The 115,343-nt window shown below is 41.4% G+C and carries 103 protein-coding genes and 1 tRNA gene (2 of these 104 running past the window's edge); 55 read left to right on the top strand and 49 right to left on the bottom strand.

Annotation, left to right across the window (positions count from 1 at the left end; all coding sequences use genetic code 11):
- Both DMZ48_RS02465 and DMZ48_RS02470 read right to left on the bottom strand, forming a co-directional pair.
- A protein-coding gene (locus tag DMZ48_RS02465) for an MATE family efflux transporter (protein ID WP_143953508.1) crosses the window boundary here: on the bottom strand, positions 1-1,142 show its 5' portion. The gene continues 196 nt to the left of window position 1, outside the view; 1,142 of the gene's 1,338 nt are visible here — the first part of the coding sequence; the start codon lies at positions 1,140-1,142; its stop codon lies off the left edge, out of view.
- 24 nt (positions 1,143-1,166) lie between these two features.
- The gene (locus DMZ48_RS02470) at positions 1,167-1,682 is read right to left on the bottom strand and encodes a GNAT family N-acetyltransferase (RefSeq protein ID WP_338420289.1); all 516 of its coding nucleotides are present in this window, start codon (positions 1,680-1,682) and stop codon (positions 1,167-1,169) included.
- Between the two features lie 55 nt (positions 1,683-1,737).
- On the opposite strand from DMZ48_RS02470, the gene DMZ48_RS02475 reads away from it, so the two are divergent.
- The 6 genes from DMZ48_RS02475 (at position 1,738) to DMZ48_RS02500 (ending at position 8,251) form a co-directional block, all read left to right on the top strand.
- On the top strand, positions 1,738-2,535 hold the full coding sequence (locus DMZ48_RS02475) for a universal stress protein (RefSeq protein WP_143953509.1): 798 nt from the start codon (positions 1,738-1,740) through the stop codon (positions 2,533-2,535).
- Between the two features lie 16 nt (positions 2,536-2,551).
- Positions 2,552-2,625, top strand: a tRNA-Ala gene (locus DMZ48_RS02480).
- A gap of 252 nt (positions 2,626-2,877) precedes the next feature.
- Entirely contained in the window at positions 2,878-3,075 is a 198-nt protein-coding gene (locus tag DMZ48_RS18880) for an Arm DNA-binding domain-containing protein (RefSeq protein WP_143953510.1), read from the top strand.
- A gap of 276 nt (positions 3,076-3,351) precedes the next feature.
- On the top strand, positions 3,352-5,922 hold the full coding sequence (locus DMZ48_RS02490; RefSeq protein WP_199287925.1) for an McrB family protein: 2,571 nt from the start codon (positions 3,352-3,354) through the stop codon (positions 5,920-5,922).
- The gene (locus tag DMZ48_RS02495) at positions 5,923-7,197 is read left to right on the top strand and encodes an McrC family protein (protein ID WP_143953511.1); all 1,275 of its coding nucleotides are present in this window, start codon (positions 5,923-5,925) and stop codon (positions 7,195-7,197) included.
- Between the two features lie 256 nt (positions 7,198-7,453).
- Entirely contained in the window at positions 7,454-8,251 is a 798-nt protein-coding gene (locus DMZ48_RS02500; protein WP_143953512.1) for a hypothetical protein, read from the top strand.
- Between the two features lie 249 nt (positions 8,252-8,500).
- On the opposite strand, the gene DMZ48_RS02505 is transcribed toward DMZ48_RS02500, so the two are convergent.
- Positions 8,501-9,442, bottom strand: coding sequence for a hypothetical protein (locus tag DMZ48_RS02505; RefSeq protein ID WP_143953513.1), 942 nt, complete (start codon positions 9,440-9,442; stop codon positions 8,501-8,503).
- Positions 9,443-9,770: 328 nt separating this feature from the next.
- Here DMZ48_RS02505 and DMZ48_RS18830 point away from each other — a divergent pair, with 328 nt between their 5' ends.
- From DMZ48_RS18830 to DMZ48_RS02515, 3 genes are all read left to right on the top strand, one after another.
- Positions 9,771-9,899 (top strand): hypothetical protein, encoded by a 129-nt coding sequence (locus DMZ48_RS18830; protein WP_277872829.1) that lies wholly within the window; start codon positions 9,771-9,773, stop codon positions 9,897-9,899.
- A 26-nt stretch (positions 9,900-9,925) separates the two neighbouring features.
- Positions 9,926-10,075 (top strand): hypothetical protein, encoded by a 150-nt coding sequence (locus DMZ48_RS18490; RefSeq protein ID WP_162558652.1) that lies wholly within the window; start codon positions 9,926-9,928, stop codon positions 10,073-10,075.
- A gap of 630 nt (positions 10,076-10,705) precedes the next feature.
- On the top strand, positions 10,706-10,918 hold the full coding sequence (locus tag DMZ48_RS02515; protein ID WP_143953515.1) for a hypothetical protein: 213 nt from the start codon (positions 10,706-10,708) through the stop codon (positions 10,916-10,918).
- 125 nt (positions 10,919-11,043) lie between these two features.
- On the opposite strand, the gene DMZ48_RS02520 is transcribed toward DMZ48_RS02515, so the two are convergent.
- From DMZ48_RS02520 to DMZ48_RS02535, 4 genes are all read right to left on the bottom strand, one after another.
- Entirely contained in the window at positions 11,044-11,586 is a 543-nt protein-coding gene (locus DMZ48_RS02520; RefSeq protein ID WP_143953516.1) for a DUF4287 domain-containing protein, read from the bottom strand.
- Positions 11,587-11,630: 44 nt separating this feature from the next.
- Positions 11,631-12,197, bottom strand: a complete 567-nt coding sequence (locus DMZ48_RS02525) for a hypothetical protein (protein ID WP_143953517.1) — start codon at positions 12,195-12,197, stop codon at positions 11,631-11,633.
- 102 nt (positions 12,198-12,299) lie between these two features.
- Positions 12,300-12,818 (bottom strand): STM3941 family protein, encoded by a 519-nt coding sequence (locus DMZ48_RS02530; RefSeq protein ID WP_242009084.1) that lies wholly within the window; start codon positions 12,816-12,818, stop codon positions 12,300-12,302.
- A 20-nt stretch (positions 12,819-12,838) separates the two neighbouring features.
- Positions 12,839-13,402, bottom strand: a complete 564-nt coding sequence (locus DMZ48_RS02535; RefSeq protein ID WP_143953519.1) for a leucine-rich repeat domain-containing protein — start codon at positions 13,400-13,402, stop codon at positions 12,839-12,841.
- A 287-nt stretch (positions 13,403-13,689) separates the two neighbouring features.
- On the opposite strand from DMZ48_RS02535, the gene DMZ48_RS02540 reads away from it, so the two are divergent.
- Positions 13,690-14,565: a DUF808 domain-containing protein gene (locus DMZ48_RS02540; protein ID WP_143953520.1), complete on the top strand. Its 876-nt coding sequence runs from the start codon at positions 13,690-13,692 to the stop codon at positions 14,563-14,565.
- A gap of 115 nt (positions 14,566-14,680) precedes the next feature.
- On the opposite strand, the gene DMZ48_RS02545 is transcribed toward DMZ48_RS02540, so the two are convergent.
- Positions 14,681-15,241: a DUF4256 domain-containing protein gene (locus DMZ48_RS02545; RefSeq protein ID WP_199287926.1), complete on the bottom strand. Its 561-nt coding sequence runs from the start codon at positions 15,239-15,241 to the stop codon at positions 14,681-14,683.
- A gap of 337 nt (positions 15,242-15,578) precedes the next feature.
- Positions 15,579-15,770: a hypothetical protein gene (locus tag DMZ48_RS02550; protein ID WP_143953522.1), complete on the bottom strand. Its 192-nt coding sequence runs from the start codon at positions 15,768-15,770 to the stop codon at positions 15,579-15,581.
- A 340-nt stretch (positions 15,771-16,110) separates the two neighbouring features.
- On the opposite strand from DMZ48_RS02550, the gene DMZ48_RS02555 reads away from it, so the two are divergent.
- Positions 16,111-16,953 carry a universal stress protein gene (locus tag DMZ48_RS02555; protein ID WP_143953523.1) on the top strand — a complete coding sequence of 281 codons (843 nt, stop codon included), beginning with the start codon at positions 16,111-16,113 and terminating at the stop codon, positions 16,951-16,953.
- Between the two features lie 14 nt (positions 16,954-16,967).
- Here the strand turns inward: DMZ48_RS02555 and DMZ48_RS02560 are convergent, their stop codons facing one another.
- The 6 genes from DMZ48_RS02560 to DMZ48_RS02585 all read right to left on the bottom strand — a co-directional run bounded on the left by DMZ48_RS02560 (position 16,968) and on the right by DMZ48_RS02585 (position 21,255).
- Positions 16,968-17,345 carry a SpoIIAA family protein gene (locus DMZ48_RS02560; protein ID WP_143953524.1) on the bottom strand — a complete coding sequence of 126 codons (378 nt, stop codon included), beginning with the start codon at positions 17,343-17,345 and terminating at the stop codon, positions 16,968-16,970.
- 55 nt (positions 17,346-17,400) lie between these two features.
- Positions 17,401-17,799 carry a DUF1398 domain-containing protein gene (locus DMZ48_RS02565; RefSeq protein WP_242009085.1) on the bottom strand — a complete coding sequence of 133 codons (399 nt, stop codon included), beginning with the start codon at positions 17,797-17,799 and terminating at the stop codon, positions 17,401-17,403.
- A gap of 372 nt (positions 17,800-18,171) precedes the next feature.
- Positions 18,172-18,897 (bottom strand): Bax inhibitor-1/YccA family protein, encoded by a 726-nt coding sequence (locus tag DMZ48_RS02570; RefSeq protein WP_143953525.1) that lies wholly within the window; start codon positions 18,895-18,897, stop codon positions 18,172-18,174.
- 16 nt (positions 18,898-18,913) lie between these two features.
- Positions 18,914-19,336, bottom strand: coding sequence for a hypothetical protein (locus DMZ48_RS02575; protein WP_162558653.1), 423 nt, complete (start codon positions 19,334-19,336; stop codon positions 18,914-18,916).
- Positions 19,337-19,455: 119 nt separating this feature from the next.
- Entirely contained in the window at positions 19,456-20,487 is a 1,032-nt protein-coding gene (locus tag DMZ48_RS02580; protein ID WP_143953527.1) for a hypothetical protein, read from the bottom strand.
- Between the two features lie 42 nt (positions 20,488-20,529).
- Complete coding sequence (locus tag DMZ48_RS02585; RefSeq protein WP_143953528.1) at positions 20,530-21,255, bottom strand: SIMPL domain-containing protein; 726 nt, start codon at positions 21,253-21,255, stop codon at positions 20,530-20,532.
- A 132-nt stretch (positions 21,256-21,387) separates the two neighbouring features.
- Between DMZ48_RS02585 and DMZ48_RS02590 the strand changes: the two genes are divergently transcribed.
- Positions 21,388-22,737, top strand: coding sequence for a TlpA family protein disulfide reductase (locus tag DMZ48_RS02590; RefSeq protein WP_143953529.1), 1,350 nt, complete (start codon positions 21,388-21,390; stop codon positions 22,735-22,737).
- A gap of 9 nt (positions 22,738-22,746) precedes the next feature.
- On the opposite strand, the gene DMZ48_RS02595 is transcribed toward DMZ48_RS02590, so the two are convergent.
- Positions 22,747-23,571, bottom strand: a complete 825-nt coding sequence (locus DMZ48_RS02595; protein WP_242009086.1) for a cyclase family protein — start codon at positions 23,569-23,571, stop codon at positions 22,747-22,749.
- 187 nt (positions 23,572-23,758) lie between these two features.
- Here DMZ48_RS02595 and DMZ48_RS02600 point away from each other — a divergent pair, with 187 nt between their 5' ends.
- Together DMZ48_RS02600 and DMZ48_RS02605 are read left to right on the top strand one after the other, a co-directional pair.
- Positions 23,759-24,313: a peroxiredoxin family protein gene (locus DMZ48_RS02600; protein ID WP_143953530.1), complete on the top strand. Its 555-nt coding sequence runs from the start codon at positions 23,759-23,761 to the stop codon at positions 24,311-24,313.
- Positions 24,300-24,743: a protein-disulfide reductase DsbD domain-containing protein gene (locus DMZ48_RS02605; RefSeq protein ID WP_143953531.1), complete on the top strand. Its 444-nt coding sequence runs from the start codon at positions 24,300-24,302 to the stop codon at positions 24,741-24,743. Before DMZ48_RS02600 ends, DMZ48_RS02605 begins: the two co-directional genes overlap by 14 nt.
- 22 nt (positions 24,744-24,765) lie before the next feature.
- On the opposite strand, the gene DMZ48_RS02610 is transcribed toward DMZ48_RS02605, so the two are convergent.
- The 4 genes from DMZ48_RS02610 to DMZ48_RS02625 all read right to left on the bottom strand — a co-directional run bounded on the left by DMZ48_RS02610 (position 24,766) and on the right by DMZ48_RS02625 (position 29,722).
- Positions 24,766-25,566 (bottom strand): response regulator transcription factor, encoded by an 801-nt coding sequence (locus DMZ48_RS02610; protein WP_143953532.1) that lies wholly within the window; start codon positions 25,564-25,566, stop codon positions 24,766-24,768.
- Between the two features lie 297 nt (positions 25,567-25,863).
- Positions 25,864-28,092, bottom strand: coding sequence for a TonB-dependent receptor (locus DMZ48_RS02615; protein ID WP_143953533.1), 2,229 nt, complete (start codon positions 28,090-28,092; stop codon positions 25,864-25,866).
- An 86-nt stretch (positions 28,093-28,178) separates the two neighbouring features.
- Entirely contained in the window at positions 28,179-28,604 is a 426-nt protein-coding gene (locus tag DMZ48_RS02620) for a hypothetical protein (RefSeq protein ID WP_143953534.1), read from the bottom strand.
- 119 nt (positions 28,605-28,723) lie between these two features.
- Positions 28,724-29,722 carry a succinylglutamate desuccinylase/aspartoacylase family protein gene (locus DMZ48_RS02625; RefSeq protein WP_143953535.1) on the bottom strand — a complete coding sequence of 333 codons (999 nt, stop codon included), beginning with the start codon at positions 29,720-29,722 and terminating at the stop codon, positions 28,724-28,726.
- 366 nt (positions 29,723-30,088) lie between these two features.
- Between DMZ48_RS02625 and DMZ48_RS02630 the strand changes: the two genes are divergently transcribed.
- Genes DMZ48_RS02630 through DMZ48_RS02645 form a run of 4 tightly spaced genes read left to right on the top strand, consistent with a single transcriptional unit; the run spans position 30,089 to position 32,053 of the window.
- Positions 30,089-30,397, top strand: a complete 309-nt coding sequence (locus DMZ48_RS02630) for a TM2 domain-containing protein (RefSeq protein ID WP_242009087.1) — start codon at positions 30,089-30,091, stop codon at positions 30,395-30,397.
- Positions 30,397-30,813, top strand: coding sequence for a DUF2752 domain-containing protein (locus tag DMZ48_RS02635; RefSeq protein ID WP_143953537.1), 417 nt, complete (start codon positions 30,397-30,399; stop codon positions 30,811-30,813). Before DMZ48_RS02630 ends, DMZ48_RS02635 begins: the two co-directional genes overlap by 1 nt.
- Positions 30,810-31,247 carry a magnetosome magnetite crystal formation protein family gene (locus DMZ48_RS02640; RefSeq protein ID WP_143953538.1) on the top strand — a complete coding sequence of 146 codons (438 nt, stop codon included), beginning with the start codon at positions 30,810-30,812 and terminating at the stop codon, positions 31,245-31,247. The genes DMZ48_RS02635 and DMZ48_RS02640 overlap by 4 nt, the downstream gene beginning before the upstream one ends.
- Positions 31,244-32,053, top strand: coding sequence for a M48 family metallopeptidase (locus DMZ48_RS02645; RefSeq protein ID WP_143953539.1), 810 nt, complete (start codon positions 31,244-31,246; stop codon positions 32,051-32,053). Before DMZ48_RS02640 ends, DMZ48_RS02645 begins: the two co-directional genes overlap by 4 nt.
- A 5-nt stretch (positions 32,054-32,058) precedes the next feature.
- Here DMZ48_RS02645 and DMZ48_RS02650 read toward each other — a convergent pair whose 3' ends face one another.
- Entirely contained in the window at positions 32,059-32,256 is a 198-nt protein-coding gene (locus DMZ48_RS02650; RefSeq protein ID WP_143953540.1) for a hypothetical protein, read from the bottom strand.
- A gap of 235 nt (positions 32,257-32,491) precedes the next feature.
- Between DMZ48_RS02650 and DMZ48_RS02655 the strand changes: the two genes are divergently transcribed.
- On the top strand, positions 32,492-33,205 hold the full coding sequence (locus DMZ48_RS02655) for an SDR family oxidoreductase (protein ID WP_143953541.1): 714 nt from the start codon (positions 32,492-32,494) through the stop codon (positions 33,203-33,205).
- 9 nt (positions 33,206-33,214) lie between these two features.
- On the opposite strand, the gene DMZ48_RS02660 is transcribed toward DMZ48_RS02655, so the two are convergent.
- The 5 genes from DMZ48_RS02660 to DMZ48_RS02680 all read right to left on the bottom strand — a co-directional run bounded on the left by DMZ48_RS02660 (position 33,215) and on the right by DMZ48_RS02680 (position 42,734).
- Entirely contained in the window at positions 33,215-34,063 is an 849-nt protein-coding gene (locus DMZ48_RS02660) for an alpha/beta hydrolase family protein (protein ID WP_143953542.1), read from the bottom strand.
- 1 nt (position 34,064) lies between these two features.
- Complete coding sequence (locus DMZ48_RS02665; RefSeq protein WP_143953543.1) at positions 34,065-36,836, bottom strand: PD-(D/E)XK nuclease family protein; 2,772 nt, start codon at positions 36,834-36,836, stop codon at positions 34,065-34,067.
- A gap of 86 nt (positions 36,837-36,922) precedes the next feature.
- Positions 36,923-38,278, bottom strand: coding sequence for an OmpA family protein (locus DMZ48_RS02670; protein ID WP_143953544.1), 1,356 nt, complete (start codon positions 38,276-38,278; stop codon positions 36,923-36,925).
- Between the two features lie 109 nt (positions 38,279-38,387).
- Positions 38,388-39,581, bottom strand: coding sequence for a glycine C-acetyltransferase (gene kbl, locus DMZ48_RS02675; protein WP_143953545.1), 1,194 nt, complete (start codon positions 39,579-39,581; stop codon positions 38,388-38,390).
- A 33-nt stretch (positions 39,582-39,614) separates the two neighbouring features.
- Positions 39,615-42,734 (bottom strand): UvrD-helicase domain-containing protein, encoded by a 3,120-nt coding sequence (locus tag DMZ48_RS02680; RefSeq protein WP_143953546.1) that lies wholly within the window; start codon positions 42,732-42,734, stop codon positions 39,615-39,617.
- A gap of 501 nt (positions 42,735-43,235) precedes the next feature.
- On the opposite strand from DMZ48_RS02680, the gene DMZ48_RS02685 reads away from it, so the two are divergent.
- Positions 43,236-43,844, top strand: coding sequence for a superoxide dismutase (locus tag DMZ48_RS02685; RefSeq protein ID WP_143953547.1), 609 nt, complete (start codon positions 43,236-43,238; stop codon positions 43,842-43,844).
- 137 nt (positions 43,845-43,981) lie between these two features.
- Here DMZ48_RS02685 and DMZ48_RS02690 read toward each other — a convergent pair whose 3' ends face one another.
- From DMZ48_RS02690 to DMZ48_RS02705, 4 genes are all read right to left on the bottom strand, one after another.
- Positions 43,982-44,575, bottom strand: coding sequence for a YceI family protein (locus DMZ48_RS02690; RefSeq protein ID WP_143953548.1), 594 nt, complete (start codon positions 44,573-44,575; stop codon positions 43,982-43,984).
- 116 nt (positions 44,576-44,691) lie between these two features.
- Entirely contained in the window at positions 44,692-45,954 is a 1,263-nt protein-coding gene (locus tag DMZ48_RS02695) for a hypothetical protein (protein WP_143953549.1), read from the bottom strand.
- Positions 45,955-46,008: 54 nt separating this feature from the next.
- The gene (locus tag DMZ48_RS02700; protein WP_143953550.1) at positions 46,009-46,599 is read right to left on the bottom strand and encodes a YceI family protein; all 591 of its coding nucleotides are present in this window, start codon (positions 46,597-46,599) and stop codon (positions 46,009-46,011) included.
- Between the two features lie 563 nt (positions 46,600-47,162).
- Positions 47,163-47,876 (bottom strand): Crp/Fnr family transcriptional regulator, encoded by a 714-nt coding sequence (locus tag DMZ48_RS02705; protein ID WP_338420291.1) that lies wholly within the window; start codon positions 47,874-47,876, stop codon positions 47,163-47,165.
- A gap of 80 nt (positions 47,877-47,956) precedes the next feature.
- Between DMZ48_RS02705 and DMZ48_RS02710 the strand changes: the two genes are divergently transcribed.
- The 8 genes from DMZ48_RS02710 to DMZ48_RS02745 all read left to right on the top strand — a co-directional run bounded on the left by DMZ48_RS02710 (position 47,957) and on the right by DMZ48_RS02745 (position 56,589).
- Complete coding sequence (locus tag DMZ48_RS02710; RefSeq protein WP_143953551.1) at positions 47,957-50,329, top strand: heavy metal translocating P-type ATPase; 2,373 nt, start codon at positions 47,957-47,959, stop codon at positions 50,327-50,329.
- A 72-nt stretch (positions 50,330-50,401) separates the two neighbouring features.
- The gene (gene ccoS, locus DMZ48_RS02715; RefSeq protein WP_143953552.1) at positions 50,402-50,584 is read left to right on the top strand and encodes a cbb3-type cytochrome oxidase assembly protein CcoS; all 183 of its coding nucleotides are present in this window, start codon (positions 50,402-50,404) and stop codon (positions 50,582-50,584) included.
- A gap of 5 nt (positions 50,585-50,589) precedes the next feature.
- A complete protein-coding gene (gene ccoN / locus DMZ48_RS02720) occupies positions 50,590-52,797 on the top strand; it encodes a cytochrome-c oxidase, cbb3-type subunit I (RefSeq protein ID WP_143953553.1) in 2,208 nt (735 codons plus the stop codon).
- A gap of 2 nt (positions 52,798-52,799) precedes the next feature.
- The gene (locus DMZ48_RS02725) at positions 52,800-52,979 is read left to right on the top strand and encodes a CcoQ/FixQ family Cbb3-type cytochrome c oxidase assembly chaperone (protein ID WP_143953554.1); all 180 of its coding nucleotides are present in this window, start codon (positions 52,800-52,802) and stop codon (positions 52,977-52,979) included.
- A 3-nt stretch (positions 52,980-52,982) separates the two neighbouring features.
- On the top strand, positions 52,983-53,942 hold the full coding sequence (locus tag DMZ48_RS02730) for a cbb3-type cytochrome c oxidase N-terminal domain-containing protein (protein ID WP_143953555.1): 960 nt from the start codon (positions 52,983-52,985) through the stop codon (positions 53,940-53,942).
- A gap of 32 nt (positions 53,943-53,974) precedes the next feature.
- Positions 53,975-55,399, top strand: coding sequence for a cytochrome c oxidase accessory protein CcoG (ccoG, locus tag DMZ48_RS02735; protein ID WP_143953556.1), 1,425 nt, complete (start codon positions 53,975-53,977; stop codon positions 55,397-55,399).
- 30 nt (positions 55,400-55,429) lie between these two features.
- A complete protein-coding gene (locus DMZ48_RS02740) occupies positions 55,430-55,882 on the top strand; it encodes a FixH family protein (protein ID WP_143953557.1) in 453 nt (150 codons plus the stop codon).
- Positions 55,882-56,589: a sulfite exporter TauE/SafE family protein gene (locus DMZ48_RS02745; protein ID WP_143953558.1), complete on the top strand. Its 708-nt coding sequence runs from the start codon at positions 55,882-55,884 to the stop codon at positions 56,587-56,589. Before DMZ48_RS02740 ends, DMZ48_RS02745 begins: the two co-directional genes overlap by 1 nt.
- 57 nt (positions 56,590-56,646) lie before the next feature.
- Here the strand turns inward: DMZ48_RS02745 and hemN are convergent, their stop codons facing one another.
- On the bottom strand, positions 56,647-58,014 hold the full coding sequence (hemN, locus tag DMZ48_RS02750; protein WP_143953559.1) for an oxygen-independent coproporphyrinogen III oxidase: 1,368 nt from the start codon (positions 58,012-58,014) through the stop codon (positions 56,647-56,649).
- 277 nt (positions 58,015-58,291) lie between these two features.
- Complete coding sequence (locus DMZ48_RS02755) at positions 58,292-58,453, bottom strand: DUF1328 domain-containing protein (RefSeq protein ID WP_143953560.1); 162 nt, start codon at positions 58,451-58,453, stop codon at positions 58,292-58,294.
- Between the two features lie 339 nt (positions 58,454-58,792).
- Between DMZ48_RS02755 and DMZ48_RS02760 the strand changes: the two genes are divergently transcribed.
- From DMZ48_RS02760 to DMZ48_RS02810, 11 genes are all read left to right on the top strand, one after another.
- Positions 58,793-60,616, top strand: coding sequence for a pyruvate kinase (locus DMZ48_RS02760; RefSeq protein WP_143953561.1), 1,824 nt, complete (start codon positions 58,793-58,795; stop codon positions 60,614-60,616).
- Positions 60,617-60,830: 214 nt separating this feature from the next.
- Positions 60,831-61,667: a 5-dehydro-4-deoxy-D-glucuronate isomerase gene (gene kduI / locus DMZ48_RS02765; protein ID WP_143953562.1), complete on the top strand. Its 837-nt coding sequence runs from the start codon at positions 60,831-60,833 to the stop codon at positions 61,665-61,667.
- Positions 61,668-61,672: 5 nt separating this feature from the next.
- Positions 61,673-62,458 carry a gluconate 5-dehydrogenase gene (locus tag DMZ48_RS02770; protein ID WP_143953563.1) on the top strand — a complete coding sequence of 262 codons (786 nt, stop codon included), beginning with the start codon at positions 61,673-61,675 and terminating at the stop codon, positions 62,456-62,458.
- Between the two features lie 11 nt (positions 62,459-62,469).
- Complete coding sequence (uxaC, locus tag DMZ48_RS02775; RefSeq protein WP_143953564.1) at positions 62,470-63,891, top strand: glucuronate isomerase; 1,422 nt, start codon at positions 62,470-62,472, stop codon at positions 63,889-63,891.
- A gap of 14 nt (positions 63,892-63,905) precedes the next feature.
- On the top strand, positions 63,906-64,916 hold the full coding sequence (locus DMZ48_RS02780) for a sugar kinase (RefSeq protein ID WP_143953565.1): 1,011 nt from the start codon (positions 63,906-63,908) through the stop codon (positions 64,914-64,916).
- 13 nt (positions 64,917-64,929) lie between these two features.
- A complete protein-coding gene (locus DMZ48_RS02785; protein ID WP_143953566.1) occupies positions 64,930-65,595 on the top strand; it encodes a bifunctional 4-hydroxy-2-oxoglutarate aldolase/2-dehydro-3-deoxy-phosphogluconate aldolase in 666 nt (221 codons plus the stop codon).
- Between the two features lie 77 nt (positions 65,596-65,672).
- Entirely contained in the window at positions 65,673-66,653 is a 981-nt protein-coding gene (locus tag DMZ48_RS02790) for a TRAP transporter substrate-binding protein (RefSeq protein ID WP_143953567.1), read from the top strand.
- A 38-nt stretch (positions 66,654-66,691) separates the two neighbouring features.
- Positions 66,692-67,162 (top strand): TRAP transporter small permease, encoded by a 471-nt coding sequence (locus tag DMZ48_RS02795; RefSeq protein ID WP_143953568.1) that lies wholly within the window; start codon positions 66,692-66,694, stop codon positions 67,160-67,162.
- Complete coding sequence (locus DMZ48_RS02800; RefSeq protein WP_143953831.1) at positions 67,162-68,457, top strand: TRAP transporter large permease; 1,296 nt, start codon at positions 67,162-67,164, stop codon at positions 68,455-68,457. Before DMZ48_RS02795 ends, DMZ48_RS02800 begins: the two co-directional genes overlap by 1 nt.
- Positions 68,458-68,534: 77 nt before the next feature.
- Positions 68,535-69,974, top strand: coding sequence for a tagaturonate reductase (locus DMZ48_RS02805; RefSeq protein WP_143953569.1), 1,440 nt, complete (start codon positions 68,535-68,537; stop codon positions 69,972-69,974).
- Between the two features lie 19 nt (positions 69,975-69,993).
- Positions 69,994-71,610: a UxaA family hydrolase gene (locus DMZ48_RS02810; protein WP_143953570.1), complete on the top strand. Its 1,617-nt coding sequence runs from the start codon at positions 69,994-69,996 to the stop codon at positions 71,608-71,610.
- A gap of 65 nt (positions 71,611-71,675) precedes the next feature.
- Here the strand turns inward: DMZ48_RS02810 and DMZ48_RS02815 are convergent, their stop codons facing one another.
- The gene (locus DMZ48_RS02815; protein ID WP_143953571.1) at positions 71,676-72,695 is read right to left on the bottom strand and encodes a LacI family DNA-binding transcriptional regulator; all 1,020 of its coding nucleotides are present in this window, start codon (positions 72,693-72,695) and stop codon (positions 71,676-71,678) included.
- A 671-nt stretch (positions 72,696-73,366) separates the two neighbouring features.
- On the opposite strand from DMZ48_RS02815, the gene DMZ48_RS02820 reads away from it, so the two are divergent.
- From DMZ48_RS02820 to DMZ48_RS02850, 7 genes are all read left to right on the top strand, one after another.
- Positions 73,367-76,468, top strand: coding sequence for a SusC/RagA family TonB-linked outer membrane protein (locus tag DMZ48_RS02820; RefSeq protein ID WP_143953572.1), 3,102 nt, complete (start codon positions 73,367-73,369; stop codon positions 76,466-76,468).
- A 12-nt stretch (positions 76,469-76,480) separates the two neighbouring features.
- Entirely contained in the window at positions 76,481-78,091 is a 1,611-nt protein-coding gene (locus DMZ48_RS02825) for a RagB/SusD family nutrient uptake outer membrane protein (protein WP_143953573.1), read from the top strand.
- A gap of 153 nt (positions 78,092-78,244) precedes the next feature.
- Positions 78,245-79,249, top strand: a complete 1,005-nt coding sequence (locus DMZ48_RS02830; protein ID WP_143953574.1) for a DUF4861 family protein — start codon at positions 78,245-78,247, stop codon at positions 79,247-79,249.
- 23 nt (positions 79,250-79,272) lie between these two features.
- Positions 79,273-80,487: a glycoside hydrolase family 88/105 protein gene (locus DMZ48_RS02835; protein WP_242009089.1), complete on the top strand. Its 1,215-nt coding sequence runs from the start codon at positions 79,273-79,275 to the stop codon at positions 80,485-80,487.
- A gap of 9 nt (positions 80,488-80,496) precedes the next feature.
- Positions 80,497-82,485, top strand: a complete 1,989-nt coding sequence (gene pelA / locus DMZ48_RS02840) for a pectate lyase (RefSeq protein ID WP_143953575.1) — start codon at positions 80,497-80,499, stop codon at positions 82,483-82,485.
- A gap of 10 nt (positions 82,486-82,495) precedes the next feature.
- The gene (locus DMZ48_RS02845; protein WP_143953576.1) at positions 82,496-83,245 is read left to right on the top strand and encodes a rhamnogalacturonan acetylesterase; all 750 of its coding nucleotides are present in this window, start codon (positions 82,496-82,498) and stop codon (positions 83,243-83,245) included.
- Positions 83,246-83,467: 222 nt separating this feature from the next.
- Complete coding sequence (locus DMZ48_RS02850) at positions 83,468-83,998, top strand: hypothetical protein (protein WP_143953577.1); 531 nt, start codon at positions 83,468-83,470, stop codon at positions 83,996-83,998.
- A 77-nt stretch (positions 83,999-84,075) separates the two neighbouring features.
- Here the strand turns inward: DMZ48_RS02850 and DMZ48_RS02855 are convergent, their stop codons facing one another.
- The 3 genes from DMZ48_RS02855 to DMZ48_RS02865 all read right to left on the bottom strand — a co-directional run bounded on the left by DMZ48_RS02855 (position 84,076) and on the right by DMZ48_RS02865 (position 85,673).
- On the bottom strand, positions 84,076-84,279 hold the full coding sequence (locus DMZ48_RS02855) for a helix-turn-helix transcriptional regulator (RefSeq protein WP_143953578.1): 204 nt from the start codon (positions 84,277-84,279) through the stop codon (positions 84,076-84,078).
- Positions 84,276-84,686: a hypothetical protein gene (locus DMZ48_RS02860; protein WP_143953579.1), complete on the bottom strand. Its 411-nt coding sequence runs from the start codon at positions 84,684-84,686 to the stop codon at positions 84,276-84,278. Before DMZ48_RS02860 ends, DMZ48_RS02855 begins: the two co-directional genes overlap by 4 nt.
- A 294-nt stretch (positions 84,687-84,980) precedes the next feature.
- Positions 84,981-85,673, bottom strand: coding sequence for a 2-phosphosulfolactate phosphatase (locus DMZ48_RS02865; protein WP_143953580.1), 693 nt, complete (start codon positions 85,671-85,673; stop codon positions 84,981-84,983).
- 350 nt (positions 85,674-86,023) lie between these two features.
- Between DMZ48_RS02865 and DMZ48_RS02870 the strand changes: the two genes are divergently transcribed.
- The 3 genes from DMZ48_RS02870 to DMZ48_RS02880 are packed head-to-tail and all read left to right on the top strand — an operon-like array spanning position 86,024 to position 88,056.
- Positions 86,024-86,323 carry a hypothetical protein gene (locus DMZ48_RS02870; protein WP_162558654.1) on the top strand — a complete coding sequence of 100 codons (300 nt, stop codon included), beginning with the start codon at positions 86,024-86,026 and terminating at the stop codon, positions 86,321-86,323.
- Between the two features lie 25 nt (positions 86,324-86,348).
- Positions 86,349-86,816 (top strand): hypothetical protein, encoded by a 468-nt coding sequence (locus DMZ48_RS02875; protein ID WP_143953582.1) that lies wholly within the window; start codon positions 86,349-86,351, stop codon positions 86,814-86,816.
- Between the two features lie 13 nt (positions 86,817-86,829).
- On the top strand, positions 86,830-88,056 hold the full coding sequence (locus DMZ48_RS02880) for an SGNH/GDSL hydrolase family protein (protein WP_242009090.1): 1,227 nt from the start codon (positions 86,830-86,832) through the stop codon (positions 88,054-88,056).
- Between the two features lies 1 nt (position 88,057).
- Here DMZ48_RS02880 and DMZ48_RS02885 read toward each other — a convergent pair whose 3' ends face one another.
- Positions 88,058-89,899, bottom strand: a complete 1,842-nt coding sequence (locus DMZ48_RS02885) for a vWA domain-containing protein (protein WP_143953583.1) — start codon at positions 89,897-89,899, stop codon at positions 88,058-88,060.
- A gap of 554 nt (positions 89,900-90,453) precedes the next feature.
- Here DMZ48_RS02885 and DMZ48_RS02890 point away from each other — a divergent pair.
- From DMZ48_RS02890 to DMZ48_RS02905, 4 genes are all read left to right on the top strand, one after another.
- Complete coding sequence (locus DMZ48_RS02890; RefSeq protein WP_143953584.1) at positions 90,454-90,879, top strand: hypothetical protein; 426 nt, start codon at positions 90,454-90,456, stop codon at positions 90,877-90,879.
- A 160-nt stretch (positions 90,880-91,039) separates the two neighbouring features.
- Entirely contained in the window at positions 91,040-92,125 is a 1,086-nt protein-coding gene (locus DMZ48_RS02895) for an efflux RND transporter periplasmic adaptor subunit (RefSeq protein WP_143953834.1), read from the top strand.
- A 24-nt stretch (positions 92,126-92,149) separates the two neighbouring features.
- Complete coding sequence (locus tag DMZ48_RS02900; RefSeq protein ID WP_143953585.1) at positions 92,150-95,374, top strand: efflux RND transporter permease subunit; 3,225 nt, start codon at positions 92,150-92,152, stop codon at positions 95,372-95,374.
- Positions 95,367-96,803 carry a TolC family protein gene (locus tag DMZ48_RS02905; RefSeq protein WP_143953586.1) on the top strand — a complete coding sequence of 479 codons (1,437 nt, stop codon included), beginning with the start codon at positions 95,367-95,369 and terminating at the stop codon, positions 96,801-96,803. The genes DMZ48_RS02900 and DMZ48_RS02905 overlap by 8 nt, the downstream gene beginning before the upstream one ends.
- A 174-nt stretch (positions 96,804-96,977) precedes the next feature.
- Here DMZ48_RS02905 and DMZ48_RS02910 read toward each other — a convergent pair whose 3' ends face one another.
- Both DMZ48_RS02910 and DMZ48_RS02915 read right to left on the bottom strand, forming a co-directional pair.
- The gene (locus DMZ48_RS02910) at positions 96,978-98,216 is read right to left on the bottom strand and encodes a DoxX family membrane protein (protein ID WP_143953587.1); all 1,239 of its coding nucleotides are present in this window, start codon (positions 98,214-98,216) and stop codon (positions 96,978-96,980) included.
- 182 nt (positions 98,217-98,398) lie between these two features.
- On the bottom strand, positions 98,399-99,163 hold the full coding sequence (locus DMZ48_RS02915; protein ID WP_143953588.1) for a hypothetical protein: 765 nt from the start codon (positions 99,161-99,163) through the stop codon (positions 98,399-98,401).
- Between the two features lie 262 nt (positions 99,164-99,425).
- On the opposite strand from DMZ48_RS02915, the gene DMZ48_RS02920 reads away from it, so the two are divergent.
- Complete coding sequence (locus tag DMZ48_RS02920) at positions 99,426-100,766, top strand: alpha-L-fucosidase (protein ID WP_143953589.1); 1,341 nt, start codon at positions 99,426-99,428, stop codon at positions 100,764-100,766.
- Between the two features lie 16 nt (positions 100,767-100,782).
- On the opposite strand, the gene DMZ48_RS02925 is transcribed toward DMZ48_RS02920, so the two are convergent.
- The 6 genes from DMZ48_RS02925 to DMZ48_RS18495 all read right to left on the bottom strand — a co-directional run bounded on the left by DMZ48_RS02925 (position 100,783) and on the right by DMZ48_RS18495 (position 107,460).
- Positions 100,783-101,970, bottom strand: a complete 1,188-nt coding sequence (locus tag DMZ48_RS02925; protein ID WP_143953590.1) for a hypothetical protein — start codon at positions 101,968-101,970, stop codon at positions 100,783-100,785.
- Between the two features lie 201 nt (positions 101,971-102,171).
- The gene (locus DMZ48_RS02930) at positions 102,172-103,440 is read right to left on the bottom strand and encodes a hypothetical protein (RefSeq protein ID WP_143953591.1); all 1,269 of its coding nucleotides are present in this window, start codon (positions 103,438-103,440) and stop codon (positions 102,172-102,174) included.
- Positions 103,441-103,570: 130 nt separating this feature from the next.
- Complete coding sequence (locus DMZ48_RS02935) at positions 103,571-104,686, bottom strand: DUF2914 domain-containing protein (RefSeq protein ID WP_143953592.1); 1,116 nt, start codon at positions 104,684-104,686, stop codon at positions 103,571-103,573.
- 99 nt (positions 104,687-104,785) lie between these two features.
- A complete protein-coding gene (locus DMZ48_RS02940; protein ID WP_143953593.1) occupies positions 104,786-106,369 on the bottom strand; it encodes a DUF7133 domain-containing protein in 1,584 nt (527 codons plus the stop codon).
- Positions 106,370-106,575: 206 nt separating this feature from the next.
- On the bottom strand, positions 106,576-107,106 hold the full coding sequence (locus DMZ48_RS02945; RefSeq protein ID WP_143953594.1) for a thermonuclease family protein: 531 nt from the start codon (positions 107,104-107,106) through the stop codon (positions 106,576-106,578).
- Positions 107,107-107,289: 183 nt separating this feature from the next.
- Complete coding sequence (locus DMZ48_RS18495) at positions 107,290-107,460, bottom strand: hypothetical protein (RefSeq protein WP_162558635.1); 171 nt, start codon at positions 107,458-107,460, stop codon at positions 107,290-107,292.
- A gap of 202 nt (positions 107,461-107,662) precedes the next feature.
- Between DMZ48_RS18495 and DMZ48_RS02950 the strand changes: the two genes are divergently transcribed.
- The gene (locus tag DMZ48_RS02950) at positions 107,663-108,484 is read left to right on the top strand and encodes a hypothetical protein (protein ID WP_143953595.1); all 822 of its coding nucleotides are present in this window, start codon (positions 107,663-107,665) and stop codon (positions 108,482-108,484) included.
- Between the two features lies 1 nt (position 108,485).
- Here the strand turns inward: DMZ48_RS02950 and DMZ48_RS02955 are convergent, their stop codons facing one another.
- From DMZ48_RS02955 to DMZ48_RS02970, 4 genes are all read right to left on the bottom strand, one after another.
- Positions 108,486-109,151, bottom strand: a complete 666-nt coding sequence (locus tag DMZ48_RS02955; RefSeq protein WP_143953596.1) for a response regulator — start codon at positions 109,149-109,151, stop codon at positions 108,486-108,488.
- A gap of 11 nt (positions 109,152-109,162) precedes the next feature.
- Positions 109,163-111,115, bottom strand: a complete 1,953-nt coding sequence (locus DMZ48_RS02960; protein ID WP_143953597.1) for a tetratricopeptide repeat-containing sensor histidine kinase — start codon at positions 111,113-111,115, stop codon at positions 109,163-109,165.
- 127 nt (positions 111,116-111,242) lie between these two features.
- On the bottom strand, positions 111,243-111,839 hold the full coding sequence (locus DMZ48_RS02965; protein ID WP_143953598.1) for a diheme cytochrome c-553: 597 nt from the start codon (positions 111,837-111,839) through the stop codon (positions 111,243-111,245).
- 261 nt (positions 111,840-112,100) lie between these two features.
- Positions 112,101-115,343 carry the 3' portion of a S8 family serine peptidase gene (locus DMZ48_RS02970; RefSeq protein WP_143953599.1) on the bottom strand. 4,347 nt of this gene lie beyond the right edge of the window, so 3,243 of the gene's 7,590 nt are visible here — the last part of the coding sequence; its start codon lies beyond the right edge, outside the window; its stop codon occupies positions 112,101-112,103.

The following is a 115,343-nucleotide window of genomic DNA, read 5'->3' on the forward strand; positions in this document are numbered from 1 at the left end:
AGGCCTTTAAAAATACCGTCGAACATAAATGCAATGGCATTCACGGGTTGCATGATCAATACGATCCAGAAGACGGAACTGAACAATGCCAGTACAGCGGTATCTTTATTAAAGAGCCAACCGATATCGCGATAGAAAATACCGCAGACCGCTGCAAGTATCAGAGCGATAATGATGGAGTATTTGCTGATATCTACACTCAAAAGCCAGAGCCTTTTGTAATCTTTCGCACCGAGTAAACGTCCCGAGATCGCATTTCCAGCATTGGCATAACCGTCGATAAAGAAAGAAAAGAATAGCCAGATGTTCATCAGGATGCTCTGAGCGGCGATAAAGTTCTTGCCGTATCCTGTAGCATAGGCGTTGGCGAGGTAGATCGCAAAATTCAGGGCTGCAGTTCGAATGAAGAGATTGAGACTCATCAAAAGCAGGTCTTTCATTCTCGGATTGATCTTTTTTCGGATATGAAAGCCAAACGGTGTTCGGGTGATATAGAAGTACAAGGCCATCATCAGCATGATCACCTGAGCGGAAACACTCGCCCATGCAGCTCCTTTTAAATGCATGGCAGGAATTAGGTCACTATAGCCATAAACCAGGAGATAATCGAGGATCACATTGACCACTGCTCCGGAAAGGCTACACAGCATGGCCCAAAGGGTATTTTGCATGCCGCGAAAGACACCAAAGATCGCAAAAGTGACAAGGGTTAAGGGGTATCCCAGCGCTCGTATCCGGTAATATTCCTCGGTGTAGTTCAGAATGATCCCCTCGGCATTATAGAGGCGGAAGATCTGTGCTGCGGCAAAGGCCGTCGAGAAATAGATGACAAGACTTAACAGGAAGTTAAACAGCAGCGCCTGAGGAACCAGTGTTTTGACTGCATATAGCCGGTTAGCTCCCAAATGTTGAGATACAATGGAGGAGATTGCGGTTTTGGTCTGTGCGATGATCCAGATGATGGCCGAGAGAAAGGATCCAACGATACCCGCCGCAGCCAATGCTTCCACCGGATGATCATCTACATTGCCGATCACAGCGATATCGGTTAGGGAGATGAGGGGTTCGGCGATGCCCGCGATAATAGCAGGTATGGCGAGCTTATTTATTTCAAGGAAGGAAACTTTTGTCTGTTGCTTCATCAAACCGGAATGTGATTTTTGAAATTATTCAGAGGATTGCAAAACTAATTCATAACAATGGAACGGGTGTTCGCTTTGCTGCGGAAAATAAACTGGCGCCAGTCGTTGATATCCCCTTTGTTCATAGAATCGCATATTTCCCTGATTTTTAGAAAAAGTATCGAGTCTTACAGACGCTGCGTCGTTTTCCCTAGCCAGGCTTTCGGCAAAGGACATCATGCGTTGGGCATGTCCCATTTTCTGAAAATCAGGATGGACCGCAAGTCGGTGGATATAATAATTGTTTTTATCGGGTGTCAGCCATTCGATCTCATTATAGAATTCATCTTTGAGTTTTGAGATGACCACACAGCCGATAATGATATTGTTATCTTCCAGAACATAGAGTTCTTCTCGCTCGATATCTTTGAGGAAGGCCTCTTTTGACGGGTAATTATCGGTCCATTGAATGATTCCTTTAGTCCGCATATGACGGTCGCAGGCCCGGGCGATCTCCAGGAGTCGGTCGATTTCTTTCGTTAATGCAATACGTACTATCATTTGTAGTAAAACTTTTTCATTACTTTTATTTCGTAAAAATAAGACGAAGTAAATTATGAAGCACATTCTGGTTCCCATTGGCACATCAAAAAATTCTGTGAACACACTGCAATATGCTGTAGATCTAGCCAGTAAGTTCGGTTCAGATATCTATGTAATGCAGGCATTCACGTTGATCTCAAAGGCTGGTTCCATGGCCAGTATCGAGCAAAAAGTGGTGGAGACCAGTCACCGGCAACTGGAAGAGGTGATTGCGGGGGTAGACCGAAAGGGTGTGAAGATTAAGGTTGCTACGTATAACGGGAGTCCGGTAGATGGCGTTAAAGCGATCGATAAGGAATTCGGAATCGACCTGATCGTGCTGGAACCGAAGAGTAATGATATCCGGGAGGAGGTATTTCTCGGAAGTACTTCGGGCAGCATCGTCAAGAGAACCAACATTCCGGCACTTATCGTACCGGAAGGGAATACATTTAAAAATTATAAGTCGGCATTGGTAGCCTTCAAGTCTGGAATCGTGCGAAACAAAACCTTATTGAATCCGTTAAGAGATATGAAGGAGATGTTCGGACTGACCTTGAACTTATTGTTGGTGAAGACACCGAACTATTCTCAAAATGACCTGAGGGTAGATCCGGCATTGATGGACCTGAGTTCAAATATACAGATCACGGAGAACACGACCACGTTTGAGGGGGTATTGGAACACTTCCAGCAGCACAATCCGGAAATTTTGGTAGTCTTCAGAAGAAAACGCGGATTTTTTGCGAAACTTTGGGAAAAAAATATAATTTTGAAGCGCGAATTCAGATGTTCGATACCACTATTGGTTTTAAGCGTTAAGAAGTACTGATGACCGCGGTCATTTTGGGGATGTAGCTCAGCTGGCTAGAGCGCTTGCATGGCATGCAAGAGGTCGTGGGTTCGACTCCCATCTTCTCCACGAATAGGATACCAAAACAAACCAAAATCCCGCAAACCTCCAGTATTTACGGGATTTTTATTTTTTAGGATATCAAATAATACCAAATAATATCAAATAAAAAGGGGCATATTCGGTACCCTTTTTATTTTCTTAAAAATCGCCCACTCGAAATGCGAAAACCCCTGATTTTATTGGCTCTCACAGAAATCCTTTAACATTTGTTAACGCTGATTTTTATATTTTTAAGGGGCACATAAAGGGTGCAATTCTATGAGTAATGTTATATCAGTAATATTTTACATTAAAAGAGCCCGGATAAATTCCAAGGGGCTGTGTCTGGTTATATGTAGAATTACCTATGACGGGAGACGATCTGAATTCAGTACTGGAAAGTATGTGGAGCCTGATAAATGGAACCCCAACGACAGAACAAGTCAACATTACCGACCAAGTCACCTACCAAGTTGAAGCCATGTCTATAAGTATAAACTCAAGAGAATTCAATAGGGCAGCGTTTGTTGTAAGCGAACAAAAAATTTTATGTATACCACTTAGAAACTCTAAAATTAATAAAAGAGAAATGGAGGAATGCGTTAGGTTATATATATTTGCTGTAAGACATTAAGACTCCCCTACCCAAATCTACAAAAATTAGCTACAGAAAACTGTTCTCCAACAGGCTGAGGCTTTGTCTGAATTTTGGAATAGTTCAATTTGTAGATATTATTAAAAATTATTTTCAAAATGCATAATAATTCAAATGTTCTTGAACAGTTTTTAGAAAAGTGGCCCTTGGAGAAATTGCCGGATATGACACTCGAAGAGTATACAAATCTCGATAAAAACTCTTTTTGTTATTGGGTAGAAGCTGAAACCGAAGATCTGGGAAGTATTTGGGGAGGTTCTTCTTATAAATTTGGGATTTATAAACGACAAGGCTCAAAAAATGATAGTAGAAGGGGTTATTTAACAGATGGGGAATATTCATGGGTAGGAAAATATGGTCAGAATAGTAAGGATGCTTTTAACACTATAAAACATTACATTATTCAAATTGCAGAATTTGCTACGCAGGGATCCATTAAAGAAATTGATACCATAGATTTAGGAGATGCCTTTAAATGGAAGATTGCATTTTTATATTCCAATGAGCAGATCATACCTATCTATAAAAAGGAAGCACTTATACGAGAAGCCGAAAGAAATGGACTCTCAACCGATGCATCACTTGGGGAATTACATACCGCATTAATCACTCAGAAAGGATATAACGAATCTATTTACGACTATTCAAATAGAATATGGAATACGTATGCCAGGGAAAATGATTTAAACTCTCAATATCCGGAAAACAATAAAACACAACGGAAATATTGGTTATACTCTCCAGGTCGAAAGGCCAGGTTTTGGGATAAGTATTACAATGATGGTATTATGGGGTTGGGATGGAATGAATTGGGAGATCTTAGAAGGTATAATTCCAAGGAAGATATTGTTTCCAAACTACAGGAGCTGCAGCAAACGGATAGTTCTAAAAAAAATGATGCGGCGGCAAATTTTGATTTCTTAAAAAATATGTCTGTTGGAGATGTTGTTATTGCAAAGAAAGGCCGAAAAGAATACTTAGGATATGGGTACGTTACTTCAGACTATTATTATGATGAAACTTCAAAAGATCATAAATCGTTAAGAAAAGTAAATTGGATAAAAAAGGGAATTTGGACCGAAGAAAATACAGATATTATTGTAAAAACCTTAACTGATTATACACGGTATCCTGAAACTATCGACAGAATTAAAAGCATCATCGGAATAGAAGATGATAAACATGTGAAAATTAAGATCCCCAGAATGAATAAATCTCCTTTAAATTCAATTTTGTATGGCCCTCCAGGCACAGGTAAGACCTACAATACTATCAATAAGACATTAGAACTTTTCGATGAAGATTTAACCGGACTAAGTCGGGCGGATATAAAAGCGAAATTCGAAGAAAAGATATCCCAAAACAGGATCGTCTTCACAACCTTTCATCAAAGTATGACCTATGAAGATTTTGTAGAAGGCATAAAACCTGTGGAGCCACAAAAGGAAGGAGATCCGGTTATATATAAAATTGAACAAGGAATCTTTCAAAAACTATGTGTTGAAGCTACATTTTCATTAGCCAAGGAAAATGAGTCAGTTACCACTGAGAAAGTCTTGGACTTTTCTCTAGCTTTCGACGAATTTGTTGCTACGATTCAGGATAGACTATCTACTAATGAGGAAGTGGAACTGGAAACTAAAAACGGAGGGAAGGTAATTGTTGATGGAATCTCCCAACAAGATAACATCCTTATCAAACATCCCGGAAAAGATAATACTTATCCCGTATCCAAACAGCGATTGTCTAAAATACATGCTGCATTCCCTGACCTGAATGAAATAAATAATATTGATCAGCAATTCCGGTCAGTAATTGGTGGAAGTAATTCAACTGCAAACTGGGCGGTTCTGAACGCTATACGAAATAGTAATGCGATTAATAATAATAAAAAAACGGATCAGGAATATAAATGGGAAGATAAAATTGAAGTCGTTAATTCGTTAAAAAAGGTCGACTTTAAAGGAAAAAACGGGGAACCTTTTGTAATAATCATTGACGAAATAAACCGTGGGAATGTCTCCCAAATCTTTGGAGAATTGATCACCCTTATAGAAGAAGATAAACGTTTGGGTAATCCTGAAGCTATTCAAGTACAGCTTCCCTACAGTAAAGAAATGTTCGGTGTTCCTCCCAATGTATATATAATTGGAACCATGAATACGGCAGATCGAAGCGTTGAAGCCTTAGACACTGCCTTAAGAAGAAGATTCAGTTTTATTGAAATGCCACCCATTCCGGATTTAATTAGAATCGAAGGAAAGGTTCCTAACGGAATCATCCCTGATCACAATATTGATCTTACGACACTTTTAGAAACGATCAACAATCGTATAGAAAAGCTGTTAGATAAAGATCATATGATCGGACATAGCTATTTTCTAACCGTAAATAATCTGGAAAGCTTAAAATTGGCATTCCAAAACAAGATTCTTCCCTTACTTCAAGAATACTTTTTTGGAGATTATGGTAAAATTGGTTTGGTAATAGGATCCGGATTCTTCGACATCCGAAATGAGCAAGATGAAGAGAACATATTTGCTCATTTCGATGATTACGATGTAAGTATGTTAAATTCAAGAAAAGTGTATAGACTTAAAAATATCATTCAAATGAGCGATCAAAATTTTGTTGAGGCTTTGAATCTATTACAAGGGAAAGATATTTAATTGAAACAGAACCCGGAACATATTACCGTTTTTGAGCATGAGACTTTGCGAATTGACCGCGGTGATCAACGTCTCACAAAAGTACAGTTAGAGGCTTTACAATTGTTCTATGGCGAAAATGGAGTCCCCTACTATTCACTAATCCACCATGGTGTCCGCTTCAATGAATATGTTGGTGTAATTCAATTAGGTAATTTAGTCATTGAAGTCCTTCCAAAAGCGGATAAGTCGAATCCGAACGATGAGAGGGTTAAATTTTCCTGGAGAAATGTGCTGATTTCCATGCTCCATGCTGTGGGAATCTTAGATATACACGCCCCTAGCAACAGTAATTTAAACTTACGGCAAAATTCTATCCTAGATCTCTACTTTGAACTCTACATTCGTGAAGTAGAATATTTACAACATCGTGGACTCATAAAAAAGTACCGAAAAACGGAAGGAAATAGAAACGCATTAAAGGGAAGTATTCAATTTGCAAAACACTTAAACCAAAACCTGGTTCGTCAAGAACGGTTTTATGTAAAACACTCTACCTACGATAAGGAGCATGTTATTCACGCTATTCTTTTTAAAGCTTTGAAGTTATTGAGCTACATCAATACCAATATACATCTGAAAAGTAGATTAGGAGCATCATTATTGAACTTTCCGGAGCAGAATGATATCAAAATAACTGAATCGGTTTTTGATAGAATAGCATTTGATCGTAAAGCAGAACCGTACAGAAATGCATTGGAAATTGCAAAGCTACTTCTTCTAAATTACCATCCGGATGTAAACCGGGGCACCAACAATGTATTGGCATTGATGTTCGATATGAACATGCTGTGGGAGCAATTTGTTTTTATAAGCTTACGAAAGCATAAGGCAAGTACCACCAGTATTGCTGCTCAAAACACCAGGAATTTTTGGAAACCTCTATTAGGATACCATAGTAAAATGAAGCCCGATATTGTTATTAATAAAGATTCCGACAATTGCATTGTTTTAGATACAAAATGGAAAAATTTAAGCGGATATAATCCTTCTCCGGAAGACCTCAGGCAGATGTTTGTTTACCTAAAGTATTATAAAGCAAAGCGGGTTGCTCTATTATATCCCGGAACAGAGAATACTTCAAATTCAGGTTTTTACTATGACCATAATAGAATTAAATCAAATGAATTAGGGGAGGAAGAGTGTGCTGTAATTTCTATCGGAGTTGATGTGTGTATTAAGAAATGGCAGTTAAGGATTTTTGAGAGTATTGAAAATTGGTGTCAAATTTTATAAAATAAGGTATATCCCACTTAATTGAGGAATTTCAGACCTTGTTATATTAATTCAGTTTTGGGTTGATTTTTTACTGCTCATAGACTTAACATTTATATCAATATATGTAATAAAGGCTGTTTGCTTTGCTTTGTATTTATTAAATCACAGCTAAATAAACGCACTGAAAATCAATAATATACATTATAGTTTAGTATTTTTGTGTTTAAGATTTGTTGACCAACAAATAGAACTTAATTATTTAAATACTTGAAAAATGAAAGGAGTTGAAAAATTTTCAGTTCTTGCCCTATTTTATGTGTTATTTTTATCATGTCAGGATGAATTACCGAATCCATCTGAAGATCTTTTAGTAGGTACAATTACTTTAGATTTAAAACTTGAGATTGTTTCCCAAGCATCGCCCTGGTCCACCAAAGCAACAAAGGGAATGGCATATGCTTTGGACTGTTCATTTCCGGATCCACCAACTGTAGTGGTTCCCGAAGTTTTCAATGTTCAATTTTTTATTCCAGGAGAGAGTGAACCGGCTTATGAGTTTACAGGTTTTGAATCTTTTAGACTGAATACTTTTCAGGTTGTTTTGCGCGAGTATGAAATTATAATTCAGACCGAACCCGTGGGTTTACCTGAATATACAAGTTCTTCAATGTATTTTTATACGAAGACAACTCATGACTTTAGTAAGGAAACCTTTTTGGGATTGACAGTAAAACCGTTTCAATCTCTGGTGGTGGTTGCAAAAAATAATCTTGCTGGAGGTCCTACTTTTGATTTATTTGATACCAATGGAGATGTTTTAACAGTTGGAGTTTTTAAAGATTTAGAAATGTATGAAGAAGAATATGTTGGTTTATATGTTGGTGACATTAATGGGAGGGTAGGAAGCATGTTGATTTCATTTACTGATTATGATGGTGTTGACAGAAGGTATACCTTAGAAGACTTAGAACCTGCTGTTATGTATCGGGTGTTGTTCTGTCCCGATCCTTCTATGGGGATCTATATTGATAAAGATATTTTCGAAAATGTAGTTGATGTCATTATTGAATAGTATTTATGATATTATATATGAAAATTTTATTGATGAAAAAACGGACGAAATCAACCAAAGAACTATTAGTAGATTTACCATAACCAAGTGTATATTATCATAATTAATGTCCACAACCTCAGAGTCGATAACATTTGACGGTTCCATGGCTAAACTATTGCCCATTAAAGGGAATACCGAAAAATGTCTTAAAAGGAATTCGATATAATTTCTAAGACCTAATCAGTAGATTAATTGATAAATATTATTTTAAAACGGGAGGTGATCAGTAGGGTCTTCGATATCATCCGTTAGCATGAGGTCAATGAGATCACTTCTGGTAGCCGAACCGTCGCAAACGGGACAAGGGTGAAAGTTTAATTTCTCCAGAAGTTCCAAATCCAGGCTTAATTCCGGATTGTAACATAATCGATGATACTGGAAGATCAAATCCGTAATCGGTTCTAAATAATCGTCTGATTTTCTAAATAAGAAATTACTCAGGTGATTTGGGATTTTATAATCTCGAGCGTAAATTATTTTAATACCTCGTAAATCATTTCTACGGCTATTTTCCCAGAATTTGTTGTCATCCGGATATTTATCAATAAATTTTTGACCTTCTTTTACCAGTTTTTTTATTGCTTTATCCACTTCGGCAATGGACGTAATATTTTCATATGTTGCGTAGGTATACATCGGTTTTACAAATACCTTTAATTTTTGGGTGATTTCCCAGTCATCCTTAAGCAGTCTCTGAAATTCTTCAGTATTGTTAAAGTAAAGGTCATAATATTCTTTAAACCACAATTTAAACAGCCTGACTTGTCTTCTTTGTTTTATAAGTTTCTGCTCACAACTAAGAGTTTTGTTTCTATCGGTAGGATATGAAAATTTTATAGTATCCGGAACACCAATCAGAGGTAATTTGAAATTCAGAATCTCACAATTTTTATCGGTATGAAAAAGAAGCTTTTTTTCATCCTCAATTATACACGGAGACTGAAGATCATGCACTTCAGGACTATAATAATATGAATAATAAAAACGGGTGTTCAATAGCAGATATTTCCATTTTAGACAGTTTTCGATATTATTTTCCTCAAGTATGGGGATATGGTTTTTATAATAGTGAAAGTTTGGATAATTAAAATGTTTGCGGGAAGAGTATTTAAAAATGAATTTGAAATCAGCTTCCTTTATATAAGGCATTTGGAGTCGGTTTAGGTAAGTATCTGTTCTATCTTGATCTGAAGTTAAGATATAATAATCAGATCAATTTTTTTTGTCAAAATGGTTGATAAATATAAAATCTGGGAATTAAAACTAAAAAGCGGATTTGTTAAGATCTGTGGAAGATTATCGAGTTCAATTCCGGGGTTTAAAATATATTGAAAAGTGAGGATTCCCGTAAATATTTAAAAATATTTTTATTTAAATTTATTGGGTTTATTTTCTGAAACATTAATCTTTAATTGTAAATCTGATGAGTGATAATACACCTGGCAGGAAACTTACTCTTTATGAAAAATCTCAAATTATGAAGACGTTTAAACGTTCTCCTGAATTCAGGGCAAAATGGGAACCGATACTAAAAGCTGCCGCTGAGCGGGCAAAGATGATTTCGGAAGAAAATAATCAAATTGACCATGATAGTAATATCAAATAATTTCTTAGAATCCAAATCCAATATATATGAAAGACGAATTAGTTAAAATTACTGTACCGGATAAGCCAACCATATCACGTTGCATAGGTATTCCCATTGAAGTTTGCTTAAAACCTCGAATTTTCGATCCTAAAAGTAAGAGTGATAATCAATCCGGAATTGATTTACCATTTTAAAAGATTAAAATATTTATGCCTGTCGACTTACTGTTTAAGGTCAGTATTTAATGATTTTTCGGATTTCATTGAAGGGGAAGAGCTGTTTAAACGTTAAAAAATGTTAAAAAGGGGGCTATGCGGGGGGCTTTGAATTTGGGATCCTTGGGAGGGCCTTTAAAGGCTCAAAAAATCAGATTTTGGATAGTCCCATCTTCTCCACAACTTACAGTTAAGAGAGCAAAGTGCGGGTATTAAGTCCGCACTTTTTTTATGCAGTTTTGTGAGCGAAGTGCTCAGTTCAAAGTGCCGTTTGACTTATTAAGTACTAACCAACCGCTCTCACACTCGCTCTGTATCCCATTGTACCCATTCCGATCACTTTATAGTTAATTGGTAAAGCCTTTAATTGATCTTTCTGATTAGTTTGGTTTGAAAAGGGGAATGCATGTTTGAATTTCAGAAACTTATGGTGTATAGGTAAGTATTAGTCTTCAAATGATGATTGTAATTTGTAAATAACAAATTTCAGAACGTGAAGTTATATCGTAAACGTGAGAGCGCTCAGAAAATATAACTCATTATACATTAGTATAGTGTTAACGGATCGATCGTAATAAAAATCATACTTTCACTAAAATACACGTTGACATGAAATCAAGATTTATTTCCTCTATTTTTTTACTAACGATTATTGTTATGGGTAGTTGTGTCCAGGGTGATAACGGACAACAATTGGATAATGATGATCAACAGATAGAATTAAATGCATTTGTAGCTCCTGAAACCAATTTGCTTCAAATTTCTACTATTGAAAATGAACCATTAGAATTTTCGGATGTTATTATTGGTAAAAGTTTTTGATTAACCTTAATTAATTCACATTAAACCTGTTGATTAAATTATTTTTGCTAGTAGTTATCTCAAAATTCCTTTCGTATCTGTAGACTATTCATTTAAATATAGATTATAACAGGTATAATTAAAAATTAAATCGATGCCTGATACGCCTCAAGGATCCAGGCCTTTAATTCCGGGTCGATTTCACTGAGGTCTGTTACCTGTACTCTATGTGTACACATGGTGCCGAACGGACCAGAATTTTCAAGTCTTGCAGTCGTGGGTTTGTCCTTGAGCTTAAAGCCGAGATCGATCCTGGATTTAGTAGCGGGTTTGATCAACAGGAATTGTCTTTTCCGGATAATACTGACACTTCCTTTTTTAGGTGTTATGGTCACATCAGTCCCCAGAGCCTTGACAATTTCTATCAGCTTTTGATAGATCGGTATCAGTGCTTCTTTTCCCTTATATTGTGCCTCCACCAAATCTTCCGAAGAGTGATCTTCTTCCTTAGAAAGGGTTACGATCATATTGGCGAACCCGTGTGTCACCCCATGTTCCGATTTGAGATAGCTGACACCTTCAGAGTGCTTTGCAAAGGACTTATTCTTTAGGATCGACTTCCATTCTTCTAAGGATTTGCCGGTCTTTGCTGGCATATTTTCGATCATAGTTTGAAGTGCTTTGTCCATAATTTTGATTTATAATACAGGTGCAACTGAAGTATATCAACAATTTAATGCTTTAAATTGGTATTGATGCTTTCCTGAATCTTTTTCTTCTCTTTTCTGGTCAACCATTTTATGATGATTGTGGTGTTTGTAAGAAGCAGATATCCCAGAATTATGTTGAGTCCGGCAATGGTCCAATTAAAATAATCCTGAGTTCGGCCAAAGAATAGTTCATTCATCAGATTACTACTATCCCTAGAGACCTTACTTTTAAAGGCAAGGAAGCAAAAATGCAGAAATACAGGAGCATAGTCAATGATCAGGAATCCCCCAATGAGTATCAGAGCTAATTGGAGTATATTTTCTTTGTTGAAATTTCCTAATTCTATTCGGTTATCGTCAAATCCCTGATCGAGTTTCAAGGCATTGATGATACGATCAGATTTTTGGATCAGGAATGTAAATATGAGAACAAGGAATATTATAATACCGAATATCCACAATAATGAAACCGGTTTAAAATCTATAAATATGTATCCCATATTGGCTGGGACAAAGACAAAAGCAGTAAATATTAATGCGTAAAGTCCAAATAGTTTAATAAGGATTCGAAAGAAGTCTTTTTTTGTCATAGGATAGTCTTATAAGTCCGGATAAACTCGAGAGGATTCAAAAAATACAATTTAAGAATGTTATCAATATTATCGTGAATAGTACATAGCGGGTAACAAATCTCAAAATTTTAATTGTTTATGCTGATTATAAGCCTCCAAGACCGTCTTTTCAAGGTCCCTAAAGTTGATCTTTAGGGTCGTGGAAATAATAGAAATTGGAGATCCATAGGATTCGTAATTGGTCTTCATCGCTCGTTTGGCAACCATACCCTTTGCGCGTTCTATATATTTCTCGGGTTTATCTGTTTCCAGGATCAACATTCGGGTCTTGACGATTTCCAGGGTATGTATTTCGGTGATATCTTCCCAGGCTATGAGTCCGACACTCGTGGCATTAGAATTATCCGTGATCCCTTTTTCATCGATGATAAGTCCTGCATTTTTATCAAAAAGTTTCTTGACAATAAATATCAGACAGAGTCCGAAGAATAAAACAGCGGCAATACCTGCAGTTATGATCACAGGCTTTTTCCCCAGAATACCACGCATATAAACTTCGGGATTGAGTATGAAATGGATGCCAAGGCTTACAAATAGGATACAGCCGAGTATTTGCAGTAAAATTTTGTTCCTGCTCAAGGGGATTACTATTTTATCATTCATGGTGCAATATATTCATTGGGTTTTTCAGGATTGATCGTCAGTTCGGGGAGTGCCTGCTTCAAGGTAGCCAGGTCTGCTTCCGTTACCGTATTGCCTTCAACGGTCAGAAAACGCAGTTTATTTAACTGCGTTAGTTTATCTACTTCTTCCGATAGGATCAATTGGTTTGAGCCGAGATCCAACGACTCCAGATTTGAGAGTTTATCGAAGTCTTCCGGCAGCGTTTTTAAATTCAGTAGCTCCAGTGCAAGATCTTCCAGTAAAGTCAGTTGTGTGATTTCATCGGGAAGTTCCTGTGTCGGCTGTGATTTCATCCGTTCGATCAATACATGATGAGGCGGATAGATCGACCATCCTTTACTGCTTCCTATGGCGCTTATACTGAGTTTTTTAATTTTTTTCAATTGAGTTATTTCCTTCGGCACAGCAGTTAATCCGTATTCTTCTAAAGAAATAAAAACAGTCTCCTCTTCCGATAGGGAGGCGAATAATGGTTCCTCCCGATCTTTCTCCTGAGTGCAACCAGTCAGCAACCATAAAAATAAGATCCATTTTTTCATAGTCAATGTTTTGAGTTAAAATTGAAGGGGGGAGGAAACTTTGCTATAAATGTAATAAAATTCGGATAATGGAAAGTCGGGTAGAAATTAATTTATCTAGGTCTGCTGGCGCACGAAGATGCTCGAGTGACCTGTGGTGAAAGTGTTCTTCGCGGGCTCAGGTTTTTTGGGACTTCGCGAACTCAGATTTTTATTGGGGTTACAGAAAAACAGGTGATAATTTTTAATTTTTCATTTCGTTTCATGAAAATCGAACTTATCTTGCCGTTAAATTTTTATACGATTCTATGGCATCAGGATTTTTTGCGTTACTCGATGATATTGCATCCCTAATGGATGATGTTGCGGTCTTGGGAAAAGTGGCCGGCAAGAAAACCGCCGGAATATTGGGTGATGACCTCGCGGTCAATGCAGAAAAAGCCTCCGGATTTATGTCGTCGCGTGAAATACCAGTACTATGGGCGATAACCAAAGGATCTCTTCTTAATAAATTGATCATTCTGCCTATAGCCTTCCTCCTGAGTGCTTTTGTTCCTGCTGTGATCACATTTATTTTGATATTGGGCGGACTCTATCTTGCGTATGAGGGGGCGGAAAAGATCTATGAGTTCTTTGTGCCTCACGCTCATAAGACTGAAAAAATATCCATTAAGGATCTCAGTGAGGAGGCAATTTTGAAACATGAAAAAGAAAAAGTGAAAGCTGCGATTGTAACCGATTTTATTCTTTCCATCGAGATTGTTATCATCGCTTTGGGTACGGTGACCGGAGAGCCCTTATTGAACCAGATCATTGTGGTTTCTCTTATTGCACTGGTAGCAACGGTTGGGGTATACGGAATCGTGGCACTGATCGTTCGTATGGACGAATTCGGAAAAGCTTTGATCGATCTGAACGAGGAAACAAATAGCTTTTCTGACAAGGTTGGACGCATATTGGTAAAAGCCCTTCCCAAAGTGATCAAAGCACTTTCAATTATTGGAACGATCGCTTTATTATTGGTGTCCGGAGGGATATTCTCACACAATATTCATTTCCTCCACGGACTGTTTGAAAGTATTCCCGCATTCATCGTGGAGTTCATGCTCGGACTCGTAATTGGTTTTATAGTGTTTCTTCTAATCAGCCTGGTGAAAAAGCTTTTTAAGAAGAAAGATCACTGATTATCCGTATTAATAGCACCATCACTCGACGTTGCCGCAGTCAGGAGTCCCGTCACCTATCGGGAGCAGGATTGTCACTTTATATTGCGTAAGCAGACTTAATCACTAAAGAATTTCAAAGCTCAAGTCGTCCTCTAAATCCTCTCGCCGCATAGTAAGAATCGGCGCCATTGTGATAGATGAAAACGCGGTTATATCTTCGGTCGCCAAAAACAGCCCCACCACGGGATCTGACCGATTCGGGTGTTTCCAGCCAACTCGACGTTTTAAGGTCAAAGGTTTCTAAAGTTTGTAGTTTAAAGTATTGCTTTTCGGTCAATACCTGGATTCCCATTGTAGCGGCCATATCCTGAACACTGTTCTGAGGTTTATGAGCCTTTCGGGATTCCAACGCTTTTCGGTCGTAACAAAGGCTTCGTCTTCCTGACGGACTCTCCCGGGAACAATCGGTATAGATGTATCGATTCGTTTCTTTTTCATATCCCGTTACATCCGGTTCTCCACCGCTGCTTTCCATTTCATTAAGCGACCATAATTTTTCTGGATTTTGAAGTAGTCGAACTTCGATCTCGTTCCATGAAAGTTCCGGGTGCCGGAAGGTATTTTCATAAAACCGTTTTTCCAGGATATGCAGGAGGTTGGTAGTCTCTTCTTTTGTCAGGGATTTTGATTCCATCGCAATCGTCTTAGATTTAACGTACTGAGATCAAGATACCCTAAAAATTGTAGAACTCAGTCAACGGAAAGCAGTTTTCTGTAATCAATGAATACATCAAAAGTTCAAGCTTCCTAATTTAGGTTTGGTCACGGGCTACAGGTTGCACTCTTAAATGGGGATGCAGTGAAACAGTAAAGCAGTGAAGAAGTGATATAGTAAACAGTTCTCTGTCTTCTGTCTTCTGTTCTCCGTTTTCTGTGAAAAGTGCAGGTATTTAGTTCTTCTGTCACCACCAGGTAGCCGTACTTCTCCAAATAAGCACGGCTACAGGGTAAGGTAGTTAACTGAAGAAAATTTATTGTGGTTTCACCGAAAAGAAGGTTTCTCCAGCACCTCCTTCTCCGTTAACATTGCCTCTGGTATTGTCATCGGGAGTAAAGAAATAGATAGGACTCCCTAAGAATGAAAGTTGTGGACCCAGATTGTTTTCTCTTTTCAGGTAGCTGAAATCTTCTGGATCCAAAGAAGAAGGCAGAGCCAGGCTCATCGATGCTTTTAGGGGTGGCCATACTTCCGCGCAGCCACCGGAACAATTACTGATGTTGTTCCCGTCATTTACGGAACGGTAGGGACTGACCCCTTTGTCATCGGTAAGATAGATGACCGGATCTTCTCCTTCTGTTGATGATTGGCGACCTAATAGTAGGGTGTAATCGGGTTTTGCAATGTGGAAAAGTCCGCCTTTCCCGTCTCCTTATATCTTTTTGAGATATGGAAATTGATCTTAAATATTGAGACTTTTAGTATGAAAACGGTGACATATTACCAGTTACATACTTGTTTTAAGTGGCTGTATTTCGTAAATTACGGAGTAAATTATACGAGTCATGAAGAAGGTAATTGTCGCAACGAATTTTATGCCGGAATCTATTAATGCACTTCATTATGCAGCCGGTTTAGCACAGGAGCAGAATTATGAATTGATCCTTTTTTATCTTTACAATCCTTCCATCCATGCGATTAATGCAAGGATTTCCATGAGCTCCATGGAACGATTGTTCTCCCATAATGAAGAAAAGCTGATCGCTTTGGGAAAAGAGATTATCGAAATGTATAATGTCCGGTTGCAAACGCATTTTGCTACCGGTGATTTTTTTGAAGAACTAGAGTTATGTATCAATGCTTTTGATGCAGATCTTGTCGTAATGGGAATGGCGCAGAAATCTATCGAACAGGACATTTTAGGAAATACTACCACAGCCGCCATTAAAAGGTTAAAAGTTCCGTTACTTGCGATACCAGTAACCGCAAAATATCAAGGAATTAAGAACATTCTCTTTACTGTCGATGTATTTCGCTGTCTTCATAAACGTGCGCTTAATCGAATCAGAGAAGTCGCGAAGGATTTTGGCGCTGTCGTAGAAGTTTTCCATGTCAAGGAAGAGATCAGGAAGATTCAAGAGTCCCGGATCGGCAGAGAACTGATCGAGGAGGAAATGAACGATGTTTCCTATTTCTATAAAAATATCGAATCTCCGGAGATCGTAAAAGCTATTCGTGAGGAGATACGGGAAAGCAATTCAGACTTGCTCATAATGATCCCATTGAAATATGGTTTCTGGGATTCATTGGTGCATCGCAGTAAAACGAAGATCATGGCAGCAGGAGCTAAGATTCCTTTGTTGTCTTTACCGGCCGTTCGTTATATGCGTGAAACTCAAATTGCCTAGTTTCAGTTCGTTTTTCATGAAACAAACTCCATAGCCTCTTTCATTTGAGAGACATCGAAATATCGCTCGTACCGACCTTCACTGGCACGGGCAAAGAACAAGTTGTCGATAGGCACCAATGCTTTAATAATATTGGAATGGGCAACGATCGCGAGATGTCCCATTTTTTTGTAATTCCTGAGACTCCATAAAATGTCTTCCATAAATGCTTTGGTACTGGAATGGCTTATTTTTAGCTCATCGAGTTTTACCAGGACATTTACCTGATCAAAACCTTCTTCCAGTTTAGCATGGAAGAATTTCTGTGCCAGTTTCTCATCATTTTCTGTAAAGCCGTCTATCACTTCGATGGCTAGCGTATTTCCTTTAAAAGTTTGCAATTGTCCTATCATAATATGTCATTTTTATCGGATGAAAATGAAGAACAAGCGTTGTGGGAGGAAAGCGTTATTCCGGGATCGACTCGCAGAAGATCGCATTCCCATCGCTGTCATAATAAGTGCAGGTAAGTTGTCGAAGTTCGACGACCCATTTTTCGATCCCCGATCGGGCACAGTCCTTGCAAAATCGGAAATAATCTGTTTCCCCGGATTGATGTGCCTTCAGGTTATTCAGGAAACTTTCTTTATTGGATTCTGCAGCGATATGGAGATCTTCATGCAGGGGCGGACTAAAAAGTTCATAATGATCTGAACCGTAATAGATGGTCTGGTTGTCTTTAACCCGGGTTTCAAAGGCGATAACCCCTATTTTCCGGATTTCCCTGATATATTCAGGAAAATCTTTACCAGAACGAACTTTGGCAAGTGCAGCGGTGATCTCATCCAACGTAAACATGGTCTTCATTCCATTAATGACTCTAAGGTACTTAATAAAATAATGATCATGAAGTTAAAATTCTTCATTTTGGTTCTCCTTTCCAATTCCAATTCATTACCCCGACCCTAAAGGGTGGGATTGGAGGTTTTGAAAAGGGAAAAAGTCTTTCCCTCGGCTCCCTTTAGGGCTGGGGTCAAGCGAGGGGAAAGGGCGATGTGATTTGTATTTTCCAATTCCAATTCATTACCCCGACCCAAAAGGGTGGAATTGGATAATTTTAGAAGGGTGCAATGTTTGCCTCGGCTTCCTTTAGAGCTTGAGCCAAGTAAGAGAAGCAGGGAAGTAGGAAGACAGAAAAGCAGTAAACGGAGAACAGTCTACTGCTTTTCTGTTCACGGTTTATTTTCTTCTTCCGAATAAACGGAGTAGGTAGAGGAAGAGGTTGATGAAATCCAGATAAAGTGTAAGGGCTCCTAAAATAGATTCCTTTTTATCTTCATCAGTTCCTTCGTTACCAATGATATTCATATTCTTGATCTTCTGGGTGTCATAGGCTATCAATGCTACGAATATCAGTACGCCTGCATAGGTAGTGATCCAGTACAACATTTCATTCTGAAAGAAAAAATTGACCACCGACGCGATGATGAGTCCGATCAATCCCATAAAGGCTAAGTTGCCGATAGTGGTAAGGTCTGTTTTGGTGTAATAACCGTATATGCTCATGACTCCGAACGTACCGGCTGTGACCGCAAAGGTTGTGGTTAGCGAAGCACTGGTGAAAACTAAGAAAATTACTGAAAGGGTTAAACCGTTTAGTGCAGCATATCCCATAAACATGATAATAGCGGTATCTGCTGATATCTTGTTGATACGGGCAGCAATGAATCCAACACATAGGATTTCTGCAAACAGGAGTGCGTAAAAGACGATTCTGTTTCCAAAGATAAATTCAACTATCTCCGGAGTTATGGAAACACCATAGGCAATGCTCCCGGTGAGTAATAACGCACCTGACATCCAGGCATAAACCCGTGACATAAAGTTTGCTTGTTCGATCTTGATCTGTTCCTCGGTAAATTGACGAGAAACTGTTTCTTCCTGCGGTAGTTCAGGTATTTGCATAGTATAGTGGTAAAAATTAGGATTTACGGTTTTTCAGGATTTTTTTGATAGATCGTGAAGGGTTGATGTTATTCTTTGGATCGGCACAGTAATCGACCAGTAATTTTTCAGATCTCTTATAGATTTCTTTACCTGATAGTTCGAGATCCGGATTATCTAAAACAGTCTTGGTCATGGCCGCCATATACAAACCGAGCAGTTCATCATTTCCTTTGGTGAGATCCATGGCATCTTTGCTGATATCGAAGGTATAATCCGGAGTGCCCTGCATCCAGTTGATTATAAAACTAACGGCTCTGTAGCGATTGGCCTTTTTGTAATCGGCGGGGTTTTTAAAGAGAAAATTGGCACATTCCAGAACGAGGTCGCTATTGTCGTTATAGCTTTCGGCTGAGTTGAATTTTATGTCCTGAATGATCTCGAAATTTTGTGCTGTCATTCCGGTAAAAAGGAAGCAGCAAAGTAGTATTAATATGTATTTACACATGATAAATTAGATTGAACATTGTTATTTTTTAATGTTCGGGGGAGTGGTTAAATGTAGGAAAATATTTTAGTTTAACCACACCAGTGAAATAATTTGATGTAGTGATATTGGCCTTGCTTTAACCCGGCACATTTCTCATGACCCCTTTCGTCTTTTTTCTCTTTCTCCTGGAATGTAGGTAGTCCTATTTCAGCCCTGCGACGGTTGATAGCTTCGAACTGCGTGGAATCTTTCGAGTACATCCATTGATTGTAGAATTTCTCTTCACCAGTCTTATGGGATCCATATTGTGCCTGGAAGTCCATAATAGAGGCGTAATGTTCAGGTACAAGGTTTCCTTTTTTAACTTCTTTGTTTAACAGGGCATTGTATCGTTCCGTTTTTGGCCGGGAATAATAATGCAACAGAACAAGCTTAGCGGTATTATTTACGAATGCCCATCGGAAAGCATCATTGGGAACATATCCAACCGGATCAGATCCTAATTTGCGTTCTCCCGGATATCCGTATTGTTCTATTAGAGGCATGAGTTGTTCTTCTACGAGATGGCTTACAATACTGTCATAGATCTGCTCATATTCTTTTTCTCGTTCCGGGTGTTTTTTCGGCATGGTTTCTAAATAATATACCTTCCATTTTTGATCTTTAATAGCAATTTTACCTATAGTGTCATATAAGAATTTATCGATCTGTGCAGCATAGGCATCTTTGTTTTCCAGATAGGTCTGTTCGAGATATTCATAAAGGTGCTCTTCTTGTATAAATGAATTCAACAGCGAATCCTTTTCCAGGTATTCAGGTTTTAATCCGGATCGGAAGGCGATTCCTGAAAGATCTTTGAAATGCAAAGGGTCTTTTAACATGGCGGAAACCTGAAGGGAGGTATAACAATGATTGGTGAGTGGCCTTTTGGTGAGTTTAAAGGCTTCGTCATAATAATGCTGTGCCTCTCCGATCTTTTCGTTTAGTATACTGCTTTCGGCTTTATTGATGATCCGGGTATATTCTATATAATCGGGCGCTGCAGTAATCGTGATTTCAGGTTGCGGTTCTGTGATATTTATGATCCTGAAAAGGTAAATAATTAGATAAAAGTATATCATGCTTTCCGTGTTTTTGGTTTTGTTGTTATGGGATTCAGGGCTTTATAGATCTTCCAGTTTGAACCGCACCAGTATTTTATATTCCATTTTGATTTTTCCGAATTCAATCAAAGGCTGTGACGCCCGACTTCCATAAATGGCAGCATTACCTCTTATGGTAATGGCATTCGAGATACCCATCATATTTCCCTCATACACATTGGTATCACCATTCTCCCGGATGAAGATCGCCTTTCCGGTCTTTTGTCCGATTGCGGAAGTAAGCTTTTCCGCTTTATTCTTAGCGGCTTTTATCGCTTCGATCTTCACTTCTTCACGGAATTTTTCAATTTCGGAATGGGAGATTCTTGAAACGGTACAATTAGAGATGTTATTTTCAGACAACGCCTTGATGATCTCCCCGGCGGTTGCTGCGTCCTTAACCTCTATTTCATATTCTTTTTGTGTGAATACGTCCGATTTTCCGATCCAATAGTTCTTGAAGTTACTATTGATGTCCTTGATACTGAGCGCTTCGTCAACATCTATTTCCAGATTTTGCAGCACATTGACCAAATAACGTTCTGATTCCTGAAGCGATTGTTTTCCTTTACGCTCTTCTTCGTCTATAATGACTTTGAGAAAGATCTCATCAGGAATGATCTCCATCTCTGAAGTTCCGGTGACCTCGATATAATTCTCATCGATAAAGTTCTTTTCCTGGAAAGGTTTTGCAAGCATAAAGCTAACCTGTAAGATCAGCGCAAGGGTGATTATTGTTTTTTTCATAAAATGTAGGAATAGTCTTGATTTCCTCTAATTTAGAAAATAACTTTGAAATGCATGTATCCCTTCGATCACAGCATAAACATCACCTAATATTTCCTTACTTTGTACTGCTAATATTTAATCGATATTCCATTGAATCGTCTTCTTTATAAACTAAGCCTTGGATTTGTATTGACCGGTTTGCTATTAATATCCTGCCAGCGATCCGCCCCTTTATATTCCAAATACCATATTCCAGACATTTCAGTTTCTGACAGTTTGCGAATCTATGCAATGAATGGTGACTTGATCAGGGTGCTTCCGGTTAATTCAGAGGCCATCTTTGAAGACAGTATTCCTGAATTTATTACAATACATGCTTTTAATGGCGGTCCTGGATATTTTGCGTTAAACGTTCCCGGGGTGGATAAAAAAATCGGGATCGGGAAGGATTCTTTAGTACATACCGAAAACATTGCCGACTCTTTGCTCAATGCTTTGGATAATGGAACCTTAAAATTTCTGAATCAACACTATGGTACTTTAAGAGGTTTTAAGTCGGCGGACTCACTTAAGCGCTTCATGGATGAATTCATAGAGGAACGCGATCAGGATCTTGAAACGTATTCAGGAAGGATCTCAGCTGATGAATTTAAAATGCTAAGCTATTATAATCATTATCGTATATACACTTTTATGATACTGCATATGGGGATGGCGGTCAGGAATTTGGATCCGTCAGATCCCTATTTCGACATGATTCGTGATATCCCTGAATATGGTCCCGGGATACGTTCGCTACCGGTGCTTACACTTATAGCTTATAAGATCAGGTATGTACGTCAGTTTGGAAAGATCGTAGATGTGGGTTCTTTTCTTGATTATGTGGGGAGGCTTGGAAAGGATCGATCGGAAAACGATTTTATGAAGGCCATCGCCATTGAGGAGATCGTTAAGCATCCGGAGGTATGGCCTGAGGAAAATGTGATGCTGACTTCGGGAGTATTTCATGGAATCATGCGAACGGAAGTAGATAACCCGTATTACAATACTATGCTGGATGCCTATTTTCGTTTTAAGAAATTAGAGGCAGGGGCTGTTGCAAGAAATTTTAAAGGGGTTGATCGCCATGGTGATACCATTCAATTAAAGGATCTTAAAGGCAAAATTCTGTTGATCGATCTCTGGGCTACCTGGTGTGCTCCTTGTCTCCGGGAAAGACCGAATGTTTTGGAACTTGCCAATACTTACAAAGATGATCCCGATGTCGCTGTGATAACGATCTCTCTTGACGCTAAAAAGGAGAATTGGGAGAATTTCTTAGAAAACAATTCGGTCAATCCTGATTATGAGATCCTGATTGAGAACGGAATGGATCTTGATTTTGGTGAAAATTATTCGGTTAGTACTATTCCCAGGTATATGGTCATCGATAAAGAAGGAAAAATCCTGGAAGGGTATCTCGATACTCCGGAAGATTTTCAAAGGCTTTTGGAAAATTAGCGTTCCTGATCATTTTATCAGGGCTATAATTCGCAAGGGGCCGCCACTGCCTCCTTTGATCTTCATCGGTAGCGCAAATACCTCAAAATTCGTGTCGGGAATATCTTCAAGCCTGGTTAGGTTTTCAAAGACTGGAATATTGGCGCCCAGCAGGATCACGTGGGTTTTGAAATATTCAGATTGCCCGTAGTCAATACTCGGTGTATCGATGCCCACTGCTTTAACATTTCGATTTTGAATAAGCCAGATTGCCGCTTCCGGAGACAATCCGGGAAAATGCAAATCTTTGACAGCGTCAGGTCCTTTCGCAGCGGTGCCGAGATATTTTTTAGGGTCAGGATAATATTTTGAATGTCCGGTTTGTAAGAGTACGATACTATGCTGTGGAATTTGAATCCCGTTTTTAACCTCCCAGGATCTGAGGTCATCCTCACTGATCAAATAATCTGGATCATCCGCCGCCGCTGCAGTAACGTCGATCTTTATGGCCGGCCCGATCAGATGATCAAGTGGGATCTCATCGGTGGATTGTCCCGATTCAGAAAAATGAATGGGAGCATCAAGATGCGTACCCCCATGTTCCGCAGCACTGAAATTGTTGGCAGCATAATAATACCCCTTTTCGGTCATTCCCTTGAAAACAGAGTCCAGGTGAAACTCTTCTGCGGTCACCCAGTACACGGTTTCAGATGAGAATGAATGCGAAAGGTCGACATATTTTGCTGAGGTAGAGGCCTCGGGTCCAACCGTATTAGAACCCTGGTGTGTTTTTGAATTTTGATTGCAAGCTGTAAGGAACAGCCAGCACAAAAGAGGGAGGACTACTTTCATCATTTAGGCTATCGAATTTAACATCTGACTTTACAGTAATTTATTGAATTTTAATTTGATGTCAAATTAAATCAGTTCATACGAATATAAAATCGGATGATGGGTATCGTTTGTTAATTTAGAGATTTAAATAGCATAAGTCGCTGACATACAGTATCTTTAGAGATTAGTCTAACTAATTAAGTTTCTGATGAAAAGCGTAGTTTTAGGCATCTTCCTGCTCTTGATGGGAAGTTGGGATCTGGCTGCTCAGAATAGGGTTGCGGCAGATATGTCGGTTAAAGCCCCGGATTTTACGCTTTCCGATCTTAAAGGAAACCAAGTAAGTCTGTCTGATTATGCAGGCAAGTACCTAGTGATCCATATCGCTACTACCTGGTGTCCCTTTTGTAATGCGGAGGCACCTTATCTGGAGGGATTATTTCAAAAATATAGGGATCGGAATGTTGAGGCGCTCATCATTGATGTAAAGGAACCGAAAGCGTTGGTTGTGGAAAGATTGCAGCAACGTTTCAATTTCAGTTTTCCTTTATTACTGGATGAGGATGGAAGTGTTGCAGCGAGTTTTGCACCTGATAACGTTTTACCCGATCTGGCCAGAGATGAAGTGATGCTGGCTTCCAATCTACTTATTGATCCTGAGGGCAGGATTCAGTATATGTCATTGCTCGATTCTAAAAACTTTGATGCAAAACTTGTTGATCTGCAGGAAAAACTTGAATTGTTGTTGAATGATGATGAATAAATGGTTAATTATTTTTTTTCTGCTGATCTCGTTTCAGCAAACACTACAGCCTGTTTCCTTTTCTTCGGCGGAATCAGAGTCCAATGGTGATGGAGTCCTTGTATATTTACGATTTTCTATTGCTCCGGGCTTTCATCTTCAATCCGATCGCCCTCCGAATCCTGGCCTTATTCCTACGTCTGTAGAACTCGATCTTCCTGAGGGTATCTATATTCAGAGAATCGATTTTCCGGATGCAGAAGAATTTTTACTTGCCGGTACCTCCGAGCCTTTATATGTATTTTCCAATGAACTGGAAGTGGTGATCCGACTTGTGAGTTCAGGTTCAGTTGATTATCCGGAAACAGTTCATGGCAAACTGAATTTTCAGCCTTGCGATGACATGAAATGCTATTATCCCCGAGAACTATTTTTTGAATCCGGGATCTGAAAATTAACGGTTTGGAATATAATTATATGAGTCCGTCCATGAGACATTTCACCACAAGTTCTGTCGTATTGGAAGAACCGGTTTTGTTCAACATATTATAACGATGCGTTCGGATAGTATTGTAAGAAAGGTTCAGCTGATTGGCTATCTCCTCTGCTTTTAATCCTTTAGCTAATAATTTAATGATCTCCTTTTCCCGTTTTGACAGCATTGCGGTAGTATTCTCCTGCTTACGTTCCCTGCTTAACCGGGGATCGAATTTTCCGGAAGATACGTCTACATTGAGATAGGATGGTTCTCCGGTTAGACTTATAAAAGAAATGGTATTCTTATGTATCGGATGTAAATGTCCGATATCACTATTACTGATAAAGGCATGTCGAATAAAACCATCTTCATTAAGAGTCAGACCAGAAGTCGTATGCAACATAAGCCTTAAATTGTTATTACCGTCAATGATCTGGAAAGTGTAAATGGCTTTATAATGAAGTCGTTGCGATGGTTGCAAAAAATTGCATAGGAAATCCTGCTTTACGGCCTCCTTGAGTTTGAGTATTTCGAGATCCTCCTCACTGTGTAGTTCCAGAAGTTTCTTTAAGGTGATGTCTTTGGTTGAAACGTTGAAAAGTGAGGTCACGGCAGGAGAAATGAATTCGATCCGGAGGTCATAGAGATTAACTACATAGAAGTAAGCAGAATTAGGGGTAAAGAGATCTGCCATCTTAGCTAAGAGAGGTTTTTCGCTAAATGGCAAAAATTCTGCAATACGATCAGAATATCCCGATTTCAGGACATACTCTATGTCGGAAATATGATCCACCATAGTGTTTAGTAAAAGCTTAGTTAGGTTGACGGTGAAGGTATAAAAAAAGGTGTCAGAAGTGCACCAAGAATATGTTAATTATTTCGAATCCGAGGGAAATTACGCATAAAAGCGTATTGTTTCTATGGGTTTTCTTGGGCATCTTTGGGATGCTTATTAGAATTCGGGTAAAACCGAATATTTAGGCTATGACTTGGCCGGATTGAACGCCCGGCTTGATTATTCTCGTGGGAACCAACCTATTCCTGCTACATTAAATTATTAAATAAAAGGCTGCCCAAACGGGCAGCCTTTTCATTACAACTGTATGGTGATCCTTCCCCGGATCGAAAAGGGAGTTCCCGGGATAAAGTGAATCTCGTCCACGGGTTCCGTTTCATTCCATAATCGAGTTTCAGTCGCAAATTGCGTTTCTTTCCATTCCGTATCAAAAAGGTTTTCCACAATAATACCGAAATTCCATTTTCTAAGCTGGTACCCAATATTCAAATCGGTCACGAAATACCCTGCCGCTTTAATGGAATTATCTTCATTTGCAGGTCTGTCTTTTACATACCGGTAATTGATATTGCCGGAAAAATCACCCAGATTCATGACCGAGATTCCTCCTGTGGAAGTTAATTCCGGCGCCAGTGGAATAAAGTCTTCTCCGGAAGGCTCATCGATCGCTCTGGCATGCGCATAGTTAACGTCCGCATTCAGAAATAGCCAGTCCGTTGCCTGATATTTAAGACCGAGATCCAGTCCGTATCTTCGGGTTTTGCCCCCCGGTTCAACGATACCAGCGTCGCCTACATACACGAATTCCTGATCAAGAAAGAGGCTCCAAAGCGCAGCATTGATCACCCAATTCTTTCCTGGTTTAAAGATCGTTCCAAGATCCGCACCATAAGCAGTGGGTAAGATTTCCCGGTCGGTAGTCGTAACTACTCTGGAGTCATTCGAATGGAAACCAATTCCGGATTTCAGATAAACCTGAAGATCTTCATTAGATCGGTAAATGATGCTGAATTTCGGACTCACCTTTGCTGCAATTTCAGAAGCGGGATCATAAGCTTCCGTAAGAAGATCGTCATAATTAAAATTGAAATAATCAAGTCTGATTCCTGCATCAAAGGTGAATTTACCAGTGATATAGCCAATACCGCCAAAACCATACGCATTGAACTCATCGATATTTCCATAAGCCATCCGCTCCAGAAGCTCGGTTCTGTTTCTGGTATGGGAAAGTTCCACTTCATTTACATCATCATACCGAAATCCTATCCCTGCATGATATTTTAACTGATTGTCGGAATTCTTTAAATTGATGATCTCGTCATATCTACTTTCCATGCCCATCAATAATCGATCTTCTCGTTGTTTTATCTGGTCTCCGTTTACCGGATCTTCCAGAAAGAATGTGAAATTTGAATACAGATCAAAATCGTATGCTGTCACAAATGCCTTTGAAGTAAGGCTACTGTAATCATCGAATTCTTTACGGTGATTGACCAGTATATTTTGGCGGCTTGTTTCTCCCCCTTCGGTATCATCGATAGCGCCAAACCTGCTTATACTACCATTCTCCACTGCTCGTTGCGGGATTTGTCCGCTGGCGTCCCATTTGCTTTGAAAGTGGGATAGTGTTAGCATGAGCTCCTGCCCGTTATGATCGTTGAACGTATAACGACTCATCATATTTATCCTGTTGAAATTTTGTGGAGAATCGAAGTAGCCATCGGTTAGCAACAGCTCGCCTGCAAAGTATGCTTTATGCTTGTCTTCATCCAGTAACCGGGTCATGCCAACCAGTCGATAGGTGTTGAACATTCCGGTTTCTACACTTATTCGATTCGCCTCGATCGACTTTTTGAGGTTCATATTTACATATCCGGCTGTGGTAAAATTACCTTTATCCGTATAATAGCTGCCTTTTCCATAATCCAAATCTTCAATAGTTTCCGGTATTATAAAGTGAAGGTCTGAATATCCCTGCCCGTGTGCATGTGATACCATGTTCACCGGCAATCCGTCAACACTTAGGTTGATATCAGTTCCATGATCGATATCGAAGCCTCTCAGGAATATTTGTTCGGCTTTTCCACCACCGGCATGTTGCCCTATGATAAGGCCCGGAACCTTTCTCAGGATCTCTTGGGAAGATCTTACCGGATTCAGTTGTACATCGATGTTGGTCAGGGAACTGAGTTCATTAACCTTAGAAGTTAATACGATCTGATCTAAGGCGATATCAGATTCGGTCAATTGAAGAGTAACGGACGTTTCAAGGTCCTTTTCGGTTACATTGTACTGCATGGGTTCGTAACCGAGGTTATGAATGCGGAGCACATCGTTCACGCTGGTTTTTTTTAAGGTAAAGAATCCGCTGGCGTTGGTATAGGCATAAGTGCCGCTTTGGGTATTGATAATGCTTACCCCTTCAAGAGGTTTACCTTGCAAATTCTTTACAACTCCGGTTAGCTCGTGTGCCTGTAAGTGGAGGGCACAGCAGAGCATAACCAGACTAATGATCAATCTTGTCATTTCGTTTTATTTTAGGGTGTAGCCATGCAACCCGCAGCAATAAAATGAATTGTTTGCGTGGTTACCTGGAAAAAAATTATAAGTCTTTATGAGTTTGTGAAGAAGATCGGGGGTTTGAGCAGGGTATTATTTACATTCAATGGACTCATGTTATGAGGGCCAAAGTTTTCAGGACCCTGTTTTCTGATGAGCGTCAAGATTATAGAAGTCTCCGGAAGCAAATGCTTGTCCAGAATATTAGAAGACTCTTTCTTTAATGGAGTGTCGGGAGTCTCAGACTCCAATGAATCAGTCAGTGCTTTAAGCAATTCATGATCGTGCGAAGGTTGGTGGGCATGAGTGTCATGATGATCATGTTCCTGAGATTCAGCATGATGATGCGTTTCATTGCCTGCAGAGTGTTCATGGTCTGTGAAATGGTGACCTGAATTGAAGTTTCTGCTCAGTATATGAGAAATTTCATGCAATATTTCACCAGCAAGATGACCGTTCGGAAGAAGTATGTAGATCATGCTCCAACAGATCACCAAAAGGCGGGCGAGAGGTGTTAAAATATTGCTTTTTATAAATACCAAAGAAACGTTATTTAGGTGTTCTTTTCAATATATACGAAAAAACCTTGGTCCGGGTTTTATAATTTTTCCATAGTGCAGGGGATCTTTTCGATTTTGGTGCCAAGATTAAGGATTCCTGACCCGGTTTGTGCAATAGGGTTAATGTTTTTTGCGATCACGATCCCATTTTCAGGAGCAAAGAACTCTTTGGTTTTTTCGCCGAAGATATTTCTGACTTCTGCGATCTTTTCGCCTTTGGCAACCGTTTGCATAAGTTCAGGGAATACGGTTAAAATACCTCCTTCATTAGAGCGTACCCATTGAGAACTTTTACATAGCCAGGTATAATCCAGCGGACACGTTGGGACATATTCGGTCATCCCGATGAAAGACATCAGGTTATGAATCCCGGCGATGGCATCTTTAACTACCTCAGGCTGGAATCTCATGGGATCCTTGATCTCGAGCGTCAGTGATTTTATTCCCAGAGAGGAAGCGTGGCCTCTCAGACTTTGCTCGTCTGGTGTGCTGTGAAGAATCGCCTCCGGACTTTGCAGTACTGCGAGTTGGCGGGTGACACTATCATTGATATCGGCACGTATATGCCAGCAATTCTCTTTGCCAAAACCTGTGGTGTGTAAATCGAGAAAGTAATCGAAATGTTTAACCACCCTTTCGATAAGGCGGTTGACATAGATACTGCTCGGAATTCCAGTTTCAGAACCCGGGGCCTGACGATTGAGATCGAAATCATCATTGAAACGACGCTGACCTAATAAGACACCGGGAACATTGGCGACCAGAATACCGATCACAGTCCCATTGATCTGTGGTGCTTCACCGATTTCACGAAATAATTTCTGGATCACGTTGATCCCGTTCAATTCGTTACCATGTAAGGCTGCATTTAAACCCAGTACGGGTCCGTCTTCGGTTCCTCTTGCAATAAGCATGGGAATACGTATCGGTTCGCCGATACCGTTATTGATGATGTGTAACCAGAATTTGGAAACCTTTCCCTTTGGAAATTGTGAAAGGTCGAATGCTTTATCAGATTTAATAGCATTATACATCATAGTAGCGGGATTTCTTGCTGTTTTTATAAACCGCCAAATTTAAGCTTTTTACGAAAGCAAAATTTAGGTACTTAGAGAATTAACAAGTTGTTTTTGCCTGTAATAGAATTGATGGAAATCTATGCTCAGAAAAATAAGAATGATATTGATCAAAGCGTTAAACAGCAATAAAAATCAGAAGCGTATTCTGTGTAAGTGGAGAATATGTAAATATTTTTGTAAGTAAATTTCTGTTTAATTATCTTCGGCTGACCAAAAAAAATCAAAATTTGTTGGTATTTTTTCGGTGATCGTCAAAATTGAATATTAAATAACCCTAAATATAGATAATACCGTATGGAATCAAGTAAAGTGGACATGTTTATCATGTCGAATAATAAGTATTTTGAAAGTCATCAGGTAGCCGGCATACGTGAACAACTTCTTGGAATGGATGAAAGCAAATGGCCGATTTTACAAACACAACAGTTTAAAGATCCGACTACAAGTTTGATCGTTTCCCTGTTTGCAGGAAATTTAGGCATCGATCGTTTTATGATCGGGGATACCGGTCTGGGGATTGGTAAATTACTTACCTGTGGTGGTTTTGGTCTGTGGGCCATTATCGATTGGTTCATGATTATGGGAGCAACTCGTGAGCGCAATTTCGAAAAATTGCAATTGGCCATCGCCTGATGAGTCTTTCCCGAACAGGATTATACGCGACTGTTCTTTTAGCCTGTTCGGGAGGCTTTGCATGGTTATATTTTAACCATAGAAGTCCGGAATCCGATGGTCTTCTGTTTCCGGGATGCATCTTCAAAAAGATCACTTCTTATCCTTGTCCTTCCTGTGGAACGACAAGAGCTGTTCAGTTATTACAGGATGGAGAGCCTTTGAATTCTATTTTGATGAATCCTTTCGGGATCATTGTTGCAGGCCTGATGATCGTGTTGCCTGTTTGGGTCCTGGTGGATCTTTTTTCAAACGGCAGTAGTTTCCTGCGATTTTATGAAAAGATCGAGTTTAAACTTAAAAATCGAAAAATAGCCATCTTCCTGATCATTCTCGTTTTGTTGAATTGGGGGTGGAACCTATACAAGAACGTATGATACATCTCAGAACCTTTGAATATGTCCCGGGTGAGCACGAAGCGGAAAAAGCTTCGAATAGCTATCTGATGTCGTTGGTGGCACTGATTGCAGGTTTACCTTTGCCAATAGTTAATCTTTTCGCCACTTTAATCTTTTTTATGGGGAATCGTAAAAGTACATATTTTGTGCGCTGGCATTGTATGCAGGCACTTTTGTCTCAGTTCTCTTTGTTGTTTATCAATAGTTTCGGGTTTTGGTGGACTATGGGACTCATCTTTGGGAAAGAGGAAATAAGTGATCGCTATATCGCTTACATGATAGCGTTATTCCTCTTTAATCTGATGGAATTTATCGCAACGATTTACACGGCGATCAAGACGAGAAAAGGAGTGCACGTAGAGTGGTTCTTTTATGGGAGCCTTGCCAATCAATTAATCAAACCGAGATCATGAACAAAGTATTTATCCAGGGGATTATAAGTATTAGCTCCTTTTTTATAGTATGGTTGCTGCTTTCTGCAGTGTCATGGACAGAAATTTTCAGTGTTGAAGAGAACAGGAATGCCACGGAAGTGCGTTTGGGCAAAATGATGATCGATGACATTCGCGATAAATATGAAATCGAAGAAGAACAATTTGTTGTTCGGTCAGTCGATTCACTCGTTTATGAACTTTGTCGGGTAAACCATATTGATTCGGCCTCCGTGAAGGTTTATGTTGTAAAAACCAGTGAAGTGAATGCCTATGCGTTACCAGATGGAAACCTGGTCATCAATTCCGGGTTGATAGCTCGGGTAGAGCAGGAAGATGAACTCGCCGGAGTGATCTGCCATGAACTCGGGCATATCCAGCTTAATCATGTGATGCATAAACTGATCAAGGAAATGGGATTATCGGTAATTGTGGGGTTGACAACCGGAGGAGCTGGAAACGATGTGTTGGTACAGTCCGGAAAGATCCTTTCGTCTTCTGCTTTTGACAGGACCATGGAGAAGGAAGCAGATCTTACTGCAGTTACGTATTTAACCGAAGCAGAAATATCTCCCGAAGGCCTTGCTAATTTTTTATACAAACTTGCTGATTATCCCGGGAATGGGAATATCCTGAAGTCATGGGTAAGTACCCATCCTGAACTTAAAGAGCGCGCTGAATATATTATCAACTCCATGAATGATGAGGTGAAGCATACGAAGCAAATATTGGACCCTGCAACGTTCTCCGAGCTTAAAAGAAGAGTTACAGGACAGTTGGAGGAGTAATTATGCTACTGATTTTTTCGATATTGATTGATACTTAGAAGGATCATCAGTATCAGAATGGGATATATAATGAATCTGTCGATCCTTAACACCGGATCTGATGCGGGCAAACCTGCCTCCCAGTATTGAACCGCGATCTCCCAAACCAAATAGCCCAGAATCGCGATCACTGTAAACATCTGTAATTTGGTGGGTTCTTTCATCAAAGAAGTGTTAAATAGTTGATATACAAGTTAATAAATATTAATTTATTTTGATATTATCCCAATGATTCGTACATTTTTTAAGCAGGAAAGCAGTGAATGCTTTATGTTATGACGGTCCCCGCTTTCCTGCATAAAAGAGTCGTGTAATCGACTCTTTTATTTTAAGAAAATAATAACGAAACTTACTTTTCCTTTCTCTGTATCCCCGTTATCTTTAAGTAAAAAATCAACAATGACAGATCAAAATAAGGTGGCCTATATTACAGGAGGCACCAAAGGAATTGGATATGGAGTAGCAAAAGTACTCCTGGAGGCAGGTTATAATGTAGCGATCAGTGGTAGGGATAAAACCACGGCCGAAAAAGCTGCATTGGATCTGAATAATGACGCTGACAGGGTTCTGGGTCTTGGATCAGATGTTACAAACCTCAAAGATGAGGAGGCTGCGGTGGCATCGATTTTGGCAAAATGGGGAAGGCTTGATGTTGTGCTGGCAAATGCCGGACTAGGACATTTTGCTCCGGTTGATCAATTGGAACCTGAAAAATGGCATCAGATGATCGATACGAACCTCAATGGAGTTTTCCATACGCTGAAAGCATCAGTGGATGCGTTGAAAGATTCTAAAGGGTACTATATCACACTTGCCAGTCTTGCTGGAACGAATTTTTTTCCAACAGCATCAGGTTATAATGCCACCAAGTTTGGGGTTGTCGGGTTTACACAAGCTGCAATGCTCGATCTTCGTCAGTACGACATCAAAGTGAGTACAATCATGCCCGGATCGGTGGCTTCGCATTTTAATGATCATACACCTTCTGATGATGATGCCTGGAAGATTCAGCCTGAAGATATCGGGGAATTGGTTCTGGACTTGCTCAACATGCATCCTCGAACACTGCCCAGCAAGATAGAAGTTCGGCCTACGCGACCAGATAAAAAATAGTGATGCTTATTATTTCTCCAGTATAAAAGAGATCGAAGCTTCTGCGACCTTTGTGAAATCGTCCGGAAGCTTTTTTTCTTCCCATGGATGTATTCCTCCGAAAACATGATCTCCTCCGGAAATGGTTAGTAAACGGCCATCCTTCAGCCATTCTTCAAGTTTATGTGCTTCGGTAATGTTGACCGTTGGATCGGCATCTCCATGGACTACCAAAACCGGAATATTCAGATTTTTTGTAGCGGCTTCAATACTGAATCGAGCTTCATTTGCAATGAAATCTTCGTAAAACTGGTAAAAGTGAGGTAATTGTTGCCGGGTTCGTGTATTCTCAATATGGATGACTCCATTCGCCTTCCAGTAAGCCAGGGCCTTCTCATCGGCAAATCTTGATTTAAAGTCACAAACACTTGCCCAGGTGATTACTTTACGGATTCTGGAATCTTCAGAAGCACCGATGAGGGTAATACCACCTCCTCTCGAATGTCCGATAAGGTTTATATTGGAAAGGTCGGTATTTGGGCGAAGTGGAAATTCCTCACTATGAACCCAGTCAGTGACCATTGCAAGATCGTTCAGTTCCCTGCTGAAATTATTAAGTCCGAATCCTTCTGTATCGGGAAAATCTTCAGAACTTCCCGGAATAAAACCATTGTGGGAAAAGTCGAATTTGACGAAACAGATACCACACTCAGCGAATTGACGTGCAGCCATGTCCCAGTAACCCCAGTCTTTAAATCCTTTGTATCCATGACAGAAAATGACGATGGGTTGATTTTCTTTAGACGGATCACAATAAATATCAGCTGAAACCGGTCTTTGCTCCTTTGCATTCAGCAGATGATTTCTGATTATTTCCATACTATGCAATGATTTTAGCTTCAAAGTTACGATGCGGATCGCAAATTTCACGAATCAGTTCGAATAGTTTTTCCTCGAAAAGTTCGAGTACTTCACGGTTGATGGCGGGATCATTCTTTTGCGATCGTGGAGCTGGCTTTAAGCCGAATTGCATGAAACCACTACTCAGATTCTTAAATGAAATGATGCCGCCTCTAACTTCTGGATATTTGAGAACCATTTCTTTTCTCATATAAGCATAGCACAATACCTGAAAAGCTTTACTGTATTTATAATCTTCAATGAGTTCATTCCAATCATGGATATGAACGTCTGACGGATTTACCTTTCCGGTTTTATAATCGATGATACGAATAACCCCGTCTTCTTCCTCGACACGATCTACCTTGCCTCTTAGTACCACAGGGAAATCAAGTCCGGGTACGTTTAGGGGTACTTTCATATCGGTTTCTATTTCGAGAATGCGTATTTGTTTTCCTTCTTTCAGCCGGTTGGATTCCATATCCAGAAAGTTCTCAACATAACGACGGCAAACATGGAAACTGATCAGATTCTTACCTCGTAATTGAGAGGGGTCTATATAGGTTTTAAAGAATTGTTCCTGGAGGATCTGAATCATATCGGCTCTCATTTTCTGAATATCCTCAGCGATCAGTAAGCGTCCCGTAATCGGCTTATACAGAAGTTCAAGAGTATCATGAACTATCGTTCCCATAGTGTTGGCGGCGATCGATTCTTCAACCGCCTCGGCCTCATTGATTTTCAGGATACTTTGTCGATAGAAATCCATGGGATTTCTCACAAAATTACTTAATGAAGATGGTGAGAAACCTCTGTTTGCCAGGGCGCGTAATGCCTCCATGAGGGTGTTAGATTTGGAAATATGCTCCGGTACCGCTTCTTCAGGATAGATTTCCGGAGCCGCGACCATCTCGGTGATCGTATGTGTTTCGGGATGTCTGGCTAAGATTTGCTGGATGAAACGACTTTTTTCCCCTCCATCCAGTGTATTAACTTCCGTATTGTATAAAAGATAAATCGTGGAGGCACGTTGTAATAGTCGGTAGAAATGGTAGGTGTATACCGCATCCTTTTCTTTATACGTTGGTAGTCCGTAGGCAACCTTGATATCAAAAGGGATAAACGAATTATTTGATTTACCTGCCGGTAAAATGCCCTCGTTCACAGAACTGATGATCACAGTATCGAAGTCCAGATTTCTACTTTCGAGCATACCCATTAGTTGAAGTCCCTCCAGGGGCTCACCTTTGAAATCTACTGTTTCTCTGCTCATCAGATCATGGAAAAGTTTTTTTAAGGTCTTTACTGAAGAAATGCTGTTGTATTGTTGCTGGTAGGTCAGTAATTGATTGAACAGTTCGTAGAATCGGAATAAATATTCCAGAAAGACCGGATTCCGTGTTTCCTCCATACCATACAGGTATTTTAGCTTTAAAGTCCATGTAAGGCAATTCATGATCAACGCTGTAGGATTGATTTTGTAATGATCCGGAAAGAGCAGATTCAGGTATTCGGTAAAGGTTTCTTCTTTAGAGAACTGCAACAGTTCATTTTGTTTCAGGAATAACAGGTTATTTTTTTGCAGATGAACTGTGATGTCGTTTAATATGCCTGAATCCTTAAAAGCGAATTGAACTATGGGGTTGGTGATGATGGTCATCACATCTCTGTGATTCCAGGATCCATCATTGGGTTTGGTCCATGCTTCGATCAAATTACCAAAATGCGATGCGAACGGAGTGAGATTAAGCGGGAATCCACCGGTGACATTTACCTTTTCTATCTGGTCGGGTATGGCGTTGAGTAATGGCGTTCGAATTTGTTCATTACCCATAATAACCGCAATGTCATTAACACTGCCGGAAGGTAGACCAGAAAGCAATTCTCCTATATACTTCGCTTGTGGGACAGTTCCCGGAATACCAGTAATTTTAATTTGCTTTGGCTTACTGAAATTATCGAGTACATAATTAAACGGCTGTCCCTGAAAGTATTTCCATCCTGAGCGTATTTTTCGTAGAAATAATCCGGCGTCATGTTCCTTATCATTGATGAAAAAAGAATCGGTGTCCCAGTAGGCTTTGGATTGGGTTGTGGATAGAATTTCTTCAATGATAAGACTTTCTGCATTATTCAGTGCATTAAAGCCGATAAAATAATGAGGTGTGTCTCCATGCGCCTGGAGGTAGAATTCGAGTTGTATCGTTGCTTCGCGGTAAAGCATACCCTGATAGCCAAGTCCTTTGGCTTGCAAGTGTTCGTTGAGGAGGAAGTAGAGTTCCTTTAATCTTTTCCAGAAAGCGAGATAATTTAATTGCAGGGGTGTTTTTTCCGGGGAGCTTGCCCAATGGAACTGATCGATCTCCTTGATCTGGAATAGATGATCGAATAGGGTGTCCGGGTCTACGAGGTATCTGTCGATCTCATTGAAATCCTGTATCATGGTTTGGGCCCAGGTACTAAAAACAAAGAGATCATCTTGCTCCTCTTTAGGGGTTATAGATCTGTATGCTTCGTAGAATTCAAATAGCAGGCGGACATTATTAATGCTTTTAAGGGTGGAGATCTCCTCGATGAATTCTTCAATGCTGAAAAGCTTCGGTGCGAAGCTTGCTTTGGTGAGGATTTGCTGCAGTTCATGTTTCAGGAAGGCTCCTGATCTTTTACTGGGAACTATAAGGATAATATCGCCGAGGTTATCGGGGTGATTTTGATAGATCTCTTCTATAACTTCAGCAAGGAATGATTTCATGAGGTCGTAATTATAAGCAGTGCTTAAAAATAAAAAAAACGCTCCGGATTTCCGGAGCGTTTTCTATATGATTTGACCTCTTAAAATTATTCTTTAACGAGGTTGATCTCTACACGTCTGTTTTGACGTCTACCATCTCTGGTAGCATTAGAAGCGATTGGTTTAGTCTCACCGTATCCTTCAGAAGTTAATCTGTCAGATGCGATTCCGTGAGATTCAAGGTATGCTTCAACTGCATTAGCTCTTTCTTTAGAGAGTCTCATGTTAAGAGCATCAGATCCTGAACTGTCAGTGTGACCTTCGATGTGGAACTTAGAGTTTGGATACTGAGTAAGGATAGCGATGATATCACCAAGAACTTTTTCAGAGTCAGCTTTGATAGATGACTTACCTATATCGAACAGGATGGTTTTCGCATATTCGTTAAGGGCTTTCTGAACTTCCTCAGTTACTTCAGGACATCCGTTGTTGGCTACAGTTCCTACTTTGTCCGGACAAAGATCATCTTTATCTGGAATTCCGTCACCGTCTCTGTCTGGCCAAGGACAACCATTGTTTTCAGCTGGTCCTGCTTCGTTAGGACATTCGTCTTTGTTATCTGGAACTCCGTCACCATCTGAATCAGGACATCCGTTGAATTCTTTAAGACCAGGAACTTCAGGACAATCGTCTAAGTTATCTGGAACTCCGTCACCGTCTGAATCAGGACAACCATTGAACTCAAGCGGACCTGCTTCGTTAGGACAAGCATCTTTAGAATCTTCGATACCGTCACCATCTGAATCAGGACAACCGTTGAAAGCTGCAAGTCCTGCTACTTCTGGACAAGCATCATCTTTGTCATAGATTCCGTCACCGTCAGTGTCAGTTCCTCCGAAACGGATAGAAAGACCTGCAAGATGCTGGAAGTGTGGTACACCATAATCTTCAAAAGCATGCTTGTAAGTAGACTGGATGTTAAGACCAAGATTTTCAGTAAACCAGAAATTGAAACCAAGACCTCCGTTAAGAGTTCCGGCACCGATTTCATCGATCCAGGTATAACCACCACCGATCTCGATATAAGGCTCAATAGTAGTACCCTGAACAAAGGTATACTTGATGGTACCGTCTACTGCATAGTGCGACAGATCATCAGCATCCATATCACCTAACTTGTCAATTTTGTTTAGTGATCCTCTGATTCCAACAGAAAAACCGTCTCCAACGTAACGAGAAACCGCTACTGTTGAAATAGATGGAAGAATGTTCCAGTGGTCACTTACGTTAAAATACTCATCAAACCATGTTCCGGCATATGACTTGTCTGAATTAGTTGGATAAACGTCGATTGCGTTCGCTCCGAAACTCACTTGCCAGGGATTGTTCTTGTCCTGAGCATTTATGCTGCTTAGTCCGGTAAACAGCAGACAAGCAACTAATAATTTGCTGAGATGTTTCATGTTCAATTATTTAATTTTAAGTGTTAATTTAATAACAAATGTAAGTCGTTACAACTTATTAACAAAAACAATTGTATAATTTTTTGGTAATTTCAGAAATATATATGGGTTAAACAAGTCCGAGTTCCCTTCCAACTTCTGTAAATGCAACTATCGCTTTATCAAGGTGTTGCTGTGTGTGGGCTGCGGATAATTGTACTCGAATGCGCGCTTTGTTTTTCGGAACTACCGGGTAGAAAAACCCTATCACATAGATACCTTTTTTCAACAATTTGTCAGCCATTATTTGTGAAAGTTTGGCATCATAGAGCATAACCGGTACAATCGCCGAATCACCGTCAATTATCTCAAAACCAGCACTTTTCATGCCTTTTTTGAAATATTCGGTATTCCATTCAAGTTTGTCTCGTAACGATGTATCTTCTGACAGCATATCGAAAACTTTAATCGATGCACCGACGATTGCGGGAGCTAATGAGTTCGAAAACAAATAGGGTCGTGAACGTTGTCTTAAGATTTCGATGATCTCTTTTTTACCGGTCGTATAACCTCCCATCGCTCCGCCAAGAGCTTTTCCAAGAGTACCGGTAATGATGTCAATTCGGCCCATCACGTCTTTTTCCTCTAATGTCCCTCTACCGGTTTCGCCTATAAAACCAGCTGCATGGCACTCATCGATCATAACCATTGCATCATATTGATCGGCGAGGTCACAGATCTTATCCAGCGGAGCAACCAGACCATCCATCGAAAATACCCCATCTGTAACGATGATCTTGAATCTTGCCCCGTCAGCATTCGCTTGTTTTAACTGAGCTTCAAGATCTTCCATGTTGCTGTTCTCATAACGGTATCTTTTTGCTTTACAAAGGCGAACTCCGTCGATAATTGAGGCATGATTGAGCGAGTCCGAAATGATCGCATCCTCAGCGGTTAAAAGGGGTTCAAATACACCTCCGTTAGCGTCGAATGCCGCCGCATATAGAATCGTATCTTCGGTCCCGTAAAAGTCTGCAATCTTTTGCTCAAGTTCCTTGTGAATATCTTGAGTTCCACATATAAAGCGTACCGAAGACATTCCGAATCCATGTGTGTCCATGGCATCCTTGGCTGCCTGTATCACTTCCGGATGAGAGGAAAGTCCGAGGTAGTTATTCGCACAGAAATTGATCACTCTTTCGCCGGTTGAGATTGTTATTTCGGCACCTTGTGGAGAAGTGATGATCCTTTCTTTCTTGTAAAGACCTGCTTCTTTTATTTCCTGGAGTTCTTTTTCCAGATGTTGCTTGATATTACCGTACATAAATGTTTTTTTACAAAGGTAATAAACATAAAACTACAGGCATTCCTGAACTGAAATTTCCGTGTCGATATAAACCAAAAGTTTGTCTGCGATCTCATACCCCATGCTTTTTAGGGTTTCCGCATAACGGCTGACTTGCAAGTGATGATTTGTATGAGGAGATCCGGTTTTGTAATCGATGATGCTTACGCGCCCTTTTGCGATGACAAATCGATCCGGGATCAGGATCTGACCTTCTTTGCTGATCAACTCTCTTTCGTTATAACTTTTTACGTCGCTGTTATAAAGATGTTTTAACTTAGGGTGATTGAGTACTCCTGTGAGGAATTCGATGGTCTCTTCCATCTCATCCGATCTGATCTTTCCACTGTGAAGCGCCTCTTCCACGATCATATCGATGTCTTCCGGTCTGTGAATTCCGGAAAGCAGCTGGTGGTAGAGTAAACCTTTGTCGATCGCACTTTGTTGTACACTTCCCCATAATGAACCAGCTCTTGTGACCATTTCGAAACGATGATGAAGTCCGGCATTGCTTATAAAAGGGATTCCGGCAGGAGGAACTGCTACCTTTCTGTTGAGGTGATCTGCGCTGACTTTAGGTACTCCGATCTCATAGGTGAGTTTTCCCTCTTCCCAAAGGGAAATGCTTTTAAGATAATTGATGAGAAGCCCGGAATAGGTATTGGTTCTTTCAATTCCCTTTGTATCCAGATCAAGATTTCCAAGTATATACAGCCGTTCAACAGGTCTTGTGAGCGCCACATAGAAAATATTGAAACTATCCAGTTCCAGATGTTCGCGATGTGATGTATAAAGTGCCGCTCCATACGCGTTAAGATTTTCAAGATCCTTGTTCAGGCTGATCAGGGCATTCGATATCCCATAGGCTTCTTTATTTACGGGAAACCAGGTCAATGAGGCTTTATCATGGTAAATATCATTGTTGGCAAACGGATAGATCACTATTGGAAATTCCAGTCCTTTTGACTTATGGATCGTCATGATCTGAACCGCTCCACTATGCTGCGGTGGGTTGATACTCCATTTGTTATTATGCTGTTCCCAATGATCGATAAAATTGCTTAGGTCACTATTGTCAGATTCCGTGAATTCGAGAGCCTTGTCTAGAAAAGTCTGAAGATAGGCTCCGGATTCGTTTTGCAACTGAAAGCTGTCGACTGCATATTCCAGTGCATTGTAAAAAGGTAGCTGCACAAAAGTTCCTGTCTCGAATCCATAGGGTTCAAAGATCTTCTGCGGATGTTCAGTGCGATCCTTCAGGTACATGTGCCGGTCCTGAGCATCCTCTTTTGAGGCGGCGTACCATGCAAGGCGAAACCTGTTTTCCCGATCTTCCGGGTTTACAAAATAACGGATCAGATCTGTCAGGAAATTCACGGCCGGGTTATGCTTTAATAACAACGACTCTGCAGAAATCACCGGAATAGATTCATTATTCAGGTGTGTAGCCAGACTAACCCCTTGTTGATTGGTTCTGCAAAGAATACAGATATCACCATAAGGGTATCCCTGAGCTTTAAGGTCATTGATTATATCGGTGGTTCGCATGCAAAAATCTTCGGTGGTACTGGCATCTTTTTCAAGAAACGTCATGCTGATAAATCCACCTGGTTTTTCATTGGTTTCCTGTGAACTATAACGATGAAAAAGTTCCCGATAGGAATCGTTAGTAATAAATTGCGAAGCGTGAACAAAGAAGCCATTATTGAAATTAACGATAGTATCATGACTTCGGTAGTTTACAGGGAGGTTGGCTACCTCTGGCAGGAGTTGAAACGGACTCTTTTTTTGGTAGAGGTCTATGAATTGTTCAGCCTTCCCGCCTCTCCAGCGATATATGGCTTGTTTGGCATCTCCAACGATCAACAGACTACCCTGTTTTCCTCCAACAGCTTCTGTTTCCAGTGCATTCGAAATCAAGGGTTGCATATTTTGCCATTGCATGGCCGAAGTGTCCTGAAATTCATCGATAAAATAGTTTCTGTATTTTTCTCCGAGACGTTCATATATAAAGGGGGCGGGTTGATCGGCGATCGCTTCACTGATAAGCTTGTTGAAGTCTGAGATCAACACCTGACTCCGGTCTTCTTTGATCATTTCAATTTCTTTTTGCATAGCTCCTAAAAGAGCCAGCGGCGTAAGGTTCCTGTAGAAATTGACCGAAAATTTTCGTTGTGCCATTCCTTGTTGAACCAATTGCAGGCATTCGGCAATTGCCGGACGTAAACCGTCGATGGTGGCAGCTTTATCAGGAGCCAGCGTCTTATTGTATATCGACGCATTTTCCGGGTCCCCAACCCATGCCGCCGAACTGGTCGCATTCATGTCTCCATCGGCTATTTTCCTGAAATAATTGGGAAGCGTACTCCGGGTAAAATCAGTGAATTCAAGTCCGTTCTCAACAAATTTCTCAAGAAGACCCTGAGCCGCACCGGAGATCATGGATTCAATGTCTTTGACCGAATTGAGGAGCTTTTTTTTCAATGCTATCAAATGGTCTGAATCGGTTTCCTGAAGTTCTTTAAGAATTTCGGTATCGGTTTCCCGTATCAGAAGTTGTCCGATCTTTCGAAGGTCACCGGATACATCCCAGCTTTTGTCTTCATCAGCCTTTTCCAGTGAATATTCGATGAGAGCATTACTGATGAACTCGTCTTCTCCGGTTCTGTAGATCAGATTATCGATGGCTTCATTCAATAAACTTTCTGTATCGAGAACCACTTCGAAATTTGAAGGTAATTTAAGGTCATGTGCAAATGTTCGCAACAACCGATGATTGAACTTATCGATGGTAACGATATCGAAGAAGGCATAATTGTGTAAAATGCGATGCAGGACATTCTGTGAGCGAAGGTGTAGTGTTTCCTTGCTTACTGCCAGTTCTTCACTTAACTGGATGAACATCGGGTCTTCACTTTCAAGGATTCCGGGAGTAGCGAAATTGCTTAGATTTTTCAACACACGTTCCTTCATTTCCGTTACGGCTTTGTTCGTGAAGGTGATCGCGAGTATTTGTTTGAACTGATCGGTATAGGAAGAGGCAAGTAGCAGCGACAGATACTGCTTTACCAGAGTGTATGTCTTTCCTGCTCCGGCCGAGGCGTTGTAGATCTTGAAAGCTGGTTTATTCAATGCTTTTCGTTTTACTGCAAAGTAATAATTCTCGTTTAGTTTTTCATGGGTGTCCGGTTAAAATATTCTGGTCTGCTGGCGTACAGGAAAGTGTCGATCCTGACTACCGCAGGCCAAAGGCGGGATCGACACTATTTATGGACTTTAGCCCATAATGCTAGCGTGAGCTGTGGTGAAAATGTCTTCTTAGGCTCAGTTATTGAATGTATTCTCGTAGTATAAAAAGTGAGGGTCTGCTTTTAGAATTATGGAATTTTCCCCGGACAGCAATGCAGTATACAGTGAAGCAGTAAATAGTGAAGCAGTAAGCTTTAAGCTGTATGCTGTTTTCTGTTACCTGTTACCTTGTAACGTGTCACCCTGTAACATAAATCCTTAATCCATAATCCATTTTCCGTAGCCCATGTAATATCCAGTTCTTAACAAATTATTATCATGATTTGTTTAAGTTTATGTGTAAATTTGAGTAACAGATTTTATTAACCAAAAAATTAATACAAAATGGCATTTGAATTACCAAAACTTCCATATGCATATGATGCGCTGGAGCCGAATATCGACGCCCGTACTATGGAGATCCACCATACTAAACACCACAGCGGATATACTACAAAACTCAATGGAGCGGTTGAAGGAACTGATCTGGCTGGTAAAAGTATCGAAGAGATCCTGAAAGGACTTGATATGAGCAATGGAGCCGTTCGTAATAATGGAGGCGGATATTATAACCATAACCTTTTCTGGGAGGTGATGTCTCCTGATGGAGGAGGTAAGCCATCGGGTGAACTGGCAGAAGCGATCGATGCTGCTTTCGGATCATTCGATAGTTTTAAAACAGAATTTTCTAACGCAGCTGCAACCCGATTCGGTTCCGGATGGGCTTGGTTGTGTGTTCATAAAGGAGGTAAACTTGAAGTTTGCTCTACACCAAATCAGGATAACCCCTTAATGCCCGGAGTTGGGTGTGAAGGTTTTCCTGTTCTCGGAATTGATGTTTGGGAACACGCGTATTATCTAAACTACCAGAACAGAAGACCTGATTATATCGAATCATTCTTCAATGTTATAAACTGGAGTAAGGTTGCTGAACTTTATGCAGCGAATAAATAAGAGATAGTTGTAAAAAACGCAATGAAAAAGGCGCCATTTGGCGCCTTTTTTTGTGTTTATTGTTTAAGGAGGTTTTCTTCTGGGTATAATTTCATTATTTTAATTAGACCCCTCTGAAGAAAACGAATTATCGTTATTTAACGATTTGGTTTGTTCAGGTGTTGCAGATAGAGATCGAACTGAATATCGATCTCATCTTTCACCTTGATCATACCCATTACCTTGGTCGGAGGTTCGATTCCGTAATCATTGAGGTCAACCATCAGACTACCGGTTACGTGATAATCAGCTTGCTTATCGACCTTAACCGGGATCTCATACGTATTCGATTTATCTACGATCTCGATCTCTACGGTTGCGGTGAAATCGTTGGGAGTAGCCTGATCTCCATCCAGCTTTTTAAGTTCAAGTGTGATATACGGATGCTCTTCTGTTCGTAGTAATTTATGAAAGTCCTTGTTGATGGCCTTACCTCCACAATCAAAGTTCTTATTGTTCAGGATCAGGGTGGCCGCATCGAATTTCACATGTTTTCCATGTCCGTGATATGCTATCCGGTGTGGATCGCTGAGATCAGCGATGTCATAATCACAGGTGAAGGTATTCACGTTGGTCTTTCCGACGATCCTAAGGGTACTTTTGGAGGTGATCCCTACCACTACCGTATTTACAGTGTCAGATCCGAATGACAATAATGTTAATGAAACCAGAAGAACTAAGAGCCTTTTCATCTTTGAAATTTTTATAGAATTTACAAATTCAAAAAGAAAAAGACAAGCCTGATTATCATTAAGATACCGGGCCTGTCTTCTTCACCATGTCAAATTAAAATAGATTCTTTTTTCGTTTAGAATGCGATTACCGCCTCAGCCATCAGACCGTTGAATTTACCGTCGTCAAAGATGCTGGAGCTGTTGAATCCGTCATATTTCTGAGTTACGTATTCCACTTTCATCAGTACGTTTTTAGTCATGAACCATCCCGCTGCCAGTTGGAATCTGTTGATGTCGATATCATCACCACTTGCTTCTTCATTGTTTACCACGTTGTAACGACCACCTACGTAGAAATCTTCATTGTTACCGAATCTGTAGATTGCCTCACCCGCGAACTGAGTTGCATTTCTTCTGTCTGTTTCACTATTTGCTCTACCGCTTACGAACTCCAGGGTTCCAAAAAGTTCAAGTCCGCCAAATTTTACATAAGGGTTGAACATTAAAGCAGTGATTGAGTTTCTGAAGTTAGGGTTATAGCGACCAGATCTGAAATTGCTGCTTGATGAGGCATCAGTTGGTTCGAGAACAAGATAGTATCTTGATCCTGCACGGTCACCACTGTACAGATAAGCGTTTGGTACTTGTCCTGTGGTATAGATAGATCCTGTTAATCTGAAACGTGTTCCGTTGCTGAATACATTGTCGTATCCGAGTTTGGCAAGGAAGGAAGCTCCGTTTCCATCAGGATTGCTAACGGCCTGATTCAATTTACCGTTAGAGATACCGATCATACTGATAAATCCGTTTCTTCGGTAGTAAAGTTCTGCACCAACCTCAGTAGTGAATCCGTCCATGATCAGGTTTCCAACGAATGGGTTGTGAAGTGCCTGGGCATTATCAGATCTTCTGAAGTGAGCATCCCCGTAGTTTTGCTCCATGTGACCGATTTTGATAGTCGTATATTTCATGAACTCTTCAAGGAAGCCTTCCTGAATGAAGTCTAACGCGTCAATTTGAAAATATCCTCCTTTTACATAAGGTTCCGGGTGGTGACGAGAAGAAAGATAAGTTCTCAAGTGCATTCTTAGTCCTTTGTGTAATACTACATCAAGGTCAAGGTTCGCAGTAGCAAGGTTAAAGTTGTTACCGATCTCGATAAGTTCAACCGCTCCTGAGTTTTCGTGATCCAATGCCTGGAATTGAATAGTGGAAGCTCCACCGATTCTTACTTTAACGCCGTCAAAGGTTGAAACACTGTCTTTGGGTGCTTCGAATTCATAGATACCGCGTTGGTCTGGTTTTCTAAAGTTATCAATATCTCTTTGTTGAGCATATGAACTTAGGCATAAACATACCAGTATAGCCGTTAAAACAGTTGTAATTTGTGATTTCATAATGAACTGATTTAATAAAAATGTTTTGGGAAAAATTGATTGTTTGTCTGAATTTTACTGATTAAGAACAGTTTTAAATTTGAGTGTTACTGATTCTCCGGTCTTAATAGCACCCATCAAAGCTCTTGGAGGATCGATCTTGTAGTGGGTCATGTTAATTTCCTTTTCACCGGTTAGCGTTACTGAATTCCCGCTGTTGGTAAGCTTGAAGTTCAGATCGATATTCTTGGTAACTCCTGAAAGGGTAAGGTCACCTTTGGCTTTAACGCTGTAAGATCCGTCACTCTGCTTTTCCATACTGCTTACTTCAGTAAGCTTGAAGTTTATCGTTTTGTACTTATCGGTGTTTAATGCCTTATAAGTATTATTGTCCATTCCGCTCTTTCCGCTTTTGAGACTTTCTGCTTCTACAGCAATTTCCATTGCATCGATCGTTTTGCTGTCTTCTCCGCTTAACGTGATACTTCCGGATTGTTTTTCAGCCGTCTCTTCCCAATCGTGTACATTAGATGTACCGAATATGGTTAATTCAGAAGAACCGTTGTTCAGGGTAAATTTCTGTGCTTGCATAGTACTTATTCCTGCGAACACAGTGAGGAACAATACCCAGATTGTTCTTGTTACGATTTTTGTTTTGTTAACCATGATGCTTGTTTTTAATTACACTACAAAGATTATCGTTAATGCAATCTTAAACCATGACATTTGTCAGTATTTCGAAAAATACATGGATTAAGGTTCTTATAAAACTACATAATACTTTGTAAATCACAGTGTTAAATAGTTTTTTTCTTTGCGTATATACAACGTAAACACCACATTTTTTTTGAAAAAATATGTAAGGCAAATTCTGTTAAGTAGCAAATCAAGCGCAATTAATAAAGCGAATCCCTGTTAAAAATGTTAAGAGAGTCAGGGGCGAAAAGGTTTGAGATTAGGGCGTTATAGGTTAAAAGGGTGCAAAAATAAGATGAGTACCACCTAATTCTTAAATATTTCTTAAAAAAATCTTAAAACAGGACTTTTGAAGATTTTTCAGGGAAAATTCCAGATGGAAATTATTCATTTTATTGCAAAATAATTCTTGGAAAGTTATCTGATTCGAGGTGTATCAGGAGAAGTTTGTACTCCTATATATATAATAAGGGGTAGCTGAAAAAGGGAGTATTCACGAAAATAAGCAAAAACTAACTGTGGATATTGTCGATCTAAAATCCTTCTGCAATACGCTCCAGAGCCGGGGTATTTAAAATTCTAATTCTTTTGCCTTTGGTTTCGATCATACCCTTTTTTGAGAAATCAGAAAGTGTTCTGATGAGCGATTCTGTTGCGGTACCTACCATCCCCGCAATCTCCTCCCGGGACAATTGAACTCCCAAAAAGCCTTCCTTATCTTTTCCAAAATCCTTTTCAAAACCCAGTAAACAGGATGCTAAGCGTTCCTTTACCGGTTTTTGGGCCATGTTGACGATCGTATTATCAGCATTTCTAAGGTCTGTACAGATCACCCGGATCATATCACCGGAGAATTTTTGATTGTCCATAAAGGATTGCTGTATATCTTTCTTTGGGATGAAACAAACCTCCATGTCTTCAATTGCCGTAGCGGTAAGATTTACCACATCATTACTGATGACACTTCGTTGTCCGAGAAGATCTCCTCTTTTGATGAACTTGATGATTTGATCTCTTCCGTTATCACTGAGTTTGGTCAGTTTACAGATACCAGATTTTACACAGTAAACCCCGTCGATGTGATCGCCTTCCTGAAAGATGGTTTCACCTTTCTTGATTTGAATAGCGCTTTTGTGATCCGAAATACGAAGGCGTTCTTCCTTTGTCAGAAGATCCAGGGAGCTTAGTTGTCGTATGATGCACTGATCGCATTTACCCATAGAAGTACGAAGTGGTTTAATGAGCACGCTAAAATACGAATTAGATGACAATTATCATATTTTTTAATAACTTGGATAGGCATTTTTGTATAGGATAAACCAATTCTATGGAACAAGCATGTTTTCATTGTGGTACGAACTGCGATAATGATCCTGTGATCTTTGACGAAAAATACTTCTGTTGTCAGGGATGCCGAACAGTGTATGAGATCTTTGCCGAAAATGACCTTACCTCCTACTATGAGTTTGAAAAAAATGCCGGGAAAACTCCAAAATCGGATTATACGACCTATGCACCGCTCGACAATCCTTCCATTCAGGAGAAATTACTGGAATTCGATAACGGGACTACAGCTGTCGTGAATTTTTATATTCCGCATATCCATTGTAGTTCCTGTATTTGGATCCTTGAAAACCTAAATCGCTTAAGTCGTGGAATTACCGCTTCTCAAGTGAATTTTCCAAAGAAGTCCGTGCGAATCACTTTCAATAAAAATGAACTCGATCTGAAATCCCTGGCGATCCTCTTAACGTCTATCGGTTATGAGCCCTATATCAGTCTTGAAGATTATGAAAAACCACAGCGTGATCCTGAGCGTTCTATCATCTATAAATTGGGAGTAGCCGGATTTGCCTTTGGAAATGTGATGTTATTATCATTTCCCGAATATTTCGAAATCGACGAGTTTTGGCTTAACCACTATAAGCCTTTCTTCAGATATATCATGTTCGCCATGTCTTTGCCTGTCGTATTCTATGCCGCTTCCGATTATTTTATTTCGGCCTGGAAGGGTATAAGAAGCAGGATACTGAACATCGATGTGCCTATAGCATTGGGAATTCTGGTATTATTCATCCGAAGCCTGGCGGAGATCATCTTCGATCTGGGACAAGGCTTCTTCGATAGTCTTACCGGGCTAGTCTTCTTTTTATTATTGGGGCGTTTCTTTCAACAAAAAACCTATAACTTCCTTTCATTCGAAAGAGATTTCAGAAGTTATTTTCCGATTGGTGTTACCCGCATCCTCAATGATGGTACTGAAGAACAGGTGCAACTTTATGATATTAAGGAACGGGATCGGTTGCTGATCCGGAATGCTGAACTTATTCCAGTCGATTCCATTCTTATAAAAGGAGGAGGGAAGATCGACTATAGTTTCGTTACCGGAGAGTCGGAAGCCGTACGTGTGGAGAGCGGTGAAAAACTGATGGCCGGAGGAAAGCAAACCGGTCGGGCTTTAGAGATAGAAGCGCTAAAATCGGTCTCACAAAGTTATCTCGTTCAACTTTGGGGAAATGAGATCTTTGAAAAAGAGAAGGAAGAAGGATTTCAGGGAATAACCGATCGTATCAGTAAATACTTTACCATCGTGATCATTGGCATCGCGATCTTTGCCGCCGGCTTCTGGTTGATGATCGACCCGGGTAAGGCACTGAATGTTTTTACGGCCATTCTCATCATCGCTTGTCCCTGTGCCCTTGCCTTGTCTGCTCCTTTTACACTGGGTAACATGCTTCGGATCTTCGGAAGATCCGGATTTTATCTCAAAAATGCTCAGGTTATTGAAAGGCTGGCAAAGATCAATTCGATCGTATTCGATAAGACCGGTACCATAACTTCCGGTGATAAGAACGATATCTTATGGGAGGGGAATGACCTCAGTGCAGAAGAGAAACAATTGTTAAGTGCTACGTTGCGAAATTCAAACCACCCACTTAGCAGGCAGTTGTATGATATGTTAAGTGAATATGGTATCAGACCTCTGGATAGTTTTACTGAACATACCGGACTTGGAATCGAAGGTCGATCCGGTGACCAGGAAGTGAAAGTGGGTAGTGGAAATTTTGTAGGAAGCAGTCAGGTGACCTCCGCCTTAAAGACTTCGGTTCATATCGGAATCAACAATCATTATAAAGGGAAATATACCTTCTTCAATCGGTACAGATCGGGGGTGGCCGCTTTGTTCAGATCCCTGAGCAGGAACTATGAGCTGGCGGTTCTATCCGGTGATAATGCGAGTGAACGTGAAAATCTTTCCAAACTTTTACCTTCAAAGACCAAGTTGTTCTTTGATCAGAGTCCTGATGAAAAGTTGAACTACATAAAATTTCATCAGCAAGAAGGCGCTGATGTAATGATGGTAGGTGATGGTCTGAACGATGCAGGAGCGCTGCGACAAAGTAATGTTGGTGTGGCGATTTCTGAAAATGTCAATGTTTTTTCACCGGCCTGTGATGCCATTCTGGATGCCACCAAACTCGACAATCTGGGAGCCTATCTGAAAGCCTCAAAAAAAGCTGTGAATATTATTAAGATCAGTTTCCTGCTTTCATTCCTCTATAATGCAGTGGGATTATATTTCGCAGTAACCGGAAAATTGTCTCCGGTTATCGCGGCAATTTTAATGCCTTTGAGTTCTGTTAGTGTGGTGATTTTCACTAACTTAACAACTAATTTGATCGGGAGAAAGCTGAAATAGAAATGGGGATATGACATTTATCATCTTTTTATTGAGGCAGTACCTATATTTTCGTTCACATAAACTAACCACATGAGTGTCATCTACATATTGATCACAGTAAGTCTTGTCGTTGCCATCGTATTCTTTGTCGCATTTGTGACCGCTGTTAAAAGCGGACAATACGACGATAGTTATACACCTTCGGTGCGCATGCTGTTCGAGGATGAACTCGTGGATGAAGAAAAGAATTCTGACCAAACAAATAATAAATAATTCAAATGGAGGTACAGCAGTTTTATTACGATAACAAGATCGTTAAGAAATTCCTTTATGCAACCATGTTATGGGGCGCCGTTGGAATGTTGGTGGGCCTATTACTGGCCTTTATGTTTATTTTTCCGAACCTGACCGATGGAATCCCATGGTTGAGTTTCGGCCGATTACGCCCACTGCATACGAATGCAGTGATCTTCGCATTTGTTGGGAATGCGATCTTTGCAGGGGTTTATTACTCTCTGCAACGCTTGTTGAAAGCACGGATGTATAGTGATTTTCTGAGTAACCTTAATTTCTGGGGCTGGCAGTTGATCATTGTGGCTGCAGCAATTTCATTGCCATTAGGTTTCACCACATCCAAAGAATATGCAGAACTCGAATGGCCGATAGATATCGCTATCGCGGTTATCTGGGTGGCATTTGGTGTCAATATGATCGGCACCATTCTCAAAAGACGTCAGCGACATCTCTATGTGGCGGTCTGGTTCTATCTGGCGACTTTCGTTACAGTAGCGGTCTTACATATTTTTAACTCATTGGAATTACCGGTGAATGCCTTGAAGAGCTACTCTGTTTATGCCGGTGTTCAGGATGCACTCGTACAGTGGTGGTACGGACATAATGCGGTAGCATTCTTTCTGACCACCCCGTTCTTAGGACTCATGTATTATTTCGTTCCTAAGGCTGCTAATCGTCCCGTATACTCCTATCGATTATCGATCGTACATTTCTGGTCACTTATATTTATCTATATCTGGGCCGGGCCTCACCACTTGCTGTATTCCGCACTTCCGGGTTGGGCGCAGAATCTTGGGGTAGTATTCTCTATTATGCTGATCGCTCCTTCCTGGGGAGGGATGATCAACGGACTCCTTACCTTACGAGGTGCATGGGATAAAGTACGTACCGATCCGGTTCTTAAGTTCATGGTCGTAGCGATCACGGGATATGGGATGGCCACTTTTGAAGGGCCTATGCTTTCATTGAAAAATATCAATGCCATTGCTCACTTCAGTGACTGGGTGATCGCACACGTTCACGTAGGTGCACTGGCCTGGAATGGTTTTATGACCTTCGGTATGATCTATTACCTGATTCCGAAGATGTTCAAAACAAAATTATATTCTCTTCCACTGGCTAACTTCCATTTCTGGATCGGTACACTGGGGATCATTTTATATGCATTGCCTATGTATGTGGCCGGATTTACTCAGGCTTCCATGTGGAAACAGTTCAACCCGGATGGATCCCTGGTTTATGGAAATTTCCTCGAAACAGTCGCTCAGATCATGCCTATGTACTGGATGCGTGCCATTGGAGGAACCTTCTTCCTGATCGGGGTACTGGTAGGTATCTATAATGCGATCATGACCATCAGACAAGGGTCAAAGGTTCAGGATGAACTGGCCGAAGCACCTGCACTCACCAGAATCCGTAAAGGCAGACTAGCCGGAGAAACTTTCCATACCTGGTTGGAAAGACGTCCGGTGCAACTTACAATTCTTGCTACCATCGCCATCCTGATCGGAGGGGTAATTCAGATCGTCCCCACCATTATGGTGAAATCGAACATCCCGACGATCAGTAGTGTAAAACCTTATACACCCCTGGAGCTCGAAGGTCGTGATATCTATATCAGGGAAGGATGTGTAAGCTGTCATTCACAGATGATCCGTCCGTTCCGAAGTGAGACCGAACGATACGGAGAGTATTCAAAAGCCGGAGAATATGTCTATGATCATCCGTTCCTCTGGGGAAGTAAACGAACCGGGCCCGATCTGTTACGTGTTGGTGGAAAATATTCAGATAACTGGCATTTGAACCATATGTATGATCCACAGAGTACATCTTTCGGAAGTATCATGCCTTCCTATAAATGGCTGCTGAGGAGCGAACTGGATAAGTCGCAAACAGAAGCAAAAATGGAGGCCATGGTGAAACTAGGGGTTCCATATACCGATGAAGACATCGCCAGTGCCCAGCAGCAAATGGACGATCAGGGACTTAAGATCGAACAGAACCTTTATACCGATCCGGATTTCAAAAAGACCTATGATGAGGATAAACGTGCCGCCGGGGTTAAAGGTGAGGACTTTATAGAAATGAAAGATCGTGAGATCGTGGCATTGATCGCTTATTTGCAGCGACTTGGCACCGATATCAAGATCAAGGATAACAGTGAAACAGAACTAACCGCTCAAAATAAATAATCATGTTTAAGTTTGTAAAAGACCACATGGCCACGATCGACGGTATTGAGATATATCCGATGATATCCCTGTTGATATTCTTCCTGTTCTTTCTGGTGCTTTTTTGGTGGGTATTCACCGCAAAAAAGGATTATATAAGCGAAGTGAGCAATTTTCCATTAGATAACCAGGAATACGAATAAGCCATGAAAGATTTCTCATCCTATTTAAGAGTAATGTTAATTGTCGGACTGGTAGTGATCGGTGCCGAATATTTGATCGATTCAGGGAATAAACCTGCATTTATAGAATATCCTGAAGTATTGCTTTTTATCGTATTGTTCACAATCACCCTGATCGGGATCGAGGTTATGTTGAATGCCATGAACAATATTTCCGAAGCGATGATGACGGAAGAACAAAAGGCGATCTGGGAAGCCCGTAAGAAAGCTAAAAGTGCTAATGTATGGTATAAGAAGCTGTATCGCAAAATGACGGCTTCTACTCCTATAGAAGAAGAGGGTGAAATCATTCTCGATCACAATTATGACGGGATCAGGGAACTCGATAATTCCTTGCCACCCTGGTGGCTCTATGGTTTCTATGTGAGTATACTCTTTGCAGCCATTTACCTGGTACGCTTTGAGATCATGGGAGGCCAAAATCAATTTGAGGAGTATGATACAGAAATGGCAAACGCTAAAATTGCCATAGAAGAGTATAAGAAAACCGCAAAGGATCTGGTAGATGTGAATACCGTAACGCTTTTGACCGACGCTTCCGACCTGTCTAAGGGGGAAACCATATTTCAGACTAATTGTATCGCCTGTCATATGCAGGATGGTGGAGGAGGAATTGGTCCGAACCTAACCGATGCCTACTGGATCCTGGGCGGTGGAATTAAAAATGTATTTCACACCATTTCTGAAGGCGGACGTGACGGGAAAGGTATGATCGCCTGGAAAGCGACGCTGAAACCCTCGGAGATCGCGCAGGTAGCAAGCTATGTGCTGTCACTTCAGGGAACCACTCCGGCTAATCCGAAGGAACCGCAAGGGGATATATGGGAAGATCCGGATGCACCTGCAGTAACAGTGGAAGGAGAAACAGCTGCTGAAGAACCGGAAACCACGGTTACAGATAGTGTTTCGGTGGAGTCTAATTAGCAACAAATCATAAGGCTGCGAAGTTAATTGCCATGACTGAACAACAAGATCAGGAACATTTCAGGGATTCACTAGGTACGGTTACCAGCGAAGGAAAACGTGCCTGGGTCTATCCTAAAAAACCGAGTGGGAAATTCTATGATTACAGGAAGTGGGTCAGTTATTTTCTGATCGCCTTTCTTGTATTGGCTCCATTCGTTAAGATCAACGGTAACCAGTTTCTGTTGTTTAACGTTGTAGACCGCCGTTTCAATATCTTTGGATTCCCTTTCTGGCCACAGGATTTCTATCTCTTTGTAATCTCTATGATCATCGGGGTGGTGTTCATCACCTTATTTACGGTAGCATTTGGAAGGATATTCTGTGGATGGATCTGTCCGCAGACAATCTTTCTGGAGATGGTGTTCAGGCGCATTGAATACTGGATAGATGGTGATCGTGGCGCGCAGATGCGACTGGCCAGACAGGAATGGAATGCAGAGAAGATCAGGAAAAGAACGATTAAATGGACGATTTTTTTTATTATTTCCTTTGTGATCGCGAACATTTTCCTCGCTTACCTGATCGGTGGCGACCAGTTACTGGCCTATATGAAGGATGGCCCGGGAGCACATGCTACAACCATTGTTTCACTTTTGATCTTTACCGCGGTATTCTATTTCATTTTTGCATGGTTTCGCGAACAGGTATGTATCATCGCTTGTCCTTACGGAAGATTACAAGGGGTGCTCCTCGATAATAAATCGATCGTGGTGGCCTACGATCACAAGCGTGGTGAAGCAGAGAACGGACGTAAAAAGTATAGAAAAGGAGAAGATCGTGAACAATTAGGTTTCGGCGATTGTATCGACTGTTCACAATGTGTGCATGTTTGTCCGACCGGAATCGATATCAGAAATGGTACACAACTGGAATGTGTGAATTGTACCGCTTGTATCGACGCTTGTGACAGCATCATGGAAAAGGTGAATTTACCCAAAGGTCTGATTCGATATGCAAGTGAAGATAATATCGAGAAGAAAAAAGGATTTCGTTTTACAGCCAGATTGAAAGGGTATACAGCGGTTCTGGTAATTCTAATCGGGTTACTGACCGGTATGCTATTCCTCAGAAATGATGTTGAAGCCACGGTATTACGGCTTCCCGGACAATTATATGAGCATAAAGGAGAGCATATCATCAGTAATGTCTATACCTTTAAAATCATCAATAAGACGATCGAGGAGATCGATGACGTAACCCTGAAGCTTATCGAACCTGAGGGAGATGTTAAAATGGTTTCCGGACATAGTATGACCGTGCCAGAACAGGGTATGGCCCAGGGCACACTTTTCATTGAGATCGATAAGGCCTTGCTGGATGGAGATAATACCAAGCTCAAACTGGGCGTGTATAGCGGAGATAAACTTATAGAAACAACTACAACCACTTTTCTCGGACCCCGTAGTTACCGTTAACAGTGGTTGGAAGAATTAAAATTTTATGTTATGAAATTCAGAATTAATTGGGGAACCGGGATCGTTATAGCCTTTGTCCTTTTTATTGGCTTTATCATGTACTTTGTGGTATTGGTCAACACCGACAGCAGTTATGATCACGATCTGGTTACTGAGGAATATTACAAGAAAGAACTCGATTTTCAACATATGATGGAAAAAGAAAAGCGAGCACAGAAAGAAGGGATGGAGGTCACCTGGAACAAGGCAGAGGAAGGAATCTTATTACGATTCCCTGACAAGGTCGTTCCGGCCGGAGTAACCGGAAAAATTTATTTCTACCGCCCATCCAATAAGAAACTGGACTTTGAAGTGCCTCTTGCAGTTCAGGGTAGCACTGTATTGGTTCCCGGAGATAAACTGGTTGAAGGGCGTTGGAATATAACGGTGGACTGGCAATATGAAGGAGCTGAATACCTGACCACTGAAGAAATACGATACTGATGTTGTGGTCTGCGGTCATATTTGGTTTTTTAGGGAGCATGCACTGTATAGGAATGTGTGGACCTATTGCCTTTATGCTGCCGCTCGATCATGATCAGCCGGTCAGAAAGTTCATTCAGATGTTCACCTATCATTTTGGGCGACTGTTAAGCTATGGATTTCTGGGCGTGTTGTTCGGATTTGTCGGAAAGGGATTTTTTATGAGTGGAATGCAACAGCGACTTTCAATTGTGATAGGTGTTCTGATGATCCTGACCATACTTTTACCATTGCGTCGCATCTTTGGTAACAGGTTAAGCAATCCTTTGAGTCGTATTATCAGTTCCCTGAAATCTCAGATGGGTAAAACCATCAGGAAGAAACGATTTCAGGCACTTTTTACCATGGGTATCCTCAACGGATTCCTGCCTTGCGGATTGGTGTATATGGCGTTGTTCGGTGCACTTGCCGTACATGACCCGGGTATTAGCGGAATCTATATGATTCTGTTTGGAATCGGCACCATTCCCATGATGAGTGCAGCGGTCTATCTGGGGAATTTTATTTCGGTAAAAACCAGACAACGATTGCAAAAACTCATACCCGTCTTCGTAGTTCTGATCGGACTCGTTTTTATACTTCGCGGGCTAGGGCTTGGAATTCCCTATCTTTCACCGGCCGATATGAACCTTATGGTGAAAGCAAATCCCGAATGTATCGTTCCCTGATACCCTGATCAGGATTCTTTTTCTTTAATCGTATGTTTATAATATTGAAAATTCCGATCAGACGGTCATAGAAAATAGCTGTGTATCGGGTTTGTTTCGCTGCAGACGAAGGTCGAAAGCCATACAAATGTTGCGGACAAAGGCTTTTCCGATATCGGTTATGGTCAATTCGTTTTCTGAGATCTCGATGAGTCCGTCTTGCTGCATTTCTTTAAGTTTTGAAAGTACAGAAGGAAGTTCAGGAAATTGTTCGGCTTTGGTTTTCCAGGAGGTTTTCATCGCACACATCAGATTGAGTATATGTCTGCGGATCTTCAGATCTTCTTCAAGAAGCATGTGACCCCGATAAACCGGAATTTTACTTCTGGACACCAGTTCTTTATATTCATTGATGCCTTTAACATTTTGCGCGAAACCATTCCAGCAATCGCTGATACTCGAAGCTCCTAATCCTATTAGGATCCCTGTCTTAGAGGGTGTATAACCCATGAAGTTTCTGTGGAGTACTCCGTTTTTCATGGCGCCATACAGTGCATCTTCGGGTAGGGCAAAATGATCCATTCCGATCTCCTTATAATTGAGTTCTTCCAGTAGAATCTTACCGGTTTCATATAATATGCGTTTTTCGGGTCCGGAAGGAATATCATTTTCATCAAAACCTCTTTGTCCGTTGCCTTTGATCCAGGGTACATGTGCATAGGAATAAAAGGCGATACGTTCCGGCATAAGCGGAATAGTAAGATTCATAGTGTCGATGATATCACCCTTGGTCTGAAAAGGAAGTCCATATACCAGATCATGATTAACTGAGGTGTATCCGATCTCTCTTGCGGTGAGAGTAGCATTCTTTACGGTTTCAAAGGTCTGTACCCGGTTGATCGCTTTTTGTACGATCGGGGAATAGTCCTGAACACCGAAGGAAACCCTTCGAAATCCAACATCATATAAAGCCTGAAGGTGATCTCTTGTGGTGTTATTAGGATGCCCTTCAAAACTGAACTCATATTGAGGATGTCTGTCTGCAAGCGCCAGAATACCGTTGATCAATCTGGAAATCTGCTCCGGGGCAAAGAAAGTAGGTGTGCCTCCGCCGAGATGAATCTCGCGTATTAAAGGACGTTTATCAAATAATTCTGTATAGAGTTCCCATTCCCTGATCAGGGCATCGATATAGGGTGTTTCAACGGTATGTTGCTTTGTAATATGCTTATGGCAACCACAAAAGGTGCACAGGCTTTCGCAATACGGTAAATGTATATAAATACTTATGCCTTCCTCAGCATCTGAGGAGCGGAGTGATCTTTGGAAATTTGTTTCCCACAAATTCGAATCAAAAGTCGATTCATCCCAGTACGGTACCGTAGGGTAGCTTGTGTAACGCGGACCTGGGACATTGTACTTTCGCAATAACTCGTTGTTTGGCATAATGTGTTGATTTAAAAAACAAATCTATGCCGTTGTGAAAGTATAACAAATGACAATTGTCAGGATGGAGAGAAATATGGGCTAGAAAACTTTAAACACGTATCCTAAAAGCCAATATAAAATAATGAATACCACAATGGTACCAATACAGCCGCAGCGGCCGCCTCCGATTTTCTTAGCTCCCCACCCTGCAAGAATAGCTCTGATTAGTTTTTCCATAGAATTTTATTTGTCATTAACCGGTACAGGCTACCGGGAGATAATACATAACTCAAATTTATACACGTTTCTTACCGGTAACCAGAGAAACGATAAAAAGTACCAGAAAGATAAAGAACAGAATTTTGGCTATACCGGCAAAACTTTCTGAAATGCCTCCGAAACCGAAAATTGCGGCTACGATAGCCAAGATGATAAAAATGATCGTCCAGCGTAACATAATGTGTGGTTTTAGGTTAATAAATCACTTACCTGCAATGTGATCATTCGCAGGTAAGTTAAAGGTAATCATGAAGTTACGAAAAATTGAGGAAAAACAGGTTACTATTGAAGCCGGTATTCACATCAGTATGATTTCAAGATGGAAATATAAGATTGATACGTAGATGTTGTTGCTGTAGCCCAGTGGTTATTTTTGGAATTCATCATGAGTTATAGTTAACATTCAATGTGCTTCGCATTGTAGTATATATGTCTTAAATTCGTAGAACAGTTCATAATTCCCAAGCGATGACCTTCCGGAAGAACCAATCTGTTACGTATTTAAGCATGCTGAAAAGTGGGATACAACAAAGATAATATTGAGCAATTGTTATCCAGACTGGATTGGATAATTCAGGATCTGGAAACCGAGGAACCTTCCTTCAGAGAAAGTATAGATTCTGTGGCTCCCTGCCACAGGAAAAGTGCATTGAATCTGGTTCATTATACGACACTGAGAAAACATGATATCACGGAACTTCAACGCGGACTTCGCAAACTCGGACTTACCGGGTTTTCCCATGCAGAAGGTCATATCAAATGGAGCCTCGTGCGAGCACGATTTATTCTGGAACGTTTCCTTAACGGTACAGGAAGTGAGCCCGAAACCCGTGTAAATGTTGATAAGGCACATGAATTACTCACCGACCACACCCTATCATTGTTCGGCTCCAGAAGAGGGGGACGCAGGGTGCGGATCATGGTGACGCAACCCACAGAATCTGCCTTTGATTATGAATTGGTACATTCGATGGTGGAGAATGGAATGGATTGTGCACGGATCAACTGTGCACATGATGGGCCTGAGATCTGGGAAAAGATCATTGGAAATGTAAAAAAAGCTGCAGAAGAGGCTGGTAGAACGGTTAAGATCGCTATGGATCTGGCTGGTCCAAAGATACGAACCGGAATAGTCACTCCCGGTCCGCGGGTTATTAAGATTGGTCCAAAGCTGGATAAAAGGGGCCAGTTACTCGTTCCTGCAAGATTCACCTTCGTGGCTGAAGAACATCATGATTCGTCTACTGCATTCCTGCCCGTTGACGGAAGCTGGTTAAAGAAACTCAGGAAAGGTGACAAGATCAATTTCAGAGATACCCGCGGTAAAAAGAGAAAACTTACCGTTCTCAAAGTTCAGGATGGAAAGGCCATAGCCGATTGTAAAAAGCAGTCGTATTTAGAATCCGGAATACGATTAAAACGAAATGGTAATTCATTCCAGACCACAGTTATAGGTGAGATACCGGCACTGGAACAATCACTAAAACTCAAGGAAGGAGATATACTTCGCATTACAAAAGCAGTAACACCCGGCGAAAATGCAAAATTTGATGATCAGGGTAATCTGTTGGCTCCTGCTCATATATCCTGCCAGATGCCGGAAATTTTCGGAAAGGTAAAGCTGGATGAACCCGTACACTTTGATGATGGGAAGATTGAAGGACATGTACGTGAATCAACAGCGAATCATTTCGACGTAGAAATAACCCGTGCACGCATTGGAGGTGCCCAGTTGAAAGCGGAAAAGGGGATTAATTTTCCACAATCGGATCTTGGAATAAGAGGACTGACGGATGATGATGTGGAAGACCTTGCTTTTGTAGTGAAACACGCCGATATCGTTAATTTCTCTTTTGTGAGCAGTAAGCAGGATGTCGAAGATCTTTTTGCAAAACTTAAAGAATATGATGCTATGCAAAAGATCGGGGTGATTCTGAAGATTGAAACAAAACCTGCTGTTGACCGATTGCGTACTATACTTCTGACCGCGATGCAGACCTGTGATGTGGGTGTCATGATCGCCAGAGGTGATCTTGCGGTTGAAACCGGCTGGGGACATATGGGACTGGTGCAGGAAGAGATCCTGGCAGTGTGCGGTGCAGCACATATTCCCGTTATCTGGGCGACTCAGGTGCTGGAAAACCTGGCTAAAAAAGGACTCCCGTCCAGGTCGGAGATCACAGATGCAACCGCTTCCCTGAAATCCGAATGTGTGATGCTGAATAAAGGAACCTACATCAATAATGCCATACAATTACTGGATCAGATCCTGACGGAAATGGAAGAATATCGGGCTAAGAACGAGAAAATGCTTCCGAAGTATGAAGGGTATATGAATTGAAAATAAGCAACCTGTCTCCGGTTTATTAATTTGTGTAACAAAAGTGAAAGCCGGTTTAGAAAGGTTATTAAATTGAGAAATTCTTATATTATCAGTATGTAAAATGAAATTTATGCTAAAAATATAGGTAAAATATGACATTTTCATAGCTGATTTATGGTGGATTAAAAAATTAATATATATTTGTGTAATCGATTACATTAAAAATTGAACTATGACTAAAGTAGATTTCAGATACGCTTCAAATCCGGTAGATGCCAGGAGTTATGATACAGAAGCTATTCGCTCACACTTTCTGATTGAATCCTTATTTAAAGCTGACAGTATTCAGCTGACATATTCTATGTACGATCGTTATATCGTAGGTGGGGTGATGCCGGTATCAAAAGCGCTGAAACTTGAAACGATTGATGAATTGAAATCTGAAAACTTTCTTGATAGAAGAGAACTCGGAATTATTAATGTTGGTGGTGATGGAAAGGTTACCGTTGACGGAGAAACTTTCGAACTCAAAAAGAAAGAAGCACTTTATGTGGGAAAGGATAATAAAGAAGTGATCTTTGAATCGGCTGATGGCCAGCAGGCTTTATTCTACATAAACTCGGCACCAGCACATATGGCATTTCCAACCAAGAAGGTAGGTAAGGAAGACGCTGAGGTGATTCAGCTCGGGGATGAAAAATATGCTAATAAGCGTATTCTGAATAAACTGATCGTAAACAGTATTGTTGAAACCTGTCAATTGCAGATGGGACTTACTGAATTGCTTCCCGGAAACGTATGGAATACCATGCCGGCACATACCCATGCCAGAAGAATGGAGGCATATTTCTATTTCGATCTTGAAGAAGGGCAAACCATTTGTCATTTGATGGGAGAACCACAGCACACCAGACATATTTTCCTGCAGTCCAATCAGGCAGTATTATCACCGGAGTGGTCGATCCATAGCGGATCAGGTACTTCAAACTATTCCTTTATCTGGGGAATGGCAGGAGAGAATCTCGATTATGGAGATATGGATATGTGTTCACCTGACGAATTAAAATAACCGATATGGATCTATTTGATTTAACAGGTAAGCGCGCACTTATCACAGGAGGAACTCACGGACTGGGAATGGCGATGGCGGAAGGTCTCGCTGCAGCCGGAGCAGAACTGATCATCAGTAGCACTACTCCAGCCAAATTAAAGGATGCACTTGCGCATTACTCGAGCCTTGGTTACAAAGCATCGGGGTATCTTTTCGATATTACGGATGAAAAGGAGGCAGCGAAACAAGTTGCTCTGATGGAGGAAACTGAAGGTCCGGTAGACATTTTGGTAAATAACGCCGGAATCATAAAAAGAGTGATGGCCACCGATATGGAAATCGCAGATTTTCGCAGGGTTATCGATGTTGATCTGACCGGAGCCTTTATCATGTCGCAGCTGTTTTCAAAACGAATGATCGAAAGAGGGGGTGGAAAGATTATAAATATCTGTTCCATGATGAGCGAACTGGGAAGGAACAGTGTCTCGGCCTATGCAGCAGCAAAGGGCGGACTGAAGATGCTGACCCGAAGTCTCGCTACAGAATGGGCGAAACACAATATTCAGGTAAACGGGATAGGTCCCGGTTATTTTGCAACTTCACAGACTGAACCCATTCGAGTGGATGGTCATCCGTTTAATGATTTTATCGTAGGTAGAACCCCTGCAGGTAGATGGGGGAACCCAGAAGATCTAGCTGGGACAACCGTCTTTCTGGCCTCTAAAGCCAGCGATTTTGTAAACGGACAAATTATATATGTAGATGGTGGAATTCTGGCCACTATCGGTAAACCCGCCAATGAAAACTAAGTATCCGACCGATGAAAAATAACCCATCGTTTATACACGATAATTTCCTGCTGGAGAATACATACGCACAGCAATTATATCATGACTATGCATCTGCGATGCCGATCATCGATTATCATTGTCACCTGTCTCCAAAATCGATCGCGGAAGATGAGGTCTTTAAGAACCTTACCCATGTTTGGATCTATGGAGATCACTATAAATGGAGAGCCATGCGTGCCCTGGGCGTAAATGAAAAATTTATTACCGGAGATGCTACCGATGCAGAAAAATTCCAGAAATGGGGTGAATCTGTACCCTATACCATGCGAAACCCACTGTATCATTGGACGCATCTGGAGTTAGCAAGGTATTTCGGAATCACGGATCTGCTCAATGCAGATTCTGCTCCTGCTATCTATGAGAAAGCCAGTGGCCTCCTGAATACTTCGGAATACAGTTGCCGAAATCTTTTGAGAAAAATGAATGTTGAGGTGGTTTGTACAACAGAAGATCCGATTGATACGCTTGAATACCATCAGCAACTGGAGGGATCCGGATTGGAGATCCACGTAAGCACAGCTTTTCGTCCGGATAAGGCGATTCTGATTCATTCGGAAGGATATAATGATTACCTCAATCAGCTTGAAAAGGCCTCAGGGAAAAGTATTAATACGTATAAGGATCTTCTGGATGCCCTTGAAAGTCGTATTGCCTATTTCCATGATAACGGCTGCAAGCTTTCTGATCACGGCCTCGATTACCTGCCGTTTTCAAAAGGTAGTGAAAAGGAGTTGGTCGATATTTTTGCAAAGAGAAGAAAGGGAGGAGCGCTGACCATGGAGGAATCTCATAAGTTCCAGACGGGTATCCTATTGTTCCTTTCAGAACAATATCATAAACTGGGCTGGGTACAACAATTTCACCTTGGAGCTCTTCGGAATAATAACCGAAGAATGCTGAGTAAGCTGGGGCCCGATACAGGCTGGGATTCTATAGGAGATTTTGCTCAGGCAAGCAATCTGTCTGCATTCCTGAATGAACTTGATGGGAAGGATACACTTACCAAAACCATATTATACAACCTGAATCCCGCCGATAATGAAGTGATGGCTACCATGATCGGTAATTTTAACGATGGCTCGGTTCGAGGAAAGGTGCAGTTCGGTTCCGGTTGGTGGTTTTTAGACCAGAAACAAGGGATTATAGAACAATTGAATGCACTTTCCAATATGGGAGTCGTTAGTACCTTTATTGGAATGCTCACCGATTCAAGGAGTTTTCTCTCGTATCCGCGTCATGAGTATTTCAGAAGAGTGCTGTGTAACCTGTTCGGAAAAGAGATCGCAAGCGGAGAATTACCGGAAGATTTACCCTGGATCGGTAAGATCATTCAGGACATCTGCTATAACAATGCCCGAAACTATTTTAATTACCCAACTATTAAGAAATAAACACCGATATACTTTTGAAGAAAGTTGTTGCTTTAGGAGAAGTTCTACTTCGTTTATCCACCAAGGATTTCCTGAAATTCGCTCAGGCAGGTGAGTTCAATGCCGATTTCGGCGGAAGTGAATTCAATGTGGTTGCTTCGGCGGCCAATTTCGGAATGAAGGCCGGTTTTGTAACCCGTTTGCCGGATAATGATATAGGGAAATGTGCCCTCATGGAAATGAACCGATTCAACGTAGATACCGATAATGTTGTTTTCGGAGGAGACAGAATGGGAATTTATTTTCTTGAAAAAGGGGCTTCTATCAGAGGAAGTAAGATCATTTACGATCGTAAGAATTCCGGATTTGCAAGCCTTGAAAAAGGGATGATCGACTGGGAGAAGACCTTTGAGGGTGCGACCTGGTTTCATTGGTCAGGAATAACCCCAGGCGTTTCTCAGGGTGCAGCGGATGTATGTCTGGAAGGATTGAAGGCGGCTCGGGAGATGGGACTTACTATATCTACCGATTTTAATTATCGCGCTAATCTCTGGAATTATGGTAAATCTCCTTCTGAGATCATGGAAGAGATGGTCGGACTTTGCGATGTTGTTCTTGCGGGTGACTACGCTGCCAGTCAGTATTTCGGAATCGAAGTTTCCGGAAAGGATGAAGGTGAACGACAGATGTCGCTTTGTGACCAACTTCGTAAAAGATTTCCGGCTTTGAAATCGATCGCTATTACCACGCGTGGGAATATCAGTGCGTTGCACAATACCTGGTCTGCGGTGATCGATGTTGAAGGTATGCGATATGCTTCCAGTACTTATGATATAACACATATCGTAGACAGGATTGGAGCCGGCGACAGTTTTATGGGAGCACTGATTTACGGGCTTAACCATTTCGATCCGCAAAAGGCCATTGAATTTGCAGTGGCTGCATCAACTTTAAAACACACGATCTATGGAGATGTAAATCTTGTCACGCATCAGGAAGTTGAGGCGTTGATGGGAGGAGATACTTCCGGGAGAGTTAATCGATAAAAGAATAGATTCTATGAGTGAATTTAGCAGAATAGACGTGATACGTACCATGACCGATACCGGACTCGTACCCCTGTTTTATCATCCGGATAGCGAGGTGATGCAAAATGTCGTTCAGGCTTGTTATCGCGGGGGAGCCCGCGTCTTTGAGTTTACCAGTCGGGGAGCCTTCGCTCATGAGATTTTCGCTGAACTCAAGAAGTTTACAGCCAGAGAATGTCCGGAAATGATGCTTGGAGTAGGTTCTGTGACCGATGCGGCTGCCGCATCTTTGTACATGAATCTGGGAGCATCCTTTGTGATCACGCCGGTTTTCAGAGAGGATATTGCGGTCGTCTGTAACCGAAGAAAGGTCTTGTGGTCTCCGGGTTGTGGAACCCTGACCGAGATCGCAAAGGCAGAGGAGTTTGGCTGTGAGATCGTAAAGCTCTTTCCAGGTTCTGTTTACGGACCATCCTTCGTGAAAGCGATCAAGGGTCCTTGCCCATGGACCAGCATCATGCCAACAGGCGGGGTTACACCAGACCCTGATAATCTGAAAGGCTGGTTCAATGCAGGAGTTACCTGTGTGGGTATGGGCTCACAATTGATTACCTCCGAAATCATTGAGAACGGAGATTACGATGTGCTGGAACAACAGGTGCATCAGGTGCTGAAGACCATTGCCGGATTGCGGTAATACGAATCACCAGCCTATATCCGTATGAATTTCGGCTATAGGGAAACACCAACTGACTTAGACTTAGACTTTACATAATGAAAAACAAACTACTAATCTTGTTATCCTTGTTGGTAACAGGGGCTCTTGTGGGGTGCTCCCAGGGAAAACAACATCGCGTGATCAAATTAGGTCACGGGCTGGATGTAAACCATTCAGTTCATAAGGCGATGGTGAAGATGGGAGAAGACCTCGAAGAGATCTCCGGAGGGGAACTCACACTTGAGATCTATCCAAGCCAGCAACTGGGAACGGAAAGAGAATGTCTTGAACTCCTTCAGATCGGGAGCCTCGACATGACAAAGGTTTCTGTTGGGGTACTTGAAAATTTTGCGCCCAAGCTGAGAGTGCTGGGACTCCCATTCCTTTTTCGGGATAAAGAACATTGTTTTAAAGTACTGGACGGCCCCATAGGACAGCAACTGTTGAATGAAGGCGAAAAATACTGGTTAAAAGGACTCGGTTATTATGATGCCGGAAGTCGCAGCTTTTATACGATGACCAAACCGGTGAATACACCGGAGGACCTGAACGGGATGAAGATCCGTGTTATGGAAAGTGTGACTGCGATGGATATGGTACGTAATTTTGGAGGATCACCGACACCGATCTCCTGGGGTGAACTCTATACCGCTTTGCAACAAGGCGTGGTTGACGGTGCAGAGAATAATCCTCCCAGCTTCTATCTTTCGAGACACTATGAAGTATGTAAATACTATTCACTCGATGAGCACACCATGCTTCCGGATGTTCTGGTCGCTGGAACTCAGCTGTGGGAAAGCCTTAGTGAACAACAACGAAAATGGCTGAGTGAGGCAGTGAATCGTTCAGTGAGCTATCAGCGGAAACTTTGGGCCGAATCAGAAAAAGAAGCACTTGAAGCTGTTCAGGCAGCCGGGGTTGAGGTTATACGGCCTGATAAAGAACCCTTCGCTGAAAAAGTAGCCCCGATCTTTGAAGCTTATAAGGAAGATGCCGAAATGAACCAATTGATCGAATCCATCAAAAACACCCGCTAGAACTTTAACAGACTTTACAAATTAACCAACAGGAAACAATGAACACGTTACGAAAATCAATAGACACGATCCTGGGAAAGGTATTGGTGGTGATCATGGGAGTCATGGTGATCAACGTACTTTGGCAGGTATTCACCCGGTACGTCGTAGGTATACCCAGTTCCTTTACGGATGAACTGGCTCGGTATTTAATGATCTGGCTCGGGATACTCGGTGCAGCTTATGTATCCGGACGCAGAATGCATGTCGCAATCGATGTATTACCCGCTAAGGCAGGAGACAGAACGCAAAAGCGATTGAAGGTGCTTGTGAATATTCTCATTATTCTTTTTGCCTTCTTTGGCTTTGTGGTAGGTGGCGCAAGACTGGTGTATATCACCTATATACTCGGACAACAATCTCCTGCCCTGCAAATACCGCTGGCACTGGTTTACGTTGTTTTACCGTTGAGCGGACTGCTTATTATTTTTTACAAAAGTACTGACCTTCTAAACCCCGAAATATCATGATGGAATTTATCCCAATTATCGTTTTGGTGGTCAGTTTTCTGGTCTTGCTCGCTATCGGAACACCCGTGGCCTGGAGTATTGCCATCTCATCATTACTGACGATGCTGGTATCGATTCCGGCATTACCCGCCTACACCACAGTAGCACAACGGATCGGCGCAGGACTGGACAGTTTTGCATTGCTGGCTATCCCCTTTTTCATTCTTTCCGGACAATTGATGAACAAGGGAGGGATCGCCCAAAGATTGATAGAATTTGCTAAGACGCTCGTAGGAGCACTTCCGGGCGGACTTGCTTTGATCAATATCATTGCAGCCATGCTCATGGGAGCAATCGCCGGATCGGCTATGGCTTCTGCCTCTGCGATGGGAAGTATTCTCGGACCGGAGATGGAAAAGGAAGGATATTCGAAGGAGTTCGGTGCTGCGGTGAATATCACTTCGGCAACGACCGGATTAGTGATACCGCCGAGTAACGTGTTGATCGTGTATTCACTTGCCAGTGGAGGTGCCTCCATTGCAGCCTTGTTTCTGGCCGGGTATATTCCAGGAATCCTTACCGGACTTTTTTTAATGCTGGTAGCGATGTTCTGGGCTAAGAAGAAGAAATATAAAACAGGTAAACGGAGTTCTCTGAAAAGAGTAGTCAGAACCTTTGTAGACGCATTTCCAAGTCTTATGCTGCTGGTCGTTGTGATCGGCGGAATCGTAACCGGAATATTCACTGCAACAGAGGCCTCTGCCATCGCTGTACTGTATACGCTCATCCTCGGTTTTATCTATCGGGAAGTTAAGATAAAAGACCTGCCACAAATTCTGTTGGATTCTTCGGCAACCACAGCGATCGTAATGCTGCTGATCGGAGCATCCATGAGTATGTCATGGGTAATGTCTTATGAGAATATTCCTCAGAGTATCAGTGATGCGCTTTTGGGAATAAGTGATAATAAGGTAGTGATACTTTTGATCATTAACCTGATCCTGCTGTTCGTAGGAATCTTTATGGATATGACTCCGGCTGTACTGATCTTTACACCGATCTTCTTGCCGGTAGTGACCAAATTGGGGATGGATCCGGTACATTTCGGGATCATTATGGTACTGAATCTTTGTATAGGTCTATGTACACCACCTGTTGGCTCGGTATTGTTTGTTGGAGTCGGGGTCGCACAGACCTCCATTGAAAAGGTGATAAAACCATTGATTCCCCTGTTTCTGGCGATGATCGTAGCCTTGTTCCTCGTAACCTATGTGCCACAGCTCACCATGTGGTTGCCGGAATTATTCGATTTATAAAACAAAATATATAAATAATATTACGTGTTCTGTGAACACGGCGACAAGTTCGCTAAAGACAACTAAATAACAATCAAATGAAAGCATTGAACAGAAAAGAAGCCGGATTGGAAGAAAATTTACCGATCAGGGTTTTGCAGTTCGGGGAAGGTAATTTCCTGAGAGCCTTCGTGGATTATGCCATCCAGGAACTCAACGAACATGCTGGTTTTAACGGAGGCGTGGCTGTCGTTCAGCCGATCGACCGCGGACTCGTTAATATGCTTAACGATCAGGACGGACTCTACACCTTGTTTATGAAAGGCGTATCCAAAGGAAAGGTCATCGAAGATAAAAAACTGGTTTCATCAATCGTTAAGGGTATCGATCCATATACATCCTATGAATCTTATCTTGAACTGGCAAGGCTGGACACTCTGGATTTTGTCTTTTCCAACACTACAGAAGCCGGAATTTCCTTTGACGAAAAGGATACCCCGGAGATGACACCGCCAAATTCATATCCGGCTAAACTTACCAGGTTCCTGTTAGAACGCTATCGCCATTTTGAAGGGGCAGCCGATAAAGGTTTAACAATCATTCCGTGTGAACTCATCAATTATAATTCAGATACCTTAAAAGATATCATTCTGCAATACAGTGATCTTTGGAGGCTCGAAGAAGGATTCAGGAAGTGGATCATCCAATCGAACAGCTTTCACAATACATTGGTAGACCGTATCGTGCCTGGGTATCCTAAAGATGAAATAGAAGCCTATAACAGTCAACTTGATTATAAAGATAATCTGATCGTAACCGCAGAGGCATTCTTTCTTTGGGTGATCGAGGGGGATGAGGAATTAATGAAGAAACTTCCATTCGACCGAACAGATCTAAATGTTCTATTCGTAAATAATATGCAACCTTACCGCACCCGTAAGGTACGTATTCTGAATGGGGCACATACTGCACTGGTGCCTATGTCGATACTTTATGGGAATGTTACCGTAAAGGAGTCTGTAGATAATGCATTCACCGGTAAATACCTTCATGATACGGTATTCGAGGAAATCATTCCTACCCTTGATCTGGAAAGGAAGGAATTGGTTACGTTTGCAGAAGAGGTTTTCGATCGGTTCAGAAACCCTTTTATAAAGCACTTACTCGCCAGTATTGCTCTGAATTCGATCTCTAAATTTAAGGTTAGGGTACTACCGAGTCTTTTAAATTATATCGATAAATGTAATCGATTACCCTTAAATTTGTGTTTTTCCTTTGCAGCGTTGATCCGTTTCTATAAAGGAGAATGGCAGGGTGAGACGCTTCCTGTTAATGATAATGCGGAAATAGTCGCCTTTTTTAATGAGGTTTGGAAGGAAAATGATTATCTTATAATTACAGAGAAAGTATTGAAGAATGCTTCCTTTTGGGATGAGGATCTCTCCATGAGACCAGACCTGACGGAAGCTGTGGCAAAAGCGCTGGAGCTTATCGATACCAAAGGGATAGAAGGAGGATACCAGTCTTTCGTGAAATGATTCAATTAAAAAGTAACGTATGCGCAGAACATTGATAAAAGTACATCCTGATGATAATGTGGCCGTGGTATTAAGCGATCATAAAACAGGAGACCGTGCAGAACTGGATGGATCAGAAGTGATCTTTGCCACCGATGCAGATGCCAAGCATAAGATCGCTCTGACCGACCTGAACGCAGGTGATGAAATCTTTATGTATGGCGTGCTGGTAGGAAAAGCCGAATCGGATATACCTAAGGGCGCTGCCCTGACCATTCATAATGTAAAACACCAGAGTGCTAAGGTATCAGGAAAAACAGCTGATTTCATCTGGGATGCTCCGGATGTCTCAAAATGGGAGGATCGCACTTTTAATGGATATCACAGGCTGGATGGACAGGTAGGAACCGATAATGTTTGGTTGTTCTTTCCTCTTGTATTCTGTGAGAACAGAAACATCGAGGTATTAAAGGAGGTTTTCGAAAAGGAATTGTTGCATAAACAAGCAGACCGTCATCGCCTGTTATTACGATCATTGATCCATAACGGAGGAAATGAATTGGAAGATCAGCCTGAACCGGAAACCACGCCTGTTTTTGAAAATATTAAAGTGCGTTTTATTACCCATCAGGGAGGTTGCGGAGGAATTCGTCAGGATGCGGTTAGTCTTGCCAGATTATTATCCGGATATCTTAACAATCCGAATGTTGCAGGGGCAACCGTTCTCAGTCTGGGATGTCAGAATTTACAGGTGGATATATTTAAAAGCGCTTTAAAAACGATCAATCCCGATTTTCAAAAGCCTATACTTATCTACGAACAACAACAGGAAGGTACGGTTGACGGGATGATTTCGCGGATCATTAAGGATTCGTATGCCGAGATCAAGAAAGCGGATCAGTATGTAAGAGAACCTGCGCCATTGTCTAAATTAAAGATAGGTCTGGAATGCGGGGGATCTGACGGTTTCTCCGGAATTTCAGCAAATCCTGTACTTGGACAGGTTTCAGATATGCTGGTAGCCCTGAACGGAACTGCGATCTTATCTGAATTTCCCGAGCTCTGTGGAGTGGAACAGGAATTGGTGAATCGTTGTGTGGATAATGAGAAAGCAGAGCGTTTCCTTCAGTTGATGCAGGATTTTGAGCGATCTGTGGTCAATGCCGGTTCTGGATTTGATATGAATCCATCTCCGGGAAATATCAAGGACGGACTTATTACCGATGCGATGAAATCGGCAGGAGCCGCAAAAAAAGGAGGCACATCACCGGTGGTCGATGTCGTTGATTACGGCGAATATGTGAATAAACCCGGATTAAATCTGCTCTGTACGCCAGGAAATGATGTGGAAAGTACCACAGCTATGGCAGGGGCAGGGGCCAATGTTATTCTTTTTACTACCGGCCTGGGGACTCCAACGGGAAATCCTGTTTCCCCTGTGGTCAAAGTATCCTCTAATTCTGCACTGGCGGAAAGAATGCCTGATATTATCGATGTAGATACTGGCGCTGTGATCACCGGAGAGAAGAGCATCCAGGAAATGGCAGATGAATTACTTGAATATATAATTGCTGTAGCCAGCGGAATAATTGAGTCTAAGGCTATGCAGCTTGATCAGCATGATTTTATCCCGTGGAAACGTGGGGTATCGCTATAAATTTTGATGTAGTTTCTGGCAGATGAACCGTTTCGGGGATAGTTATATTCCCGAACGTTTGTCTCCTAATCGTTTTTGGTCGAGGATTTTCGTATCATCAGACTTGGGGAAAGTATAACCTTCTTCTCGATCTTCACGCCAGAATCATTCATTTGTTCCAAAAATACACGGGCAGCCATTTTGCCCATTTCCATCGGGTTCTGATCTACAGAGGAAATAGAGAGTTCCATAAATTTAGTGAAAGGTTCGTTACTGAATCCTACCACACTGAAATCTTCCGGGATGTTCACCCCTAGTTCTTTTAGTTTTTGGATCGCTCCCAGGGCTACGTAATCACTGGAAGAAAATAAAGCATCCGGTGGATTCGGTAATTTCATAAATTTTGTGATCGCATCTTTTCCCGCATCTGTATCACTTCGGGTCTGCATGACATATTCCTTTTTAAAAGGGATTCCGTATTCCGATAAGGCTTCTTTGTAACCTTCGAAACGATCTTTATAGATCTCCAATGCAAAATCACCGGAAGTATGAGCGATTCGCTTACAGCCTTGCTCTATAAGATGTTTTGTGGCCTGATATCCGCCATCAAAGTCATTGATGGTTACGGTACTGACCCCCGGAATATTCTTTTTACGGTCAAAAAAGATCAAGGGGATCTGCTTGTTCAAAACATTCCTGAAGTGGGAGGTGCTCTGAGTTACCTTGGTGATCGACATCAATATACCATCGATCTGGGTGTTCAAAAGAGCATTGATGGTATCCTTTTCCTTTTGTTCATCTTCGTGCGTCTGACAAATAATGGTATGGTAACCCATTGGGTCCAGTTCCTCTTCGATCCCGCGGATGATAGAAGCAAAGAAATTACGATCGATATAGGGTACAATGACACCTACGGTATTACTCTTACCACTTTTTAAAGCAACTGCAAGTTTATTTTGTTTGTAGTTCATTGCCGCCGCAGTCTCCATTACCAGTTTTCGGGTGCTTTCACTGATCTTTGGGTTGTTGTTCAAAGCTCTTGAAACCGTTGCTGCCGTAATGTTCAGCTTTTTGGCGATATCGTAGATGGTAACCTTCTCGTTCATATACTTGGCTAATATACAGGAGATTTTTCTCGCGTGCTAAAATATTAAAAATTGATGTTATCGATTACGCAATTATCTCAAAATGGCTCGAAAGTCAATAAAATCAATGTTTTGCGCAGTTAAATGTAATATTTTCTTACCACATTTCCTGTAAATATAATATGATAATGTTAAAAAAGACACTTATGAATTGATGAAATATCATTTTTTTACGATAAAAATTTGAATTTTGACACTTATTGTTTAGTTTCGTGCAATCGATTACACTAAAAAAGGGAGTATATTACAACCAACAGACATGAATCAACCAACACTGTCAAACCAATTTTTAGAAGGGTTTTCAACTATTCCGGTCACTGTTAAAATGACCGATCCTGAATTGGTACACAGCTGCCATTTTTTTCAAATGATTTTAATTGCCACGATGTTGGTGAGCCAAAACTCCAACTATATATCGGTTATGATCAATTCGCCTTTATCGGCAACCTTCCCCCGTTTTTTTTATAACATTTTTTCGAAATCGTTTGAGAAGATTTTAAAATACCCGTTTCATTGGTGTGGAATAGCACCAGTACCGGTTATCAGCAGTAACAATGTCGTCTATTTCTATCGATAATAAATACAACTAATACTACTACCTAATCTTAAACACTCAAATTAACTATCTGATTATGAAAATTAAAAAGTTACTTAAAAGATGGGAAAGGAGGATTCCAAAATCCTTTCTGCTTTTTGCCTTGTTGCTGGCAAATGCCATAAATGCGCAACAGGGAACAGTGGTTACCGGAACCATCAATGATGCCGCTACGAATACTCCGTTGCCCGGGGTTAACGTGATTGAAAAAGGAACATCGAATGGTACTACAACAGACTTCGACGGTAATTTTACACTGACCGTGGCCGACACTGGTGCTACCCTGCTGATCAGTTATCTGGGATTTAAATCTCAGGAAGTATTTCTGGATGGAAGAACCGTTATCACCTTGCAGCTGGAAGAAGATGCACAATCGTTGGATGAAGTGGTCGTAGTAGGATACGGTACACAGAAAAAATCTGACCTTACCGGAGCGGTTTCCAGTATGGATTCTGAAGCGCTTACCGAAAGAAGTTTCAATAACCCGCTGGAAGCTATTCAGGGAAATCTTCCCGGTGTGCAGATCAATCAGTCTACCGGTAGAATCGGTGATGGTTTTGACATCGTAATCCGTGGTAACAACTCATTGAATGGCAGTGGAGATCCTTTATATATTGTAGACGGAGTTCCTACCGATGGAATTGAATTCCTGAATCCTCAGGATATCGAAAGACTTGATGTATTAAAGGATGCGTCTTCCACGGCGATTTATGGTTCCAGAGGTTCCAATGGTGTTGTCATCGTAACCACCAAGAGTGGTGCAGGCGCTAAATCCGGATTAACCGTTTCCCTCGATAGTTATATGGGGATCCGTGAGGTGGCTCGACTACCAAAAATGATGGATGGACCCACCTGGTGGTACTATCATCAATCGGCTTACCTGGCTACCACCAATGGCGGGGATGCCATGAACACCACACCCGAGGAATTACATGATGCAGTCATCGGATCTGCCAATTCCTTACTGGAAGAAAGAGCGCTAAATAATGATACTTTCGATTGGTATGATGCCGTGCTTAAAACCGGACTTCAGACCAATAATTATGTAAATATCGCCGGTCGTGCTGAAAACGGACTCGGTTATAATCTAGGGCTCGGTTATCAGGACGAGACTGGTAATGTTGAGAACGAATCTTTGAAGAAATATTCCTTTAAAGCAGGTATCGATCATCAATTGAGCGAAAAAATCTCCACGGGAGCAAACTTTACACTTACGATGACACAACAGCAGGATGGTAGTGATGTCGCGATGCGTGAAGCATTTCGCTTGAATCCTTTCCTGACACCTTATGGATTAGACGGGGAATTATTTCCGTTACCGGGTAAACTGGTGGATGAGAATGGTGATTACCTGATCAATAAGACCAGTACCTATAATCCATTGCTTGAGATCGCCAATACTTCCGATGAAACCAGAAGATGGAATATAATCGGAAACATCTATCTCGAATATAAACCTTTGGAATGGTTGACACTGAAGTCGACCTATTCTGCAGGATATGATCACCGACGCAGAGGAAGAGCCTGGGGCGCCATGACGAACCAGGGAGTGAATAACAATGATCTGCCTTCTTCTTCTTTGGATAATTATGAAAATTTCAATTATACATGGGATAATCAGTTCAATGTGAATTATACACTGAACGATGCTCATACCTTTAATTTTCTGGGGCTTCAGAGTGTGTATTACACCCGCTCAGAATCATCCTTCTTAAGTTCAAGAAATCAGCCCTTTGATACGGGATTCTATAATATCGGTTCCGGTGAGCAGAGTACTTTCAATCTGGGATCTAACTATGTGAAATCAACGTTGAGCTCTTATGCCCTTCGTCTCAATTATTCCTATAAAGGAAAATATCTGATCACGCTCTCGAATCGATGGGATGGGTCATCGTTACTTTCTAAAAAGAACCGATGGGATTCCTTTCCTTCAGGAGCACTTGCCTGGAGAGTCAGTGAAGAATCTTTCCTTCAGGGTTCTGAAGCTATTTCAAATTTAAAGCTCAGAGTGAGTTACGGATATACTGGAAATAATGTGATCTCTCCATATTCTACGTTAAACGGACTCGATCAGCAAACCTATTATGATTTTGGAGGTTCCGTGGTCAATGGTTGGTTACCCTCCGATCTGGCGAACAGTGAATTGGGATGGGAAAAGACCCGTGAATTCAACTTCGGACTCGATTTCGGTTTTATGAGCAATCGCCTGTTCGGATCGATCGACATTTATGACCGATTATCTGATGACCTCCTGCTCGAGCAATCGTTGCCGGTAGAATCAGGATGGTCTACCATCAATGCCAATGTGGGCTCAGTGAGCAATAAAGGGGTGGAAGTAGCATTGACCGGAAGAATTATCAATACCGATAAAGTTTCCTGGGAACTAAGTGGAACCTTTACCGCTAACAATAACAGCATTGAAGAGATCTATGGACAGGATGAAATCGATGATGTGGGTAACGGATGGTTTATTGGAGAGTCTATCGATTCACAATATAACTATGTATTTGATGGGATCTGGCAGGCAAATGAAAGAACGGAAGCAGAATCGTATGGTCAGTCTGAAGGACAGGCCAAAGTGAAGGATATCAACGGTGATGGCGTAATCGATCCGGATGATGACCGGGTGATCCTCGGTTCTGCAGATCCAGACTGGACGGGAAGTTTATTTACCAAAGTGACCTTTGGTGGATTTGACCTTTCAGCCTCATTGATCACAAATCAGGGAGTTTTTGTTTATAGTCCGTTTCATTCAAATTTCACCGATACACGTGATCGCGGACGACAGAAACTGGATATCGACTGGTATGTTCCAGACAACACTGCGGGTGTGGAGCCTCAGTATTCGAACAATTATCCCCAGCCAAGAAATATGGGGACCTACTGGCGAAATGAAGGGGTGGGTTATTACAGAGATGCATCTTTCGTCAAGATCAAAAATATAGCACTCGGATATACACTTAGTCCGGCAGTGCTCGATAAATTAAAGATCAAGCATTGCAGGATCTATGCAAATGTTTTGAATCCGTTCGTCTTTACCGACTATGATGGTTATGATCCTGAATGGGCTTCAGCAGGCCTCGGGATCGGACGTGTCAGTTCGGTGACCTATCAATTAGGGATTAACTTAAAATTTTAATCAAAGATGAAAATGAAAAAAATATTATTCGCAACAGCAATCCTTGGAATTTCATTGACATCGTGTGATGATTTTCTGGAGGAAGAGAACCTTTCCACGGAAACCGCTGAAAACTTCTATACTACTGCTGAAGGATTTGAAAGTCTGGTTACCGCTAACTACTCTCAGTTGAGAGAAATATATGGAGATGAACCCTGGTTGTTCTGTGCCGGTACCGATATGTATGCGGAAGGCAGGGATCAGGAGCCCGTAGGGTTGAGTCAGTATTTACAACTCAATTCGGCCTCTGAAGGGGTAGGTCAATTATACAGTACTTGTTACCGCGCCATTCAGATCGCGAATATGGCACTGTATTACAGTGAACTGACAGAGTCTTTCGATCAATTGAATCAATATGTTGGAGAAGTTGAATACATGCGGGCCAATGCTTATTTTTTGTTGGTTCAGACCTATGGAGGCGTAGGAATCGTTACAGACTATATCGATAGTCCGGTACTGAGTTTTGACAGGAATACCGCACAGGAAGTATACGACCTTGTGATCGCCGACCTCCAGTCAGCGATGAACAAGGTAAGTAGTGGAGCTTTTTCAGGCCGTGTTACGAAAAGAGCTGTAGACCATTTACTGGCTAAGGTCTATCTGGCCAGGGCTTATGAGAGCTTCGGATCTTCATCTGACTTTCAAATGGCCGCTCAATATGCCGATGAAGCCATAGCGGGTCAGGGACTGAATCTTTCATTTCAGGATCTCTGGAGCCCCGGGAATGAATTGAATGAAGAAGTATTGTTCTCAGTGCAGTATGATGCCGGCTCCGTTAGTGCCGATCCGTTCAATCTCGGAAATCAGCAGTCGTTCTATTTCAGTTCTTATCTGGGAGGTTCTGAAGTTGCCGGTGATGCACCATACCGAAGCTTTAACCTTTGTCCGACCGATTATACTCTTGAGCTATATGAGCAGGGGGATGAGCGTTGGGAGGCCACTTTTATGACTGAAGTGTTTACCCGATATTATGATTATTTCGATGTTGATGACCATTCGTCATTGACCGTAGTGGATTTTTATGAACCGAAATGGTTTACAGAGCTGGATAAAACGGCCTATATCGCGGCACATCCCGATGTGACCTATCATGAATACGGAACTTATGGTGCCGATGATTCCACCGAAAACTACGGAACCATTCCTGTGAAGAAGTTTGATGACCCTTCCTCGCCTTTCGGTTCCGGAGGGGTTAGTACCCGGGATGTAGTACTTTCCCGATTGGGAGATACCTACCTTATCGCTGCGGAAGCCTATTTTCAATCCGGCGATGTTGCCACAGCCTTAAACCGGTTGAACGTAGTCAGGGAGCGTGCCAATGCAACTCCAGCTACCACAGGGGATATGAGTATCGGATATATTCTTGATGAAAGAGCCAGGGAGCTCCTGGGAGAATATCACCGATGGTTTGACCTGAAACGTACGGGAACCCTGATCGACAGGGCTTCGATGTACCATTACCTGATCCAGGCTTCGAATTTTGACGGTGCCAACGGAGAAAAGAAAATATTAAGACCGATCCCACAATCAGCGATCGATCTGAACCAAAACCAGGATTTTCCACAAAATCCTGCATACAATTAAATGTTTGTTCTTAGAGTTCCGGGTTAGAAATACCGGATGTTATTTGGAGTTAGTTAGCTATTCAGAACTTGGCGGAATTTTTTCCGCCAAGTTTATCATTTAGTGAAATATGATTAAATTCAAAATTCAATAATAAAATAAAAATCCATTTACATGAAAAAGTTACAAATTATAACAGCTGTTGGATTATTAGGGTTGGTGGCTTGTAAACAAGAGCCAAAAGCTTCTGCAGATAATAGTTCGGAGACAGTTACCGAAATGATGGCGGAAACCACGGCAGATTTGCCGAAAACCTATGCCGAGATCTCTATCAAAGAGGGAGGTGAATGGGTAGGACGTAAGTATGAAGGTGGAGATAAATTCGTGAATGTCGATTCCCTTACCGTCCCTGCAAGCCATACCGATCACTCTTACTATATACGCTATGAAGGTCCCGGATGGGAGAGCAATAAAATAGGATATCGTCTCTATCTCGACTGGAGAAATGCCATCGATATTTTCGGGAAGTTAAAGGAAGATATGATTCTGGATCAGGTAGGACAGGATAATTTTGATTCTTATCATGAAATGAGTGATTGGGGAGCAGATATTCTGAAGGCAGGAAAATCACTCGGAGTAGGATCCCTGGCCCGATTTTATGAGGGAGCCACAGTTCATTTTAACGAAGTGGATTCCACCAAAGCAAAGGTCGCCAATTATGCTGATCACTCTGCCGTGGATATTGCCTATTACGGATGGCAGACCCCCGAAGTGAAAACAGATCTTTCCTCCGAACTTTCGATCAAACCTGATTCACGACTTACCAAACATCATTTTGTAACCTCTGAACCTGTTGAAGGACTTTGTACAGGTATCGTGAAATTTGAAGGAATCGATCTTATTAAAAAACAAAGTGAAGATGGTAAATGGGCATGTATAGCTACCTGGGGAGAACAATCTCTGGTGCCGGATAAATTGGGGATGGTTGTCTTCTATCAGACCGATGAAGTTGACCGCATCCAAGATTCAGAATTTGATCACCTTATCATCTTTAAGCCCACTACTGAACCTATTACGTATTATCTGGCAGGAGCCTGGGAAAAAGAACCGGGTGGAATTACTTCTGCTGAAGAATTTGATACCTGGCTGAATGAAACGCTCAGCGAACTTTCAAAATGATATAAACTTAAAAGTGTAAAACTTTGAAGAAAACTTTTGTACTCGGACTACTACTAACTACACTATTCATTTCCTGTAAACAGGAGAAAAAAGAAACCGTAGAAAATTCGGAGGACGTGGCACTTGCCGTTCCTGTCGATCAGAAATGGTCAGACCGGATGGCCATGTCCATAATGAAAAGAAACAAGGAAGCCTGGATGATCGATCTTCGTGAAGATCCTAAGTGGGATTATGTACACGGGTTGGTGATGCTTGCTTTTGAAAAGCTTTATGAAACGAATCATGAGAAGGCATATTTTGATTATGTCAAGGGATATGCTGATGAACTTATCGACAGCTCGGGAGTGATCATTCGATATAAACTTAAAGATTACAATATCGATATGATCAATGCAGGAAAGATCTTGTTCGATCTTTATGATCTTACCGATGATCATCGGTACAAGACTGCGATGGATACGTTACGAAAGCAGATCGATGGTCAGCCGAGAACCGCTTCCGGTGGTTTTTGGCATAAGAAGCGATATCCGAATCAGATGTGGTTGGATGGCCTTTATATGGGAGCGCCTTTCTATGCCGCTTATAACACTCGATTTGAAGGGGGCGATAAACTCAATGATATCGCCAAACAATTTGAACTGATTCAAAAGAATGCCAGAGACCCGAAGACAGGTTTGTTGTATCATGGATGGGATGAATCCCGCGAGATGGAATGGGCCGATAAGGTAACGGGTACCTCTCCTAATTTCTGGTCGCGATCACTGGGGTGGTATGCTATGGCTTTGGTAGATGTTCTGGATTATTATCCGGATAATCATCGTAAGAAGAAAGAATTGATCGGTTATCTCAATGAACTTGCAGAAGCCTTGCTACCTTTTCAAGATGAAAGCGGACTCTGGTATCAGGTGACGGATATGGGAGATCGTGAAGGAAACTATCTTGAAGCTTCAGGTTCTTCAATGTTTGCTTATGCACTTGCTAAAGGTGCCAATAAGGGTTATTTACCGGAGAAGTTCAAAGACGTCGCCAATAAGGCTTTTGACGGACTCACACAGGAATTGATCAAGGTTGATCCGGATGGAGAGATACATCTCACCGAAGTTTGTGCCGTAGCGGGACTGGGTGGAAATCCCTACCGTGACGGATCCTACGAATACTATGTGAACGAAAGAAAGAAAGATAATGACCCCAAAGGAACAGGTCCGTTTATAATGGCGGCTCTGGAACTAAACCGTTAATACTTGGTTATGGCAGGGAAGCATTTTTTAAGGATTCTTTTGATCCTTTGTTTTACCTTTTTCCGGGTAGGAGCTCAGGATCCTGAATACACCTGGAAGGCACTGGTCTTTAAAAAGGATGCGACCTGGTTTGCTACCTCGGAAGCTGCAACAGTGGCTTCGAACCTGTTGTTATATCAACGGGATATCGGTGGTTGGCCAAAGAACATTCCCTTTCAGGAACCATTGCCTGAAGGAAAGAAGGAAGAATTGCTGAAAAAAAAGAAAGATCCCGTTGGGAGTACCATCGATAATGGTGCTACGACGACGGAAATGTACTTTCTTGCTCGACTATACAAGTCCCAACCTCAGGAAACATATCGCGAGGCACTGATTAAAGCACTGGATTATCTGCTGGAAGCGCAATACGAAAATGGAGGTTGGCCGCAGTTCTATCCACTGATAAAAGGCTATTACTCGCATATTACCTATAATGACAACGCCATGGTAAATGTCATGAAGGTTTTAAAGGAAGTGATGGATACAAAATCCTATTTCGGTGTTCCCATACCGGAAGATAGGGTATACCGAAGCAGACTGGCCTTTCAAAAAGGCGTGATCTGTATCTTAAACACACAATATGTACGTAATGGAGAACTCACTGCCTGGTGTGCACAGCATGATGCTACCGATCTGCTTCCTGCACAGGCCAGAGCCTATGAATTACCTTCCTTAAGCGGAAGTGAGTCTGTAGGTATTACAAGGTTGTTGATGTCGATCGATGATCCCTCGGAAGGGGTGATAAGAAGCGTTGAAGCCGCAGTGCGTTGGTTCGAAAAAACGAAGATCACAGGAATTCGTCAGGAATGGGTGAATACGGATGGCGTTAGAGACCGTAAAGTGGTTAAGGATCCTTTGAGCGGAGCCTTATGGGCAAGGTTTATGGATCTGGAAACCGATGCACCTTTTTTCTGCGACAGGGATGGGATTCGACGTAAGAATCTGGCCGATATCGGAATTGAAAGAAGAACAGGCTATGGTTGGTATAGCGATGCTGCGGTACAATTGCTGCAAAATTATCCGGAATGGAAAAATAAATATGCAAACTACGATCTGATCGTTGCAGCGGATGGCAGTGGTGATTATACGACTATTCAGGGAGCGATTGATGCCACAAAAGCATTCCCGCCTAAACGAATGCGTATTTATGTGAAATCAGGAGTCTATAAGGAAAAAGTAAGGATTCCGGATTGGAACCCGATGGTAAGTCTTATCGGTGAAGATCGGGAAAAGACACGTATCGTCTGGGGTGATTTTTTTGATCAGGTGGACCGGGGAAGAAACAGCACCTTCATGACTGCAACCCTTTCACTGGAAGGCGATGATTGTGTATTGAAGAACCTCACTATAGAAAATACGGCAGGGCCGGTCGGACAGGCGATCGCTTTAACGGTAAGTGGAAATCGCTGTTTTCTGGAGAATTGCAGTATGCTCGGAAATCAGGATACTGTTTATCTGACCGGTGAGAATCATCGTCAGTATTTCAAAAATTGCCGCATTTCCGGAACCACCGATTTTATTTTCGGTAATGCAACGGTTTTATTCGAAGATTGTGTCTTAGTGATTAAGGCCGACTCATATGTTACTGCAGCCTCTACCCCAGAAGGAACAGCGTATGGTTTTGTGTTCAAAGATTGTCAATTGAAAGCTGGTGAAGGGGTTGAAAAGATCGTATTGGGAAGACCCTGGAGGACCTTTGCTAAAACCGCCTTTTTATATTGTGAATTGCCAAAAGAGATCGCTGTGACCGGATGGAATGATTGGAATAATCAGGATGCTCATGTCCAGTCGGAATATCTGGAATTTGAAAATTATGGTCCGGGAGCGAATATCGGGCAACGACCGGAATGGATTCACCTGCCGGTAGATACGACGCTTACCCGCCAACATTTTAGTAAGGTGAATATTTTAAAGGATCGAAGTAATCCATTGAAGGCACTTTGGTTCGAAGAACTTTAATATGAGTCAAATGATCAGAATCAGGAAGCAAACAATACTCCTTTTAATGGTATTAATATCATGTACGGTCCTGCGGGCACAGGAAGTAACCTTATATACCTGTGGTGATTCTACGATGGCAGATAAATCTAAGCCAGAGATAAACCCTGAAAAAGGCTGGGGACAACTGCTTCCCGAGTTTTTTTCAGACAGGATACGGATAGAGAATCATGCGGTTAACGGAAGGAGTACCCGGAGTTTTATCGATGAAGGCCGATGGGAAAAAGTGTACAATATGTTAAAAAAGGGCGATTATGTTTTCATACAATTCGGTCATAATGATCAGAAGGATCAGGATCCAAAACGCTATACTAATCCCCATACGGCGTATCGTTACAACCTTAGAAAGATGGTTGAAGAGACCCGGGAAAAGGGAGCCACTCCTGTTCTGTTATCTTCCATCGTCAGAAGGAACTTTAACGAAAAGGGTGTATTGATCGACACTCATGGAGATTACCCTATGGAGATGCGTTTACTGGCACAGGAAATGGATGTATTATTCATCGATCTTCAGTATCTTACTGAAAAACTGGAGATTAAATACGGTCCGGAAGGATCTGCTAAACTTCATTTACATTTTGAACCAGGCGAAACCGACTATTATCCGAATGGAAAAAGTGATGATACACATTTATCGGTTACCGGTGCCCGTGAAATTGCCGGATTAGTTGTTAAAAAATTAAAGGAATCGGAGTTAAGCTTAAAAAATTATCTTAAATAAGCTAGTTTATTTTTTAATTTCGTAATTATTTTTAATTTTTGCTATCAAATTCTTTCCTCCAAACCGAAAATGCAGGTGAAGATTGATGTTTTGTAAACGCTTTTAAATGAAAGTGATACGAAAATCGATCGAAATTGAAGTCGTAATTGTAAACCTAATGTTGGTTACTGCAATTTGTAAGTAATTTATTACTATATTGTAGTTCCCAAAATCTCATTTGCTATGAGTAACCTGTATTTATTGCTCGGTTTCGTATTTGTTATGAGTGCCCTGTTATTTGCCTGGAGATCCAGTCTTGCATGTACAGGTAAGCAGGTAACATTCCTTTATTCAGGATTTACCAATCTTGAAAGATCTGTTTTTTTGCAGATTCTCCAGAATGTTTCAGAACGCTCCCGTGAGTTGATTGCCGGCCAATTGAGTTATTTTGAGGAGCGTAAAAAATGGCGTGAATATTATGAAGATCATATGATTCTTGAACTTTTCGGGGATCATGAATCACCTCTGCCGGATGATTTTAGATATGAGAACAAAGGGGATGTAAAGCTTTGTGTGGCACAATTCCGTGTAGAGGAGGAGATCTACGAGATGACGATTCGTTCTTATAATGGTCGAATCTGGGGTTGGAAGATCTATCCTAATCCTTCTTCCATTCAATCAGAAAAAGTGGAGATACTTGGTTCATTGACTTTTTTGGAATCCCCTGAAAGAGTCCATGTACCTTTGAAGTCGGCTACCCGGGTTAAGGTATGATCCGGTAATTCTTTCAGAGACAGATTCCAATAATTAATTCCAGAAGTTTAAGAAGTATTTGTATCATGCTTTTCAAGCTATTCCTGTTCCTCAGTGTATTCAAATATATCTTCGATGGGTTGGTTGAATAAGTTCGAGATCTTAAATGCCAGGGGTAAACTTGGATCGAACTTTCCTTTTTCAATCGCATTCACAGTTTGTCTGGATACCCCGAGAGCCTCCGCGAGATCATTCTGCGTAAAATCCCGTTCAGCGCGTAATACCTTTAGTCTGTTTTTCATGAATACCGTTTTTGATTGATCACGAGGGTTACGAGATAGGATATTCCCACCAACATTACTACTGTTGAAATTTCGGCATCTCCGGGAATGAGATTCGAGGTGTCCATCAGAGAATAGGCGAGTCCGCCAACAACGGCAACACCCAGTGAAATACCCATGGCATCCATATGTAATTTTCTTTGGAGTTCATCGAGATGACTAAGATGATTTCTGTGTGCAATAACCATCATTACACCCAAGATGAGGTTGATGATTATGGCAAGAGCTGTAATTATTTTATTGCCATTCCATAAAAATTTTGGACCAAATGATGCTAATGCTACTGACGCAACCCAGGAGAAGGTCCATAAGGCAAGCACCTTCGTGGATCTTACAATCCTTTCTTTTGCTGAATTTTGATTTTTCATTGTAAATGTTATTAGATAAAATGTTAAGTAAACTTTACACAAAGATAAATGTTATTTTTAAAATGTCAAGTGTTATTTACATTTTTTAAAAATATTATATCAGGAATGTCTCTAGTATTTCTACCTTCTGTGAAGAATGAGAAGCATGCTCATGTAGGGACGGTATAGTTTTAATAGGCTCCTTCTGCCTTGATAAAGCGGGTGCGTCAATTTGATCGCCATTCGTTAAACGATGAAGATTACCATACGGTGTACAAAAATTATATGGGCATAATGGGCCTGTGCGGACGCTTGTCAGGTCAGGTATATACGTTCAAGTTCGAGCTTGTGAGTATTCTTATTTGAGTATTTACGTTTCAGGATTGCGTTGAAACGATTGATATCCATACAGTAAAGAAAATCGGAATAAGGGGCAAATCCACGATCAGATAAATAAGGCGCACTCAACGCCCTGAGTTGCGACATCGTTTTTTCGTAATCACAGGGAAGTTCCAGGAGGCGGTTCTTCATATAGTCTGCAAAGATATAATCTTCCCTCCCATATTCCAGCTGCTCCTCGGCGGTACAATAGATGTTGACTCGTTCGATTTTCTTTTGAGTGATATAAGTTAATAAAGCTCCAAGATTGACAAAACTCCCCGTTACTACTTCATTCTGTTCAGGCTGAGCCAGTAAACCTTTGGTGCCGGATGTCGTGGTATGAACCACCTTCTTACCACGAAGATCGAGATCCTTAATTTCGGTTGGAGAATTGCCGAGATCGAAGCCATCGATCATTATTCCTTGCCTTTCTCCTATCAGGACAGCATTTTTATAAACCTGTCTTAACGCCATTGCATGTTCGATACTTTCAGCGATTATATACTGTTCAGGCTTACGTTCATCGATATAGTATGACATCGAAAATGCCCTGAATACATCGACAACAACTGTGAATCCTATAATTTGTCCTGCATCATCCGACGGGCCATAAATATTTACTTCCATTGAAAAGTTTTGATTTTAGAATACTGTTCAGATAGTCAGAAAAAAAACTGTTTTTAGCTAAATTCTTTTGAATTGTAACCTGTAAAAGTATAACACGTTACCTGTGACTTTGTAACCCGTAACCTTGTAACACCGTAACACCGTAACACCGATTATGCGTTATAGTAGGTATGAAAGTAATAAATCTCACCGAGAATATTGCGGAAATTCAAAAATTGAAAATACAGAGGTTATTTTCGTCAGGAATCCTTATCTTCAGGCTGTTAATCAACCCAATTATAAGAAGCTGTATGTCGGCAAAAAGTTCCAATCGTTTGTTTCGTTTTTTTAGTATAGGCTTGTTTTTTACCATGATCATAAGCGTTTCATGCCGCAGTGAAGATGATGATGCAGAAGCCCCGCTTTGTGAGTTGTACTATGTTTATATACTCGATGACTGTGACTGTGACCCGGTGGATGAAACCGATGATTGTTATACCTATCTCGAATTGGGCAGGGACGACTATGAATGTGTAGAACACTATGTGAATACCGGTGATGGGGATTGCGTTTTTATCGATGGTATTATGTGCAAGAAATTTGCCGGTAGGGAAGGTTATGTAAAAACCGCTACCCTTTTCCGTGAAAATTGCGTGGAAGAAGGCGAATAAATACAAAGTTAAGATCAAAATTAAAATGAATTTATTTAGAAAACCATATCTGATCTATTGGGGAAGTATTCCTTTGATTTTGATCCTTGGGTTTCTTGTAAGATTCCGCACTATGCAACTCAATATTCATGATACGTATTTTGTGATCGATCAATTTTCATTGGCTGTCCTGATTTCGGGGTTTGCATTAATAATAGGGATAGCGTATTGGATGCTATCGCGTTACGGTAAAAATATTTCACAAAGGTTGGTAAAATGGCATATAGGCATTACTTCAATAGCCGTCCTTTTATTGCTGGCGCTTTCTTTTTTCTTTGTAAATACGACCGATAAACCGGGAGCAGCTTTCTCGGATTATATGGCAGACATACGATGGAATTATAAAATCGAAAAGGTGATGTTTCTGGTGGCTGTCATAATGCTGCTGGCACAATTTCTATTTCCATTGAATCTGATCCTTGGTCTCTTGAATAAAAAAAGAATCAAAGCTTGAATTTAAAACCTTGATGATGTATAGTTTAAAACGATTACCGGTGTTGACCATCGCAATGGTCATACTTTTTATCTGCAGTAATTGTACATCGGAGAAGGCACCAAAGCGAAATATATGGGTCGGTACCTGGAGCACAGCTCCACAACTGGTGGAACCACAAAATAACCCTCCGGAACCGGGACTTACCGGTAACACCCTACGTCAGATCATTCGAATCTCCATTGGAGGAGATACACTCCGACTTCACCTGTCTAATGCTTACAGCGATCGTCCGCTTTCGATAAAGAAGGTGACCATTGCTCCGTCACTAAATGGAAGCAGAATCGATACCGATGCATTGCAGGTTCTCCAATTTTCAGGACAACCGAATGTAGTCATGAATCCTGGAGAGAATATTGTTTCAGACGCCCTTGCCTTTTTTGTCAGATCCAGATCAGACCTGGCGATTACCATCGAATACGCTGAAGCACCGGAATATATTACAGGTCACCCAGGATCGAGAACTACTTCCTGGCTGGCTCGGGGTGAACAGAGTGAAGTTGTAGAATTTGAAAAACCGGTGACTATGGACCATTGGTATACGATCAGTGGTATATCGGTCAGGGCTAAACCAGCTGCAGGTGCAGTGGCCATTCTTGGCAATTCTATCACCGATGGTCGGGGTTCGGGAACAAACGCACAGAACAGATGGCCTGATAGGATGTCTGAAGCATTGATGAAAGATGATTCGACCTCGAATATCGGTGTTTTAAATCAGGGTATTGGAGGGAATTGTGTGTTGAGATCTTGTCTGGGACCTTCAGCATTATCCAGATATCATCGAGATGTATTGGAACAGCCAGGGGTTCGCTGGTTGATCCTGATGGAAGGGATCAATGATATCGGACAGGCGGAAGATGCCAGAACTGCCGATGAGATAGCGAAGAGCCTTATCGATGCCTATGAACAGATCATTACGACCGCACATCAAAGAAAGATCAAGGTGTTTGGTGCTACTTTACTTCCATTCAAGGATTCTTTCTATTATACCGATTTTCGGGAAGCTGCACGTCAGCATGTGAATACCTGGATCCGGGAAAGCGGGGTCTTTGACGGTATCATTGATTTTGACAGTGTGATGCAGGATCCGAATGATCCCTTAAGATTACTGACTGAGGTACATTCCGGCGACTGGCTTCATCCCAATGAGCTTGGGTACAAACGTATGGGAGAAGCTGTGCATCCCGGATTGTTTAAGTGAGTTATTCGTTTGAAGCGGTTAGTTGTAGTAAGGAAGCGCTTTTCATCAGTCTGATCATTTCTCCTTTATAACCATCTTCATCTTCTCCTTTCGAGTCTGAGGCCAATTGAATCGCTTTTTCCCATGTGAGATCCTCGAGATATTTTGAAGAGCGAAGCAACATTCCAAAGGAAGCTACCCCTGCAGAAAAACGGAAATTATCCGATGTCTTTTTCAGTGATTCCGGATCGTTCTTTACCACTTCTTCAAGCAGTTTACTTTTGTTTCCATCCGGTTCTTTGTAGCGTAATTTCAGGGTTACGATCTCCTTACCTTTTAAGGCGTTTGCAGTAAGGTCTGATTGCTGATATTTCAGATCCGACTTCCCCTGAGCAGGTCCCGGAATGATCTCATATAAGGCGGTAACGGTATGACCGGCACCGATCTCCCCTGCATCTTTGGTATCATCATCAAAATCTTCTTCATTCAACAAACGATTTTCATAACCGATCAGGCGATAACCGGAAACCACAGCTGGGTTGAATTCCAATTGAAACTTAACGTCCTTGGCTATCGTGAATAGCGTACCCCCGAATTCGCTCACCAATACTTTTTTGGCTTCCAGCAGATTGTCTATATAGGCGTAATTCCCATTTCCTTTGTCTGCGATGATCTCGGCCTTGTCATCCTTATAATTTCCCATGCCAAATCCAAGAACGGAAATAGCGATGCCTTTATCGCGATTTGATTCCACCAGTCTTTCCATGGCTGCATTACTGCTGGGTCCCACATTGAAATCCCCGTCGGTAGCAAGGATGATCCGGTTGTTTCCACCTTTGATGAAATTTTCACCGGCCACCTTATACGCCAGTTCGAGTCCGGCCCCACCGGCAGTAGAACCACCAGCGTTCAAGGCGTCAAGAGCGTCAAGTATGGTTCTCTTTTCATTACAGGGTGTAGCGGGTAAGACGAGTCCGGAATTACCGGCATAGACCACCATGGCAACCTTGTCCTGAGGTCTCAGGGTTTCGATCAGTAATTTGAAGGAAGATTTCAGTAGCGGGAGTTTATTCGGGCTTTCCATGGATCCGGATACATCGATCAGGAATACGATATTGGAAGGAGGCAGATCTTCTGTTTCTATCTTTTTGCCTTGTAATCCGATGTGTAAAAGCATGTTTTTCGTATTCCAGGGACATTCTGAAAGCTCCGTATTGATGCTGAAGGGCTCGTCACGGGAAGGTTCCTTATAGTCATAGGAAAAATAATTGATCATTTCTTCGATTCTTACAGCATCGATAGGCGGCAGATCTCCACCATTGATAAATCTTCTGATATTACTATAGGCAGCTCGGTCAACATCCACTGAAAAAGTAGAAAGCGGGTTTTTGGATACCTCCCTGAAGTCGTTTTCCTGTATAGTGGTATAACCCTCCGTATTATAATAATCCGAAGGTGGTCGTATGGATAGATTTTGCGAATCAACCATAGTGACACTTCCGGTAATTGCAATCTTCTTTTGCGTAGTATATCCTAAAACCACTACTTCGCGCAATGCCTGCGTATCTTCCTGAAGTATGATATTGATGACCTTAAGATCCTTGACTTTTACGGTTTGTTGCTGAAATCCAAGATATGAGAATGATAGCTTCGGATTTTTTGAAGTAAGTATGATTGAATATTTTCCGTCGAAATCGGTTTGAACGGAATTGTTGGTACCGATCTCCAGGACCACTGCCCCGGGTAATGGGTTTCCGTCGGATGCAGCAGTAACGATACCGGTAACGGTTTGTGCATTAAGCATAGTTGTTGGTAAAAGGCCGGTAAACAGAAGCCAGCAAAAGGTGATGCATAGTGTTTTCATGTCGGTGGTTTTAAGTGTGTTACTATAAAATTATCAAGGGGGGAGATACTGCCTTTTCAGGTATCAATTATTGTTCCAAAAAATGGAGTTATGTTAAGTTGTAAATTAAAAATCAATGGTGCCCGGTTAAATACATTTGTCTTAGCTATTTGTTCCGTTAGGTAATACACAATATTAGCAGGAGGTATTATTAAAGGATCGAAATGTCATTAGATACAAAACCAAATATTCTGAGATTGAGTTAAGGAAGTGAAATATTCAAAAAATGGGATGTTTTTAGTACTCTTACGCAGAAATCATACGGTCCTGCATGGTTGCACGTGTTAATTCTGTACATAAAAAAATAATTACAACGTTGTAGTAAAGCCATGGGGTACTGTTGATTTGGCGTGATTCTGATGAATTTTACCTTTTGTGGTTGGTTGTAAAAACTACACAATCAGATAATTATAAATTTGAAGGGGTGTAATTTGTTGTTTCAATAATTATTTATACAAATTTTTAAGATTATATGCCTTGACAATCTATTGAACATGATGTAGTTTTATCCCCTGATGATTAAACGTTTATTTAAATACCTGCTTACCCTTGCCATACTCATCCTGAGTGGGGTAGTTTATCTTTATGGGAATGAGGGTAATGCTATTGACGGAATTTCATCAAAAGTCTTTCCTGAACGTGCGGTACATTACAATAATTTCTCCGACACTTCCTTTCAGGATTTATTCATAAAAACAACTTCATCGGGATCGGAAAGGGAAAAGAACCTGATTCATGAGAACGTCAATGAAGAAGAGTTCAATGAAATGGACGCTTCCCAAAAGTACATTGACCGTTACAATTTTCTCGCAGATCTGTCTCTGACCCTCCCCGTAACAATTTTCCACGATATCAAGGAGCGTTTATCGATCGGTAAACACTTTTCTCATTCAACAACACTAAGGGCGCTGTTTATCCGTTTCCGGGTATTCAGATTATGATTCTTTAGCCCTGGATATCATGAAATCATTCATGATTCCCTAAACGTAACATGGTTGCAGGTTGCGACATGATCTTATTTCATGATCCCCGTAACAGCAACTGATGTTGTACTATCCCTATTTAATTTAATTAACAACAGTATCGTAAAAAAGTTACATGATGAAGAAGATTCTCATGCTTGCAGGCACTTGTGCCTTGTTGTGGAACATGAGTTGCACAACTAAAAAAGAAGAGGCAAAAAGCGAGGAGACCAGGTTCCTGGTTACTAATCCGGTTAGAAAAGACACCTTATTCACCAAAGATTATGTTTGCCAGATCCATTCGATCAGGCATATCGAACTCCGCGCACAGGAGCGTGGCTATATTCAGAAGATCTATGTTGACGAAGGCCAGTCTGTAAAAAAAGGTCAATTGCTGTTCCAGATCATGCCCAAGATGTATGAAGCGGAAATGGAACGTGCCAAAGCTGAAGCTAATTTTGCCGAGATCGAATATCAGAATACCAAAACCCTGGCTGATGGGGATGTAGTAGCCCCAAATGAGCTGGCGATGGCTAAGGCGAAATTTGACAAGGCTAAAGCAGAACTTTCCCTGGCTCAGGTACATCTTCAATTCACTGAGATACGTGCACCTTTCGATGGGATCATCGATAGATTCCATGTACGGGAGGGAAGCTTTGTAGACGAAGGTGAATTGCTTTCCAATCTGTCCGATAACAGCAAAATGTGGGTATACTATAATGTGCCTGAAGCGGAATACCTCGATTATAAATCCAAGGTAACCAGTGATGAAAAGGCTCAGGTAGAACTACAGATGGCCAATAATCAAATGTTTAAATATCCCGGCGTGGTCGAGACAATAGAAGCCGACTTCAATAACGAAACGGGTAATATTCCTTTTAGAGCGACTTTTCCAAATCCTGACGGACTCCTGAGACATGGAGAAACCGGAAATATCCATATGGGAGTGCCACTACAGGATGCACTTATCGTTCCTCAAAAGGCAACCTTCGAGATTCTTGACAAGAAATACGTGTATGTAGTGGGCGACGATGATATTGTTAAGACCCGTGAAATAACCGTAGGACAGGATCTGGAAGATCTCTTTGTTGTTACTGACGGACTCAAAGAGAACGAAAAGATATTACTCGAAGGAATTCGTAAGGTACGAGACAATGACAAGATCGCTTATGAGTATGCAAAACCTGTACAAGTGATCGCTCAATTGAAACTGCCTGCTGAATAAATGAAGTTTTAAAAAAGAAAGACCATGTTTAACAAATTTATACACAGGCCGGTCCTCGCGATCGCGATCTCTCTTGTGATCGTGTTTATGGGAATGCTGGCCATAAAATCCCTGCCTATCTCTCAGTATCCTTCGATAGCACCTCCAATGGTTGTGGTATCGGTGGCTTATCCGGGAGCGAGTGCAGATGTACTGGTAAATTCAACCCTTATCCCGATGGAGAAGGCGATCAACGGAGTTCCCGGTATGAAATATATGACATCTGATGCGACCAGTGCCGGTGAGGCAACGATTCAGGTCGTCTTCAATCTGGGGACAGACCCCAACCAGGCGGTAGTAAACGTTAAGAACCGGATCGAACAGGTGACTAACAAACTTCCACCTCTGGTGCAACTTGAAGGGGTAATCGTGAACCGGGTACAGCCGAACATGCTGATGTATGTCAACCTTTACAGTAATGACAAAAAATCGGACCAAAAATTTCTGTACAACTTTGCGAACGTAAATATTCTTCCCGAACTGAAACGTCTGAATGGGGTTGGTAGTGCGAAGATCCTCGGTAGCCGCCAGTATGCAATGCGTATCTGGTTAAAACCAGATCGTATGCGTGCCTATAACATCTCAACAGATGAGGTGATGGATGCCCTTGCAGAACAGAGTATCATCGGGTCGCCGGGTCGTCTGGGGCGTAGTTCCGGTAAGAAATCTCAATCGCTGGAATACGTACTTACCTATCAGGGGCGTTACAACGAACCTGATCAGTATAAGGATATCATCCTGAAGGCTACACCTGACGGAGAGATTCTACACCTGAAAGATGTAGCCGATGTGGAATTAGGTAGTGAATTCTATGATATCTATTCCAATCTGGATAACCACCCGTCGGCAGCGATCACACTGAAGCAAACCTACGGTAGTAATGCAACCGATGTAATCGAAGAAGTTAAGGCCAAACTGGATGAGATCAAGGACACCTCCTTTCCTCCGGGTATGGATTATAAGATCAGTTACGATGTATCTAACTTCCTGGATGCTTCCATGGAGAAAGTAATCCATACGCTTGGTGAGGCTTTCGTACTGGTGGCACTGGTGGTATTCATCTTCCTGGGAGACTGGCGATCCACACTGATTCCAACTCTTGCCGTTCCGGTTTCACTGATCGGTACGTTTATCTTCATGCAGTTCTTCGGACTTACCATTAACCTGATCACGCTTTTTGCGCTGGTACTTGCGATCGGTATCGTGGTGGATAATGCCATTGTCGTCGTCGAGGCTGTGCACGCCAAGATGGAAGAGGAACACCTGTCGCCGTATAAGGCTACGGTTCGGGTACTTCATGAGATCAGCGGAGCGATTATCGCGATCACCTTTGTGATGGCGGCGGTATTTATCCCGGTAGCGTTCATGACCGGACCCGTGGGTATCTTCTATCGTCAGTTCTCTATCACCATGGCAACGTCCATTATTCTTTCCGGACTTATCGCTTTGACGCTTACTCCGGTGCTTTGTGCCATGATCCTTAAGAATCCGCATGGGAAAAAGAAAACGCCTATCGATCGGGCACTGGATGTATTTAACCGTTGGTTTGAAAAACTGACCGGGCGATATAGCAACCTGCTGACCCGGATCGCAAGTCGCAGAATGGTTACCTTCGGTATTCTGATTGCCTGTGGAGTAGGAATTTATTTTCTGAACAATCAATTACCTTCAGGGTTTATACCTAATGAAGACCAGGGGATGATCTATGCGATCATACAAACTCCTCCGGGATCGACTCTGGAACGTACGAATGATATTGCCCGTGAACTACAGGAGATAGCAGAACATGTGGATGGAATTCAGTCGGTGTCCGCACTGGCAGGATATGAAGTATTGACGGAGGGACGTGGATCGAATGCGGGTACCTGTCTGATCAACCTTGAAAACTGGTCTGATCGTGATCATTCTGCGGAAGAGATCATCGAAGAGCTGGAGGAAAAGGCAAAAGAGATTCCGGGTGCAACCATAGAGTTCTTCCAACCGCCGGCCATTCCCGGTTATGGTGCAGCGGGTGGCTTCTCTCTCCGTCTTCTTGACAAAACAAACAGTGGTGACTATAAGACTTTCGAAAAAGTCAATGACGAGTTCATGGCTGCTTTGAAGGACAGAAAAGAACTTACGGGTCTGTTTACCTTCTTCGCAGCCGATTATCCGCAGTACGAATTGCAGGTAGATAATAAGGCAGCGATGCAGAAAGGAGTATCTATCGGAAAAGCCATGGAAAACCTGTCGATTCTTATCGGTAGTACTTATGAACAAGGATTTATCCGTTTCGGAAGTTATTATAAAGTTTATGTTCAGTCTGCTCCGGAATACCGAAGACTCCCTGAAGATCTTATGAAATTGTATGTGAAGAATGATGCCGGAGAGATGGTGCCTTATTCTGCATTTATGAAGATCAAGAAAACTCAGGGTCTGAATGAGATCACGCGATATAATATGTATACTTCTTCCGCTATCAATGGTGCTCCGGCATCAGGTTACAGTAGTGGACAGGCTATCAAGGTTATTCAGGAAGTTGCTGCAAGTACCCTTCCAAGGGGGTATGATATCGACTGGCTCGGACTTTCGAAAGATGAGGCTACGCGTGGTAACGAAGCACTTTATATCTTCCTGATCGTTCTTGCGTTCGTTTATATCGTATTAGCAGCACAATATGAAAGTTTTATACTTCCGCTTTCGGTGATTCTTTCGTTGCCGATGGGGGTATTCGGAGCCTTTATGTTATTGAAGTTAATGGGACTTTCCAACGACATTTATGCACAGGTCGGACTCGTAATGCTGGTCGGACTCCTTGGTAAGAATGCGGTATTGATCGTGGAATTTGCGGTTCAGAAGCATCAGCAGGGAATGACTGTACTGGAGGCTGCGATCGAAGGATCGAAGGTGCGTTTCCGTCCGATCCTTATGACTTCCTTTGCATTTATCGCAGGTTTGATCCCGTTATTGATGGCTACCGGTCCAGGTGCACTGGGTAACCGTACCATCGGGGCTTCAGCAGCCGGAGGAATGTTGTTTGGAACGGTGTTCGGTGTGATCATTGTACCAGGACTTTATTACATCTTCGGCACACTTGCAGACGGTCGTCATTTGATCAAAGATGAAGACGAAGTGCCATTAAGCGAAGAGTACGAACATAATCACCCCCTTATCGAGGAAGATGATGATGAGGAAGTTTCGTTAACCGAAGAAATAGATCACAATGTTTAAGAGTAAACTATATATATATGCCGGAGTTGCAGGATTGCTGCTGAATGTCACTTCCTGTAAACTCCCAGAAGTAGCCACTAAGACCGAAGACACAACGGTTCCTGAACAGTATGCGAACGCTGTTCAGGACACCGTTAATTCGGCAAAGATTCGTTGGCAGGATTATTTTACTGACCCATATCTGGATTCACTGATCGATACTGCTCTTGAGAATAATCAGGAGTTGAATATCACCATGCAGGAGATAGCGATCGCCCGAAGTGAGGTAAAGGCCAGAAAAGGAGAGTACCTTCCTTTTATCGATATCGGAGCAGGTGCAGGGGTTGATAAAAAGGCCCGGTATACAAGCCAGGGAGCTATGGAAGCTACCACCGATATCAGACCCGGAGAAGAGATGCCGGAACCTTTACCGGATTTCTTCGTGGGAGCGACTGCTTCCTGGGAGATCGATATCTGGAATAAACTTCATAATGCTAAAAAGGCAGCTTTAAGCAGATATCTGTCCAGTGTAGAAGGAAAGAATTTCCTTGTGACCAATCTTATCGCGGAGATCGCTAATTCGTATTATGAACTTTTGGCACTGGATAATCAGCTGGAGATTGTAAATCAGAATATCGAGATTCAATCTAATGCGTTGAGAATTGTTAAGCTTCAGAAGGAAGCCGCACGAGTAACCGAACTGGCAGTGCGTAAATTTGAGGCTGAGGTATTTAAGACCCGAAGTCTGCAATATGACGTTCAGCAGAAGATAACAGAGACGGAAAACAGAATTAACTTTTTGGTTGGCAGGTTCCCTCAACCTATCTCCCGTGATCATCATGCGTTCAGCACACTCATTCCGGAAAAGATCCAGACGGGTATTCCTTCCCAATTGTTGGAGAATCGTCCGGATATCAGACAGGCAGAACTCGAATTGGCTGCATCGAAGCTCGATGTTAAAGTTGCCAAAGCAAGGTTCTATCCTTCTCTGGGTATTTCTGCCGGTATCGGCTACCAGGCGTTTAATCCGAAGTATCTGTTGAATACACCGGAATCATTATTGTATTCCATAGCGGGTGATCTTACGGCGCCGCTGATCAACAGAAATGAGATCAAGGCGACCTATATCAGTGCGAATGCGAAACAGGTTCAGGCGGTTTATAACTATGAGCAGACTATTTTAAATGCTTATGTGGAAGTGGCGAATCAATTATCACGGATCGGCAATCTCGAAAAGAGCTATGAACTTAAATCCAAGGAAGTTGACGCTTTAACACAATCTATAGATATATCCAGTACGCTGTTCAGATCGGCTCGGGCCGACTACATGGAAGTGCTGTTAACACAACGCGATGCCCTGGAATCCAGATTTGAACTGGTAGAGACCAAAATGCAGCAGATGAATGCATTTGTTTCCATGTACAAAGCGTTAGGTGGCGGCTGGAATTAAGCCCTTATGACTATGTTTTGATCATAAAGCCGGTTATTATAAAGCCATGACCGGTTCTTGAATGAAAGTCGTCCTCTGAAATCCCCCTCTTAGGGATGGCTTTCTTTTCAGTTCTTTAATTATGTTGTTGTTAATTAGGGAAGTCCGGACAATCAGTCCGGACTTTCTTATTTATCAGCGGTTGTTCGGATATTCATTGATCCAGTTAAAGCCGGTCTTTAATAAGGGCATTGAATTGTGATCGAACTGCCTGAATCTTAAGCGTAAACTGTCGTTGTCAATTCCCGTGAATTGTAATATGCTATCCTTGATTGTATATCTGAACTGCAGGGAATCTGTGGAATAATAATCTTTAAGATAAATTGCGTGGTCAGTTGTGTCAATGGTGGTTCGGTAATTCTTCTTTTTATTTTCGGGATCGATCACGATCGTATAATACTTATCGATGACGAGTTTGTTCCAGCTATGATCCTGCGTTGAATCCTCTGTATCATTGATAAGATCATAAATACCATATAGTACTGGTTTTGGAGCATCCTTCCCATAGGTCTTTCGGCTGTAGGAACCAGAATCGAAAGTTGAATACAGGATAATGATCAAGGCGAGAAATTTAAAGGAGATAGTAGTGATATTCACCCATTTTTTCTTGAAATACGGGAGGATGGCTGGTGCTGTGGTTGGCTTGTTAAGAATAAAGAATTGTAAGAGTTGTTTACTGTAAGGGATCAACAGGTAAAGCGAAATGATCATCAAATGCCCGGAATATAATTTTACGGGAATATCAAAGCTCATATTCATCATAAACACATTGAGCATAACACCGAAACTGCAAATGGCCCCCAGCTTGGTGGTCTTTCGGAAACAAAGTAATAATCCTGCGATCGTTTCCATCAATCCGGAAAAGAATGTATAGCTGTCGGAATATTCCATAAAATTCCATGCCAGTCCCATTGGAGTCGATTCGCCATAGGTTTTGATAAGATCAAGCAAGGAAAGTTCGGAGAATTGATTGATAAAAAGTTTCGTGATACCGTAGCCAAAAAGAACCAGGGCGAGATAGAATCGCAGATAGACGTGCTGCCAGGTGAACAGGGTATTATAAGAAGGCCGTTTCCGATCCATAATGCTCCAGAGAATCGCAATAATAACGGAAACGCCTAGCAACACAAAGACCGAAAGGTAATCAAAACTGGTATCTCCGCTACCGTTTAATACATTGGTAATTTCCCTGCTGAAGAAAAGGTTGCTGAAAAGTGAAACAAATTCCTCTTTGAAATGAACGTATACATTTCCTAATTTATTCAGAAGCGGTATACGGTTGAGAGGAAAAGGGAGGCAATACAATAAAAAATAGATAAAGGAGAATCTAAAAAGAATCTTTTCTGTAAGGTTCCAGTGTAACTTTTGCATCATAGTTTTAGGATTTTAGATTTCCTAATTAAATGAAAAACCTACAACCTGATTACTCAATTAATTGAATATTAACATTTAAATGGATCAATAACAATGTTTTCGGGTTCAAATAAAAAAGCACCCGGTTCTGATTTTAGAACCGGGTGCTTTTTTACAGGTAAGGGAAATCATTTAAGATGCGATCAGTCATCGGCTGAAAGGCTCATCACTTTTTCATAGATAATGCGCCATTCAAATCCTTCAGGGATGATCTCTCCCATCTTGGTCTTATCAAAAATGGCCTGCCATTCTTGCGGAACCTCAGCGTCTGGTTCATATCGCAGATAGTTCATCACGCTGGTAAGATCATTGAAGCCATCCCAGGTCAATACGGAGAAACGTGCCTGCATTCCCTGCGGATAAATTACCGACATCATTCCCCAGGAGCTCATCCCCATGGTCTTGGCCTGGATATTCTTTTCATGAAAAGGTTTCCACAGGTCTTTATTCTCAGTGATAAATCCATTGAAATCCTTTGGCATGGCATAATTGACCAAAACGAATTGGTTTTCGCCAGGTACCATATCTTCCAATTGCATAATATAATCAAAAGGAACAGTGGTGAAGGAATTTGTCTCTGCCTGAGACATGGGTACTCCCAGATTTTTCATATTATCCTCAGAGAATACCAACTCCGGTTTCATTTTATCAACACTTTCATAAATGTTGAGAAATACATAGTTAGGTGCATCAGTATTGGTAACCCCTACTTTATGCCATAAGGACCAGCCTTGTAAATTACCATTGTCGATGGCTGCCTTTGCGACCTTCGACCAGTATTTCGTCTCCCTTTGAACGAATTCCTGTTCCTTATCAGCCGGAACAACACGGTACTGCATATAAATAACCTGTGCATAAGAGGATGTCATCAAGATCAGGGCGCCGAAAATGCAAATTAGTTTTCTCATGACATTGTTTGTTGGTTTATATTCTATTAAAGATACGACTTTAAGTTATTGTAAATCAGAACTATATAATTTTTTTCTTAAAATTTTGAACATATTTGAAATATGCTATGCAAATATTGGGGTAAATTATGAGGCTCATATTTTATTAAGAAAATTCGCCAATCTATTAAAACGGGAAAAATTCCTATTTTTAAACATGATGAAGACGGTATCGTGTATTCATGAACCCGTCTCTGATCCAGATTAACTGATACCAATACCTATGAAAAAATTACTTCTCCTCTACCTGCTTTTTTCTGTATCCATATATGCACAGCAGGATAGTAACGTCACGCATAATGCTGAGGTACCGAAAATGCAATGGTTTAAGGAAGCCAAGCTTGGGATTTTCATCCATTGGGGTATTTATGCCGTGAATGGAATACCGGAATCCTGGTCGTTTTATAACGGAACTATTTCCCATGAAGATTACCTGAGACAGGCAGATAATTTCACTGCCCGAAACTACGATCCGCAAGCCTGGGCTGATCTTATTGCTGAAAGTGGTGCGCGATATTCGGTGATTACCACTAAGCATCATGACGGATTTGCTCTCTGGGATAGCAAGGATGGGGTATTCAATGCCGCAAAGAACAGTCCGGCAAAAAAGGATTTAATCGCCCCATTCGTGAATGCCCTAAGGAAACGGAATCTCAAAGTGGGATTGTACTATTCATTGCCTGATTGGTCGTATGCAGATTATACCGATAAAACCAAAATGGAGAAGCGTTATAAGATCGCCGGGGAGCCGGAACGTTGGAGAAAGTTTCAAAAATATAGTTTCGGACAGATGCAGGAGTTAAAAAAAGAGTTCGATCCGGATCTTTGGTGGTTTGATGGAGACTGGGAGCATACGGCAGAGGAATGGGATGTAAATGGAATTAAAGACTTGCTTACCGATAATAGGCCTGATGTTATTTTCAATTCACGACTGAATGGGAATGGCGATTATGAAACACCTGAAATAGGAATTCCTGTCTATAAACCTCAGGCGAAATACTGGGAGCTTTGTGTGACTATGAACGATTCCTGGGGATTCCAGCAGAATGACAAAAACTATAAAAGTTCACAGCAGATCATCGATCTGTTCACAGATTGTATCAGCAAGGGAGGAAATTTACTTCTGGATATTGGACCGAAAGCAGATGGGAGCATCCCTGATGAGCAGGAAAGGATTCTGAAAGATCTCGGGCGATGGACGAAGAAGCATGAAGAGGCAATATTCAAAACCGATGCAGGAATCGCGTATGAACATTTTAACGGACCGACTACCTTATCGAAAGATCACAGAACGCTTTATGTTTTCGTACGAGATGTTCCTAAAGACGGAAAGATCTTTTTAAAGGGTATTACGAATAAGATTCATCGCGTTTATGTGGTGGGTGATGGAACCTTGCTTACGTATAAGAACTATTACAAAGTTTACTGGAATGCCTATCCGGGAGTCACTTATATCGATATTCCTGAAAATGTGATCGATGAGAACTATACCGTTCTTGGTGTTGTTCTGGATGGAGAAGTAAGCTTATTTAAGGAAAAAACCGGCGCCATTGAAAGTAATTGACGCCGGTGGAGTATTTTTAGTTGTAGGCTTGATTGCTGATAATGTTCTTTAGCTGATTTTTTATATCCTCGCCTGCATTATAGATCATTTCTTCTGAAGAAGGGAAGGGAACGACCCCTGCATTCAGCATGACCAGATCACTGTCAGTGAGTGCTCTTTTATCGCCGTCATGACGGGCATAATAATGCTGGAACATCCAGGATGATGCCAGCGGGTATCCGTTTACCAACTGATGTGAATGCAGATCAGTAACAGTGATCTTACCCACCACTTCTACCGCTTTTTGCTGCGTGAATTGTTGGAATTTGGTTTGAACCTTTACAAAATTATCTACTTTGATATCATTTCCGAGACTATCCTTGGCTACATTTCCGTTAGCATCCAGTACATATTTTTGTCCGTCTTTAACTTCCTTTTCCTTGATTACGATCTTTTCCTGAACTTGTTCAGGCCCGATATTGATCTCTTTGAAGGAAAGATCCATTTGATAGTCATAATTGATATTTTCCTGGGGAACGGTATGATAAACGGTCCATAGATTGTCAATGCCATAAGTGTTAAAGTTCAGCAACTCTTCTTCCAGACGTTTCGGAAGTACTTTGTCGCTGGTATTACTGATCGAAACCTTTACAAAATCAACCCCATTCATCAGGGCAGTTTCCATCATTTCATAGACATTTCTGTAGTTAGGGGAGATCTCATTCAGGTAACTCAGATCATTATATGCAGCTCTGAAGTCTTGTTTCGAGCGCGCTTCTTTCATCAATCTGGCTGAATTGTCATAGAGATAAGCTGAAAGCTGATCCTTACTGTTGATGATCTTATCGGAAAGGTCCTGAATTCTGATGTCAGCAAGACGGGATTGATCATAAACTTCTAATGGAAGTAACGGGCGTACCCTTTCCTGACGTTCATTGATCTTCAGATACGTTTGATAAACCTCCTCCAGATTAGCCGGATTCGCATCTTTCTTTAGGAAGGTGATACGCTCCAGATCACGTGAATTCGCTTTGGAATACGCATCTTCCAGCATAAGGACATACGGCTGATTACCTTTTTTTGCTTTATTGTCTCTCAATTTATCGAGCGCAATATTGATCGCCTGTTCATAATTTCCTGAATTCAGAGCGACCTGCGTCTTTTTTACACTGCTGCATGAAAAGGTTACTATCGATAGAACAGCTAATATAATTGCCTTTTTCATTAAGTTAATGGTTTTGGGTTGGGGTAAAATTAAGAAATTTTAACAAGCAACAGGTGTAGAACCCTTAATTCTGAAGACTTCTGTTGTCTGCGATCTCTAAAATGTTGTGTAAGAACCCGAATCAGATGTTAAATCATTGATTGAGAACGCCTGAAATCATTCTCATATTGCGTATAACACTGATTCGGGAATTTTTTAAAACTAAAAGAATCGATATCCCACAGAGAAGGTAGTCATAGTTTTTTCACCTTCCCAGTTCAATAGAAAGTCTCTGGGTATCTCGTTGTTTCCGTTGATCGCTTTTTTCGGTCTTATCATAATACTGAAAAGAAAATCCCTGTAATTAAAGCCAACTGCAAAGTTTAGAGAGGATATAATCTCCAGATTTTCTTTACTAAACCATGGATTAGGATTTGGCTCCGGGCCTGAATAATAGGATACGTCTGCCTTTAAATAGGAATCCATGGAACCTCCTGCCATTGCGTATAATTGAAATTTTTCCTTTCTCATAAAATAATACTTAAGGGCTATCACCCATTCTATATAGGTGAATTCTGCATTCAGATCTCCATAAAGATTTTGACTTTCTTCCATAGTCCGTTTCCCTTTGTAAAAGTTAAGGGAAGGTCTAAAATTAATAGCCCATCTGTAATTATTAAAAGGAACTGCGTATTCAAGCTCTACACCTAATGAAGGAGTGATAGTGTTGTCCAGTTCAGTGGTGGTATTCTGAGTTTGGAAACCTCTGTTCACCTTTAACCCGGTAAGGTTTGCATTAGCCAGTACTGAAAGATGGAATTCTCCGGATTTTCTGGATTCAGAGTAATCGGTATAGGTAACACCGTTGCACGCATTGTATTTTTGAAAGACTTTCTCCAAAGATCGTTCTGCGTACGTAACATTTTCAAGGGTTGATTTTTTCAGTGATTCGCATTGCAGTGTATTCAGGAGTTGTTGTCTGAATTGTATATTTTCACCTAGAGTGCTGTTCGTTACCTTGTATTTTTTGTAAACCAAAGGTTGAATTTCTCCATTATCGGAATTGAAGAAGAAACGAAGATACTTACCGGTTCGGTATGAGTAGAGTGTGGCTTTCCCTTCGATATTCACCTTGAGAAAGACCGTGCTGTATTTATATTCGGGTAATTTGGAATAGCTGAGCGCTTCGATTTCATCGGAAGACACATCCAGATCTATTGAAGCTCTTTGATATTTGAATTTACCGGGGATCCCAAATTCCTGTACATTATCAAGATTTCCGGTGATTGGATTATATCGCTCATCGGGTTTATATTTAAAACTTGCAGGATTATACTTCCATTCGCTATCCTTGATCAGACAATCCTGTTTACTACCATCATTGAAGATTACATAGCCGGGCGCATAATCGGATTGGGCAAAAGAAGTGAAAGTTATAATCATAAAACATAGCGAGAAAACTGAATTTCTCAGCATAGATTTCGTATTCATGGATTTGGATTTTCGTTTAGGGCTACAAATATGTAAAAAACAAAAGCGATGAAGAAGGATTTTTCTGTATACCTGCCAATAAATTTCCCGTTAACGAAACGATCAATATAGATGAAAGCGTTATGAGAGTTTATATCTTTCTGGTAGTAAGTCGCTTGGGTTGTTTTGAAGGATCGAGGATGATCTCAAATTTAATACTCCCGAGTATCAATTCATCATCGGTGAGTACATCGACTTTCCATTTACCGGTTCTAACGTTGTTTTTCAGGGTGTAACCACGATAGCCATGATCTCTTCCCCCGGTGATATCAAAGCTGATCTCATCCAGCACTTCCCATTCTCCGGTTTTTTCATTTTCCCATTGCCAGCGATGCTTGATAGATTTCTTTAAAGCGGTGGGAGCGAATACTGAGGAGAAAACATAAACACTCTCTCCCGGTTTGTATATAAATTGTGATCGATGATCTCTCCAGAAAACATAGGGTTCGTCTCGTTCATAGGTGACGAGGTATTTGCCGTTTTCAACGGTGATATTATGTGCAGCGAGTCCGGTATCCAGTGCCAAAGGAACAGGAGGGATTAGCTTTAAATGGTAGAAGCCAAATATAACGAGATAGATAGAGATCACCAATCCGAGTAGCTTTCCCAGATGAATTTCAGCCCGGGTACTCGGACTCATCCCGTAAACACATAGGATTAAAACCATGGTGCATAACAAACTCACGGCCCCGGATATTAAAAAGATAGTTGCATTCATCTGTTTGATAAATACCGGGATCATGAACGTAAAGAAGGTGAAACTTATAAAGGAATAGATACTGAACTGTAAATATTTATTGGAGATTCTTTTCTTAAGAAATTCATTCGCCAGAAATAAGCCGACAAGTATTACAAAGAAGGCGGCTGTCTTAGAGAGTGATACACTACGTGAAAAATAGATCACATAGGCACTTGAAAGTCCTCCGAAAAAGAACTGGATGGCGAGGGGGAAATATTCCTGAGGGCGTTCCAGGATCGTTCCGTTCCAGCGACCGTCATCAGCGCGGTTATACAGATAGAGTGTTATACTCAGCAATGACATATGAATGGAAAGCATGACCAGATCATAGGTGCGATCAATTCTTCCCAAGGTCAGCGAATCAAAGATGAATCCCCCGATGAAGAAGAGTATCGGAGCGTATTTCTCGTGTTTTCGAATAAATTTCCGTAATGCACTGTTTCGGTACCTGACAAGCACTCGTTTCATAGGTCGGATTTACCGTGACAATATACTTAAAAATGGTCACCTTTCATCTGTTTTTGCTAACGTTGGTTTCTCTCTCTTCGAATTCTTGTTGAGGATGCGTTATTTGGAATTTGAGATCAGAAAATCCAGCAGGGAATTGATTTCTTCCTCCGTAAGATCTTCCAGGAGTCCGGTATACATCATTGATTCCGAATATAACTCGGTCGATTCGATTTCATTGACGGGAATCTTCTTGATCTGGTTTCCCACCAGCATTAGTTGTAGCTCCTCCTCATTTTGAGTTATGACTCTTCCTAATTGCACTTCTCCGTTCTCCATGGTGATCTTTGAGGCAAAAGAACCGGGTTTAATACGTTTGGAAGGGAATTTGATCTCTTCCAGTAATTCCTCACGGTTGTAGAAAAGTCCGATATTCTTCAAATCAGGACCCAGCATTTCTGTAGTTCCATCGAGAGAATGACAGGCAAAACAAGCGCGGGTATTGAATAATTTTCTTCCTACTTCAATGCGGTTGTTATCGAGGGCTGCGGCGAGCCTTTTATTTTCGGGAATATCAGGAGTGATCCATGGGGCTTTGATGATCTTATAGATAGCACCATCAGCTGTATCGGTCTTTTGATACCAGTAATCGGTAACCCCTACCCGCGAAGCATATAAATGACCTTCCTGGGAAAATGCGATGTTTGATACTTTAGGCAGGTCGGTGAGTAAGTATTCGGAAACTGTTTCCTTACCGTCATCACCAGTGTTGATTTCGACGCGGGCAATACCTCCTCTTTCCCAGTATTCCCCCGGGCCGTAAAAAGCGACATAAAGGGATTCCTGTTCATTTTCATTTCTGAAGATCAGATCTGAAGGAGCAACCTCCGTTTCGAGATAACTTACTACCGGTATGACTTCCTGTTCACCATATTTTGTGGTGTTATGTCCATAGAATCCGTCTTTGACATATCGGTTCAGCTCTTCTCCCGGATTTTGTCCTCCCTGATTATCCACGAAATAAAGTTCACCGGCTTTATTAAAGCCCATACCATGTGCGGAACGCAGGCCTGTAGCCAGACGTTCAAAGGTTTTCCCATCCGGTGAGATGCGCATCAGGCTTCCTCTGACCTTCTCGGGATCTGGACTAGCCCCGGGATTCCAGGAGTCGGTGGTCAGTACAAAATAGAGCCAACCCTCCTGATCGAAACAAAGTCCGGAGGTCCATTCATAGGGATGATCACTATAGGGAATCTGATCAAAGAATACAAAACTGGTGTCAGCTACGAAGTCCCGGTCGGTATCCCGGTAGACCCGGATCTGGGAAGAGAGTCCGACATAGAGATCATGATCTTTAAAGACCATACCTGCGGGAGTTCGAAATCCATCTGCTGCAACATTACAAAAAAGCAATGCCTTATCCTCGATTCCGTCACCATCTGTATCTTCAAGACTATAAATCTCGCCGGTTAGGTTAGCTCCAAAGATACGGTTATCAGGTCCGTTGGTAAGCACTCCAGGGTTCCAGATTTTCACTCCTTTATCGATAGGGAGTTTCATCACGAGCAAGGAGTCATAGACTTTAACGGTAGTATCGCGAAGTAGAGCAAAACGTTCATTTTGAGAAGAAATTGAGGGTGCAGATTCATTCTTACAGGAAGCCAAAACAATGGCGAGCAAGATAAAACAGATAAATTTTTTCATCGCAGTCAGGTATTAGTGGTTGGAATGTAGGAGGGGGAGAATTTTAAATATACTATAAAAAGTTGATAATAAGCTTTTTGGGTATGGCTTTTATTGATTTCGATCAAAGGGAAGTTGGAAGTGGAATAATTATTTGCATAGGGTTACATCGAAATTCTTTTAGGGTATTAAAAGCATAGGTCTGGAAAGGGAAGAAAATTGATAACTTAGTTACCAGACCAAAGCCCGGCTTTATTTTCTCGAGCATTTCTTTGCATTTCAATAAACAACGCTGCATATTTCACATTCGGAGGTACCGTATATGCCATCGCATATCCGTTTTCAACTAAATGTGCATTAAGAAAGGTTCCATCCTCCAGATAAGCATAGGCAAGGGTACGACCGTAGCGATCATATTTATCAACATCATATTCCAGTCTGACTTTTTTACCTTGTAAGAGTTGTTTTATGTATTCGGAAGCTTCCGTGCCAAAAGCCTCTTTTTTGATGTTAAACATATTTCGGGATTCAGGGGCATCGATTCCGATGAGACGAATCTTTTCTCCTTTTTCGGTTCCGTTGTCGATCCAAAATGTGTCGCCATCTACAAATTTTTTAATCGGGAAATATTCATATAGATATTTAGTAGGTTTATGCTGGGTAACGGTATTATTGTTTGCCGTAGTAATAGAATAGAAATTACCGCTATAACTAAGGGCAAGTAGGGAGGAAATTAGTAGCAGGAAAGCTTTGTTCATCAATATTGAAATTTTCAATTTCTACGACTATTATTAACTATAACACTTTTTTTATTGCTGTTTGAGTGGGTTTAAATATACAATTCTTTCGAAAGAATTATTTACGGATACCCTCATGGAATTTTTATAAAAAAGAAAAGCCGGGCAAACCCGGCTTTTAAGTTTAACGAATACGGAATCGAATCAATTCCCATCGTCCTCATCGGGGTCTGATTCCAAAGTTCCATTCTCACCGCTATCGCCATCTGCCTGGGCGTTGTACAATGCATCCTGTTCGCTTACAGATTCTGTAGTACAGGAAGTTAAAGAGTTGAACGAAGCCATTAAAACGAATACAAAAATTAACTTTTTCATTTGTTGATGTTTTAGTATGAAAATTCCTGGCGGTGGTTTTCACCGCATAATGCAGGTAGAGCATGTTGAGCTCTTGCAGGAAGTGTTTTGGCTGAGTACTATCCGGAAATTACTTCCCGGTATTCCGGATATTCTCAAGCCTGCAATACATGTATCGTTTTGACTTATCGTTTAAAGTCATGGCAAATCAAGGCATGAACTCATGGACATACATAGACAAACCCTGGAAAAGAATGTCTGTATCGTGGAAACTTTTGTCTATCAGGGTAGAAGTGTTACTTTTAAGGACCTAACTATTACGAATATGATCAAAGAGTTGTTCGAGGAAGTTTTTAAAAAAGCTAGAGAGGATTCCGGGAAGGATACCAAGAATGGTTTGTCTGGAATCGTTTGTGATTATTTGGAAGAGGAGTTAAATTATCCGGTAACCCAGAAAACGCTGGTTCGATATCACGATCAATACATTTTAGGAAAAGAAGCAGCTGCAAATTCACCGAAAAGTGAATTACTGAATGTGCTTTCCCAATACCTGGGCTATGAAAATTATGAGGCTTTTGTTGGATCCAAAGAAAGTATCAATCAAATTAACCCGGTCGAGTATGAAGATATAAAGCACACTGGCAATCGCACTTTGGAACGAATGCTTTTTTCGGTTATTAGTTTGATTTTATTGGGTGCCCTTGGGATTAGTATAGTTAAGAGTGGATCTAACGAAACTGACTGTATGTACTGGAATGTAACACAATATGAGCTTATAGATTGTGATCTCAGTTTACATCCTGATTTGGCAAATAAAATTATCCCCTACAGGGATTTTTTATTCAACCATATGAAAAAAATTGAAGCTGATGCTACTACGGTATTCTTTGATGAAAAGAAGAAACCAATTATTTGGTATGGTAAAGGAATAGGTGGGAACTATGAGTATTTTACGACGTATGGACTGCACCCGGAAACGCAAAAGAGTTTAAAGGCAATCACTCCCTATATTATAGAAAAGTATATCTTGAACGAACCCGAATAAATTATACGATCCCCAAATCCTTTGCATTTGCAATTAGCTGGATGGTGTTTCGAACATTAAAAAAGATCTTAAGATGATTGAGTCTTTTTTCAATACTGCTGAGACTGGCAGGGCGGATTCCCTGGTTTTTGAATTTTTCAGCGATCTCTTCCTGAGAAAATCCATTGGCGAGTTCAGAGAGCAGAGCAATATCATATTCGTCTATTTCGAGTAGTTTGTTGTCCGTTGCTTCGGGATGAATGCCTGCCGGATAAACTTTATCACCTTGGTATACCTGCGCTACTGCTTCCATCAACTGCTTTACACTTCTTCTGCCTTTGATCACATACCCATCCAGGTCAAGGTCATTGAAGAAGGAACGGATCTTTACAGGGCGATCTTCAATAGAATACATGATTGAATTTAAAGTGATGTTTTCACTCTTTAATTTTGCAAGCAGGTCGTTTCCGTTTTGCAGGTCACTCGTGCGCTGATCTTTTTTAAAGGATAGATCGGTAATGAGCAAATCGAAGGGTTGCTCTTCTAACATAGCACGCCGGATCTTTAGATAAGCCTCTTCACAATAGCGAGCCTGATGAATCTCAGCTTGCAGTTCTTTTTCCAATAGCAACGCGATCCCTTCCCCTATACTGTCAATATCTTCAGCGATTAGTATTTTTTTACTCATATTCTTAAATCTTATATCGGTATTTTGATCTGTGTATGAAATCCTTTGCCGGTTTTAGATTCAAAACTAATGGATCCTTTGATTGCTTTTATACGGGTTTCCGTATTTGAAATACCACTTCCTTTTGAAACAGCACTCATGTCAGCGCCTTTGCCATTATCATGGTATTGTATAGTAATGGTTTTGCCTTCCCGTTTAAAATCGATCATAACCAGTGATGCCTTGCTGTGTTTCATGGTGTTTACCAGCAATTCCTGCAGCACACGGTACAGGCATATCTGCTTGTCCTCCTCCACAGGGATGGTGGTTTGATGCAACCCTTTAACAAGAATACGAATCGTGTTACCATTAAATTCCTGTAATAGTTCTTTTAAGGCAGGTAAGAAGTTTGTGCCCGTTGGTATGGAGGCATTATCCTTTGAGATTTTACGGGTACGTTGATAGAGGTCTTCCAGATTATTTAATAATTTTTCTTTATCGCTGGTTACCTCCCAGTGGCTTGTTTCGGTAGCCACCATCACCTTGTAGAGGTCATTAGCCAGTTCGTCGTGTATGCGTTTTGCGATCTTGTTTTCCGTAGAATTAACCTCTCGGATCTTTTCGATGAGATTACGGGTTTTCTGGAGACGGTAGCCCATAAAACTCCCGGAGAGCAGCAGAAAAATTATAATGGTCAGGCTTATTTTCTGAAGTCTGCTGCGTTGCAGTTCTGTTTTTTGCAGTTCGGTTTCTGCCAGTAACACCTGATTCTTTTCACGAGTCTGATTCACCTCGAAAATATAACGAGCATAGGCGTTACGAGCGAGTAATTGTACCTTATTGATACTATCAGATAGTTTTTGATGACGGAGCGCATAGGTACGGGGATCATTTGCAATTTCCGTCAGGAATTTCAGTGCGTTCAATTGTTCATTGATATTTCCGGTGGCTTCGGCGTATGACAGGGCATTCTTTCCAAGATTCATTGCTCTGGAGGGATTGTTCCTATAATAATTGGCCATTCTAAGATTGATCCAGCTGAGGTTTCCTTTGCTCTTTAGAGAATCAAAAATATGTTGTGCCTGTTGATATAAAGGAAGGGCGCCACCCATTCCTGTTTCCATTCGTATGAGTCCGAGGTTGGCAAGTATTCTTGCTTTTTCTTCCAGAACTTTGGAAGCAGAAGTGTTATCAAAGTCATTACTTTTCCAATCGGTGGTTTCCACCAATTCACTGAGTTCATCGAGTGCCTTTTGTTTATTACCCAGTCTCCATTGTCCCATTGCCCAATTATTGCGGAGAATAACTTCGTCAAAAGATTTTATTTCTAAATTTTTGGCTTGTTGCAACCAATATATTTTTTCCCGGTAATCTTCCTGCTCACTGCTTGAATTGGCCAGAATATTGTAGAAGGCTGCTTTGGTTCTATCGTTAGTGGTATAAGGCAAGGCGGTTATAGCTACTTTTTCGGCTTCAGGATAATTCGAGAGATCATTCAAAAGATTTCCGAGATTTAATGAGAACTTCGCAATTTTTAAACTGTCTTTAATTTCTTCCGCTTTGCGGATGCCTTCAATTCCGTATTTCAGCGCTTCGTTATTATTACCGAGTTTTTGATAATAGTATGAAAGTCGGTAACACGACTCCATATATGCATTTGTATCCATTATGGAAATTGCCAGTTCTTCCATGGTGTGTGCAGTAGCTATCGCTGAATCTCTGGGATACATTTTATTCTGTAAAGCCATGCGTTGCATCAGAATGTCAGGTTTTGACGTATCAGGTATAGACAGGCTTAACGCCATGGTATTTTGCTCCAGAGCTTCCCGCCAGTTTTTATGTTTTTTAAGAGAGTCTGCCTGTTGAAAATAATACTGACTGAGTAAATATTCTTTTGATTGGCTATGGATAGGTTCTTCCTGCTGTCGTTGGCAGCCGAAGGCTATCCAAAGGAAAATCAGAAGCAGGCGGGCGCTGAAGTTCATGGATTATAAAGTTTAGGTAACTCAAAAATAGGAAATATCATCTATGATCGACTTAGAACTCGAAATTTAGAGCTTTTTAAGAGTTAGGAAAAGTGAAGGGCGTTTTAAAACGCCCCTTAATTATGATTTATTTTATCTCCGCTGCGGGTACAAAGTTCGGTACGATATTGTCAATCGGTTTAATGCTTTGGAGATAGGTGAACATCGCCAGAAGATCATCGTCGTTGAGGTTTCGGTAGTTTTCCCAGGGCATCGGAGGTAGCAGCGGTCGGCTGTTTTCCAGTCCTTTAAACTTGCCTTCGCGAATCGCTCTTTTGAAGTTTTCGAATTTCCAGTATTTGAGTCCGGTCTCATCGGGAGTAAGATTCGCTGCAAAGGAGATTCCCCACGGACCCACTGCAGCGGTTAGGTCGTTGTTGAACAGCAACCATTTTCCAGGAGTAATTTCGTCTTTATCAATCTTGGGAAGACTGTCACCGGAAGGGTATCCCATCATCCAGCGATCCATATCCGGTTCCGGACCATGATCGGTCATTTTTTTGGGGGTGTGACAATCGGCGCAACCAATGCTCGTCACCAGGTATTCACCTTTTTTAATAAGTGCCTCATTACTGATCACGGAAGCCTCCAGTGCATCGGTGCTCTCCTTTCCTTTGGCTTCTTTACACTGATAAAACAAAAGGGTAAGGGCAATCATTGGTAAACTTAACAGTAAACGTTTCATATAATTCAAGGGTTAGGTTGTTTAAAATTAAATGCTGCAAAAACAGATAAAGGGGTATCTGATCACTTTAATTTAATCGTTTGGAGGCAATGGGGGGAAGTGGAACTATCAGGTAATGAAGATATTACAATAATTTTAAATTTACAATAGTTATGATCGGGTCTGGCTTCTGATTTCTATAGGGAAAATCCCTGTAAAGGATGAAAATAAAAACCCCCGACTCTTCCGAGCCGGGGGTTTGAAAATTAGGGTTAGAAATACTTATTTCTTGATGATCTTCTTAACCGATTTAGCATTGGCCGTGGTTAATTCCACATAGTAAACACCAGGATTCACTTCAGAAACAGGGACTTCGATCATATTGTCGGAGCCTTCTGACTGAGCTACTTTAACAAGTACTCCCAGAGAATTATAGATCTTGATGTTTATCTTTTCAAGAACTGGATTGTACATTTTCAGGTACATGATGTCTTCAACAGGGTTCGGATGAACCTGCCAGCTGCTATCCAATTCGTCATCACTGCTTACAATACCGATTACAACCACATTGAAAGAAGTAGTAATTGATCCTCCTCTGGCATCGGTACCGGTGATCGTAACGGTTGATTCACCTAGCGACATCGGTTTCACCAGCATGGAGTTTTCATTGAAAAACAGACTGGTTACACCATTCTCAGATACGGAAGCAGCGTACTTTACCTGATCTCCATCAGGATCGCTGAATACATCTTCCCAGATCAGATTATATGAACCGGTATAAAGGTTTAGATACTGCGTTTCGATCTCCATTACTTCCGGAGCTCTGTTCACATCGATCACCTCTACTGTTATGGTCGATACACCTTCAATTCCATATTCATCTTCAAGAGATATATCAAAGCTATGGATGCCGCTGTCTTCGTAATCCGGTGTATAGATAAAGTTGACTACCCCGTTATCAAAGCTCAGGCTGGCTTTTTCGTCCTCTGAGATCAAAGTTGCTCCGGTTACCATATCGGCTTCATGATCGCTGGTCATAATAGAAATGTTCAGCGTTTCTGCTTCATTTACTGTATAAAGATGCTCTTTTTCCAATACCGGTGCCTGATTGATCTCCAGGGTTACCGGAATACTTACAAGAGCATTGTAAGGGTCATTCGTAGAAATGATAATGTTTCCTTTGTTAGTAGGCATGGAAGCTCTTGCCGGATTCAAAATAACATCCAGATCCAGCGTGCCCGCCACTGCGATTTCTCCTTCATATCCACCGTCGATGGAGATCCAGTTCTTTTCTGCAGCGGTTACTTCTGCTGCACGAACCATCCAACCGTATTCAGACATTCCAGCGTCCTTAATATCGAACCAAAGTCCGCCAGAAAGGAATTTAAATCTGTTCAGTATGTGCTCATCAACTTTAGCTACCCCCTGAGGGAACGTCGCACCCAGTGGATGCGTGATCACCACGTAAAAGCGCTCATAAGGCTGTAATTCTACGGTTTCGCTGAGCTCCAGGGTAATGAGTTCTCCTCCCTGAATCTCGCTTTGAATCGTGTAATTAAGCGTTTCGGAATACAGCACATCAGCATTTTCTACATTGTCACCAACACGAATTTCAATATTGATATCTGAGTTCAGCCAGGATCCTGAAACATACCAGGTTTGTACATGTGAAAGGTTGAAACCACTTTCAGGGGCGATGAATTCTGTTGCAGTGATCAGTTCATCCTGACCATTGTACCCTACCGATGTATATGGGGTAACCGCATTGTCATGTGACAGTACGTTTGCAAAATCGGTGTTGAATGGTGCAACTCCCAGATTCGGAGCAACATTCAATTGCTGTTTTAAAAGAACGGATGCTCCTTTTGCACTATTTGGTACGGCTGCAGGTACTACGTCTTCACGTAGATAATTCATGCTGATCGCATATTGTAAAGGAGATTCTCCTTCGAGATTACCCAGATTTAGTGTATGAGCATAAAGGTCATTATTGAATGCCAAATGGAAGATTTCTTCCTCGTTCACAGTGAACGATGGCGGTAATTTGAAGACCGCATTGATCAGTAGTTCTTCAGTGGTTCCGAAATCAGTATCTGCAAGCACCTTATTTACATACGCTTCATTCGCTTCTGCAGGAGTGATCGTTAGTCGGAATGATTTAGATTCAAATCCTGGTTCTACGATAAAGCTGTCAGTCGAACGAATTGTTGTCCATTGCCACCCCCATCGGAAGTTATAGACTAAATGTTCGATCACTGCAGTACTTCCATCTTCCATTCTCAGATTCTGAACCGTCATTGTTTTGGTTCCACTGTTGATGAATGAAAATTCAGTAGCATAAGACGCACCGGGTTCTACTATTTTCTCGCCAAGTTCGATAACCTCAGGGTTGAAAGTTAGGGCAGGCTCACCGGTAACCTCAAGATCGATTGGCACGATCACTTCAGGAGTTAATGGAGAATTATTGAAAACCTTTAAAGATTCTTCATATACTCCTGAATTCACGCCTTCTGTGTTAAAAGTAAGGTCATAACTTCTGGATTCTCCAGGTTCCAGGGTTTCCTTTTTCGCCGGATAGATATCAATAGCGACACCGTTATTGATGTATTCCTGATAATGAGCGATCTGAAGACCTTCGGTTCCTTCTTTGTTCTCAATCCCTACGAGTCCGTAGAAGGCTCGGATCGGTTGGCTCGGATCATTTTTATACTGAAACTTGATCTTTCCGTTCTTATACAGGATGGCCTGAGCACTGTATACCCCACCAATTCCGAAAATGTTGATATAACCTCTCCATTCAAATACTACCTTATCGTCGAACGCTTTCATATAACGTCCCCAGGTATCTTCAGGGTTGCTGGTAAGCGGTCCACCGGCAGCAAAATAAGGTGCGATGAAGTTATTGAAGGTATCCTCTTGTGGAACCATCGGTGGCACAAAGAAAGAAAGCGATTTGTCTTCGATCTCATCAAAACTCAAAACGCCCTGTGTACCCATCCAAAGCTTGCTGTATTTTTCCTGGTAGAACTCGAATTCGAACGGAAGTTCGATCACCTCCCAGTTTATACCGTCTGCCAAATGGAATTCAACCTTGTCTTCTTCAGTAAGTTTGATCCATTGGTGTGATGGTTTCATCGTATCATCATAGGTTGACCTGTAAACATAGGTGAAATCTTCCACGGAAGCAGTGGTAGCCGGTTCACCAATAGTCACGTGTTCAGTGGCAGCGATCGCATATTCCAGCGTTGCTTTACCTGTATTGTGTACTTCAAATGGTTTAACGATCTGCTGACCGGGTTCCATAGACTCGCTATAAGATGTCTCAACTACTTCGATAGCCGGAGCATCGATGATCGTTCCGGTAAAATTCACTTCATAGGTACCTCCTTCACCATCTGTAATCACAAGGATATCGGATATAGAACCTGTATTTTCTGTATTAAGTGTATACGGAATGAAAAGGGTTTGATTGGGCTCAAGAGTCAGACTTGTTTCTGCAGTGTGAGTAAGCTGACCATTGGTAAA

Origin of the sequence: Robertkochia solimangrovi (assembly GCF_007279655.1) — a bacterium.
GTDB lineage: Bacteria > Bacteroidota > Bacteroidia > Flavobacteriales > Flavobacteriaceae > Robertkochia > Robertkochia solimangrovi.

Bases quoted from the DNA above. Each gene is read 5' to 3' on its own strand.
- DMZ48_RS02915 (WP_143953588.1), bottom strand. From the start codon at position 99,163: ATGAGAAAACTAATTTGCATTTTCGGCGCCCTGATCTTGATGACATCC.
- DMZ48_RS02685 (WP_143953547.1), top strand. From the start codon at position 43,236: ATGGCATTTGAATTACCAAAACTTCCATATGCATATGATGCGCTGGAG.
- DMZ48_RS02930 (WP_143953591.1), bottom strand. From the start codon at position 103,440: ATGAATACGAAATCTATGCTGAGAAATTCAGTTTTCTCGCTATGTTTT.
- DMZ48_RS02660 (WP_143953542.1), bottom strand. From the start codon at position 34,063: ATGGAAATAATCAGAAATCATCTGCTGAATGCAAAGGAGCAAAGACCG.
- DMZ48_RS02545 (WP_199287926.1), bottom strand. From the start codon at position 15,241: ATGGAATCAAAATCCCTGACAAAAGAAGAGACTACCAACCTCCTGCAT.
- DMZ48_RS02745 (WP_143953558.1), top strand. From the start codon at position 55,882: ATGTTGTGGTCTGCGGTCATATTTGGTTTTTTAGGGAGCATGCACTGT.
- DMZ48_RS02880 (WP_242009090.1), top strand. From the start codon at position 86,830: ATGATGTATAGTTTAAAACGATTACCGGTGTTGACCATCGCAATGGTC.
- DMZ48_RS02665 (WP_143953543.1), bottom strand. From the start codon at position 36,836: ATGAAATCATTCCTTGCTGAAGTTATAGAAGAGATCTATCAAAATCAC.
- DMZ48_RS02725 (WP_143953554.1), top strand. From the start codon at position 52,800: ATGTTTAAGTTTGTAAAAGACCACATGGCCACGATCGACGGTATTGAG.
- DMZ48_RS02730 (WP_143953555.1), top strand. From the start codon at position 52,983: ATGAAAGATTTCTCATCCTATTTAAGAGTAATGTTAATTGTCGGACTG.
- DMZ48_RS02620 (WP_143953534.1), bottom strand. From the start codon at position 28,604: ATGATCTACATACTTCTTCCGAACGGTCATCTTGCTGGTGAAATATTG.
- DMZ48_RS02830 (WP_143953574.1), top strand. From the start codon at position 78,245: ATGAAAAAGTTACAAATTATAACAGCTGTTGGATTATTAGGGTTGGTG.
- DMZ48_RS02940 (WP_143953593.1), bottom strand. From the start codon at position 106,369: ATGAAAAAATTTATCTGTTTTATCTTGCTCGCCATTGTTTTGGCTTCC.
- DMZ48_RS02645 (WP_143953539.1), top strand. From the start codon at position 31,244: ATGAACAAAGTATTTATCCAGGGGATTATAAGTATTAGCTCCTTTTTT.
- DMZ48_RS02785 (WP_143953566.1), top strand. From the start codon at position 64,930: ATGAGTGAATTTAGCAGAATAGACGTGATACGTACCATGACCGATACC.
- DMZ48_RS02700 (WP_143953550.1), bottom strand. From the start codon at position 46,599: ATGGTTAACAAAACAAAAATCGTAACAAGAACAATCTGGGTATTGTTC.
- DMZ48_RS02815 (WP_143953571.1), bottom strand. From the start codon at position 72,695: ATGAACGAGAAGGTTACCATCTACGATATCGCCAAAAAGCTGAACATT.
- DMZ48_RS02540 (WP_143953520.1), top strand. From the start codon at position 13,690: ATGGCATCAGGATTTTTTGCGTTACTCGATGATATTGCATCCCTAATG.
- DMZ48_RS18880 (WP_143953510.1), top strand. From the start codon at position 2,878: ATGAGTAATGTTATATCAGTAATATTTTACATTAAAAGAGCCCGGATA.
- DMZ48_RS02850 (WP_143953577.1), top strand. From the start codon at position 83,468: ATGAGTAACCTGTATTTATTGCTCGGTTTCGTATTTGTTATGAGTGCC.
- DMZ48_RS02935 (WP_143953592.1), bottom strand. From the start codon at position 104,686: ATGAAACGAGTGCTTGTCAGGTACCGAAACAGTGCATTACGGAAATTT.
- DMZ48_RS02905 (WP_143953586.1), top strand. From the start codon at position 95,367: ATGTTTAAGAGTAAACTATATATATATGCCGGAGTTGCAGGATTGCTG.
- DMZ48_RS02885 (WP_143953583.1), bottom strand. From the start codon at position 89,899: ATGAAAACACTATGCATCACCTTTTGCTGGCTTCTGTTTACCGGCCTT.
- DMZ48_RS02560 (WP_143953524.1), bottom strand. From the start codon at position 17,345: ATGATAGGACAATTGCAAACTTTTAAAGGAAATACGCTAGCCATCGAA.
- DMZ48_RS02525 (WP_143953517.1), bottom strand. From the start codon at position 12,197: ATGACAAAAAAAGACTTCTTTCGAATCCTTATTAAACTATTTGGACTT.
- DMZ48_RS02570 (WP_143953525.1), bottom strand. From the start codon at position 18,897: ATGCAAATACCTGAACTACCGCAGGAAGAAACAGTTTCTCGTCAATTT.
- hemN (WP_143953559.1), bottom strand. From the start codon at position 58,014: ATGCCAAACAACGAGTTATTGCGAAAGTACAATGTCCCAGGTCCGCGT.
- pelA (WP_143953575.1), top strand. From the start codon at position 80,497: ATGGCAGGGAAGCATTTTTTAAGGATTCTTTTGATCCTTTGTTTTACC.
- DMZ48_RS02565 (WP_242009085.1), bottom strand. From the start codon at position 17,799: ATGAAGACCATGTTTACGTTGGATGAGATCACCGCTGCACTTGCCAAA.
- DMZ48_RS02550 (WP_143953522.1), bottom strand. From the start codon at position 15,770: ATGAGCCTGGCTCTGCCTTCTTCTTTGGATCCAGAAGATTTCAGCTAC.
- ccoG (WP_143953556.1), top strand. From the start codon at position 53,975: ATGACTGAACAACAAGATCAGGAACATTTCAGGGATTCACTAGGTACG.
- DMZ48_RS02640 (WP_143953538.1), top strand. From the start codon at position 30,810: ATGATACATCTCAGAACCTTTGAATATGTCCCGGGTGAGCACGAAGCG.
- DMZ48_RS02870 (WP_162558654.1), top strand. From the start codon at position 86,024: ATGATCATAAGCGTTTCATGCCGCAGTGAAGATGATGATGCAGAAGCC.
- DMZ48_RS02595 (WP_242009086.1), bottom strand. From the start codon at position 23,571: ATGATGAAAGTAGTCCTCCCTCTTTTGTGCTGGCTGTTCCTTACAGCT.
- DMZ48_RS02505 (WP_143953513.1), bottom strand. From the start codon at position 9,442: ATGCCTTATATAAAGGAAGCTGATTTCAAATTCATTTTTAAATACTCT.
- DMZ48_RS18495 (WP_162558635.1), bottom strand. From the start codon at position 107,460: ATGAAAAAGTTAATTTTTGTATTCGTTTTAATGGCTTCGTTCAACTCT.
- DMZ48_RS02515 (WP_143953515.1), top strand. From the start codon at position 10,706: ATGAAATCAAGATTTATTTCCTCTATTTTTTTACTAACGATTATTGTT.
- DMZ48_RS02690 (WP_143953548.1), bottom strand. From the start codon at position 44,575: ATGAAAAGGCTCTTAGTTCTTCTGGTTTCATTAACATTATTGTCATTC.
- DMZ48_RS02845 (WP_143953576.1), top strand. From the start codon at position 82,496: ATGATCAGAATCAGGAAGCAAACAATACTCCTTTTAATGGTATTAATA.
- DMZ48_RS02635 (WP_143953537.1), top strand. From the start codon at position 30,397: ATGAGTCTTTCCCGAACAGGATTATACGCGACTGTTCTTTTAGCCTGT.
- DMZ48_RS02955 (WP_143953596.1), bottom strand. From the start codon at position 109,151: ATGAGTAAAAAAATACTAATCGCTGAAGATATTGACAGTATAGGGGAA.
- DMZ48_RS02855 (WP_143953578.1), bottom strand. From the start codon at position 84,279: ATGAAAAACAGACTAAAGGTATTACGCGCTGAACGGGATTTTACGCAG.
- kduI (WP_143953562.1), top strand. From the start codon at position 60,831: ATGACTAAAGTAGATTTCAGATACGCTTCAAATCCGGTAGATGCCAGG.
- DMZ48_RS02805 (WP_143953569.1), top strand. From the start codon at position 68,535: ATGAAAGCATTGAACAGAAAAGAAGCCGGATTGGAAGAAAATTTACCG.
- DMZ48_RS02470 (WP_338420289.1), bottom strand. From the start codon at position 1,682: ATGATAGTACGTATTGCATTAACGAAAGAAATCGACCGACTCCTGGAG.
- DMZ48_RS02865 (WP_143953580.1), bottom strand. From the start codon at position 85,673: ATGGAAGTAAATATTTATGGCCCGTCGGATGATGCAGGACAAATTATA.
- DMZ48_RS02900 (WP_143953585.1), top strand. From the start codon at position 92,150: ATGTTTAACAAATTTATACACAGGCCGGTCCTCGCGATCGCGATCTCT.
- DMZ48_RS02945 (WP_143953594.1), bottom strand. From the start codon at position 107,106: ATGAACAAAGCTTTCCTGCTACTAATTTCCTCCCTACTTGCCCTTAGT.
- DMZ48_RS02625 (WP_143953535.1), bottom strand. From the start codon at position 29,722: ATGATGTATAATGCTATTAAATCTGATAAAGCATTCGACCTTTCACAA.
- DMZ48_RS02790 (WP_143953567.1), top strand. From the start codon at position 65,673: ATGAAAAACAAACTACTAATCTTGTTATCCTTGTTGGTAACAGGGGCT.
- DMZ48_RS02605 (WP_143953531.1), top strand. From the start codon at position 24,300: ATGATGATGAATAAATGGTTAATTATTTTTTTTCTGCTGATCTCGTTT.
- DMZ48_RS02920 (WP_143953589.1), top strand. From the start codon at position 99,426: ATGAAAAAATTACTTCTCCTCTACCTGCTTTTTTCTGTATCCATATAT.
- DMZ48_RS02965 (WP_143953598.1), bottom strand. From the start codon at position 111,839: ATGAAACGTTTACTGTTAAGTTTACCAATGATTGCCCTTACCCTTTTG.
- DMZ48_RS18830 (WP_277872829.1), top strand. From the start codon at position 9,771: ATGAAGACGTTTAAACGTTCTCCTGAATTCAGGGCAAAATGGGAACCG.
- DMZ48_RS02650 (WP_143953540.1), bottom strand. From the start codon at position 32,256: ATGAAAGAACCCACCAAATTACAGATGTTTACAGTGATCGCGATTCTG.
- DMZ48_RS02475 (WP_143953509.1), top strand. From the start codon at position 1,738: ATGAAGCACATTCTGGTTCCCATTGGCACATCAAAAAATTCTGTGAAC.
- DMZ48_RS02925 (WP_143953590.1), bottom strand. From the start codon at position 101,970: ATGAAAAAGGCAATTATATTAGCTGTTCTATCGATAGTAACCTTTTCA.
- DMZ48_RS02755 (WP_143953560.1), bottom strand. From the start codon at position 58,453: ATGTTACGCTGGACGATCATTTTTATCATCTTGGCTATCGTAGCCGCA.
- DMZ48_RS02810 (WP_143953570.1), top strand. From the start codon at position 69,994: ATGCGCAGAACATTGATAAAAGTACATCCTGATGATAATGTGGCCGTG.
- DMZ48_RS02630 (WP_242009087.1), top strand. From the start codon at position 30,089: ATGTCGAATAATAAGTATTTTGAAAGTCATCAGGTAGCCGGCATACGT.
- DMZ48_RS02520 (WP_143953516.1), bottom strand. From the start codon at position 11,586: ATGGACAAAGCACTTCAAACTATGATCGAAAATATGCCAGCAAAGACC.
- DMZ48_RS02670 (WP_143953544.1), bottom strand. From the start codon at position 38,278: ATGAAACATCTCAGCAAATTATTAGTTGCTTGTCTGCTGTTTACCGGA.
- DMZ48_RS02610 (WP_143953532.1), bottom strand. From the start codon at position 25,566: ATGGTGGATCATATTTCCGACATAGAGTATGTCCTGAAATCGGGATAT.
- DMZ48_RS02600 (WP_143953530.1), top strand. From the start codon at position 23,759: ATGAAAAGCGTAGTTTTAGGCATCTTCCTGCTCTTGATGGGAAGTTGG.
- DMZ48_RS02585 (WP_143953528.1), bottom strand. From the start codon at position 21,255: ATGAAAAAAACAATAATCACCCTTGCGCTGATCTTACAGGTTAGCTTT.
- DMZ48_RS02770 (WP_143953563.1), top strand. From the start codon at position 61,673: ATGGATCTATTTGATTTAACAGGTAAGCGCGCACTTATCACAGGAGGA.
- ccoS (WP_143953552.1), top strand. From the start codon at position 50,402: ATGAGTGTCATCTACATATTGATCACAGTAAGTCTTGTCGTTGCCATC.
- uxaC (WP_143953564.1), top strand. From the start codon at position 62,470: ATGAAAAATAACCCATCGTTTATACACGATAATTTCCTGCTGGAGAAT.
- DMZ48_RS02860 (WP_143953579.1), bottom strand. From the start codon at position 84,686: ATGAAAAATCAAAATTCAGCAAAAGAAAGGATTGTAAGATCCACGAAG.
- DMZ48_RS02800 (WP_143953831.1), top strand. From the start codon at position 67,162: ATGGAATTTATCCCAATTATCGTTTTGGTGGTCAGTTTTCTGGTCTTG.
- DMZ48_RS02910 (WP_143953587.1), bottom strand. From the start codon at position 98,216: ATGATGCAAAAGTTACACTGGAACCTTACAGAAAAGATTCTTTTTAGA.
- DMZ48_RS02575 (WP_162558653.1), bottom strand. From the start codon at position 19,336: ATGACAGCACAAAATTTCGAGATCATTCAGGACATAAAATTCAACTCA.
- DMZ48_RS02895 (WP_143953834.1), top strand. From the start codon at position 91,040: ATGAAGAAGATTCTCATGCTTGCAGGCACTTGTGCCTTGTTGTGGAAC.
- DMZ48_RS18490 (WP_162558652.1), top strand. From the start codon at position 9,926: ATGAAAGACGAATTAGTTAAAATTACTGTACCGGATAAGCCAACCATA.
- DMZ48_RS02500 (WP_143953512.1), top strand. From the start codon at position 7,454: ATGAAAGGAGTTGAAAAATTTTCAGTTCTTGCCCTATTTTATGTGTTA.
- DMZ48_RS02535 (WP_143953519.1), bottom strand. From the start codon at position 13,402: ATGAAAAAATGGATCTTATTTTTATGGTTGCTGACTGGTTGCACTCAG.
- DMZ48_RS02655 (WP_143953541.1), top strand. From the start codon at position 32,492: ATGACAGATCAAAATAAGGTGGCCTATATTACAGGAGGCACCAAAGGA.
- DMZ48_RS02580 (WP_143953527.1), bottom strand. From the start codon at position 20,487: ATGATATACTTTTATCTAATTATTTACCTTTTCAGGATCATAAATATC.
- DMZ48_RS02490 (WP_199287925.1), top strand. From the start codon at position 3,352: ATGCATAATAATTCAAATGTTCTTGAACAGTTTTTAGAAAAGTGGCCC.
- DMZ48_RS02615 (WP_143953533.1), bottom strand. From the start codon at position 28,092: ATGACAAGATTGATCATTAGTCTGGTTATGCTCTGCTGTGCCCTCCAC.
- DMZ48_RS02795 (WP_143953568.1), top strand. From the start codon at position 66,692: ATGAACACGTTACGAAAATCAATAGACACGATCCTGGGAAAGGTATTG.
- DMZ48_RS02950 (WP_143953595.1), top strand. From the start codon at position 107,663: ATGGACATACATAGACAAACCCTGGAAAAGAATGTCTGTATCGTGGAA.
- DMZ48_RS02825 (WP_143953573.1), top strand. From the start codon at position 76,481: ATGAAAAAAATATTATTCGCAACAGCAATCCTTGGAATTTCATTGACA.
- DMZ48_RS02695 (WP_143953549.1), bottom strand. From the start codon at position 45,954: ATGAAATCACAAATTACAACTGTTTTAACGGCTATACTGGTATGTTTA.
- DMZ48_RS02875 (WP_143953582.1), top strand. From the start codon at position 86,349: ATGAATTTATTTAGAAAACCATATCTGATCTATTGGGGAAGTATTCCT.
- DMZ48_RS02820 (WP_143953572.1), top strand. From the start codon at position 73,367: ATGAAAATTAAAAAGTTACTTAAAAGATGGGAAAGGAGGATTCCAAAA.
- ccoN (WP_143953553.1), top strand. From the start codon at position 50,590: ATGGAGGTACAGCAGTTTTATTACGATAACAAGATCGTTAAGAAATTC.
- DMZ48_RS02890 (WP_143953584.1), top strand. From the start codon at position 90,454: ATGATTAAACGTTTATTTAAATACCTGCTTACCCTTGCCATACTCATC.
- DMZ48_RS02960 (WP_143953597.1), bottom strand. From the start codon at position 111,115: ATGAACTTCAGCGCCCGCCTGCTTCTGATTTTCCTTTGGATAGCCTTC.
- DMZ48_RS02740 (WP_143953557.1), top strand. From the start codon at position 55,430: ATGAAATTCAGAATTAATTGGGGAACCGGGATCGTTATAGCCTTTGTC.
- kbl (WP_143953545.1), bottom strand. From the start codon at position 39,581: ATGTACGGTAATATCAAGCAACATCTGGAAAAAGAACTCCAGGAAATA.
- DMZ48_RS02710 (WP_143953551.1), top strand. From the start codon at position 47,957: ATGGAACAAGCATGTTTTCATTGTGGTACGAACTGCGATAATGATCCT.
- DMZ48_RS02555 (WP_143953523.1), top strand. From the start codon at position 16,111: ATGAAGAAGGTAATTGTCGCAACGAATTTTATGCCGGAATCTATTAAT.